Origin of the sequence: Endoryza foliicola (genome assembly GCF_050589245.1) — a bacterium.
In the GTDB taxonomy this organism is placed as follows: domain Bacteria; phylum Bacteroidota; class Bacteroidia; order Chitinophagales; family Chitinophagaceae; genus Endoryza; species Endoryza foliicola.
In genome coordinates this window covers 288,358-403,700 of record NZ_JBOBEW010000001.1, presented here as the reverse complement: position 1 = coordinate 403,700, position 115,343 = coordinate 288,358, and the positions used below count along the sequence as shown (strand labels likewise).

Here is a 115,343-nt window from a genome sequence, read left to right as displayed (position 1 = left end):
AGACGGCGATTTCTTACAAAATGTAAAATCAATGTTGCTTCAGCAGGGTAAAACCGTGTACGATGCAAATGATAAAATGGCGGAGAAGCTGAGTAGAATCATCACCGAAAAAGAAATTGCCAAGCACAGAAGACTACGCAGGCAGATAGCATCGATCAAAGAATTGGTGTTCGATTTAATGGAAGAAGAAGAGGTAGACTGTGGTATGTCTGTTCCCATTCATTCAGAAGTGAAAATGGTGATGGAGCGCAAATTGACTTTACAAGAGAAGAAGGCCGTTGCTGCTATTAAACAACCGGTATCTCAAAAGGAAACCATTGCAGATCCGGAACGCTTCGAAAAAATGTTGAACACTAGTTTTATAGATAAAAAGAAATTATGGCAGCACGTAGAACAAGTGCTGAAACAACAAGAAACGGCCACCTTGAAAGAGATCATTGAAAAACAGGCGTTGGAAAATGGGTTGGCCGAAGTAGTGAGTTATTATAGTTTTTTAAGAGATAAGAAAACAAGGGTTCAAATTATTCCTAACACCACGGAACTAATTCCTATAAACGAGGCACAAACCAAGTTTGTAGAAGTTCCCTATTTGTTATTTAGTAAGTAATGAACATGCAGCAAAAGATATTGCCTTACACTTCGGTGTTTATAAAATTGTTGAAAGGTCCTGTGGATTATACCGAACGGTCTACTTGGGAAAAGCTTCTTCAATACAAATCAGACCTATCGAGCTTTTTACAGCCATTGGGTTTGAAACTGATCTTAAGTGAAGAAGATGGTTATTCGTATGTGCAGCATATTGGAGGAGAGGAAGACGATGCCTCGGTGAGCTGGATCGTGCGTAGGGCGCTTACCTACGAAGAGAGTATTTTATTGGTATTGCTACGCGATATGATGGCGGAGTTTGAGATTAGTGATAGCAGCAGTCAAGAATTGATCAAGAAAAGAAGAGAGATCAAAGAGTATGCGGAATTGTTTTTCAAAGAAAATGCCAGTAGGGTGAAGTTTTTGAAAGACATTGATCGGCTGATCGATAAAGCCGAAGAATATGGATTTCTCGCTTTAGCTGAAAGTAGTGATGTAGCCGATGAGCAGCGCTTTCGAATTAAGAAGATTATCAAGGCGCGAATTGGGAGTGAGGAGTTGGAAGCTTTTATGAACCAATTAAAACAACGCAAGGCTGTAAAATAGTGTTGCAAAACTTATGTTGAGATGCAGTTAAGTGTATTTAGTACCGATAATCAGAAGAGTGGCTTTCGATTGCAATACATGGAAGTGTTCAACTGGGGAACCTTCGATGAAACCATTCATTCGATACACCCCATGGGTGAAACCAGTTTGCTCACCGGAGCCAACGGCAGCGGTAAAACCACTTTCGTGGATGCGCTTCTTACCTTGATTGTGCCGGAGAAGCGCTACCGCTTTTACAATCAGAGTAGCGGTAGTGAAAAGAAAGGTGATCGAACCGAAGAGACCTATGTGTTGGGTGGATATGGGTCAATTAACAGTGAGAGCACGGGTGCTACCAAAACGCTCTATCTGAGAGAGAATAAAGAGGAAGCCTATAGCATCATATTGGCCAATTTCGCCAATGAAGCAGAGCAAACCGTGACGCTTTTCCAAGTGCGTTATTTTTCGAACAATGAATTGAAGAAAGTATTTGGCGTTGCGCACAAAGCACTCAAAATTGAAGACGATTTCAAGCCCTTCGATTTGGGTGGTGCTTGGAAAAAGACGATCGACCAACGTTACAATAAAGGAGCGAGAAAATTTGTAGAATTTTTTGATGCAGCAAGTAAGTATGCGCTTCGATTGGTAGAAGTGTTGGGAATGCAGAGTATTCAGGCATTGCATTTGTTCAACCAAACAGTAGGGATCAAAGTGTTGGGCAACTTGGATGAGTTCATCCGCACACACATGCTGGAACCGCGCAATATGGAAGAGCAGTTTCAGGATTTGAAGAAGCACTTGTCCACTTTGTTAGATGCCCGTAGAAATATTGAAAAATCGGAAGAGCAATTGGCCATGTTGTTGCCGGTGAAGGAACAATACGAGAAGTTTCATGAATCGCAACAAGAATTGGAGCAGCTGACTGAAGTTCGCGAAACGGCACGTGTATGGCATCGGTACAAACAAAGTGAATTGCTGCAAGAGGAGACTGCTCGGTTAACACAAGCAATTCGTGATTTAGAACAAAAGAAAGAAGCCAAAAAGGCAGAGCTTGATAAAGTACAAGAGGACGAACGGAACCTGCTGAACCAGGTTGAGCAGAATAAGGCGGGGCAGAGAATGCAGCAGTTGGAGAAGGAACAGAAAGAATTGGTTGAGAAAAGAGAACAAGCAGCCGCGCAGTTAGCTGAGTTTACTGCTTGGTGTAGAACACTTCATTTAAGCGATGTTCAGCCCGATGACGAGTCAAGTTTCCAACGACTGCGAAAAGAGAATGATAAAGTGTCTCATACGCTTGAGCGTGAACAACGATTGAATGAAGACGACCTGTATGATGCAAAGAGGCTGATGGATCAAAACCTGGCTGAAAAAGCATCTATTGAATCTGAGCTGAATAATCTTTTATCTACCCGAAACAATATACCTTCTTATCTAATTGAAGTTCGTAAGAAGATTTGTGAGGGCTTGGATATTGAAACAAGCGATTTGCCTTTTGCAGGTGAATTGATGCAGGTAAAAGCGAATGAAATTCATTGGCAGCCGGCTATGGAAAAGCTCTTGCGTAACTTTGCGATGCGTCTCTTGGTGCCCGATAAGTTTTATAAGAAAGTAAACAAGTACCTTAATAAAGAGAATATTCGTGCTCGATTGGTTTACGAACATGTAATTGAGAAAGTGGTATTTCAACATCCTGAAAAAGGAACTGTTCATGAAAAACTCGAGTTTCATCCGGATCATAAATTGACGGATTGGTTAGAACAGCAGATCATTCATCAATTCAACTACATGTGTTTGGATGATGAGAAGACTCTAGATCGATTCGAGAAAGCGATTACGTTGCACGGTTTGACTAAGAGTGGTAGACGCCATGAAAAAGATGATCGACCCGACACCAATGATGCGAGCAGGTATGTGATGGGTTGGGATAATGAACGTAAGAAGCAAGCTTTGTTCAAAAAGCGAGATAAACTCTCTGATCAAATTGAACAAACGAAAGAGGTGTTGACGCGCTGTACCAATAAATCGAAGCGACTTCAAGAGCAGTTCTATGCCAATCAGCGGATCAAGGAGTATCCGGGGTTTGATGGAATTGATGTGGGAGGGTTACAGCAAAAGATTCGAAAAATAGAAGATCAAGTAAAGAACCTGACCAAGGAAAGCAAGGCCTTGGCCCAACTGAAGAAAGAGCTTGATCAAAAAGCGACAGCTAAGGAAGAGTTACAAGAGACGATCAATAAAATTGTGGGCGATATTGCGGTAACTGAAAGTCAGTTGGTAGGGTTCAAGGAAAGATTGAAGGGGTTGTCGGCTATTTTGTCAACACTTACTGAGAAGGACAAAGATGCATTATTGGTATTTCAATCAAAATATGCGGCTGATTTTGATAACATCAGTTTAGCAAATTTAGATACGGTGCATGCGAATTTTGATCAACAACAGCAGCAACGATTTGAAAAATTGCGGGTAGTATTAAGTGAATCAGAAAAGACATTGACCAGAGCTTTGTACCGAATCAAAAATCCATCTGCTGAATTAGCGAAGAAGTATCCCGATTGGAACGGCGATGTGGTCAATTTGCCGGAAGAAGTGAAATATGCGAACGAGTACATTGAATGGATGAACAAATTACAAACAGAAAATCTTCCTAAATACAAGCGCGATTTTGAAAACTATATCAATGTAACTATTACGTACAAAATTGGTGGATTGAACGAAGAGTTAGAGAAGTGGGAGCGAGAGATTCACAATAGTATTATTAAGCTGAATCAATCGTTGGCGGGTATTAATTTTAACCGAATGCCGGATACCTATGTTCAACTTAGAAAGCAACCTGTACCCGCAGGCACTGAAATTCGGAAATTCAAAACACAATTGTTAGAGGCGTTGCCGCAAGCAGCGAATTGGCAGCAGAGCAGTTTTGAAGAGAAAGCGCAGCATTTTACAGAGAAAATTCAGCCAGTAATCAATGAACTAGAAGAGAACGAATCGTACAGAAACAAAGTGCTGGATGTAAGAAATTGGTTTGAGTTTTGGGCGGATGAGAAGTATAGAAATACTGACGAATTGAAAAAGACCTACCGCCAAATGGGGCAGTTATCCGGAGGAGAAAAAGCGCAATTGACCTATACTATTTTGTGTAGTGCCATTGCGTACCAGTTCGGAATTACTAAGGAAGGCAAGAATAGTAGAAGCTTACGATTTGTAGCTGTGGATGAAAGTTTCAGTAATCAGGACGAAGAAAAAGCCACTTACTTAATGGAGCTCTGTAAACAGTTGCATCTTCAGTTACTAGTAGTAACACCAAGTGATAAGATCCAGATTGTGCAAGAATTCATTGCGCATGTGCATTTGGTTCAACGCGTAGCGAATAGAAACAGCGTTGTGTACAATATGACTGTTAAGCAACTCAAAGAGAAAATGAGTGAAGTAGAAGAGTTGGTAGGATAATGATGTTCTCGCAAAAAAAGAGACTTCGTTTTGAAGTCTCTTTTTTATATCAGCAAATGCTGATCAAGTCTTTTAGTTCTTCCTCACATACTTCGTCAAAATCACGATCGTAGCATCGTTTACTTTTCCTTCAATTTGCTCGGTATTGTCTGGCACTAGGCGAATTTTACGAACGATGGTTCCTTTGGGCGCCATGAAGTTGGCTCCTTTTACATTTAATACCTGGGTAAGTACCACTGTATCGCCATTTTCCAAAGGAGTACCGTTGGCATCGCGGTGAATTTCTTTTACTTCAAAAGCGGTGAGCGCCCAGTTCACAACGTTTTCAGGCAATTCTACTGAGCTCATAATATCGGAGGCCCATTCCTGATCACGATAGCTGTAAAGGATTCTATACGTAAGCGTTTGAACGCTGGGCTCTGTATTCCAGATACTTCCCGCTAAGCATTGCCAGTGACTCGGATTGCTTTTTGATTCGATTTCCCCTGCACAAGTGGTACAGAGGGCTACTTCGTTTTCAATGGAAGAATTGTCTTTAGGACTCACAACATATTCAATACTAGCAGGTTCTGAGGAACAGAGTTCACAAGTGCCATCACAACGTTGTTTCAATTTTTCTGAAATGGAGCTCATTGTTTTAAGGTTTGGGGCCGCAATTAACTGAAAATAAATGGACCTGCGAAAAGGGATTTCTAAAATAGGCGTTAGGCCATGGGCATTTAGAATTGCGTTTCAATTTGTTCCGTTACTGAGCGGCTTAGAAAACACCTTTCTTGATTCAACTGATAATAAATGTAGAGTGTACATTTATTAGCTTATGAAAAATGACTTTTAGGAATGCAAGACTTGCGTTCCATAAAAATTGACGGCAGTACCACACATTCCGGTTGGGTGTATTGAAGCGGCTTCTCGATTCTTTGAAACAGTAACTCGGCTGCTTTGGTACCGGTATCGTAAGCGGGTTGTGTAATGGTAGAAAGTGGCGGATTGAGAATAGGAGCGGTTTCCAGGGTAGAAAAAGCAATTACTTTCACTTCTTTTGGTATGTTAATCTCCGATTCTTGTGCTACCATATAAGTTTGAATGGCCAATCGCTCTACGGAAGCCACAACGCCATCAGGCCTGTTTTTACTTTCAAAAAGCTCCTGAATTTTCTTCATGCTTTCTTCTTCTGTTCCATCGCAATAGTGAACCAGCTTATTGGGGTCGCTAGCAATTCCCGTTGCCAATACCGCAGCTTTGAAGCCTTCGGCTCTGCGGTGACATATGGGCAGGGCGCTCGACATTGAAAGAAACACCGGATTGGTGCATCCGTCTTCTATCAAATGCATGGCAGTAAAATAACCACAATCGTAGTCGTTTGTAATTACTTTAGAAGCATTGAAGTCCTCCGGTGCTCGGTCGAAAAATACTAAAGGTATGTTTTCATTTACCAGTTTCTGAAGGTGGCTGTGGTCGGTGGTTTCGCTGGAAATAGAGATCAGAACCCCGTCTACACGGCCATTCGAACACTCTTCCAATACCGCTTTCTCAATTGAATATTTCTCGTGCGATAAATAAATGAGTAAATGATAGCCTCTCGCTTCGGCTACTTTTTGAATTCCATTAATGGCCAGTGAAAAATAGTTGTCGGCTACCTCCGGGAGAATAACCGCAATGGTTTTGCTTTTCTTTTTCCGAAGACTGGTGGCGTATGGGTTGGGAGAGTAATTGTGCTTTACCGCAAACTCGCGTACTTTTTTCTTGGTCTCTTCGCTAATTTCATGACTATCACGCAGCGCTTTTGACACCGAGGATGTTGACAAATTCAGCAAGTTCGCGAGTTCTTTTAAGTTGATGCGTTTCATAGCAGCCTCTCCACGGCAAATTTAGCATGTATCGCTACAAATAACGAAATCGATTTCTTAAATTATTAAAATTGATCCTCACAAATCAAGTTCAAAATGTGATAAATTCGAAATTCTGTAGCAGTTGAACGAATCTGGTATGCTTAAAGGCAACCCAAACCGGAAAAATGCTGCTTATAGTGACAACTTAAAAAACTGCTAAACTAGGTTCAAATAAGTGTACACAAGACACTTATGCGTTCTATGCCTAGTAAAATGATCTGAAGCCAACTTAAACCCGATTGCGATGACCATCTCAAAAACTACCGTTCGAATACTTAGTTGCCTGTTCTTAGTTACTCTTTCTTTTTGGAATTCAAGTGCTCAAACTATAATATCAAGTCAAGATAGATCTGTTCAGGTTGATTTAGAAATTAGAGGAGGGCAGCTTTTTTATGAAGTTACAAAGGGAGATCAGGAACTGATTGAGTTTTCCAGATTGGGTATTGTTTTCGAAAACGAAGATTTTGCCGATCAGCTAGCGTCAATCAAATTAGTGTCTACCTCCTCATCTGCCAGAATTGGGAGCTTTAAAACAGGTAAGAAAAAGAATACCAATGTAATTTTCCTGACTTACACCTTCGATATCATAAATAAGAACTCAAAGTCGGTAAGGCTCTTGTTTCATCTTTCCAATGACGGATTGGCTTATCAATATCAACGATCTATAGGAGACGAAGGGCCAATCACCGTTCTGAAAGAATACAGCTCCTTTCAATTCCCCAAGCAATCACTTACTTGGATTCAGCCAATGACAGCCGCTAAATCGGGCTGGGAACAATCCAACCCATCTTATGAAGCTCACTATTTGCAAGGAGTGCCCGTAGGTACTCCCACTCCTATAAAGGCAGATACTAATTTTATTCCTAATGTTGGTTGGGTGTATCCGGCGCTGTTTAAAGTTGGTGAAAACTGGGCTTTAATTACAGAAGCCGCCCTTACAAAAAATTATTGTGGCACTCGATTGGTAAACGACTCCGGTTCTACTAAGTATGCTGTTGAATTTCCGGATAAGAGAGAAGTGTTTACCGGAAAAGGACTGTTGCCTAAACTTCAGGCCGGCGAAAAAACGCCTCTTAGAGTGATGGCTTTTGGATCGTTGAAAACAATTGTTGAATCTACCCTTGGAACAGATCTCTCCCCGTCTGCCGACGCAAATGACTACAGCTTTGTAAAACCCGGAAAAGCTTCCTGGAGTTGGATCAATTCTAAAGACGATAACATTACCTATGAGGAACAGAAGAAATACATCGATTTCGCCGCAGAAATGAATTGGAATTACTGCCTCATCGATGTAAACTGGGATACCAAGATTGGATACAATAGAATTCAAGAATTGGTGAATTATGGAAAGAAAAAGAATGTTGGAATCTTGCTTTGGTACAATTCTGCAGGCAATTGGAATACGGTGGGTTATCATCCAAAAGGGATGCTTTTAAAAAAGGAATCGAGAGAAAAAGAGTTCAGTCGCATTCATGATATGGGAGTAAAAGGAGTTAAGATAGATTTTTTTGGTGGCGATGGTCAATCCATGATTGAATACTACATTGATATTTTAGAATCTGCTGCAAAGTACCAACTGATGGTAAACTTTCATGGCGCTACTTTGCCTAGAGGTTGGGCAGCTACCTACCCTCATCTCGTTACAACTGAGGCTGTGTACGGAATGGAAATGGTCACTTTTAATCAGAGTGATGCGGACTTACAAGCTTCTCACTGTGCTGTGTTGCCCTTTACAAGAAACGTGTTTGATCCCATGGACTTTACGCCCATGAACCTTTATAAGCTTACTCATTCCGGTTCAACCAGAAGAACCACCACTGCCTTCGAGTTGGCGCTTTCGGTGCTTTTTGTTTCAGGTATTCAGCATTATGCAGAAAATAAAGAGGGAATGGATCATATGCCGGCCTTCGTGAAAGAATTCTTGAAGAATTTACCCAACACTTGGAATGACCTGGAGTTTCTTCAAGGCTTTCCCGGAAAAGATGTGGTGATTGCTCGCAATGGCAATAATAAATGGTATATCGCAGGTATCAATGGTGAAAATCATAAGAAGACCTTTGAACTGGATCTTTCTAAATGGAAAAATAAGAAGCTAACGTTGATTTCTGATGACAGCAGGGATTTTCTAAAGAAGGAAAACACAGTGGTGGGTTCAGATAATAAAGTAAGAATTGAAACAGCTGCGAATGGGGGATTTATTATTATAGCAGAATGAGGTTATTAACGGTCATATTTTTTCTAGTTGTTTCGGCCAGCACTACCGCGCAGTTGAAACAAGTTTCCATTGTACAATTTGGAGCCATAGGCGATGGCAAAACTTTGAACACGGCTGGAATTCAAAAAGCCATTGATCAAATTGCCTCTAAAGGAGGCGGAACGGTACAAATACCGAAAGGAGTTTTTGTAACAGGATCAATTTTTCTTCGATCCAATATTATACTTGAGTTACTGCCCGGGTCTGTGTTAATGGGCTCCCCCAATAGATTGGATTATGGCCAAAGTCCTTGTGACGCAATGATCAATGCCATCGAGGTTTCTAATATTGCTATAAAAGGAACCGGCATCATTGATGGAAATGCAAAGCAAGTGCTGCAATCTTTGTTTGATGAATTGAAAAGTGGAAGACTTACAGATAGAGACTGGCCAAAGAAAAGACCTACTGAAAGCAATCGCCCCAAAATCATTCATTTCTTTAAATCAAAAAAGATCAACATTAGTACTGTTTCAATTCAAAATGGCTGTACATGGATACAATCGTATGAAAGATGTGATCAAGTGAACATTAAAGGGATCAAGGTAAACAGCACTTCTTATTGGAACAACGATGGATTGGATATCGTAGATTCGAAAAATGTGTTGATTGAAAATTGTACTATTAATAGTTCGGATGATGCCATTTGTTTGAAATCGGAATCAGCGGAATTGGATAGTGTGGTTAATGTGAAGGTTTTGAATTGTAGTTTGAGAAGCAGTGCCAATGCATTTAAAATTGGGACGGGTTCAAGAGGTGGATTTAAAAACATTTATGTAAAAGGCCTTATTATTTATGATACCTATAGAAGTGCCATTGCATTAGAAGCGGTAGATGGAGCGTTCTTAAAAAACATTACGATTGAGGGTGTTCGCGCCAGAAATACAGGCAATGGGATTTTTGTAAAACTTGGTAAACGTAATAAAGACGAGCGATTCAGCACCGTGCAAGACATTACCATTCGTAATGTATCTGTACAAATTCCTGCAGGAAAGCCGGATAAGGGATATGAGTTAGAAGGTCCTTTGTTGAAGTATCCTCCGGGTATCAAGCCGGGAGATCAACTCAGCATTTCCCCTTGGAATAAAGCTCCCGACGATACGGCCTCCATCGAATATTTGCACCATGTTTTTCCCGCATCTATTTCCAGTTTACCGGAGCATCCTGTTAAAAACATTAAACTCGAGAATATTGAGTTGAGTTATGAAGGAAGAAATGATGCGTCAATTCCTTATTTCCCAATCGACTCTCTGCATCTCATCACCGAAGCTGTTACAGCCTATCCGGAATTCTCCATGTTTGGTGAATTACCGTGTTGGGGATTTTACTTCAGACATGTAGACGGGCTGAGTATCAAAAATCTTCGCTTGTTTCAAAAGAACAAAGAGCCGAGAATAGCCGTGGTGTACGATGACGTGAATTATTTGAACTTCGAAGACATAAATGTGCCGAATACAGAACGCGTGTATCGAAATGTGAAAAGAAAATAAAGAATGAAAAAGCGCTACCATATTTTTCTTTTGTTGCTTTTGCCTGCTGTGGTTGCCGGTCAATCGCCAGTTGACTATGTGCAACCCCTAAGTGGCACTGCTGCTTCTACTACCGTATCTGCATTAAAGCACAGTGATGTTGGATCAGAGCGCAATGCCAATACTATTCCTGTAGTAACCTTGCCCTTTGCAATGACTCAATGGACACCGGAAACAAGACTTACAGAAAACAAATGTGTAGCTCCATACTATTATAAGGATACTGCATTAACCGGATTTAGAGCAAGTCATTGGATCAGTGGTTCCTGTACCCAAGATTATGGTAGCATGACCATTGTTCCCATCTCAGGAACCTTCCATTCTTCCGAAACAGCCATTTCATTTCGTCATGAAAATGAAACAACGACGCCTTATTATTATAGTGTTCGTTTGCCGGAAGCCGGATTCTTAGTAGAGATGACGGCTACTTTGCGCGCAGGCTACATGCGCATTACCATGTTGCGCGATGATAGCTTGCATGTATTGATTCGACCCAACTCTGATCAGAAAGAATCGAAAATATATCTGAACCAAGGCGTAGTAGTTTCAAATCCTGTTCATCGCATCTATCAGGGGTGGGGTCAAAAAGCCGGATTTTCCGGATGGCATTATATTAAGACGAGTACAAAGAACATGCGAACTAGATTGATAGAAGGCAGTGATCAATTGAAGGTAGCTGTTATCAGCGGTGCTTTTAAGAAAGGAGAACAAGTGCTGTTGCAGATCGGCACCTCTTTTAGTTCGGATGAGAATGCGAGGAAGAATTTAGCGACTGAAATTGGAGCAAAATCATTTGAACAAGTACAACAAGACGCGAAAGAGGTTTGGAATACAGCATTGTCTCAATTATCAGTTGAGTCAGAAAGTAGGCAAGAAAAAGCAATCTTTTATACAGCGCTGTATCATGCCATGCAGCATCCGCGCTTGTTTTCGGATGTAAATGGTGTTTATCCCGCTTTCTCTACCGGGATTCAAAAAACCAAACAAGGCACACAGGCCTATTACGATGATTTTTCGATGTGGGATATTTACCGAGCACAGCTGCCTTTGGTTGAAATTTTGAATCCTTCATTGGCGGGGGCTTTCAATGCTTCGTTGGTACTTAAAGGAGAACAAGGTGGATGGCTGCCTATTTTCCCCTGTTGGAACAGTTATACTGCGGCCATGATTGGTGATCATTCAGTGTCGGTTTTGGCATCTGCAATTGCAAAAGGCATAAAAGGATTCGATTATCAAAAAGCATGGTCCTTGATTCGAAAGAATGCATTTGAAACCCCGGGCGATTTTTCAGTGTATAGAAATGGTATGGGAAGAAGAGCAATGACGTCTTATTTAAAATACGGCTATATTCCCATTGAAGACAGTGTGCCCGATGCTTTTCATAAGAAAGAGCAAGTGAGCAGAACCTTGGAATATGCTTATGATGATTATGCAGCATCGGTAGTGGCAGCTACACTTAAAAAGAAGGAAGCAAATACGCTATTGTTTCGATCTAAAAATTATCAGAAGGTATTTGATACTACTGTTGGATTGATGAATGCGCGGTATTCGACCGGTTCCTTTCTTTATCCTTTCCAACCAGATACTCGTACTTCTTACATAACCGAAGGTACTTCCCGTCAATACAGTTTCTATGTTCCACACGATATTCAGGGTTTGCAACAAGTAATGGGTGGTGCTGATGTGTTTGAGAAGAAGTTGGATACGCTTTTTGCAAAGGGTGAATATTGGCACGGAAATGAACCTGGCCACCAAATTCCATTCTTGTATAATTTCACATCTTCCCCATGGAAAACACAAGATTTGATTCGAAAGATCCGATCAGAAGAATATACGGATGGCGCCGGAGGATTGAGCGGTAACGACGATGCCGGTCAAATGAGTGCTTGGTATGTGTTTGCGGCCTTAGGCTTTTATCCGGTGAATCCGGTATCGGGGCATTATCAATTGTGTGTGCCGCAATTTAATAAAGTAGTCATTCGCCTTAAAAATGGAAAGCAGTTTAAGGTATTGGTTGACCAAAATTCAAAGAGCAAGAAATACATAGAATCGGTATTATGGAATGGTGAGGCTTATAATAAGAATTTTATTACCTACACTATGATTCAAAATGGTGGAGAGCTTAGTATTCGCTTGTCGGATACTCCAACTTCATGGGGTTCAAAAAAAGAAAACAGATCTAATTTATAAAGAACATTGTATGAATACCAAGAGAGCTTTAGTAGGGGTCATTATGGTTTTAGCCTTTGTAATGGGGAGTGCCCAAACTGTACGGCAATTTAGAGTAAAAGAGTTTGGTGCAGTAGGCGACGGCAAAACCGATGATGCGAAAGCAATTCAAAAAGCGATTGATGCTTGCAGTAGTTCGGGTGGAGGGAAGTTGATATTTGATGCCGCTACGACTTTTCTATCGGGTCCCATTCAAATTAAGTCAAACGTTGAAATGCATTTGGAGCCAGGATCAGTACTTTTAGCGAATCCGGATGAAAGTATTTACAAGATGAGTGCATTTAGAACCAATCCGGGAGAAGGAACACTTTGGATTTGGGGCGAGCACTTTGAAAATTTTAGTATCAGTGGCACGGGAACCATTGATGGTAATGGCATAAAGTTCATGGGTAAAGAATTGGACGATAGTTATGAGTTAAAGCCCTTCAATGTATTGGATCCAAGACCACATGTGATGACCTTGATTGATGGCAAGAACATCAGAATTCATGATGCACATATTGGAAATTCCGCTTATTGGACCATCCATTTAGTGGGCTGCAATGATGTTGTGATCAGTGGTATTAGTTTGATCAATAGCTTGAAGGTGAGAAACAGCGATGGAATAGATGTTGATCACAGTAAGAACGTGCGCATCAGCGATTGTTATATTGAAAGCGGCGACGATTGTATTTGTTTAAAAAACAGAAGAGAATACGAAGACTATGGTGTTTGTGAAAACATTGTAGTAACCAATTGTACGATGACTTCGAGAAGCTGTGCCATTAAAATTGGATCGGAAAACATGGATACGATTCGTCAGGTGCTTTTTAATAACTGTATCATAAAGAAGAGTAATAGAGGAGTTGGAATTCAGCACAGAGATGAAGGCGTGGTTTCGGATGTGGTTTTCTCAAACATGATCATAGAGGGTCATATGTTTAGTGATGTGTGGTGGGGAAAGGCAGAACCCATTTATATTACCGCGTATAGAAGAGCTAAGATCAACCATAAAGACGCGAATTGGCGTTTTCCAAAAGGCGCCACAGAAGGTAAAGTTGGATATGTAAGAAACATCAGCTTTTCAAACATCAAGTGTTATAGTGAAAATGGAGTGTATGTAAGTGCGGAATCGAAGGACAAGATCGACAATATCAGTTTTGATCAGGTGGATGTGTACATTAATAAAACGACTTCCATAGTTGGTGGGGTTTACGATCGCAGGCCTGCGAATGTAGAAGGTTTTGTAAAAGGAACCACTGCCGGTTTCTATTTTGATACTGCCGGAAGTATTCTAGTTCGCAATTCCTCTGTTGTTTGGGGTCCGAACAAAGCGCCTTATTTTAAAATGGCAATAGAAAAGAAAAATCTTGGAAGTTTGAAGGTTCAGAATTTTATTGGCCTATCTGCTCAATAAGTTTTCTGACATTGGTTATATAAAGAAAGCGCCTCACAGGGCGCTTTCTCTTTTATATCTGTTGTCATATCTTAGTGAATACAGGTACCTGATGCCAAAGAGCTTATTCCTGAGTTTGTGACAAAATACTCAGCGTATCTCAAACGAGTTTCGGTTAAATCGATGTTTTCCCAATTGATAGTTTGAGTTCCGCCAATATTGTAAGCTATGGTCCATGTTAATTTTGATTTTTCTGTATTGGTAAACTGCCAGGTAACAGAACCCGTCAAACTACTACCTAAGGCATACGAACCTGTTCCATCTCTATTGAATTTCATACGGATGGTGCTTGCCTGACCAATGTCAGAAGTGATGTCACGCATGTAGTAGTATTCAATCCCACCTCCCGAAGTGTTTACTTGAAACCACCGAAGTTCCTGTATTTTCCAAGTGGCACTTGTTAAAAGTGTAACGGGATCAGGTACTGTGTCTGTTTTTGGTGTTGTAACCGATGCAGCATTCGATTTCGTACAAGACGAAAAAGATACACTTGCGCCAACTAGAATTATTAATCCTAAGGCCGAGATCGTGGATAAGAGTTTCATATATCGCTGTTTAATTAACTGCGATATACTACCCTTTTGAATAGCCGAAAAGAAGAAATCGGTAACTGTGTAATTTCTTCTGCTAACTGTGCAGTGCTTACTCTGAAACAACTATTTCATCCGCAAAAATCCATGCGCCTGTTCCGGCGGCGTGATGCCAGTAAGGCGGTGTGTTCATGTTTTCACCTGTAACTCGAATGTACCGGGCTTTCATCGGTATTTCGGGAGTATGAAATTGATAGATGTCGTTTACTTTGCTGGTTTTTTGTAATGGAAATGGATTCTCAACGGTGCTTATGGTGGTATAGTTGATCCCATCTTCCGATATCTCAAATTTTACACGCACTGGAAAGAAGACCACATGATTGGTTACTTGCAAAAAGTTTATGCCGATAGAACGAAATTGTTTTGTTTCTTTCAGATCAACGGTTGCTTTCATTTCATTTAAGAACCCTAGCCAGTTTGCAAAGAAGCTCCATCCACCAAAAGCCCCATCTGTAAGGGTTTGAGGGTCTTCTTTCGCGTACTTAACAGGCTTGTTTACCAAACTAACAGCAGCACCTCTTGCTAGGTTCTTTTTGCCCGCGTTGGTCATGAACTGCTGATAAGATTTTAAATAGGTGTCTAATGTTAATCCCATTTCGTTTACAATAGGAATATTACCCTTAAGTGTGGCAGCCTTGAATCGATTGTAAACAGCATTCAAAACTGTGCGATTGTTTAATTCAAAAGGAGCACGATTGGTTCTGAAATATTCCAATGTTGCATAATCTAAACCAATTCGAGCTTTGTTCAATCGCTCCAACAACTGTGGTTGACCTTTTAGGGCTTTTTCCGACTGATCAAATGCCTGTTGATATTGCAATAGTTTTTGCCCTGATAGCCAAGTATCGAAACCTTGAGCCGGATCGCCGTATAAAAACAGAAAGAACTTGGGATACTCTTTAATTGATTTCTCCAAGCCCTTTACATAGGTTAACACAGCAGCTGAACCTTTGCCATAATAGAGCTGGCAAAACTCAGTAATGAGTTTATCGTAAGAGGCATAGGGATCCCAGAGCAAGGCAGACATTAAATAGCAGCGCAGTTCATAAAGCTCACTGGTGTTATGACTATGCTGTTCAAAAATCCAGTTTGCGCCATTTCTTACAAACAATTGAATATTCGGTTGAATGGTTTCAAGGTTAGGAAAAGGAGCTAAAAAGTTCGTGAATTGTGTTGTGTAATCCCAAATTTGAAGGGTTGCTCCCAGTCGGCCCCATTCAATCAAATCTGTTTCAAAATCTTTTGATTTCACAGCAATGGGAGCACTTCTATCACATTCAATGCTACAAAGAGTTACCAACACGTTGTGTTCGGGGCGCAAGGTTTTAGGAGCTTTTCGGGTGTATTGGTAGGCGAGTGTAGAGATGGTTTTTGCCGGGAAATCGCGTGCAATTTTATTTACCAAACGAATCATCGAAGCTGCAGGGGTTCCTTCTTGTTTATCGAAACCGGCACAGCGATCACATTCGCAGTATTGAGTGTTGTCGTCTTGACTTACAGAGATCACCGCTGCGTTGGGGTAGCGATTGAAATAGGCGGCTACAGAGTCTTTGATCATTCTGTAAACCGTATCGTTACTCAAGCAGAGTTGCGTAGGTAATCGTTTGTTTTTTACTAAGGCATAGTATTCCGGATGGGCACTATAGTAGTTTCTTTCGGGTACAAACTTATGAAAGGTATGTACAAATGCTTCCGGTACAAAGCCGGGAAAACCGGAAGTGGTAACACGTCGTTTGGCAGCGAATTCCGGGTTCTCATAGAAAAGTTTGGCGTGAACCGTTCTGGTTTTCACCAAGGGATCAAATGCATAGTCTGTGGCTATCACTAAATCCGTTAGGGTAGGCGTAAAGGTTACTGATGGACTCAAATAGCGGCATCCCAATTTTTCAAAGATTGCAAATACGGCTTCCCAGCATTTGTAAGAGTTGGAGGCTTCAATAATGAAGTTTCCATTCTCAATAGTGCCTGCGTATCCTGATCTGTTTTTGTTGATGCGAAATTCAACAGAACGTCCATCTGTAGCTGCATTGCTCCAAATTGGAATTCTCGCCCCGGTCATTTTATGAACGAGCTGCTGAAAAGAAAGTGCCGATTTGTTTAGGAAACTATCTGCTTCTGAAGGCAAGCTAATATGATAATTGCTTTGTTTGTTTTTGACGAGCGTAATGGGTTGGCTCAAAGCAGCATTCGTAGAAAATAATAAAACGAGGATGCCGAAATAGAATCGCATATAGTAAGCTTTCATGTCTATCTAAATTAAGGAAGAATAGCATTGCTTTAAGCAGGGCTTACTTAATAGTTTTTTTAAAAACTTCGGTTTCTTTCCAATAATCGTAAGATAATAACTGTGTTGATTTAGAGCATAAACGTGTAGTTTAAGCTACAATTCATTCACAAGCGCTCAAGCCCCTCATTTTTAAATACAAAGACTCGGTTGGATACTAGCAGAAATGAAGCTTTTATTTTATATTTGAAACCTAACCTTTCTTTATGGCCAATAAAAAACAGTGGAGGCACTGTGCCTGGTTGCTTTTGATCTTAGTGATGCTGAGTTCCTTTCAATTATTTAAATTGAAAACTCAGGATCCGATTTATTCTTTCCAAGATTTATCCAGAATAGCACTTTCCAAGCAGCGCGATTCCATTAAAAAGAACTGGAATTGTCCGAAGATTTTCGATAAAAAGGAAACTCAAAAAAAATATGAAGAAATGTGGGATTCCCGGAAAGACTTCATTGTTTCTTCAATTAACGATAATGATTATGTTTACGAGAAGGAAGTTTACGACTATATTTCCGGCATTCTCACGGAACTCGTAAAAGCAAATAAGGCTAAAGCAACTCAGCAATTCGATTTGTTGTTAGACAGAAGTAGTGTTGTGAACGCATATGCAATAGGGGGTAATATCATTGCAGTAAATTTGGGGTTAATTGAGTTTGCAGAATCAAAAGAAGAGCTGGCTTTAATTTTGGCACACGAACTTTCTCACAATATACTCGAACACTCGGAAACTGCTTTGAGAGAAAGAGCTGAATTGTTAACTTCTGACGCCTATAAGAACACCTTGAATTCAGTCTTGGATTCTAAATACGAACGCTTAACGCGTCTAAAAAAAATACTAGAGGGGTATACCTTTTCCAGAAGTCGTCACAATCGATACAAAGAATCAGAAGCCGACTCAATGGCTGTTCAGTTGCTTAAAAAGGCTAATATCAGTTTTAATGCACGCTATTTTCTGAAACTAGATAGCTCTGATCTCGAATACCAAACACCTTTGAAACATCCGGTAGGTGATTACTTCAGGTCCTATGGTTTAAAATTTGAAGATTGGTGGACCACCAAAAAAACAAAAGGGTTATCTTCTCGCAACTATAATTTTAAAGATACTACTAAGCTTCAGGATTCTTTGAAAACACACCCTGATTGTATTCAGCGCTATGAGAAAACGAAAGCCTTGTCAAGTGCTACTATGACAGTTACACCTATTCCAAAAACTATCAAAACCAAGGTGAATAAAATGATTCTTTGGAATTTGTTTAACAATCAAAATCTTACTGCTTGTTTATACAGAATAATGTTAGTTAAAGACAATAACAACAGTGATGCTTGGTATGACTTTATGTTTCATAATTCAGTAATTGGATTGTACTATTCCGACAAGAACTTGATGAGATTTAATTCAATTAATGTTGTACAAAAAGAACTGGTATCAAAAAACTATTTCGAATTGCAAACAGCATTAGAACAAATGCCTACAGACGATATTAAATTACTATATGAAGGGCTACAAAAGCTCGATTTTTGGAAGTCTCTCAACAGTGACGAAAAAGGACTAAGAGATTTGTTTAACAGCCTTGCAAATGCGGACTATACAGACAAATCGGTTCGCCCAAAAGCTTCTAAAAATTATGTGCAGCAATATCCCAACAGTATGTATGCCGAGTTTGCTGTTCAATTTTCAAACTAATACTAACAACTTATATGAAATTTAGACTTTTGTTTGCAACACTATTTTGTGCGTTAATGATTCAGAATGCTACGGCACAATCCAAAGTTTTTCGGGAGGTGGCAGGTGAAATTTCCAGTGATTTTGAGCCAATTGTTCAAGACAACTCTTTGATTGGATACTTGATGTTTACCAAGCTGGAAGCCGTTAGCAAAGACTCTTTCAATTACAAGATTTCAATCATGGACGAAAACCTGAATGATATTGGAGTGGTCAATTTCAGGCAATCTCAACTACTATTAAAGAGTGTGACTTTTGAACAAGATGTGATCATGTTGTTGTATCGCAAAGAAGACACGAAAACTAAAACCGAAACGTATGGACGCAGAGGCCAGCAAAGGGATGTAAAGGAAACACAGGATAGTGCGTTTGTTCAGTTCATCAATTTAGAAGGGAAAATTTTAAAGACAGAATCTTCGAAAATTACAGTTAGTAGAAACTGGGTGTACACAAAGTATTCCTCGTATTTAAATATTGAAGCTCCTTATATGCAAATTGCGAATCTTCCTCAAAAGGGGTTTGCCTTTCTGTGTATAGAAAAAGACAAGCAAACCATTGTTGCTTATAACCCTAAAGGGGAAAGAGTTTGGACGAAGGCTCCACCTAAAGGAGCGGATGATTATTATATGATTGCAAATGTTAAAAGTATCTATCTGTTAACATACAAGCAGCCAATGTCAAAAAGAGGGACTAAGGGTACTTATGAGGTTCATAGTATTAATGCGAATGATGGAAAATCATCTGACAATTACGAATTAAAAGATAAAGAGGGAAGCTATTTTAGAGTTCTTGATTTTCAAATTGATAAAGCCACTAATAATCCGGTTTTAAGTGGAATGATTCACGTAGGTTCTGAACGTTTCATGAATGCTAAAAGGGAGTTCAAGAGTTATTACAAAGGGGTGTTCACTGTTAGTTTTAATGGGACTTCAAAAGGCGATACTAAACCGGTGTTTTCCTATTGGAGCAATGGCAGCAATTCAGAAATATCGCAGAAAGGTAAATTGATCAAAGAGAATAAATTCATCTCTATCCAAGAAGCCGTTTCAGACTATGAAGGCAATAAGTACTTTGTAGGGTCATTGGTGAAAAGAAAGGCACGCCCTTTTGCAATTGTAGGTGGTATTTTACTATTACCTGTTCCTCTTGCTGATTTGGCGGTTCCTTTTCTTACGTACACTAAACTGGTTTCAAATGAAGTGACCATTTTAAAGTTAAACTCTAAAGGAGTGTTGCAAAATATTGCGAACATTGACGCCAAGAAAGTTAAATACGATCCATATGAAGCATCTTTAAATGGAGGTGGTAAACGATTGTTTTTTAGTGTATACAATGCTGTATCGAAGTCGAGTTATTTGGTTATTTCGGACGCAGATAATACGTATTTGTATAACTTAAAAGACCAAAAAGTGGCCAAAACGATTCCTAGATCTAATGGTGAATCGGTGGTAACTGTAATACCTGCCAAAGAGGGTTCTATCATGATTTCTGAAATCAATAGAAAAGAAAAATACTCTAAACTCTCCATTGAGCCGGTTCAATAGTAAGCACGATACCTAATTCGGAAGCCCCTGCTAGGCAGGGGCTTTTTCGTTGGTGTTCAGTTGTTTAGCTGTAAAAAAAAAGAGTTTGGGGTAAGAACAAACTTTTCACCTCTTTTCAAGTCAAAGAATTGCACCTAAACCTACTACCATGAATCGTTTGTCGAAATCGGCCAGAATTCTTTTGTTGGCCTCCTGTTTATGGAACCTTGGAGAAGCCCTTTTAGGGCCTATGTTTGCCGTATACACGGAAAAAATTGGGGGCGATCTTCTAGATTTCACCTGGGCGTGGGCCGCTTACTCCATTGTTACCGGTGTTCTTTATATTGTAGTGGGTAAAACTCTTCGAGAATCGCCCTACAAAGCTCAATTTATGATTGGAGGTTATGCGCTAAATGCGCTTCTGACCTTTGCTTATATTTTTGTTCATCATCCCATACAATTGTTATTTGTTCAAATTGGACTAGGTGTTGCGGAAGCCTTTAGCACGCCTACTTGGGATAGCTTGTTCGCAAGTGATATGGACGATACAGAAGATACTTTCTTATGGGGTCTTGCCAATGGGCATACGCATTTAATTGGTGGATTAGGCATTGCCATTGGCGGTATGGTGGCTTACTATTTCAGTTTTAATGCGTTGTTTGTGATAATGGGAGTGATCCAAATTGCTGCAACGATTGTGCAAGCAAGAATTTTGCGTCAAAGAAAGCCTATTGTAGTAATCGGTGATTCGGTGCAACTGAAGGCCGCCTAGTTTATACAAAAATGCGGTTTCCGTAATTATAGTTTTCTCGGAACTCTTTTGGAGTACAATTTTTCTTCTTTTTAAAAATGCGATTGAAGTTAGAGATGTTATTGAAACCGCAGTTATAGGCTATTTCAGCTATTGAATGCGTTGTATCAATGAGTTGCCTACTGGCGTGCCCTAACCTCAGTTCCAATAAAGCATTTATATAAGAATTGCCCGTTCTCTTTCGGTAAAATCTACTGAATGCAACCGGAGTCATGTTTACCAGTGCAGCACATTCTTCCAAACTAATATTGCGAGAAAAGTGTTGATTCATGTGTTCAATAACTCTTTCTATACGCCTACTGTTATAAGAATGCTCCGGACCGCTGTAAGAGTGATTGCTCAGGGTGAGCATGTTTCTAGAAACCGAAAGTTCATGCAGAATGGAAAGTAGTTCCAACACAGAATCGAAGCCTTGCTTTTGGCTCAGTATTTTCAATTTTGGTTTTACTTGCTCAATAGTTTCTTTAGAAAACAAAATGCCTTTTGAAGAAAGCTCGAACATTTTACGAATCAAACTCATTTGATTTCTTCTCAAAAACTTTTCATCAAGTAAATCTTTGTGAAATTGAATGGTAATCTCTCTTATCTCTTCGCTCTTGCATTTATGCGTTTGCCAAACATGGGGCAAATTTGATCCTACTAAAACCAGTTCTAGTTCGTCAATTTCTGCAATGTGATCGCCAATGATCCTTTTAGCACCCTTGGCGTTGTCGATGAAATTTAGCTCCAATTCTTCATGGGAATGAAGCGGAAAGTCAAACTCCTTCTTGGTTCTAGTAAAAATAGTGAAGCAATCGCTGCTGGTTAACGGAGTAATTTCCCGGAGGATGTTTGCTTGCATACTATTGAGAATTGATGATTATGGTACTATATATAGGCTAAAATAATATTATTAGTTAATATAAATCTAAAGAATTTTAAGCTTTATAGTGCCCTGTTAAAAGACCTTTCAAAGATGTTTGCGATATATCAAGTGCTTGAAGTATAAAATAAGGATAAAATAGTATTATAATTCAATTTAGATTCTAAGCTAGTTTTACTTCAAATTATACTTGCTGTATGAAGAAAACGCGAACACTGCTTCGTGCATCCACTTTACTAATTGTGGGTGTACTGCTTTCCCTCTCGCTCTGGGCGCAAACCAAAACCGTATCCGGTGTGGTTTCCGATCAAACAGGAGCTCCCTTGGCAAACGCCAATATCAAAGTAAAAAATGGTAAAACAGGGGTGGTAACCGATAATAACGGGGCCTTTAAAATCAACGTTCCTGCCAATGCCACTACTCTGGTAGTAAGTTATGTTGGTGCTAAACCCAAAGATGTTTCCATTATTGGCTTAACCAATGTACTGGTAACACTCGATGTTGCTGAAACACGCTTGAACGATGTGGTGGTTATTGGTTACGGACAAACGAAGAGAGCAGATGTGAGTTCTGCGATTTCTTCAGTAAAAGGAAAAGACTTGAAGGACCTTCCTGTTGCCGGTATCGACCAAGCCATCCAAGGTAAAGTGGCCGGAGTTACTGTAATCAATAACAGTGGTCAGCCGGGTGGTGGAGTTTCCTTGCGCGTGCGCGGTGTTACTACCATTAACTCTAACGACCCCTTGATTGTGGTAGACGGAGTTATCTTCAACTCTAATACTAAAAGCAGCGCCGGTTATGCCGGGTTGGGTGGTTCCGATGGTCAAACCGGAAACAGCTTTCTTGCTACTTTAAACCCAAATGATATTGAGTCGATCGATATCTTAAAAGATGCTTCTGCCCAAGCGATCTACGGATCACAAGCCGCAAACGGCGTTATCTTGATTACAACAAAAAAGGGTAAATCGGGCGAAGGAAAAGTAAACTATGAAATGTATGTAGGTAATCAACAAGTTCAAAAGAAGTTAGACTTGATGAACCTTCGTGAATTTGCGAAATATCAAAATGAAGTAGCACCCATCATCGGCTTTACTCCGAGCGCTGAATTAGCGGACCCATCTAAGCTAGGTCCGGGTACCGATTGGCAAGATGCGATGTTTCGTACGGGAACAGTTCAGAGTCATCAGTTGAGTTTCTCCGGTGGCAAAGACAAAACGAATTACTATATATCAGCCAATTACTTTACTCAAAAAGGTATTTTGATTGGATCTGATTTCAAACGTTATTCTACTCGTTTCAGTCTCGATCATCAGATCAAGAATTATTTGAAAATTGGAATGAGCTCAAATGCTTCTCGAAGCATTCAGAATGTAACCTTGGCTGATGCTGCAGAGGGTACGATTTGGTGGGGAGCTGTTCAAAGCCCATTGATCCCCGTAAAAAATTTGGATGGATCTTGGGGAGGCGGCGGCCAATCCGTTGGTGGCTTCCAGTATAGTCAAGACAACCCCATTGCGCGTAGTTACTATCGTGGCAACCAAAGTACCAGTACCAACTTTTTCGGTAATATCTATGCAGAAATTGAATTCTTAAAGGGTTTGACTTTGAGAAATGAATTTGCGTATTCAATCAGCAACTACAATAACCTCGCTAGTCAGAAATCGGCAAGCTTCGGAAATACAAGTTTGAGGAGTCAGCTATTTGATTACCGCGGCAATGGGTACTATTATGCTATTCGAAACTTTTTGAACTATTATAAGAATATTGGAAAGCATGCGGTATCAGGTACACTCGGACATGAAGCACAGTACAATTACTGGGAAAGTCTGAATGGCAAAAAAGTAGATCTTCAAAACAATATCCTTGACCTCAATACCGGTAGTAGCGACCGCACCACATGGGAATTAGGTGGAGGTAAAAATGACGGTAGTCTAGAATCCTATTTCGCTCGTGGTACCTATACTTACGATAATAGATATGCGCTAAATGTAAGTGTTCGTAGAGACGGTTCGTCTCGTTTCTTCGGAAAAAATAAATGGGGCAACTTCCCCGGAGCCAGCGTTGCTTGGACAGTAAGCAATGAAAAATTTGCGGAAGCCATGAAGAAATACGTTGGCTTTATGAAAGTTCGTGTTGGTTATGGTGTGGTAGGTAATTCAAACATGCCTAATGGTGCTCCCAATCCGCCGTATACTTCGGTGGTTTCATTCTGGCCCGGCCCAGTTGGTTTCGGTACTTCAAACTACCTCTATGGCGTAGCCAATCCAAACTTAACTTGGGAATCTGTTGAAACAAAAAATGCCGGTATCGACGCAACCTTCTTCAATGGTATTGTTGACCTGAGTTTTGACGTCTACAAGAAAACAACCACACAAATGTTGTTGATTGGTACGGGTCCACGCTTAATTGGAGTAGGTGATCAGTGGGACGACTTAAAAGGTCCGGTTATCAATTCGGGTAGAATGTCTAATACAGGTTTTGATGTTACCATCAATACTAATAACATTAAGAAAAAGAACTTTACTTGGAAAACCAATATTATCTATTCTCAATTCACGAACAAATTGGAAAAAGTAGCCGGTGATTTGGCGGCACTTTACGGCCGTGTTTATTACGACAACTATTTGATCACACGTACCGTTCCCGGTTATGCAGTAGGTTCATTCTTTGGATTGAAGACTGATGGCTTGTTTAGAAGTCAAGCCGACTTGAACAATAGCTTGCCTCAATTCGGTTATCCTGTAGATCAAACGCATACTTGGTTGGGCGATGTTCGCTTCAAGGATGTAGGTGGCCCGAATGGTAAACCCGATGGAGTAATTGATGAAAACGATATCACTTTTATCGGCAGCCCATTACCGAAGTTTACTTATGGCATTACTAACACGTTCCAGTATAAGGAATTTGACTTCTCTTTCTTCTTGCAAGGAAGCTATGGTGCTAAAATTTTCAACTTCCTCCGTTGGCAGTTGGAGAAAATGGACAATCCATTCTACAATCAGTTGAAGTCAGTGTCTGATCGTTATACTGATAACAATACAAAAGGATCATTGCCCCGCTTTACCAATACCAACGTAAACAACGTTTACATGTCTGACAGATATGTTGAAGATGGATCGTATATCCGTATTCAGAACGTATCGTTGGGATATCGTATTCCTGCTAAATATTTGGCAAAAGCAAAAATTAGCAGTGCTCGTGTATACGTAACTGTTCAGAACTTGAAAACATTTACCAAGTACAGTGGATACGATCCTGAAGTGGGTGTGTTCAATAACAACATTCGCTTGATGAACGTAGATGCGGGTCACTATCCTAACCCACGTTCTTTCACCATGGGAATCAATCTAGAATTATAAACTACTAACGATTAAACTGATTAATATGAATTCAATGTTTAAAAGAGCTGCAGCAATCAGTGCAATAACAGTTAGTCTGTTTTCCTGTAGCAAGTCTTTTCTCGATAAGCCTGCTTTAGACAGCACTACGCTCGATAACTATTACAATACAGCCGCAGAAGTTCGTGGCCTAACCAGTACTTTGTATGGACTTCCATGGAGTGGCTATGAAAACCGCGCTATGGATGCTATTGGCGATGTAATGGCCGGAAACGAATATACCGGTGGTGGCGACGATCCCCCCTTCATCAATTTCTCCTTTGCTTCAACCTCAGTAAGAATTGCTGACGCATGGAAAGTGTTTTATAAAATTGGTGGTTGGACCAGCGAATACATGAATGCATTGGAATTGAAAAAAGCAAAAGGTGGTGACGCTAGCTTTTTGGACCCAGCCATTGCAGAATGTCATTTCTTCAAAGGAACTGTGTATTTCTATATTGCTCGCATTTGGGGTGACGCTCCAATTGTAAACAATCCAGGTGGAACCATCTTGTCGGGTAATTTCAATATTCCGCGTTACATCAAAAAAGATGTACTGCAATTTGCTTTGAATGAACTTCGAATGGCGGAAGCCGGATTGCCTGAGTCTGATATTCCTGGTCGCGTTACTAAATATGCCGCAAAGGGGATGATGGCTAAAATTTATTTGTACCGTAAAGACTACGACAGTGCTAAATCAAAAGCATTGGAAGTAATAAACTCGGGTAAATATGATTTGATGACCGACTATGGAGGCATGTTCAACTCAAGTGCAAACAACAACAACAAAGAAGCACTTTTTTCTATCCAACATCAGTTAACGGGAAATCCTTGGGGTTCGGGCAATCAAAAGAATCCGGATCGTGGCCCCGCAAACCTGCAAACAGCAGAAGCTAGCATGTGGGAATTGTATACGCCTTCAAGAGATATGATCGCTGCTTACGAGTCGGGAGATATCAGAAGAAAGGGCTCAATGATGGAACACGGATGGAGCAAGCCTGAATGGAAACCGAAAAATGGTAACGCAGTATACAATGCCTTTATGGCGAATGGTTACAAGTATGACACCCTGCAAGCAGTAGGGGATGGTGGCCAGAAAAATTCTGTTCGAGCCAATATCGCAAAATATGTAGTAGGACCAGGAAGTGCTTATGGCGGCGAAACTGTGCTTGGTATGAATACGGGTATAAACACCATGATGCTTCGCTACGCTGATGTATTGTTGATTTATGCAGAAGCCGTTCTAGGTACCAACGCTTCAACATCAGATGCAGCGGCTTTGTCTGCGTTCAATAAAGTAAGACAAAGAGCAATGTTAGCTCCAAAAACATCCATTACACTTGCTGATATTATGCATGAACGTCGCGTAGAATTTGCTTTTGAAGGAGATTATTGGTTTGATATTCAACGCCAAGGTTTTGCGAAAGCCAAACAAATTATCGAAGCTCAGAACAGAGGAACGGCTGATTTCCCCAACTACGTAACCTTCACTGAGAATTACATGCACTTGCCCATTCCGGCCGGTGAAGTTTTACAGGACCCGGAATTAGCAAAACCTGCTATTCCTTACTATTAATTGATTGCTGTTATCATTGAAAAAAAATAACATGAAAAAAATACTTATAAAGCTCGTACAGCCTCTATTTATTTTATCAGTACTTGCCGCTTTTACCTTCGTTTCGTGTAAAAAAGACGGCGATGGTAGTCCTGATGTAAGTGTTGGTAATATGTCATCAGGAACAATAGACCCAGGTTCTGCTGCCGGAGGTCAGGTGGTGACCCTGAATGGAAAAGGCATCGGACAAATTAGAAGCATTGTGTTTGATAAGAACAATGTGCCGGCTTCGTTCATGCCAACTCTGAATACTGATTCAGCATTGATTTTTAGAGTGCCGGATACTGCTTTTGGCGGACCTCAAAATGTAATCTTCACCAATGCCGCTGGAAAAACCTTAACTGTTCCATTTTCTGTAATTGCCTTACCCAATATCACAACAGCTTTCCCTACAGATTTTCAGTCCAACTCAACAGTTACATTAACCGGTAACAACCTGGACGACGTAACGGCAGTGGTTTTTGATGGTACGAGCACAGCGTGTACCATTGTTTCAAAATCCAGAAAGCAATTGGTATTAAAGATGCCTTTAACCACTCTTTCAAGAGGGAAGTTAAAAGTAACCAACGCATCGGGTGAGCGTGTAACAGATATGGAATTTGTAAATGTAAATGCTGCAAAAACAGTATTTAGCGATCAACTCGACAATGGATTTGAGAACTGGGGCTGGGGAGGAAATTATGCCGCTTCTACTGATGATAAAATTACCGGTACCAGTGCCATGAAAGCAGCGTATGATGCAACAGGTTCTTGGGGCGGTATGCAATTAGGCAATGGTGGTAGTATTGATATTACAGGCTATAAAACATTTTCATTCTGGGCAAAAGGTGCAGATGTTGATAAGAACTTCCAATTCTGGATTAATTGGGGAAATCAAAAAGTAATTACAATTCCTGCTAACAAATGGACCTATTTCAAATTTGATTTGGTTACGAACTATCCTGGTGTTACATCTGTAAACAACGTAACCTTCCAAATTTTTGAGGATGGTAAGACTGTTTACTTTGATAATATCATGTTCGCAAAATAGAAACTGTTTAAAAAGGGCGCTTCACTTCTTGTTGAAGCGACCAAACTTTTGAAACATAAATTATTAACAAGGTTTATCTGCATATCATAAAGTTATTCAGTAAAGCAAGAAGTTCTTTAAGATTTTTGGGTCAATAATGGTTGGTTTGTTTTAAAAAACAAAACAGTGGTCAAACCATAAAGTGCAGGCTGATTCTTCAGCCTGCATCTAGTTTTTTTTGTATCTTGTTGCACTGCTATTACAAACCTTCCAATGAAACTAACTATCTACGATACACTCATAATACTATTCTATTTGATTAGTATGGTGATGTTGGGTTGGTTTCTCCGTAAAAAAGCCCGTCAGAACAAAGAATCGTATCTGATGGGGGGTAAAAAGCTTCCATGGTACATGCTCGGTTTAAGCGATGCGTCTGATATGTTCGATATCAGTGGCACGATGTGGATGGTAGCCCTCTGTTTTGTTTATGGTTTAAAAAGTATCTGGATACCTTGGCTTTGGCCGGTATTCAATCAGGTCTATAATATGATGTACATCGGAAAATGGCTTCGTCGTTCGAATGCCAATACCGGTGCTGCATGGTTAGAAACTCGCTTCGGTTCGGTTGGAAAAGGAGTGCAAGGCTCACATAGTATTATTGTAGCTTTTGCTTTGATCGGCTGTTTGGGTTTTCTAGCTTATGGATTTATAGGACTTGGAAAGTTCATTGAAATATTTGTTCCCTGGGAGTATGTTAAAGGATATGTGCCTTTCGATGTATCGCCTAACTATGTAGCGCATTTCTACGGAATTGTATTTACGCTGTTTGCGATGTTTTATTCCATATTAGGTGGAATGCACAGCATTGTAATTGGTGATGTTATTAAGTATGCTATTATGACCATTGGTTGTATTGCAATTGCCGTGATAGCCATGACGCATTTAAAAGACCAACCACTTCAGGTGCCTTCCGGTTGGAAAGACCCTTTTTTTGGGTGGAATCTGAACTTGAATTGGTCGGGTATTATTGAAGAAGCCAATAAGAAAATTGCAGACGATGGTTTTGATTTGTTTGGGTTGCTTTTTATGATGATGTTGTTTAAAGGAAGCTTTGCTGCCGCGGGTGGCCCTCCACCAACGTACGACATGCAGAAGATTCTCTCCACAAGATCGCCAAAAGAAGCTTCTAAAATGACGGGCTTTGTTTCAATTGTACTGCTGCCTATTCGTTACTTAATGGTAATTGGCTTAACTGTATTGGGATTGTTGTATTACCATTCTTTGAATCTTAGCGACGGTAATGGTCAAGTTGATTTTGAACGAGTACTACCTGCAGCAATTAACAATTTTCTTCCCGCCGGAATTTTAGGTTTGGTGCTCACCGGGCTCTTAGGTGCTTTCATGGGCACTTTTTCCGGTACGTTGAATGCAGCACAGGCCTATATAGTAAATGATATTTATCTCAAGTACTTCGCAAAAAATCCTTCTGATAAGAAAATCATTACTGTTAATTATTTAGTAGGAATCATAGTAGTAGCTCTAGGTATTCTAATAGGACTTTTCGCGAAAGATGTAAACAGTATTATACAATGGATTGTATCCGGTTTGTATGGTGGATACATTGCAGCGAATGTGTTGAAATGGTACTGGTGGCGCTTCAATGCAAACGGATTTTTTATAGGAATGCTAACAGGTACTATTGGAGCGCTTGTGTTTTCTCGTTTTTTCTCCGGTATCGAGTTTCTCTATTATTTTCCTGTACTGTTCCTTATCTCGCTTTTTGCAAGTATTGTTGGAACCTATACAGCGCCTCCAACAGAAGAAGCGGTGCTTCATAAATTTTATACAACCGTAAAGCCATGGGGCTGCTGGAAACCGGTGCTAAAAAAAGTTCAAGACAAAGATCCCCAATTCAAGCCCAATACTAACATGCTACTCGATCTATTCAACGTTGCTTTAGGAATTATTGGGCAACTCTGTATGACCATTCTGCCGATGTATCTGGTATTATCAATGCATCTTCCTCTTTTTATTACGCTTGCCATACTGGTGGTAATCGTTCTGATCCTGAAACGCACCTGGTGGGACAAATTAGAAGATTGATTTTAACGAAAAAGTATTCATGCAACAACAGTTCCAGCAGCGCTGGCAGGTTCTCAAAAGAGACCACGAAGCGTTATTGTGCAAACAAAATAAAAAAGAAGAATCCGGGAACGGAATTTTTCATCGATACATACATCCGGTGCTTACATCGGAGCATACGCCTTTGTTTTGGCGTTACGATTTGAATCAAAATTCAAATCCATTTTTGATTCAACGCTTCGGAATCAACTCAGTACTTAATGCAGGTGCTATTAAATGGAATAACAAGTATATTTTAATGGCCCGTGTTGAAGGAGCTGATAGAAAATCATTTTTTGCAATTGCTGAAAGCGAAAATGGTATTGACGGGTTTCAGTTCTGGGACTACCCCGTTCAAATTCCTTCACTAGAAAGCGAAACAAATATCTACGATATTCGATTGGTTGAGCATGAGGACGGATGGATCTATGGCATCTTTTGTTCAGAATCAAAAGATCCGGATGCGCCCGCCGGTGATCAGTCGGCTGCCATTGCTCAGTGTGGAATTGCAAGAACTAAAGATTTAGTAGAATGGGAACGTCTTCCCAATTTAAAAACAAATTCTCCCCAACAACGAAACGTAGTGCTTCATCCTGAATATGTTGAAGGGAAGTATGCATTTTATACCCGCCCTCAAGATAATTTTATTGAGGCCGGAACCAAAGGTGGCATCGGATTTGGGCTTAGTAATAGCATTGATCCGGCAATTGTATTATCAGAAAAAGTGATTGACCCTAAGCAGTACCATACGGTATCTGAGATGAAAAACGGCTTGGGCCCAGCTCCCATAAAAACCAATAAGGGCTGGCTTCACTTAGCCCATGGAGTTAGAAATACGGCCGCCGGTTTAAGATATGTATTGTACTTGTTTATTACAGATCTTAGAGATCCCTCAAAAGTGATTTACAAACCCGCGGGTTATTTTTTAGCACCTGTTGGAATGGAGCGAATTGGCGACGTAAGTAATGTGGTATTTTCAAATGGTTGGATTGTAGATGAAGATGAAACGGTATTCATTTATTATGCGTCATCTGATACAAGAATTCATGTAGCCACTAGCACAATAGAAAAATTACTGGATTACTGTATGAATACAGAGCCTGATGGATTGAATTCACATGCTTCTGTTCAACGATTGATAAAACTAATTGATCAAAACAAAGCAGCTTTAAAATACAACAGCGAGTTTTCGCTTCTTAAAACGAACTTATGAAAAAAGCAATTTCTGTATTTATGATTGTGACACTTGTCGGATTCTTTTCTTGTAAAAAATCCACAACAGGTGGCGGTGGAGGAGGAGGAACAACTGAAGATACAACCACAGTGCAACCACAAGTAGATCCAGCTACCGCCAATACAATCGGTTTTTTTCTCGACGATTGGCAAGCGAAAAGTTTTACAGCACCCTCAGGTTTTCAACCTAGTTCTGTTCCTGCCGCCGCAGGCGTAACAGTTACCGTTGATAGAAGTGTGGTGATCACTAAAATTCCTCGCTCTTTGGCAAGCGACAATTCGAATTTGTGGATGGGCCAAATTGTAACGGAGTCTAGTTTGATGGATCATATTACAACACTTCATCCTCATATCATTCGTTTTCCGGGGGGTAGTATTAGCGATGTTTTCTTCTGGAATGCGCTGAAAGATCAAAAACCAGCAGACGCCCCCGATCAATTGGTGCAAGACAATGGTACCAGCACAGCCGCAGGTTATTGGTATGGTAAGAATGCAGAAAACTGGACCTTCTCTGTAGAGAACTATTACAATATGCTACAGCAAACCGGAAATGCAGGTATGATTGTAGTAAACTATGGCTATGCTCGTTACGGAACAGGCCCAAACCCTGCGGCGGCGGCAGCTCATCTGGCAGCCGATTGGGTGAGATTTGATAATGGTAGAACCAAGTACTGGGAAATTGGAAATGAAAATTACGGAAACTGGGAAGCCGGTTATCGAATCAATACCGCGAATAATAAGGATGGCCAACCTGAATTCCTGACTGGTCAATTATACGGGCAGCACTTCAAAATTTTTGCTGATTCAATGAGAAAAGCTGCCAATGAAATCGGGAAAACCATTTATTTAGGTGCTGTTACTTCTGAATCGGCACCACAAACTTGGTGGTCCAATACAGCTAAAGGTTGGAACAGTGGTCTTTTTACTGCCGCGGGAAATTCCCCCGATTTTCATATCGTACACAACTACTATACACCCTTTCAAACCAATGCCGATGCTGATGTTATCTTGAATACTCCGATCACTGAAACAGCAACAATGACCGATTATGTGAAGGCTCAGATCACCGGCGCGGGTCTAACACAAAAACCCATTGCTATGACGGAGTGGAATATCACCAGTCAAGGTCAAATGCAACAAGTATCGAATGTAAATGGCTTACATGCAGTAATGGTGATTGGAGAAAGCTTGAAGAATAAATTGGGAATGACCGCTCGTTGGGATATGGCCAACGGCTGGTCTAATGGTAATGATCATGGCTTGTTTAATCAGGGTGATGAACCGGATGGTGTTCCGAAATGGAATCCACGCCCTGCCTATTACCACATGTACTTCTTCAAAAAATACCTCGGCGATCGATTGGTAAGTTCTACTTCAAGCAATGCAAATGTGATAAGCTATGCTTCCTCTTTTACTTCAGGCGAAACAGGTGTGGCCTTGGTAAACAAAGGCTCAACCGCTGCAACCGTTGAAGTGAACATCAAGAACTTTAAGAAAGGAAGCAAATTTTATTTTTATACACTTACAGGAGGTACCGATAATGGCTCTTTCTCAAGAAAGGTATTGGTGAATGGAGCTACTACCACCTATGCTGCTGGTGGCCCGGCAAACTATAAAGATATTTTGCCGTATTCTGCATCTACAAACAGCGGAATTCGATTGAGCATTCCTGCACGCTCTGCCGTATATTTGGTAGTAACCAAGCAATAAAATGAATCGTAATATGAAATAAAGCAAGCATTGTTATTCGCAAATGGCGCTTGCTTTTCTTTTCTAGAAAAAATAAAAGAAGCAAACTGTTGAAGAGCCCTTATTTGCATTTGAATTCATTTGTGAGGTTCGTTTATAAACCGTAAAAGCCATGAACAAATGAAGAATGGATATTGCTTAGGATTCTTTCTGTTGCTCTTTGTTTTCACAAATGCTCAGCTCATTGATCGGGCGGCTACCGATGAAACAGTTGGCTTGTACAACAAGTTGAAGAGTTGGTCAAGCAAAGGTGTGTTGTTCGGTCATCAACATGCACGTGAATACGGACACGGTTGGGAAGATCGGAAGAATACAAGCGATGTTAAGTTGGTAACCGGCTCAAATCCCGCAGTGATTGGTTTCGATTTTATGGTGTTTGATGATAAGGATCCGGATAAAAAAGATCGAGGCATCAAACAAATGCGAAAATTAATGGCCGACACTTATGATAGAGGTGGAGTAGTTACCATTGCGTGGCATGCTGCCAATCCGGTATTGTCCTTGAATGGAACTGATAAAGGAAATGGATTTAATTGGGAAGAAGGGTATTCGAAATTGGCAGTTGCCGAAATACTGCCCGGCGCTCCGTTTAATGTGGTGTTCAAAGCAAAATTGAAGGTGATTGGAGAGTTTGTGAAGTCTGTTAAAGGAAAGGATGGAAAGCCTGTACCCATGATTTTTAGACCCTTTCATGAAATGGATGGCTCTTGGTTTTGGTGGGGGAGAACCCACCGTACTGCTGAAGAGTACAAAGAGCTCTGGAAGTTTACGGTTCAATACCTTAGAGATAGTTTAAATGTGCATCAGTTTATCTATGCCTATTCTCCTGATTGCAGTTTTCAATCGAAACAAGCCTATTTGGAAGATTTTCCCGGAACCGACTTTGTTGATTTGGTAGGTATGGACAACTACAACGATTTGGGCAGATATGGTAAATACGATATTGAAGCTGCCAAGAAGAAGTTGCAGATTTTGGGGGAAGTTGGGAAAGAGTTCAATAAGTTGATTGCACTTACTGAAACCGGGTTAGAATCTATTGTGAAGAACGATTGGTATACCACTGTTTTACTTCCTCTTCTGAAAGACTCAAAATTACCGATCACGTATGTATTGGTATGGAGAAACGATATCTATAGTGCTACACATTTTTATGCGCCCTATCCGGGTCATGCTTCAGTACCCGATTTTATAAAATTCTATAACGATCCTTATACTATATTTGAATCAGACCTAAAACCAGCACAATGAAAAAAGCCTCTCTGATAGCCATAGCGATTTTTGCAAGCTTAGTGTCTTTTACGCAAGTAGTGAAGCAAAGCGGCGCACTCAGTGTAAGTGGAACTCAGTTAGTAGACAAAATGGGAAACCCTCTGCAATTGCGTGGTGTGAGTTTCGGTTGGCATAACCTATGGCCACGTTTTTACAATAAAGGAGCAGTGGATTTTTTGGTAGATAATTGGAAGGCGAATGTGATCAGAGCTTCCATGGGTATTGAATTGAATGAATTGGGTTATTTAAAGAATAAAGATACCTCAGAGAAGTGCATGACGGCTGTAATTGATGCTTGCATTAAGAAGGGTGTATATGTGATCATCGACTGGCACGACCATAATATTCATGAGAAAGAGGCCATTGACTTTTTCGATCGCATTTCTAAGAAGTACGGAGGGTATGATAATATTATCTATGAAATTTTCAACGAACCCGATTATGAAACCTGGCCCGAAGTAAAAGCTTACTCCGAAAAGGTAATAGCGGCCATTCGTAAGAATGACCCTGATAATGTGATTTTGGTTGGTTCTCCACGTTGGGATCAAGATGTGCAACTGCCAGCAGCTGATCCCATCAAAGGATATATCAATTTAATGTATACGATGCATTTTTATTCGGGTACTCATAAAAAGTGGTTGCGCGATCGAACTGACGAAGCCATCAAAGCGGGTTTGCCCATTTTTATTTCTGAATGCGCGGGAATGGAAGCAACAGGGGATGGTCCCATTGATCAAGCCAGTTGGAAAGAGTTTTTAGATTGGATGAATGCAAAGGGTTTAAGCTGGGTATGTTGGAGTTTGAGTGATAAAGTTGAAACCTGCTCAATGCTCGTTCCCGGAGCGAATTCAAACGGTAATTGGAAAGAAGGAGAAATTAAGGAGTGGGGGAAGATGGTGAGAAGCGCAATTCAGAGTAATTGATAATTAAGAATTAATAATTAATAATTGGGGCCCCTCTCCAGAGATGAGTTTTCCGGTTGATATTCGATTAATTTCTTTTGCAGGTTAGCCTTTTTGTAAAAGATAATCGAACATGAGAAATCGATAGTCAATCAACTTAACTGCCGGCTGTTTCATTTTTAATTATTTATCTTTATTTATTGGTTTATTATTACCGCAGCGGCGCAGCGAGCGCAACGTTTTCGCAGCGATTTATTCAAACATAGTATCCAGTTGCAGCACTCTCAAATTGTGAAATACACTACTTCTTTTTGTACACTGTTGCTACCGCTGAGAGAGCATAGGGTATTTACAAAGAATTATATCAGTTCTCCAGCTGTTGAATTTTCACTTTATTTTACAGCTACAGACTGCCCCAATTATTAATTATTAATTTTTAATTAATAATTGATCTCCACCACCTTCTTATTCTTCAACTCTCTCATCTCTTTTGGAACAATTGCAAGTATCTCTTCTTTAAGGGTTCGGATTAACTTGGTTTTGATGTGATCGCGATGGGTGACGAGGCTCACCTCGCGGGCTGGGCTGGGTTCCACCAATCGCTTTACCAGCTTCATTTGTTCTTTGGTGAATTCCATAACGGCGAGTTCGGGAAGAATGGTAATGCCGTCACTTTTATCAACCATGCGTTTCAAGGTTTCAATGTTTCCTGTTTCGTATTTGAAATGAAAATCGCTTGTTTTGCGTAGTTCACAAAGGTTTAGAATTTGCGAGCGAAAGCAGTGACCTTCTTCCAACAACCACAATTGATTGGGATCGATCTCATTTGCCAGCAAGTATTTCTTTTGTGATAGAGCGTTTTTCTTCGACACATAAACAAACAATTCTTCATAGAATAATGGATCTTCTTTGATGGAGTTGTCTTTTAACGGTGTAACCACAATACTACAATCAAGCTTGTTGCTCTTCAAATCGTGAATAACATCTTCGGTGATCGATTCTTTGATGATCAAGTTCAACATCGGGTACTTCTCACGAATTCTTTTGTATAACGGGGGAAGGATATATGGTGCTAGGGTGGGAATGATTCCAATTCTCAATTCCCCCGACAGTATCTGTTTCTGATCGTTTACAATTTGCTGAAGCAGTCCCGCTTCGCGAAGAATAACACGAGCCTGAGCGATGATGGTGGTTCCAACTTCTGTGGGAATTACCGGTTGTTTGGTTCGATCAAAAATTTTTACGCCTAACTCATCCTCTAGTTTCTGGATCTGCATACTGAGGGTGGGTTGTGTAACGAAACTGTTTTCGGCCGCCAGAGCAAAATGGCGGTGGGTATCTAGTGAAACGATGTATTCGAGCTGGGTTAAAGTCATAGATGAATTCTATATTATCATAAAGATAATCAATAAATCTTATCAATAGGCTTCCGTACATTTGAGTATCGATACTTTAATAATCATTAAATCAAGCCTAAAACATTGAAAATTATGGAAAACGGAGCATCTCAAGGGAAGTGTCCTTTTACCGGTGCCAGTGCATCAGACATGCCTAAGTTGGCAGCAGGTGCAGGTACTAGTAACCGCGACTGGTGGCCTAATCAACTTAAGTTGAACATCCTTCGTCAACATTCAAGTTTGTCCAACCCAATGGACCCTGAATTCAACTATGCCGAAGAATTCAAAAAGTTGGATTTAGCTGCGGTGAAGAAAGATATTTACGAGTTAATGACCACATCACAAGATTGGTGGCCGGCAGACTATGGTCATTATGGTCCTATGTTTATTCGGATGGCTTGGCACAGTGCCGGTACCTATCGTATTCACGATGGAAGAGGCGGTGCAGGTGCAGGTACACAGCGCTTCGCTCCTTTGAATAGCTGGCCTGATAATACCAACCTCGATAAAGCACGTTTGTTGTTATGGCCAATCAAAAAGAAATACGGAAAAGCTTTGTCATGGGCGGATTTGATGGTGTTAACAGGTAACTGTGCGCTTGAATCAATGGGATTCAAAACATTTGGTTTCGGTGGCGGACGTGAAGATGTGTGGGAACCACAGGAAGATATTTACTGGGGTTCAGAAACAGAATGGTTGGGCGATAAAAGATATACAGGTGACCGTGACTTAGAGAACCCACTTGGAGCCGTTCAAATGGGTTTGATCTATGTGAATCCGGAAGGACCTAACGGCAATCCTGATCCGATTGCTGCGGCTAGAGATATTCGTGAAACATTCAGAAGAATGGCCATGAACGACGAAGAAACCGTTGCCTTAATTGCAGGTGGACATACGTTTGGTAAAACACACGGAGCTGCTGATCCAAGTAAATATGTTGGTCGCGAACCGGCCGGTGCTTCTATCGAGGAAATGAGTTTAGGTTGGAAGAACAGCTTCGGAACAGGTGCAGGTGGAGATACTATCACTAGTGGACTGGAAGGTGCATGGACCACTACTCCAACAAAATGGAGCAATAACTACTTCGAAAACTTGTTTGGGTTTGAGTGGGAATTAACGAAGAGTCCTGCAGGAGCTCACCAATGGAAGCCAAAGAACGGTGGTGGTGCAGGTACAGTACCTGATGCACACGATCCATCGAAGAAGCACGCTCCGTTCATGCTAACTACTGATTTGGCTTTGCGTTTTGATCCGGCGTATGAAAAAATTTCACGTCGTTTCTACGAGAACCCTGATCAATTCGCAGATGCATTTGCACGCGCTTGGTTCAAATTAACGCACAGAGACATGGGACCGAAATTGCGTTATTTGGGTCCTGAAGTTCCAAGTGAAGAATTGATTTGGCAAGATCCGGTTCCTGCTGCAGACTATTCTTTGGCTGATGCAAAAGATATTGAAGCATTGAAGGCTAATATTTTGGCAAGTGGATTAACGGTGTCTGAATTGGTGTCAGCTGCATGGGCTTCCGCTTCTACATTCCGTGGATCAGACAAGCGCGGTGGTGCTAATGGTGCACGTGTACGTTTGGCTCCTCAAAAATACTGGGCAGTAAACAATCCAACTCAGTTGGATAAAGTATTGGATACGTTAACGCGTATTCAAGATGAGTTCAATACCATCAATGCACCGAAGAAAATTTCAATTGCCGACTTAATTGTATTAGCCGGTTCAGCAGCAGTAGAGAAAGCAGCGAAGGATGCAGGTGTTGCAGTGAGCGTTCCATTTACGCCGGGAAGAACCGATGCAACACAAGAGCAAACAGATGTTGAATCGTTTGCAGTATTGGAGCCTGTAGCAGATGGTTTCCGTAATTATATCAAAGGTCGTTCTCACTCAATGCCTGAAGAGTTGTTGATTGACAAAGCGCAGTTAATGACATTAACAGCACCTGAGATGACTGCTTTGATAGGTGGTATGCGTGTGTTGAATACCAATTTCGATGGTTCACAACACGGGGTGTTTACAAAGACTCCGGGTGTATTAAGCAATGATTATTTTGTGAATTTACTCGACTTTGGAACTACCTGGAAAGCTACTTCCGAATCACAAATGAAGTTCGAAGGTCGCGATCGTAAAACAGGTGAAGTGAAGTGGACAGCTACAAGAGTAGATTTGATTTTTGGTTCTAACTCTGAATTGCGCGCTATTGCTGAAGTATACGGATGTGAAGATGGAAAGCAAAAGTTTGTGAATGACTTTGCTGCAGCGTGGACCAAAGTGATGAATCTAGATCGTTTTGATATCGCTAAATAAGCCTCTGGTTATTAGTATCGTTTACGGGCGGGCCGAGTTTTCGGCTCGCTTCTTTGTGCTAGGATTAGAAGGATTTAGTTGATAGGGAAAGGATTACTTGCTAGGATTAGAAAGATTTAGTTGATAAGTAAAGGATTACCATGGTAGCACTGAAATAAAATCAAGCTAATCATACGAATCCTTTACATCCTAGTTAGCTTATTATTATATACTCTCTTGAACTCAAGACTCTTGGCTCCGAAGTTTATTAATAATCCAAATTCGTTGTTGCCCGATTCAATATAGTTTATCGCTTGGGCGAGATGGTTCGATTCTAGTTGAGGTACCGCTTTAATTTCTAGAGGAATCACCCCCTCTATTAGGAAGTCTACCTTTCTTTTTCCAATACTTCGGCTTTTATAGAACTGGTCAATTTCAGCTTCTCTTTCAAATTTAATATTTCTCAATTCCAACTCAATTGCAAGTGCGCGCTGATAACTGTACTCGGGAAAATATCTTCCAAGCGAGGAATGGACTTCCATACAAGCGCCAATAATATTTCCGGTAAGAGACTCGTTTGTCATTAAAATCAAAATTCTAAAGAAATGAATTCCTAAATTGATTTAGTTATTGATTTTGTTGTAAATGACAAAGAAACTTTGATGTTTGAAAGTGTATTAAGACTTTTTCAATGTACAGTTAGAACAATAAAAAAGTCGAAGTACTTCTTCATCCAGTAGTTGAAAGCTGGCACCTCCTTTATTAGAGCTGTTGAACAATTTACAAAACCGTTCTCGATTCAAACGAATGGCTTCTTTGCACAAGTCCTTGAAAAAGGCTGTTTCATAAGATGAAGGAGTAAAGAAGTCAATATTTATTTTGTAAAAAATTAGATTTTCTGAAGCTCTTTTTTCTCTGATAGCCGGTTCAATGATCTCATTGGCGAAAGAATTGTTTTCATACATCACATAGAATTTCGCTAGTGAGTAAATGTCATTTTCGTTCCATTTATATTTGAGGTAGTAGCTTCTGATTAAGTTAACAATCGAATCTTGTAAATCATATTTTCCATTGATTCTATAAAACCGAGCTAGCAGAATGTTATAATTTATTTTCATTCGCTGCGTAGAGATTTTTTCTTTCTTCATTAAACTAAAACTGTCGAGTGATTTTGCGAGAGTGGCGCTACTGTCATCAAACTCTATCAAATCTTGCACTTTAATGGCCAGGGAATGATAATTGTAGTTTATAATAGTGTCGTTGGGCGACAAGCTGCGTGCTATTTTTAACTCGTTCAATGTTTCTAATTCGCCGGCATATTGCGTTCTTAGTTTCAGGATGGCCTTATCTGATAATAAGGGAGAATAGAACTTAGTTTTAGGAACAGCGATGCTGTCGATCTCGTCAGGATTCAATAAACCATCTTCTATCCGATAGTAGATAGCCTCTAAGCTTGATCTAGCCAGCAACAAGTTGCTGTCAAGTATGGCTTTTCGATAAATTCTAACCAACGAGTCGCTTTGGAGCTTGTCGTATGTTGTTTTGTCTCTCAAGTAGAAGCGAACATCTACTCTTCTGCCATTTTTAAGAATATTCTCTAGGTCTTCCTCTATAGCATAGGCAGCCAGATCATCTTTAACTTCTTTATTTGTTTTGTTAATTAAATCGGTTGCACTTGAAAGATTTAAGGCAGACCGAAATCCATTCCAATCTTCTGCTTCTACTACTGAAGTGTCGGGTAGTCTGGGTAAATACGATTTCAAAAGACTGACAACAGCGTCTTTACGTTGTCTTTGCACGGCTTGGTTGGCCGCTTTTGAGCCGTCGACCGAGCTGTAAGCTTCTATGCTGATGAAGGCAATATTGTCTTTGTTGTCGTTGAGAATTGCAGCAAGTGCAGTTTTATCTTCGTTTTTGATATTGGCTTTTGAAGCGTCAAAATAAAGTGTGTACTTCTTAATAGTGGAATAGGTTTTCTGCGGTCCATCTTCGTTGCTATTACTATCAAAGTCTGTTTTTTTTAGGGTATAGAAACCCATTGGGAGCAAGTCTAGGTTGGATCTTGGGATATCAATAAGATTAGTATAATAGCAAATATTATTACCTTTTAAAAAACACACATTTCCTTCTATTTGATTTTCTCTGATATTTTGAGGAACAGTTCCCATTTCAACAAGCAGTTCCGAAGGCCCTCCTTCGTTTCTTGATAACAATTCGTCTCGACGTAGTACTGAAGAAATGGCGCCTTTCGGTATTTCAGACGGAATGGATGCATCGCAATCAAATTGAGACTTCCGAACGATGTCTATTGCAACGCCATCACTGGCTTCAGAGAAGACCTTTTTAAACCATTCAAGATTGCCGAATGAGAAATAAATTTTATTGTTTTGGATGTGAACTCCAAACAGAACATTTCTTGGCATCTCCCTGAGTTTTCTAGTGAAATCATTGCAAAACCCATCCCCAATTGTATTGCGTAGTTTTGGCGTTTGGCTGATTGCCATGTTCGATAGAAGAAGCAAAAGAATAAGGTAACGCTTTTTCATATTTCTAAGATGCTTTTATGATTTGTTTTCACACTACTTCTTTCTTACGATCTCAGCTCTTGAATCCATCGATGAATTTTTGATCGAAAGAGGGAGTATAAAATACATAGTAGGAAAGGTAGAGCGCTAAGCCAAGCTAAATGGATATAGTGATCATTGAAAGATAGTACAGCCCAAAATACCAATTGAACGATTCCCGTACTAATAGCCCACCAGTATAGGCGATTTCTTCGCTCTTCATTAATTAGGCTTAGAATGAAAAGAATGGTGCATAATAATGAAAGAATGCTCGAAATCAATAGTGGAAACTCGGCGGTATCAAAAATCAATACAGGCAAAAACAATCCCAAAAGTCCGAGCGTGAATATGCCATGACCGGCTCCGATCAGGATGATAAAGGTGCTAAACAAACTAACTCCTACTAGTCTTCTGCTGATTTCCATATCAATTAGTTACCGGGGTTTTCTCCGCCCACTCCAATGATCCGTTCAGTGGTAGATTGTTAAACTCAATATGAATTACCCTTCGGGGCTTTCCCGAATTGTTTTTTGACGATGCATGAAATAGCAAAGGCTTCATCAACATGGCGTCTCCTTTTTTCAAACAACACACTGCGGCTGTATCAAAAGCCGCCTTTAAGCTTTCAGATTTTCTAATTCCTTCCAAGTGACTGCCTTCAATTACTTTTAGTGCTCCATTTCTTTCGTCGGTATCATCTAAATGAATGCGGAGCGTTACTGTGTTCTCCAGAATATGTACTGGTGGTACAACTCCAACTAAGCCTTCTTTGAGGGTCCACATGCCATACCCTTCTGTATCTATTTTTTCGTTCACATGAATTGATATGTCTTGATGAAAAGGCACATACCAGTTCTCTGCTGTGTTCTTATTAAAATACAAGGCTTTTGTAACAAATGCAGGCGTAGAGAAAAACTTCGATACTAATGAAACAATGGAAGGGGTGAGAACTAAACTCTTGAGATTTGGTATTTCTTGGAACAAATTCCGGATTGAGTATTCCTTAGTTTGCTTATTGATAAAATGATCTTCAATTAAAGTACTAATTGAATTCAAATCAATATCTGAGAATAGTTCAGGTAGAAAACAGTATCCCTTTTTATTACACGAGTTAATATATTGTTCAGTGGCTGTCATCAATACTTGATATCAAATAGGTTTAGTACAATTCGAATTAGTTGCTTGATGATATAATATGCAGGAAGTCCAATGATTAGTCCTACTCCTGCACCAATTAAAATAGACTCCATCGTACTACTATGATAAAACCAAGCCAATAGAAAGCCTACGCCACTGCAAATTGAAATAGCAGATGCTAATACTGCCAGTAAGAGTGCGGTATTGAATCCTGATTTCAAAGAGTTTTTATAAAGCCCCACTAGAACGGAAGTTGCAAGTATACCGCTGGTTGTAAGCAATGCAATCACTAGTAGAAAAAACATACCAAAGACAATGGTGGCCAAAAACCCAATTGCCAAACAAAGAAGTATGAATATGAAGAATAATGCCATTACTAACCCATTATTAATTTTATAAATAAGCCTGTTACAAAGGAGCACACTGCTAGTATCATTACTTTGTACCTTGTAATATCAGTTATTTTTAAAAAAATCCAGTTTTTCTTATTCAGCCCAAAAGTAATAGCAGTTACATTTAAACAAAGAACAACTATTACATAGAATAGAGCTGCTGAATTGCCTTGGTATCCATGATTTAAAAAGGGGTTGAGTACCTGAACGCCAAAAATATGAGCTTGACAAAGTATAGCGGCAACGAGTCCAGTGGCTTTGTTAAAGAATAAAAAAACTAGCCATACTAATTGCGAACAATCAATTAGTAGTGCAATGTGATACCAAGAAAAGGTTTTCATGTTTTCTCGATATAACGGGTCAATAAAGAAGGCGTAATAAGATAGAATGATTACAATACCTATTAATGTATAAGCTACTTTGGTTACCGCAAGTGTAGCTGGTGGCTTGAGTGTCTGTCTTGACTCAAATTCGGTTAGAATATCCGTCATTGTGAGATATTAACTCTCAAATATACGGGTTTTCTAGCCTATCTTAGCTAGGTGTGTGATTGCACTAACTGGTGAATTCCAGGTCGCGTTCTTTCAGTTCTTGGAGAATAAATGACTTGCGAGGATATAAGAAAATACTCAACGATAATTGTAAAATAAAAATGATGAGAAATACTTTACTGTAGGTTGCTAAAAATAGAGCCGCAGTCACTAAGAGAGAGAATAAATTCCAAATCGTTCGTTTTTTCGAATAACTAATATAAGCTTCGAACTTCTTGGAGTCGTCTTTGGTTTGAATAATTTTTTCGAGTTCCTTTTTGCTGAATCTTGAATAAAGAAAAGTGGCCGCAAAAAGGATGATGATCATATTGGTATTGTCTAAGAACTGACGTGGCACGTAACCAATCGGATTATTCTTACTATAAAACACATACGCCACCAAGCCGCCGAAAAAAACCGCAGCACCTACATAATAGTAGAAGTATTTCTTTAGCGGTCTTAAATCAAATAGGCGCACATCCAAACCCATACTTGCAAAGTTTGCAACAAAATAGCAAATGAACCTTGTATTTGCAAGCAAGGGACGCCTGCAATGGCTTTTTTAGCTTAGTTTTAATATACTGATGAGTAGTTGTAAATCAAGCAGATAGGTCAAATTTCACTAGTTCCGACTTTACTCCTTTTTCGAAACGTCCCAAGCCCGCTTTGTTAAACAATGAAGCCGGATAGCTGGTAGCCATTCGAAGACTCTCTTCGATGGATATATTCAAGTGTTTGATTCCGTTTTCTACTGATTGTAACATCGTTAATGCTGATCCTGATAAAGTGCCATCGGGTAGGGCATAATGATCACCTTTGAATAAGTGTTTGTAACTGCCTTCCTCGGCATGTGTTACTGCATCGGTAATATAAAACAAGCGATCGCCCATTATCTTTTTAGCAACACGCGCCGCAGCGAAATCAACATGGATTCCATCGCATACTAAGCTGCACTTGACTGTTGGGTGATCGAATAAGGCACCAACTACACCCGGTGCTCTGTGTTGTAAGCCAGACATTGCATTGAACAAATGCGTTCCAACAGGAATTCCATTATTAAATGCTTGTGTTGCTTCTTCATAGCTGGCATTGCTGTGCCCTAGTGAAACCAATACTCCGTTTTTTTGAAGTAATTCAACGATGGTAAAGTCGAAGCATTCAGGCGCCAATGTCATCATTCGAAAAGCCTTACCACCTGCTTCCAATAGCGATAACACTTCTTCAATGGTTGGTTTCTTGATGTATTCCAGAATGTGCGCACCTCTTTTAGCCGGATTTAAGTAAGGACCTTCTAAGTGAAGACCCAATAAGCCTTTTCCGCCTTTCTGCCAATATGCATGTACCGCTTTAAAACCTTCATAAAATATTTTCACATCATTCGTTGCTAATGTAATCAAGAAATGAGTGGCTCCGCCGGCTTTGCAATATTCGTAAGTATGTTCAATGGTTTCAACGGTTGGCTCATCGCTGAACATTTTACCATTGCCGCCATAGATTTGAATGTCAATTAATCCAGGACTAATATATTGTCCATTCAAATCAACAATCGAGTATTCTTCGGGTACTTCATCATCTGAAACAATACCAACAAAAGTTTCATCGTCGGCTATTAATAGTGCTTTGTTGTGATGAAGGGTTAGTCCATCGAAAATAGGTCCGTTTAGATAAGCTGTTGGCATGGCAATCTTTACTTAAAGTAGAATATTAAAATCATCTGCATCTTTCAGAAAGGGAAGTTTTTCTCGAATGCTTGCAAGATGCTCTTTTGTGATGGTTATAGTTTGAACAAATTCTTCTTGAGCTTTTGTATACAATACTTCACCGAGTGGGTCTACCACCATGCTATCGCCACTATGCGCAATGTTGTTTCCGTCTAATCCAACTCGATTTACACCTACCACGTAACATTGATTTTCGATGGCTCTTGCTTGCAGCAGTGTTTTCCAAGCATGGTTTCTACGCTCCGGCCAATTGGCTACATAAATGATTAAGTCGTATTCAGCAGCTTCATCTTCTACTGCTTGTTGACGACTCCATACAGGGAAGCGCAAATCGTAACATACTAAAAGAAGAATTTTCCATCCTTTAACAGAAGCAATGAGGCGTTTATCTCCGCGACTGTAATGTTGGTCTTCATTGGCATATGCAAAAAGATGTCGTTTGTCGTACTGCCCTATTTGTCCATTAGGCAGTACCCAAAGCAAGCGATTGTAATAGTTCCCCTCTTCTTCGATAATGACACTGCCGGTAAGTACAATGCGTTTGCCAGCGGCCATTTTTCTCATCCAGTTAACAGTGGGTCCGTCCATTTTCTCGGCCAGTAGTTTAGGCTTCATGCTAAACCCGGTGGAAAACATCTCCGGGAGTACCACAATTTCAGCCTGTTCTTTTAGTTCAGAAATCAATTGTTCAAAATGAGCAAGATTTGCGTCCTTGTTTTCCCAAACCAAATTGGATTGTAGTAATGTTATTTTGAGAGAAGACATGGTGTGTTTGGTGAGAATGATATGAACAGCAAATTAATCAATAATCAGGGCATTAGAAAAAGAAACTCTGAGAGTAGTGCCTAATACTCTAAAGCCTAAATCCTTAATTCAACTTGTTTCTCTTCGACAATATCAAATTCCTTACAGCATTCACTCTCGGATCACCTGCTTGATGCATTTGAGAGCTATTGAAGGGTACGCTGATATCGGGTACAACACCTTGTCCTAATAATTTTGGATCACTGTCCATTACTAAATGAAATAGCGGAAGTCGAAAATACAGTTTGGAGTTGGGGAGTTTAACATCCGGGATCATCCAAGCGCTGTTTCCATACGCACCACCGCCTGTGGTTTCCCCTATCAATGTAATATTAGATTGGCCTTGAACCTTTCTCGCGAAAATAGTAGTAGCAGAGAAAGAATTTCCTCCAATTAGAATATAAATATTGCCTTTGAAGTGATGTTTTGTTTTAGGATGATAAACATGACGTTCAAAAAATCCGAAATGATATTTTCCGTCTGAAGCTTTGTGTGTGATAAGAAGCAAACCCAAGCGATACCAAAAAAACCTTCTGATATGTTTACTGTATTCACCATTTCTAGCCACAGCATATAAAGTGTCGGCGATTTTGAACGGCTTATCTATTATATACTGAGTAAGCAATGTTGAAAGCCCCGCATCGCCACCTCCATTTGATCGAACGTCAATCACGAGGTCTTGTATGCCTCTTTCATCTAGTACTTTGAATGATTCTTTAAAGAAGGAACGAAGGCTATTGCCTTTTGCAAAACTGTTAATGGTAAGATAACCGGTTTTCAGGCTGGTGTCAATTTGAAGGTTTCTTATTCCGTTTAATGGCGGGAGGTTTCTTTGTCCCGCGCCTGCAGGCGGTCTTCTGTTCTGTGCAACGCCGGTATCCAGTTTCGGATCATACCAAGGAACTTCAACGCGGTGTTCTACTTTGTTTGCGTCCAAATATTGAACCGAGAAGCTTGGTTTCAATCCATATACTTGTTTATATAAGGAGCCGAAGTTCCCTCTAGAGCTCAATTGTTGGTATTTTCCATTTAACGCTGCGCCATCCGTTACCAAATAATGGAAGAATGTATCGATCAATTGCTTCGATGATTTGCCATCAATGGCTGTAATAATGGTTCCTCTTTTGATGTATTTATCTGAACGATGTAGATTGTTCAAAACCACCAAGCTGTCGCCCCATGCTTTAATGCTGAAAGGAAATACAGGTATATTGGCTGTGTCGAGATAATTGCTGTAATTGTTTGAATAACGAATAGCCGTATGGCCACAATGAAGTTTTTCAATTACATAGGTAAGTATCTTTTTGAATTCTACTTCTGTTAACGAATCTTTAAGTTTAGCATGTGCTTCGTTGAAATAGTAATCCATGCTATCTTTTGGAGTAAACCAATAAATGCTGGGATGAAAATTTTCTAAAACACCTCGAAATACTTTGAAATCTTTTTCTAGTTTTTCGGGTGCAATTTTATTGGTGGGGGCATAGGGCAGCATTTTACTGCTGCTGCAAGACTGCAGCAACAATATGCCAATACCTATCCAAAAAGCACGATTCAAGCTCATTAAAAAAGCAGGTTATTTCTTGAAAGCATTCCAGCCTTGTGCAGTGATAGCGTGTTTGTTACCGCCCTTGGTAATAATGTGGGCACCTTCCGATGCTTCTGTCATGTAACCAATAACACTGATCTGCTCATTTAGAACGAGCTTTTCATATTCAGATTGTGGAATGGTGAAAACCAATTCATAATCTTCGCCTCCACTTAATGCGCAGGCTGTGGGGTCTATTTCAAACTTATAGGCAGCGGCTTTAGAAGCTTCTGATACAGGTATTTTTTCTTCGTATAACACGCATCCTAAACCGCTTTTTTCACATATGTGAAGGATCTCAGAACTTAATCCATCGCTCACATCCATCATCGCAGTCGGCTTTATTTCTTTGTCTTCAAAGAAGGCTACGATATCTTTTCTTGCTTCCGGTTTTAGCAGTCTACCAATTACATAACTCTCTCCCTCTAAATCGGGCTGAACCTTAGGGTTTTCCAAATAAATTCTTTTCTCTCTTTCAAGGAAAAGCAATCCAATATAGGCTCCACCGAGATCCCCACTTACACATAGAAGGTCGCCTTTTTTAGCGCCGCTTCGAGTAACATATTGATCGGGGCTCACCTCGCCAATAGCGGTAACAGAAATGATAAACCCTTTTTGCGAAGTACTTGTGTCGCCACCAATTAAATCAACATTGTATTCTTCGCATGCAGCATAAACTCCATCGTAGAATTCGTCAAGGGCTTCAACACTAAATCGATTGCTGATACCAATAGACAAGGTGATTTGAGTAGGGGTGGCGTTCATAGCGTAGATGTCACTTACGTTTACTACCACGCTTTTATATCCTAAGTGTTTGAGTGGGGTATAGGCTAGATCGAAATGCACGCCTTCGATTAAAAGATCGGTTGTGATAACGGTTTGTTTACCATAATGATCAATCACGGCTGCGTCGTCTCCCACTCCTAAAATAGTAGAGGCGTTTTGAATTTCTATGTTTTTAGTAAGATGTTGGATCAATCCAAATTCACCCATGCTGCTGATATCGGTGCGGTTCGACATATCTGTTCGAGGTTTCCGCAAAAATACTGTACTGAGCCGATTTATCGCATTTGAAAGGAGAATATAATCCTAAAGCAATGTAAATATGTTTATGAGCGAGCTAAACCCAATTTACCAAGAAATGATTTTTTTGCTGGCTTTACTTCAATATTTAGCGTGGCAGTAATTCTATTGATTGTATCACTCAACAGCTCAGGAGTAATTTTTGATTTTACAATATAGTCGAAAGCCCCATGTTTTAAGGCGTTTACGGCGATGTCTACTTGCTCTTGTCCGGAGATGAAAACAACGGCAATGTCCTTGTCGAATGCTTTGATGGCTTGTAATACATCCAAACCATTCATTTCATCCATATTGTAATCGAGGAAAATGATGTGTGGGCGTTCTATTAAATGGTCGATGCAATCTTTTCCTCCTGTATAGCAGGAAATGTTCTCGGCACCCAATTTCGTAAGAAATTGTTGGTACAAGTTCAGGCAAAAAATATCATCGTCTACAAGGAACAAACGCAAGTCTTTATTAATCGCCATAAAAGGGTATTAATCAATGTAAAATAAAAGCGGTACCAAGGTTTAACGCCTTTTAGGGTCTTCTATTGCTACACGTTTGCACTTAGGATGCCAAATGTGTTAATATTCAATGTTTTACGTGGCAGACAATTCCAGTTGAAATTCTTGTTGCAGTTCAGCCACTACCAGATACAATTCTTCAATCAAAAATTCCAGGTCTGCCTTGTTTTTTGCATTAATGCTACGTAGTGTGTTTTTGTTCCAGCGGTCTACAATTTTGAACAAACTTTCAATACAAAAGTGATGAATAGAAGAAGTGAGGTAATGAACAATTCTCTTGGCTTCTTCTGAGTCGCCATTAGACAATGCTTTTTTAAGTTGAATAAGCCTTGTGGGTGTTTCTGTACAAAATTCAATTACCAATTTGCGCAATTGTTCTTGATTGAAATCCAGCATCTCAGCGAGTGTTTCCAAATTGTAAAGTGTGCCCTTGAGTGTTGTAGGGTATTCCGCTTCTTTTTCAAGTGGGCCACTCAAGTGAACCAAACAAGCTTCTAACAATTGATCTTTTTTGAAGGGCTTGAATACTACGGCATTGAATCCTGATTTCAGGCAGTTTTCTTTTTCTTCAGTGAGCGCATTGGCAGTGAGCGCAATTACTCTCAACTTGCATCCGAATCGTTCTCTGATCAATTTTACCGCTTCAATTCCACTCATAATAGGCATTTGGATATCAGAGATCACCAAGTCAAAGCTCTTAGTTGTAAGTGCATTGATCAAGTCGAGTCCGTTTTGAACCATTTCTACCTGAGCTCCCGCCTTGCTAAGTATACTTCTGATTACTGTAGCATTGATGTCATTATCTTCCGCTACTATGATCTCTTTACCTTTCAGGGGGTATTCTTCTGTGTAATAGGCTACTTGACTGTGGTCTGTAATTGTTTTTAACAGAGGGAGTTCAACCAATACGCTTGTGCCTGCACCTTTTTTGCTTTTCACAACAATGCTTCCATCCATTAAGGTTACCAGATGCTTGGTGATGCTCATGCCTAAACCAGTACCTCCAAAAGACTTTGACTTTCCGTCTTGCTCTTGTGTGAAAGCATCAAAAATTCGAGGCAAAAAGGTTTCATGAATGCCAATACCTGTGTCAACTACTTCAATTAATACGAGGTCTTTATTCCTTGTTTTTTTCTTACAGAAAGCGTTGATGGAAATACTTCCAATTGTGGTGAATTTTATGGAATTTCCGACTAAGTTGGTGATGATTTGATTGATTCTATGCGCGTCTCCGGTATATACCTCGCTTAGCTTATCGTCAAATTTGAGGTCAATTTTTACGCCATTAACGGCAGCTTTTGGCGACATTAGTTGGCGAACGGCTTCTAGCTCCTCTTTCAAAGAGAAAGGGCTGGTTTCTAGATGAAGTACGCCGTTGTTGATTTTTGAAAAGTCAAGAATATCGGTAATGATGGATTGTAGGGTATCGATCGCTTTATCTATTGCATTCGTATAGGTTATCTGCTCTTCACTCAATGGAGTCCCCTGTAGTAATTGTAGCATGCCATAGATACCACTTAGTGGGGTTCTAATTTCATGACTCATATTGGCGAGGAAAAGTTCCTTGGCTCGAGAGGACTTTTCTGCTTCAAGTTTTGCCTTGGTTAAGTCTTCTTCAAGGTTTTTTTGGCGCGTAATATCCAAGTGAATTCCTATTGATCCGGTTACTTCTCCCTTATCATTGTATAAAGGAGCCCCGCTAATTAACCACCATCTTTTTTCTCCGGAATTTATTTTCACCGGGATCTCGTATACATCCGACACTTTGTTAAGGCGGCTCTCATTTTTTGCTCTCATGAGTTCCTCATAAGCCGAGTCTTCTAAAAAGAGTTGAGTAGGGCTCTTGCCAATTAATTGATCCTCTTCGTACCCGCTGATTTCACAGAAACTTTGATTTACATATTTGATGCGTTCGTCCAAATCAACTTCTACAAGGCCTAAATTGATATTGGAAATAATGCTTCTGTATTTCTCTTCACTTTGGCGGAGCTGCTTTTCATGTTCAATACGGGAGGTAATGTCGGTGTATTTCCAGAGATGCCCCTTATATTGTCTATTAATGAACATAGGAATATAGTTCCTTTCGAAAACACGACCATCCAACAGTTCTAAGGTTTCTCCAATTACTTTTTCTTTTTTGAAAAGAATTTCATCGATTCTAGAAATGAACTGTTCTTGATTTTTGAACAGATGTTTTGATTGCTCGGCACTATTGGTGCAGTCCGTGCCTATTAATTGATCCAGTGCTGCAGGTATATTAAATAAGTCTACGAAAGTTTGATTCACCACTACTATTTTCCGTGATTCATCTTCTAATAATACACCGGTTTGAAGATTGATGATCACTTGCTCAAGGCGCTGAGCAGCTAAGGAAGCGGTGACTTTTTCCTTTTGGAGTGTTTGTAACAATTCAGTCGGATCGCTGAAGTTCTTTTGCGATGCTTTTACGACCTGTGATTTTTCGGTGTTTTGACTGTTTGTACGCAATTTTTGACGATTTGCTGTAATTGGTTTGCTCATAAAATTGATTTGAGTACTATCATCAATCAATATTCGCAGCAGTCGGTATAAAAGGATAATTAAGGGTTAGTGCTTATATTTATTTTTTAGTGTGATAACTAGATCAGGAATAAAAAACAATTTCATTGCTCGCACGTTTGGTAAACTGTATAAATTTGTAATATGTATACTTGTGTTGTAATCGACGATGACCCTATTTCTTCCGGTGTTATCACGCACTACTGTGAAAAGCATCCAGAGCTCACACTTGTACAAGCTTTTGCAGACCCTAAAGAAGCTTTGTCGTTTCTTGCCAAAGAACCGGTGGATATTCTGTTTTTAGATGTTGAAATGCCCGAGATGACAGGGTTCGAACTTCTCGACAAGCTTCAGTATACCCCTTACGTTTTTATGTTTACTTCGAAACCTCAATATGCTCATGAGGCGTACGAGTACAATGTGATCGATTTCTTAAAGAAACCTGTTGTTTATACTCGATTCTGTGAAGCCATTGACAAGCTATCAAGGTACGATGTACAAAGGCCCACGGCGGCGAACAGCGATGAAATCTTCATCAGAGTCGACGGGAATCTCATAAAAGTTTCCTTTGAAGCGATCCTTTTCATTGAGGTGGTGGACGATTATATTAAAGTGATCACCCCCAAGGCTACTTTTCTCGTTCTTTCTACGCTTAAACATATCGAAAACAAACTCAGTAACACGTTTCTTAAAGTTCATCGGTCTTACATCATTAACCTCAAACATATCGATCGTCTTTCCGAGGGTAAGGTTTTCATTGCAGGGAACGCCATTCCTGTAAGCAAGGCGCATCGGTTGGCTCTGATGAGCAGACTTAATATTCTTTAATGTTGATTTCATCCTGTATCGGTGTGGTTTCTTGATCAAATAATGAATGAATCGAGGCTGTTTTAGAACTTATTCAGTCGAATTTTGACCGGAACCAATACAAGCTTGGGTGCAGGATTGAAAGCGCGAGTGATCAGCGAGGATAAGAGTGTAAAGATTTGCTTCATTCGGTACGATTAATTGTTCTTTAAAGGGACGCCTATGAATTGACAGCGTAAAACTATCATCCGCGTTTAGTATTTAAAAGTTGTAATCGGTAAATGAACAAAACCAAGGGGTAAATATCAAAATTGCCCTCTTTTTGGAAACGCTTACTTTCGTTTGCCTTCCATTTTATCCGTATAGTCTACACTTCCCAGTCTGATTCTCAACGGAATACCCGTTTTACGCTCAAATTTGAGCTCCTGTCGACAAAAGAAGGCCAGGTTTTGGGAGTAGAAATTGGGTTTCACAGGGCTTGAAGTTCCGTTTAAGGCTGAAATTTTTATTTTTCGGGGAGAAGCCAAAAGAATAGAGGAAGAAATTTTGTGGCCGCTGAGGGTTTGAACACTGTCGGAATATAGAATGGACAAGGGTTTCACTTGACCAAAACTTTTGGTCGAAAATCCTATCAATAGCACAACAAGAATTTTAAGAAAACGTTGCATGTCCCGTATTTATATAATAATTAGATTTACGGCCTGATTTTTGTGGCAAATGGCGATTTTTTACCGAAATTTGCCACAAGAAACCTCCTAAACCCCTGATACACATGTCCTTAAGCCAAGGCCTACATCAAAAAATGCTTCAAAAGCTGTCACCACAGCAGATTCAGCTCATGAAACTGCTCCAGGTACCTACGGCTATTTTGGAAGAACGGATTAAGGAGGAAATGGAAGAAAACCCCGCTCTTGAACTGGCCGAAGATGCTCACGAAGACGAATATAACAATGATTTGAAAGATGAGTTCGAAAATGCCGACGATGAATTTGATAATGATGGCAGCGAGGACGAATACGAAAACATCGATATTAGTGAATACGTTTCTGAAGGGGATGATGATATTGCCGACTATAAGTTAAGAGATGACAATTACCAAGACTCTGATGAGAATAAAGTAACTCCCCATAAAACAGAAACCAGCTTCCACGAATTGCTTTTAGAGCAGCTGGGTTTGATGACCATGGAGGATCGAGTTCGGAGAATTGCGGAACAAATTGTGGGGAGTATCGACGATGATGGTTATTTGAGAAGAGAGACTTCGGCAATTGTGGATGATTTGGCTTTTCGTCAAAATGTAGATACTTCGGAAGAAGAAGTGGAAAAGATGATTCAAATGATTCAGCAGTTTGACCCTCCCGGTGTGGCTGCTAGAGATTTGCAAGAATGTTTGCTCCTCCAGTTAAAGCGTTTGAAAGTTCAAGGGAAAGAGGTTGATATTGCCATTGAAGCAATTGAACATTACTTCGATGAGTTCACAAAAAAGCACTACGAAAAAATTCAGCGTGGGTTGGGGATTGATGATGAAGGCTTGAAGGCAGTTATCAATCAAATCATTAAACTGAACCCAAAGCCAGGCGGGAATGTTGAATCAAATAGCTCCGGTGAAAGTTATGTAATTCCCGACTTCTTCATATTCAATAATGCCGGAAAACTGGAACTGACGCTGAATTCAAGAAATGCACCTGATTTGCGTATCAGTGAAGGCTACCGCGACATGCTGAAAGAATACGATAGAGGCAGCAAGAAAGACAAGCGTCAGAAAGAAGCTGTTCTGTTTATCAAACAAAAGATTGATGCGGCCAAATGGTTCATTGATGCCATCAAACAGCGCCAACAAACATTAAGTTCTGTAATGGGAACCATTATGGAATACCAGCGTGAATTTTTTATCACCGGCGATGAGACCACGCTTCGCCCCATGATCTTAAAAGATATCGCAGAAAGAACCTACTTAGATATCTCTACCGTTAGCCGTGTTGCGAATTCCAAGTTTGTACAAACGGAATTCGGTACTTACCGTTTGAAGTTTTTCTTTAGCGAAAGCTTGAGTACTGAAAGTGGTGAAGAGGTTTCAACTCGAGAAGTTAAAAAAATTCTCTCCGATTTAATTGAAGCTGAGAGTAAACGCAAGCCTTTAAGCGATGAACGGCTCACTGAATTACTGCAAGAAAAGGGCTACAATATTGCACGTCGCACTGTTGCCAAATACCGCGAGCAATTGAATATTCCGGTAGCGCGGTTGAGAAAGGAGTTGTAATTCATCGATTTGAATTAGCTATCTTTGCGGCATGGAACAAACACTCCCTGTTACATCAGAACAAGAACCCGTTCAACAAGCCACCGGTGTGTTGAAATTCCTGGGACATTTGATCAGTTACGTGTTTCATCCATTGTTCATTCCTACCTTGGTTTCGGCTTATTTGATCTATTTACATCCTTATGCATTTGCCGGAAACTCCTCTCTATTGAAACTGCAACGTTTATTATCGGTGTTTGTGAATACGGCTTTTATTCCCGGATTTGCAGTATTCTTAATGTGGCGTTTGAAGCTCATAGAATCGATCTATTTGCGAACCGTTAAAGAACGCATCATTCCATATGCGGCTGCTATTATCTTTTACTTTTGGGGATGGTATGTGTTGAGTCGCCAGCAAGAAATCCCACCAATGTTTGTTGACTTTCTGCAGGGCAGTTTTTTTGCGGTTTGTGGTGCTTGGATTGTAAACATTAATAGTAAGATCAGTATGCATACCACAGCAATGGGTGGCTTACTCGCTTTCATGATTATATTCTCTTTTACGGATGATAATGCCAGTGGACTTTATCTCGCATTAGCTATACTCATTGCAGGTTTGGTTGGTACTGCTCGCTTTCTAGTTTCAGATCATTCTAAATTAGAGATTGTGCAAGGGTATGTTGTGGGGATTCTAGCGCAGGTAGTAGCGTATTTTTTGAATTAGTACGAGTGGCTTGTTTGGCTCTGTGAAAAGGAAGAGCATCCTGTATCTTTAGATCAAGTTTTGAGTTATGCGCAGCTTCGCTGCTTGGTGTTCGCAAAGGTTAAAGAAGGGGTAAAAGTTACACAAAGAGAGGTTGTAGCAATCTTCCTTTGTTGACCACAGATAGCGCAGATTATTACAGATTGCCACAGATTAGATTTCGCTTTTTAATCAGCCTGACTGCCGGCTGTTTAACTATTAATTATTAATTGTTAATTATTAATTAATCACCGCTGTCGCTTCTATCTCTATCAAATACTCCTTATCAATCAATCCCTTCACTTCAATCATACTGGTACAAGGCTTTATTTCTTTGAAGAATTCGCCGTGAGCACGACCGTATTCTTCCCAGCGGCTGATATCGGTTACAAACATTCGGGTACGAACTACATCTTTTAATTCTGCTCCGGCTCTCTTTAATACCGTTTCTATTTTTTTGATAATGAAGGCTGTTTGTGTATAGGCGTCGTTCACGCCTACGGTGGCACCGGTATCATCCACGGCAACGGTTCCAGTGACTTCAATAAGATTGCCAATTTTAACAGCTCTACTATAGCCTACTATATCTTCCCATTTTGCTCCGCTAGAAAAGTTTTGTCTGGTACTCATTTGTATTCGATATTTTCCGGTTTAATAATTGATTCTCCTTGAATGCGAAGGTAGATTTGTGCAGCTGTAACCACATCCTTTTGGCAGTAGATGGCAATTCTTTCCAAGTTCTTTTCATTCCAATAAACATCACCCACCATGCTTCCATCGATATCATCTTTGGGCGTTGGTATGCCTAAAGTATGTGCCAGAAGATTTAGCGAGGTATAGCTTTTGAAATCTCCGAACTTCCAAAGCTCCATGGTGTCGAGGTGGTTTACTTCCCAAGGTTTTTTCCCTGCTGTATTAAGTATTGATGGAATTGGTACATTGTTGATAATCATACGGCGGCATAGATAAGGGAAGTCGAATTCTTTACCGTTGTGTGCGCACACGTATTTATTCCCGTCGGCGCTCCATTTTCGAAGCATATCAGAGAATTGGTGAAGCAGAAGGGCTTCTTCGTGTCCGAAATAAGATTTCACGGCAATCTTTTTTTCATCGCCATAACCTTGAATAACGCCACAGCTAATGCAAATGATTCGGCCGAATTCGGCATAGATTCCGGCACGGTTGTAAATAGATTGAACGGTTTCTTCTTCTCGGCTTTTCAACAGCGCTTCTGCTTTTTTATTCCAAAGCTCTTTCCATTCCGGGGAGAGCAGTTCATAGTTTGCCTCTTGTGAAACCGTTTCAATATCTAGAAATAGAATGTGATTCATGTGGAGGAGCTTACGAAAGCAATTTACTGAATATTCGAAGCGGGGAAGCCTCTTACATTTATTAGTTTTGTACAAATTATTGATATGGACGTTGAATCACTTCGCGAGTACTGTATTCGAAAGCCCATGGTAGAGGAGAGTTTTCCGTTTGGTGAAGACACTTTGGTGTTTAAAGTAGGGGGCAAAATATTCTTACTCTGTTCGCTTGATTCCAATCCGCTCCAGTTTAATGTAAAATGCGATCCGGAATTGGCCATTGAATTAAGAGAACGGTATTCTTGCGTACAACCGGGCTATCATATGAACAAGAAACATTGGAACACTATTGTAGTAGATCATAGTGTTTCCGACAATGATTTAAGAGAGTGGATTGATCATTCCTATGGCTTGGTTTACAAGCCTAAGAAGCGATAAAATTATTTTTAAACTTTTTTTAAGCTTACACAATAAAATAAATGAACCACTAGGGCTTGCATTAATAATACTTGAATAATATTTTTGATTTGTGCCCGTTTGAATAAGCGGAATCACCTATTGAAAAACCCTAATTTGATCCATGCGCCCTTTAAAATCCGTAGTGGCTATAGGCCTATTGTTGATATTACTGTCTACCCCGGTTCTGCAAGCGGGGATCACCAAAGATGATGTGATCGTTTCAGTGATCGATACTACAGAAGAAATTCCCTCCAATAATACTGATTCAAATGTTGCAAATTCTTTATCAACTAGTTTAGATAAAGAAGCGAAAGATTTGTATGAATCGATGCGCCTGCGTAGATATGGATTAACTCAAAACGCTTTTGTATTTGCCTGGAAAGGATACAAGAAGCTACTCGAAAAGGGTTCTATCTATAAGAAAGGGGTCTTATCTATTGCCGATTTCAGTCAAAGTTCAAGGAGAAAACGTTTGTATGTGTTAGATGTGGAAACCAAAAAGGTTTTAGTGAATACCTATGTGGCACATGGAAGAAACAGCGGAGGCGAATACGCAAAATCATTTTCAAATAAGCCGGAATCTCATAAAAGTAGTTTGGGTTTTTATGTAACACGTAAAACCTACTGGGGAGATCATGGCTTGGCCTTGAATATAGATGGTGTGGAGAGAGGAATCAATGATTTGGCCAATGATAGAAATATTGTAGTTCATGGTTCAGAATATGTTGGAGCTGACTTTTTGCGATGGAATCGCTTTAACGGACGGAGTTATGGCTGTCCTGCGGTACCGGCAAAAGACACGAAGAAGGTGATCAACTCCATCAAGGATGGTTCTTGTTTCTTCATTTACCATCCCTCAAAAAACTATCTGCAAAAGTCTAAAATATTAAACGGCTAGGTTGGACGTATAACTTCAGATGGTTTGAAGGTAGAAAGCTCAATATAGGTTCGTACCCTATGATTGGGCTTTTCTTTTTTGATCAGGATTTACAAGATTTAAGGATTTACGGGATTGATTTTTATTGATGTTATTGATTTAATTCTTTTTGATCAGGATTTACAAGATTTAAGGATTTACAAGATCGATTTCTATTGATAAGCTTGATTTTCTCCTTTTCCTTTTCCCCTCTATTCGAAGTAAGCCGAGAGCATGACACCGTTGCTAACAATGCTTGAATATCATTCGTGCTTCTCAAATTCACAAATCATCAAATTTTCGAATTAGCTACCTCATTTGAATTCGTTGGTATAAATTCTCAGCAATAATAAGAACAGTGCAATTAGAATTGGTCCGAAGATGAGGCCAATGAAGCCGAAAAGGTTGAGACCTATGATTACACCGAATACAGTGATAAGTGGGTGGGTGTCTCCCAATTTTTTTTGCATCCAAAAGCGAAAGATATTGTCGACGGTTCCAACAATACCCAGTCCATAAAATAGTAGGATAATGCCTTTTGTATCATGTCCATTTGCGAAGAACACCAATGACAAAGGAACATAGGCTACTGCTGCGCCTACAATGGGCAACATGGCAGCGATGCAGGTTACCACAAACCAAAACCATGGTTGTTCTACACCTAAAATCAAATAGCCGATGAGTGCAACAACTCCTTGTAGTACGGCAATCAAAGGAATTCCTAAGGCATTGGAGTACACCAATGAGTTCATTTCTCTTCTAAGCAATAGAATGTTTTCATCTTTCAAAGGAACATTGGAATAGAAACTTGCTTCCATCTTGTTACGTTCCGTGAGCATGAAGTATAGGATAAAATACATGATAACGATTGTAGTTGCAGTACTTATAGTAGCTCCAAGTAAATTGGGTAACACGCCTGCAGCCCAAGCTGTTAATTTCTTAATACTGCCATCACTTAAAATTTCGAATTGATAGCGAACCTCGTATTGATGAACATAGGTTTTAATGGAACCAAGAACATCACCGGAATGCTGCACTGCAAATCCAATTTTTGAACCTAACATGTTTACCAATAGGAATATCGGGAAGATGATTACAATGAAAGAAATGATCATTAAAGTGGCCGCAGCTACCCATGGCTTCCACTTCTTTTTAAATTCTAATTTGTGCATCCAACCTCTTAATAACACATATAAAGTGTAGGCACCAAGTAATGCAGGAATGAACTGGCTAAGCTCCAGAAATAACACTGTACCAATAGCTAATATCAGCAATAAAAACAGAATTTGTCGAATGGCATTGTTTGAAATTGGACTCTGCACGTGGATAGATTTTTTGAAAGTTACTACTTAATTGAACATCGGTTATTGGGTAGTTTTCAAAAATTCTTTTTTCAATTCAAAAAAAACACCACCTTTGATTCTCAACGCTACGAATATGATTTTCTAATTAGGGGATAGTTTTACTAATTCCCAACTTGCCGCCATCATCATTATTACTCAACGGATTTCCCGTTGCATTTCTCATTATTTATATTTTTTGTATTTGTATGACGACCGAAAAACAACCAACGTCGATTCGACGCATTATATCTGTTATCAAAGAATCACTGAGTGGTAAGGAGTATGATTATACCACGGGCTCTATAAAAATGGCGATTGTATTACTGGCCATTCCCATGATTCTTGAATTAAGCTTGGAGAGCGTGTTTGCTGTGGTGGATATGTATTTTGTAGGACATCTCCCCAATAGTAAAAACGCTGTTACAACGGTAGGATTGACTGAATCTGTCATTTCTATTGTTTACTCCATTGCGATAGGATTGAGTACAGCTGCTACTGCCATGGTATCAAGAAGAACCGGGGAAAAAGACCCGGAAGCCGCTGCGAAAGCGGGTATCCAATCAATTTGGATTGCCATTTTAACCACAATCTTAGTTAGTATACCGGGGGTAATTTTTGCTTCCGATATTTTACGGTTGATGGGCGCTTCTCCGGAAGTAATTGAGGAAGGTACTCCTTTCACTCGAATTATGATGGGGGGAAGCCTGGTGATTATTTTGATATTTCTGATCAATGGAATTTTTAGAGGCGCCGGTAATGCAGCCATGGCCATGAAAAGTTTATGGATCGCCAGCTTTCTAAATATCATTTTATGTCCCCTGCTTATTTATGGTCCGGGTCCTTTTCCGGAACTTGGCTTAAAAGGGGCTGCCATTGCAACTACTATTGGAAGAGGTGTTGGTGTGTTGTATCAACTTTTTCATTTGTTCAATGGTAAGCATTTCTTGAAGTTTAAGAAAAGCCAGTTAAAGCCCGACGGGGAATTGATGTGGTCGGTGGTAAAGATCGCAAGCCCTGCAACCCTACAGTTTCTTATCAATTCCGGAAGCTGGATTGTGTTGGCTTGGATCGTTTCTACTACCGGAGGCACTGTTGCTTCAGCAGGATATCAAATTGCTATTCGTAATGTGGTGTTCTTTATTTTACCTGCTTGGGGATTGAGCAATGCTGCGGCAACTTTGGTGGGACAAAACTTGGGAGCCAAACAACCGGATCGAGCAGAAAGGAGTGTGCTTTTAACCGCCAAGTACAATGGCATATTCATGGCGGGGGTGATGGCATTATTTGTTTTTGTATCGGGGCCCATCATTCGTTTGTTTACAAATGATCCTGAAGTGATTTCCTATGGAACAGAGGCGTTGCAAATAATTGGCGCCGGTTATGTATTCTATGGAATAGGAATGGTAATGATGCAAGCCTTGAATGGGTCGGGTGATACCAAAACACCTACCTGGATCAGCTTCTTTTGCTTTTGGTTGTTTCAAGTACCGCTTGCATTCTTGTTATCAGAGTTTTTTAAATGGGGCCCACGCGGTACTTTCATTGCAATTCCCGTTGCAGAAATATTGATAGCATTGATTGCTTTCTGGTATTTTAAAAAGGGCAAATGGAAGACTGTACAGGTATAGTTTAATCGGATGCATGTTATACTAAGTGCGGGGTAATTAACTCGCACTTAGTATAACTAATTCTCAAATTTTCTAATTAGAATCTCTATTCCGCCACTACAAAAGCAATTTTCCCATTTCCATTACTAGCTATTCGAGTGATGCTTGTAATAATCTTCGATGGGTCGTCTAATCGAACGGGTTGCCAACTGGAAGGATTACTTCTGTCAAGGATTGCAAAATTGGTTCCATCACTGGAGAGAATGGTTTTGTTGTCGAGCCAACAAATGTCCTCATGACCAACTATACAATTGGCAATTTTTGTAAATGTTTTTGTGATGGGATCGAATTCTTGAATGCGCCAATCGTTCGCATCAACTTTTAATACAAAGCTGAATTTATTGGTTCCCGGAATACGATGTAGTGCGCGACCCGGATTTTCAGCTACAACAGTATTGGTTTTATCAGTTGTGTTGTACAATCGAAGACTGTTGTGGCCTTCGCTTTCTAAAACAAACAATAAAAGTTGTGTAGTACTTACCCATACATGGTATCCTACTTTCAGGTTGTCAATGAGTATGGTTGGGTTTCCACCATTCACAGGATACATGCCCAGGTCTTGCGCACCATTGTCGCGCTGAATGATACACGAGATGTTTTTTCCATCGGGGGTGAGGGTGGGAGAGTATTCGCGTTCAACAGTTTGTGTAATGGCTTTTCGTTCTCCGGTTCTGAAATTGTACATCCAAATGTCTGCACGACCGCTATCGTTAAATGAAGAATAATATATCACTGGTTTTCCCGGTACAAAGAAAGGCTGGTTATCGTATCCTTTGTGGGCAGTAGCATATGAAAGATTGCTGATTAAATAACCGCCATTGTTTTCAATATCTGCTACTACAATCTCTGATCCTGTTTGTGCCTGCAGGCTTTGCGAGAACAATAAAAAAGCTAGTGCAATTCGTTTCATATCTGATTGTTTTTAGATGTATTTCCAAATAGCTGATTTACGCGCACGCTTCCAAGTGTAGAACCACTTGCAAGGATAGTATAGGGCCAATACCACAGATGCCCATATCAGGTAAACCGTTGTCAATGAGAAACCAAAATTGGTGGGTCGAAACAGAAAGGGCGACTGTGGGTCAATTGCTTGTGAAAAGTTATGGCCGGTAGCAAAAAATGCAATTGTTTCTAGTAAATGCACTAGAAAGAAGTGCACTGCAAAATAGAAGAGTGGTGTTCTTCCATAAGTCATAAAGAACTCCGACAACGCATTTTTCGTTTTCTCAGTAAATGATAGTATAATCAATCCAGGCCCCACTGTCATCAAGGTAAACACGAGCGATGGCGGGTATTTCGCCACATTCAAAAATGAAAACAAAGTTCGCATTGATTCGATTTGGTGGGTCCAAGGACGAGGATCTCCATAAATATTGATGAAACGGATTACTACAAATCCTACGACTGCTGTAACACCTAGAGCCAATAAAGATTTTCTTCTTTTTTGTTCATCGAATCCGATTTCATACCATTTACCCAAAGAGTAACCAAGCATCATGATACCTGTCCAAGGCAAAATTGTATATGCAAATAGAACAACTCTAGTTGCAGATATGGGAACGATAGTACCGGATCCGGTTAAGAAGATTTTTAAGAGTGTGTCTCCAATAGACCCTTGTTGAAGTGCTATACCATCGAGTACATTGTGACCGAATACCAAGATCAATCCAAGTATAAAAATGAGTTTATAAGAAGTTTTCATGAGCAAGCCTAATACAATCATGCTCATGCCAATGGCCCAAATTACTTGAAGGAAAATAAAATTGAAAAAGGGATTGAAAGAAAATATTGGGTTCATGATCAATAGCTCAAATGCTACTAAAAACAAACCACGTTTGATGATGAAGTTGCTGTATTCACCTGCGTTTTTTCCTTGACCTGCAACATAGGTAGAAAGACCTGATAAGAATAGAAAAGTGGGTGCGCAAAAATGGGTGATCCAACGAGTGAAGAAGAGTGGGCCATTAGTGGATGCCACATCAAGAGGATCTGCAGTCATGGCAGATTCATGAAAAAAATCGCGAACATGGTCGAGTGCCATGATCACCATAATAATGCCTCGAAGAATGTCGATGGATAAGATTCTAGTTTTGGTAGTCATGTTACTAAAGTTAAGATATACCATCTGATTTTCATCGCGAACATAAAAAGGGCGCAAAGAATAGCGGAAATGCCGCCTTACTTTGCGCCCTCGAAAACTTTGTTGTGGTTATCTTATTCTATTTTCAAAGTAGTTTTTAGTCTTAAATCTTGACTTGAGCTTCCTAAAATGATTCTGTAATCACCTTTTTCGGTAACCCATTTCATCTGTTGATTTAGATAAGCCCATTCTTTCGGACTCAGTTTAAAACTCACATGTTTTGATTCGCCTTTTGCCAAACGAACGCGTTGGAAGCCTTTTAATTCCAATACAGGACGAACTACGGAGGCCAATTCATTATGGATATACAGTTGTACCACTTCATCACCCTCTCTACTTCCAGTATTGGTAATAGTAGCAGTTACATAGCAACTATCGGTTGCTTTGATAGATGGTTTGCTAAGTTTGATATCGGTGTAGGAGAAAGTGGTATAGCTCAAGCCATATCCAAAAGGAAACAGAGGTAATCCGCTTAGGTTGTAATAATTATCGCCCCTACCAGTAGGCGCATGATTGTACACCAAGGGTAATTGTGATTCATGTATGGGAAAGGTAATGGGAAGTTTTCCACCCGGATTGTACTTTCCTAATAGAATATCTGCAATGGCATCGCCGCCCGCTTCACCTGGATACCAACCCATAAGTATGCCTTCAACATCGTCCATCCAATTATTCATGGTGATGGCGCTTCCACCAATCAACACTACAATAACCGGTTTACCTGTAGCAGCAACCGCTTTGATAATAGCTTCTTGATTTCCGGGTAAGGAAAGAAATGCACGATCTTGAAACTCACCTTCATGGATACCTGCTACAACAATTGCTACATCAGAAGAATTCGTGAGCATCACAGCTTCCTTGATTCGTTGATTCAAATTGTCTTTGATGCCGGCATTCCAAATCAATTTAATGGTGGCGTTGGTTCCAATAGTTTCATAGAACTGAATTTTGAGTGCATACTTTCTTCCTTTTTTGAAGGTGTAGTTAATGATATGACTGCGATAAGTACGTTTGTCCCACGCATCAATTACCAATTTGCCGTCTATATACATTCTAAATCCTTCGTTCCCTTCCAATCCAATTCTGTATTCATTTCCGCCGGGTCCTTCTATGAAGCCATTCCATTCTGCAGCATAGAAATCAGGTGTTAAAGATGCATCGGGTGGGAAGAGTGTCCAGTTAAAGTTGATGGTTCCATCAATTCGAGCCGTAGTTGGTTTCCCTGTAATTTGAATGCCGCTGTAGTAGCTCGCGTTTAACCCTTGCTTGCCATCTGCAGTGGTAAGGAATTTTGAAGGAATAACTTCGAAGCTGTCTGTTTTCAGTCCTACTCCGCGAGCATAGAAGAGTTCTTGCGATTTATCGATACCTGCTTTTAGTCCATCGTATATGCTGATGGGGTTAACCCCAGGGCCACTATAACCGCCCAATCGTGCAGCTTTTGCTTCCTCTCCAATTACTACGATTTTTTGAGTATTGTTTGCGATTGGCAGAACGTCTCTTGCATTTTTAAGTAGAACGGTTGATTTGCGTGCCGCTTCACGCGCCAATTCACGAGCTTTGTTCAAGTCGGAAAATGCTGCCGGATCAACCGAAACATACGGATTCTCAAAAAGACCGAGTTGAAATTTGGCCGTTAGCACTCTTCGAACAGCATCGTTGATTCGAGCGGTATCCATGCTGCCATCCAAGAAATGAGGATCAAACAATTCATGGTGTTTGAATTCTGTTTGGAAGATCACGTCTAGTCCGCCTTCTATGGCTTGCTTGCCGCTTTCCGGATAGTCTTTGGCGGTTTTGTGCAATACCAATGCGCCGCCTACGGCGCTTGCGTCTGATATAATGAATCCACCAAAGCCCCATTGTTTTTTTACAATTCTGGTCAGCAGATCATAGTTAGAAGACATGGGTGTACCATTCACCGAGTTGTAAGAAGTCATAACAGAGCGTGTGCCCGCTTCTTCAAACGCTGCTTTAAAAGGTGGCAGGTGAATTTCTTGTAAGAAGCGATCGTTCCAATAAATGGGATAGCTATCGCGACCTCCATCTCCTACATTAGCCAACAGGTGCTTAGGAGTGGTGATAACGCCTCTTGTTTCAAAGCTTTTCATGTAGGCTACGCCCATGCGACTCGTGAGATAAGGATCTTCACCATAAGTTTCTTCAACCCTTCCCCAACGCACATCGCTAGCGATGTTGATTACGGGTGAGAGAATTTGACGAATGCCTCTTTCTTTACTTTGAATGGCAATAGCAGCACCAATAGCACTTACCAGTGCAGTATCGAAGCTAGCGGCCAATCCAATTGACTGAGGGAAAGAAGTAGCACCCTGACGAACCAGGCCGTGTAAGCCTTCGTCAAAAGGAAGAAGAGGAATTCCCAAGCGGGTTTTCTCTACAAAGTATTTTTGCTGTTTGTTGATTTTATTGGCTAGTGCGAGGGCCGTTTCTTTCGTGTTATAGCTAAGAAGCTGGCCACCTGCGTCGCTACCGCCACCTGCGCTTACTTGAAAGCCGAATAGTCCATCTTTGTATTGATCGGGTTTTGTACTGTCAATTTCTCCCGGAATCATAAACAATTGGAAAAATTTCTCTCGGGGAGTCATTCTGCTGAGCAGGTCTTCTACTCTAACGGGAATGGGTAACTTAGGATCCTTGTAAGCAGGTTGCTGTGCACTTGTGCTGTAAACAGCGGCCAGCGAAAGTAAAGAAAAAAAGAGTCTCTTCATGAATGTGTATTCTAGCTATAAAAATACAGCATTGAGGGGGAGAAAGCAGCTAAAAAGAGCATATAAAATATTAAAAGAAGTTTTTATAAAAATTAATTAACGCTTTAAGCTAGTTGGGTACAAGAAAATGAAATAGAAATTAAGACGAGTCATGTTTTAAAAAACGAAGGGCTGCTTTGCAGCCCTTCGTTTATACCGATGTTAAACTATTGAGTACAGAAATTGACTATTCCCAAATGACAGCCCCTTTTTGTTCATACCATTTAGGGTACATGGGAACTTTCAATTTTTCTAATTCATTGCGTTTGATTTTTAAAGTTGGCGTGAGCATGTTGTTTTCAATGCTCCAATCTTCCTTCATGATCACTATTTTCTTCACTTGCTCATGGTGCTCTAGCTCAGGATTCAATTGTTTGAGCGTGCTTTCAAGCGATTGAATGAGCTCTTCTTTAGGAGCCGCTTTCCCGGCAGCTGATAAAACCACCAAAGCAATGGGTTGAGGAATACCCATACCCACTACAGCATTCATTTCAATGAATTCATTTTTTGAAATCTCAAGTTCAATTGGTGCAGGTGAAATGAACTTCCCTTTATCTGTTTTAAATTGATCCTTTAAACGTCCGGTAAGGAATAGGAATCCTTCTTCATCATAATGACCAATATCGCCGGTTTTCAAGTATCCCTCTTCATCAAAAGCAGCAGCTGTAATTTCCGGCTCTTTATAATAACCGCGCATGTTACCTTCACTCTTAACGAGTACTTCACCATCGGGACTAATTTTTGATTCAAGACCGGAAATTTTCTTTCCAACACTTCCGAATTTGTTTACTCCGGGGCGATTAAAATGCGCATATATCGCATCCTCAGTCATTCCGTAGGCTTGGTAGATGGTGATTCCTATTTTTTCGAACCATTTCAACATGTCAACTGAAATGGGTGCAGCCCCGCTAAAAATATGGGTAGCTTTCTTTAGGCCTAAGTTGGTTTTGATCTTGTTTTTTATGATCGAACTAAGGATTGGTATTTTAAGAAACAAGTCCAACTTCTTTTGAGGTAATTTCTTCAAAACGCCTTCTTGAAATTTTGCCCAAATTCTTGGAACTGCAAAGAATAGATCGGGTTGAGTGTCCTTTAAATTTTGAGGGAAGGTTTTTAAGCTTTCCGCGAAATGCAAAGTACCCTGATGGTAGAGCGCGTTGATCTCTAAGCCCAATCGTTCAGCAATATGGCTCATCGGCAAATAGGAGAAGAGATTTGGCGCATAGGGAAGCGAGAACTCTCTGAAAGCCACCGGAAGGGTGATGGCAAAAGAATAGGCTCGGTGCATCACACCTTTAGGTACGCCTGTTGTTCCCGAAGTATAGATGATAGTGAGTAGGTCTTCCGGTTGCCAGTCATAAATGTTTTGAATTGCGGCTTCTGTGTTAGATAGCTGTTCCCAGCTTTCACCCAGCTTTACGCCGTATCTGTTTACGCTGATCACTTTTACGTTTGCTGGAATGCCGGCTTCTTGTGTAGAGAAATCGTCGAGCTTTCCTACAATTACTATTTTGGTTCCACTATGTTTTAGGATGGGTTCAATAGCATGGGCGCTTAAGCTAGGATAAATTGGAACAGACACGGCTCCGGTCATCATAATTGCCAAATCGGACATTACCCAGTGAGCACAGTTTTTTGAAAGAATGGCTACGCGGTCGCCTTGTTCAATTCCCATTTTTTTTAATCCGGCAGCAATCCGTGCAGCTTCGTCACGCGCTTCTTGATAGGTCCATGTTTTCCATATTCCTTTTTCGGGTTGCTTTAAAAAAGGTTTCGTAGGGATGTTCTTAGCATGTTCTAAGAACTGAGCTAATGGTAAAAGCATTCGTTAATTATTTATAGTGAAACTATTTCCTTCTGCGTAAAATGAAACTCGAATATCCTGTGCTGTTAGTCGACCATCTTTTGCCAACTTTATGTTTTTTGGTTTTTCGGCTACAATAACCTGACTTTCCCCAAACACCTTTGCTGTGTTGCCTTTTACCCAAATGGCGGTTGACTCGTCGATGGCAATATACTGCAATTCGGGATGCTCCATCACTACTGTAAACAATCGGTTGAATCGGCTTCTTATTACAAAATGCTGATCAATTACGATTTTTTCCAACAACCCAAGCCCCTCTTTTAGTTCAACATTTTTATTCCAAATATGTTTGATGGGGGTAGCGTTGTCACGATAAGAATCTCCCGTTAGCATGTGCTTGCTCATTACTGAAGCCCCTGCGCTCGTTCCCGCAATAGTAGCACCTTTGTAGTAAGCATTGATTAAAATTTGCTTAAAACTAGTACCCTCGCTGAGCTTCATGATTCTAGCCTGATCGCCTCCACCAAAATAAATGAGCCTCGCGTTTATAAGTTGTTTGATTACAGCTTCATTACGAACGGAAGCGCTATCGATGCATAAGGCTGTTTCACCTGTGAGTTTTTTAAAGGCATCCTGCATCCAAATGCAGGAACTGTCGTAGGTACTTGCCAGAGAAACTACTGCTATTAAATCTCCTTTTTTCCAATTTGCTGCCTTTAATAATTGAGACCGAAGTGTATCATTTATTTCTCCGCCGCCAATAATAAAAAGACTGCCTTTGGGCTGAGGAATAGCGGTTTTTTGGGCCTCACTCGATAGGCACCAAAAGCATATAAAGAGCAAAAAGAATTTTCTTTTCATACAACTAAGAATGGGAGAATCGTCAAATTTAGGGGATAATATGCTAGAGTAGGTATTGACAAAATGGCTGCTTTGAAAGTTTATTTCACGAGCAGTTTATGAAACTTGTCTAATTCAGTTTTATCGGAAGGCGAAAGTGGTTGATTTCTTTCCAACATTTGTTGGAACACCAATACTCTTTTGTGTTGAGGGTAACGATCCAAAATGGCTGTTACTTTATGAATTGAATCTTCATCCGCTGTAAACATTGGCTTGGGTGGCGGGGGAGGAGCTGCTTTTGTTTTAGATGGTTTTTTCAGAATCATGGCTTCCAATGTTGCCAGTTTTCCGGGCGCCAGATCTTTGATCTTCTGCGACTTTTTGAATAAGCCCTCCAACTGTCTTTTGCTCAAACCGCCCCTTTCTTCATATTGAAAGGCAAGGCTGTGCACAAACTCGTTTTTTGGATACGCGAGTTTGGCTGCTTCAAGAATGTCCTTTAAAACATCGACGTCGGGTTTTTTTCGAGTTTGCATGGGATGCAATATTCGAGCTTTTTTCACAGACCCCCTCTTCTTCCTCCTCTTCTTTTTTATCTCTCAAATTTTATCAAATAGTCTGAGATATAACTACTACTATCCTTATGCATGTCTTTAAAGAACAATCGAGCGGTTTGGCCAAGGCGTAAACAGGTGTACTTGTTTTTTACGTCATCGGCGCTAGCAGTTGGTTGAAGAGAAGGATACCAAATAATATGACCCGGAACGTCCAATAAGAGTTTGGGTTTGCTCCATTGCTGAGAATTTTCACCGGCTCCGAGGTCGACATTTTTATTGAATGAAATATAGATTTGACTTCCGGCCCATTTCGGTCCGGTACTGTAGGCCATCAACATAACCCATTGATTTAAGTAAGTATTCCAACTTACAGAGGGCCCCCAGTGAAATCCTGCTTTGGCTCCCGAAGCGGGTCCACCGCCTTCTTCCTTGGTGCGTTGTAAACTTCTTACAGGAACGCCAATGCTATCGTGCGGTGCATCGAAGCTTTGCCCATTCCATCTTTTTGCTTTACCTACGGGATTGTTTAAATCACTCAGTTTTATTCGAGCAATGCTGATGCATTGCCCCGACATTTCCGTATCACCTCTGTATGTTAATGAATCGTATTTTCCCGGATAACCGTATTCGCCATAAAACAGGTACAGGTATTCGCCGCTGGCCACGGCTGAAGGATCTCCAACGCCCCCACCAAAAGTGAGTGAATTGTTGTGAGGTCGAAGAATCATGCGGCTTTGGAGGTCTTCAATAAAAATTCCTTTGTTCTCCCAGCTATGTCCTCCATCGGTACTTTTCATGATTCCTATTCTACAAACGGCAGCGGGAGATTTTACTCCGGTTAGGCCTTCCGGCCATTTTTTATTAATATAACCAATGCCGGTAACACTATCGTAGGGCAATGTTTCCGGATAGTTTTCATTGTGATAAACCGCGAAAAGCGTTTTACCGCTTTTGTCGGCGGGATCTTGGTAAACCGTTTCAAACCATACGGCGCCGTGCAGGCCATCTTTGCCTGGAGGCACATTGGGCGGCATTTTGGGATCAATGAACTCATCGGCTTTGCGAAGAAATACCTCATCTGCATTGCCTCCGTCGGCAAATTCCAATTCGTAAGAGTCGCCCCAAACCGGGTCTTCCCCATATTTTCCCGGAAAAATTCGAAGAGTATCACCAATCCAAGCTTCCGCCATGTTGCAGTCAACAAAAGAATTGAAATAAAAACGTGGGGTGCGCTGGAGTGTGAATTTGGGTTGAGAATCAACCATTTCCTTCGGTTTTTCCTCGCAAGAACCGAAAGCTGCAGACCCAATAACAATGCTTAAAAAGGCCCAATTTATACGCATGGCGAATTATTTACGTTAGTTATTGAAGATACTGATTTTAGTCATGGATTAAACTTGTCGATTGATGTACCTTCCAATCCACCCTAGTCAATCGATTGAAAATCTGTACGTATGAATGAGATAACCCTAGTTCTGGAAGTAAAGTCAATGCTTCGGCGCCAAGGATTCGATGTTTGGATATTTGGTGGTTGGGCAGAAGAGCTGCGTGGTATTAGTAGAATGCGCAACCATGGAGACATTGATTTGTTGATGCGTGACGAAGATTTCAACTTGCTAGACGAATATGTTTCTTCTCATCCCGAATTAGAAACAATTCCTCAGAAAACGTATTCGCATAAACGAGCCTTTTATTATAAAGGTGTTATGATTGAAGTGTTTCTTATTTCTCAAACTCCTCAAGGTTTATTTACCAAGTTTTTTGATCATTTTAAATACTCATGGCCTCAACACACATTTGATGAGTTGTACCTGCATGAGGGAAAAGTTTTGCATGTGGTAAGCACCAGTGCTTTGTTTCAATACCGAAATACCTACGCTTTAGTTAAGAAAGCCAGAAAAAAAACCAAAAGCCTGCTCTTTAAAATTAGAAAAAGGTTGTATAAATATTCTGCTTAATTGTTTTTTGTATCCATCTTTCCATACTTTGAAATCAAGTGAACACGTAGCTTTGCATTTCAATATTATTTCATGCTAATTAAGTTTGCAGAAACACCGGAAGAAATTCATCAAATAGCCGCGCTCAATCAACGGTATCAAAAAGCCGGACTCAGCGCTGATTATATTAAGGAACAAGGATTTGTAAGTTGGTCTTACCCCGCATCACTTCTCGAACAAATGCATGCATTATGCCCTAGCGTAATTGCCGTAAAGGAAGGAAAAGTAGTGGCATATGCCTTGGTTGCGGTACGGGAAGCTGCAAGTTTTCACCAAGAGTTAAAGCTTTTATTGGAAAAAATAGAGCCCCTGGCTCTTAATGGAAAAGCAATTGGAGACCATTCCTTTTATATGATGGGACAATTGTGCGTAGACGAGTCTTGTAGAGGCTTGGCTTTGCCCGATAAAATGTATGCGTTTCATCAAGAGCAGTTGAAAGATCGATATGACTACATGATCACTACTATTTCTCTTCAAAATACGCGCTCCATTCGAGTGCACGAGCGTTCGGGTTTTGAAACCATCCATGAAATTCATGATCATTTTGGGAATTGGGTGGTGGTGGTGAAGGAATTTTAGGAAGGAGGCTGGTTTTGCGGAGCAAATGCATTCGAGTCTATCCCGTGAGGAACGATACGGGACAGGCGATAGACCTTGCGGGAAGGGAGGAAATGCAGAACCACGGGGGCTCAGAGGCACGGGGATTCGCTGCGTTATCGCTGCGATCGCTGCGCCGCTGCGGTAATGAAGCACTCCAAATATTCAGTCTTTTCCCTCTACCGCAAAGAAACAAAGTACGCAACGGTTCGCAACGAAAAACTTAGCGAATTCTCTGTGCTCTTTGCGTTTTCTGCGGTGAATGACCAATTCTTAATTCTAAATTCTTGTATGTTTCTGGCAACAAAACCGCCGATTCGCTCGTATATTTAATACCGAGCATATGAGAAGCGCTGCTTATAAAATACTATTGACTGCCTGTTTGTTCACGGTTGCCTTCACTGCCTGTATGAAAGATTACAGCTATGAATATCGTGAGCCCCTACCTCCCGATATTACTACACCTCCCGGAAATAATGATGCGCCGGCCATTTGTGAGGCTTGCAAGGGAATGGATCAATATCAACAAGATCGGTGGAGTTTCAAAGTGGGAAACGTGGTTTATTGCGGTACTGTTACCAGAGGAGTATTAAACCCGGAAAAAACGGGATTTACCTTTTTTGGTCCCAGCGCTTGTTCAGAAGATACAGGCTTGATACTGACCATTTTTGTTCCTAATAACCCGCTTACCAAAGATCGAGTTGCCTTGCAAACCAGCAGATCTGCATTACAGTATTATAACCGGTTGGGCCCCGCAGACGTGTTCGCTTCCCTAAATAGTTCTAATTTCCAGATCTATATTGAAGAATATCTCTTTGCTACTAAGTACATCATTGGTAGATTCAGCGGTGTAGTGTACGATGCCGCAGGAAATGCGATCACTATCAAAGACGGGAAGTTTCGATTTAACTTCAATTGATTTACGACCCACGAAATAATAGTGTTCAAATGACAATAATACCCCTAGAGTTTAGTTGACGAAAATCAATCAATGTTATTTTGTCTTCCTTTGCTCCAAATTCTTTATCTTCCAAAATCATTTTTTATAAGCATGGCAAATTACCGGAATCAAAGTCGATTCTATGTGGCGGTTGACTGTATAGTTTTTGGATACGACGGAACGGACTTAAAATTGTTATTGATTAAAAGAGGATTGGCCCCCAAAAAAGGGCAATGGAGTTTAATGGGAGGCTTTGTTCAAAACAATGAGAGTGCTGACGATGCTGCACAACGTATTCTTGAAGAACTCACCGGATTGTCTGGTATTTACCTTACCCAGCTTCACAGCTATACCGATCCGGGCCGTGATCCACAAGACCGTACTATTTCAATAGCATATAAATCATTAATTGATATTCAACAATACCAAGCTCCTTTATCACAATCGTACAAAGCGCAATGGTTCAAGTTGAACCAGGTTCCTAAATTAATATTTGATCATGAAGCGATGGTGGAGAAAGCGCGTCAGGAGCTGAAATACGCTGCTGCATTGCATCCCATCCTATTCGAACTATTGCCTGCAAAATTCACCCTGCCTCAATTACACAACTTGTTTGAAAGTGTGTACCAACAAGAATTAGATAAAAGGAATTTCTCTCGAAAATTACTGGCTACTGGCTTGTTGAGTAAACTCGATGAAAAAGATAAGTCTAGTTCTAGAAAAGGAGCCTACTACTATAAAGTGAACAAGAAGCTTTATAAGAAACATTTCTATAAGATATTGAGCTTGCTCCCCAAACTGAATGAAGTGTTGTAACATGTTTCAGTGGGTTTTTAATTGAAGGGTAGCTGAATCAATAATAAGAGACCGTTATAAGATGATCTAATGGATTGGCCTAATTTCTTATTGTTGAGGGTCGATGGCAAGTACATAAAATTCACCGCCACGGAAACCAACCACCTGCTTCGGAATAGCAAATAATTGTCATTTTTACAATTATAAAAAATCCTTATCTTTAGCGACCCGTAATTTTTAAAAGGAAATTCCTATTTCATGACGAATGCTTCGCTGTACGTTTTAGGCGTAGATTATGGTACCGATTCGGTGCGTACCATTCTCGTAGATGCACGATCAGGTGCCGAAAAGGCCGCTGCAGTTTTTTACTATCCACGATGGAAAAAGCAATTGTATTGTAACCCGGCGGAAAATCAATTCAGACAGCATCCTCTAGACTATATTGAAGGGCTGGAAGCAACGATCAAGTCGTGCCTCGAGCAAGTTCCCGATGCGGCCGCCCATGTAAAAGCGATTTCTGTTGATACTACCGGTTCTTCACCGGTAGCAGTTGATAAAACCGGAACACCACTGGCTCTTACCCCCGGTTTTGAAGAGAACCCCAATGCCATGTTTGTTCTTTGGAAAGATCATACTTCTATTAAAGAAGCACAATCTTTAAATGAACATGCAACAAACTATCCCACTAATTATCTTAAATATGTAGGGGGAATTTATTCCAGTGAATGGTTCTGGGCAAAATTGCTGCATATACTTCGTGCAGACGAATCAATTCGATCCAACTTGTTTTCATTTGTAGAGCATTGCGATTGGATACCTTATTTATTAACAGGAGGTACTGATGTAATGCAATTGAAGCGTGGAACTTGTTCGGCCGGGCATAAAGCACTCTGGAGCAAAGAATGGGGAGGATTACCGCCACAGTCTTTCTTTAGCGATTGGGATCCTTTGTTGGATGGCATAACATCGCGTTTATTTACAGACAGCTATACGGCCGATCAATCGGTGGGTACTCTTTCGAAAGAGTGGGCGCAACGTTTTGGGCTACCTGAAACAGTGGTAATTGGCGCAGGCGCATTCGATGCCCATATGGGTGCCGTGGGTGGTCAAATTGAACCCTACCACCTCAGCAAGGTTATGGGAACTTCTACTTGCGACATGTTGGTAGCACCCATTGATGCCATTGGTGATACTTGCGTAAATGGGATTTGTGGGCAGGTGCCCGGCTCCGTTATTCCCGGAATGATGGGATTGGAAGCCGGACAATCTTCATTTGGTGATTCCTATGCGTGGTTCAAAAACTTGTTGAGTTGGAGTATCAAAACTGTTATTCCCAATTCAAGCAAACAGGAGCAGGAAGCGCTTTGGATCGATCAGATCATCCCCTCGCTTACTAAAGAAGCCGAAAAGCTTGATTGGAATGAAAGCAGTCCATTGGCGCTCGATTGGTTCAATGGCAGAAGAACACCAGATACGAATCAAGAAGTTAAAGCTGCCATTTCAGGATTGAATTTAGCAACGGATGCACCCTCTATATTCTATGCAATTGTAGAAGCTACTTGTTTTGGGGCTAAAGCCATTGTTGAGCGTTTCAATAATGAAGGGGTGAAAGTACAAGGACTCATTGGTTTGGGAGGTGTTGCACGTAAGTCACCTTTCATAATGCAAATGATGGCAGATGTCATCAACATGCCAATACGCATTCATCGTTCAGAACAAACTTGTGCACTAGGTGCTGCCATGTTTGCGGCAACCGTTGCAGGTATCTATGATAAAGTAGAATCAGCCATGACTGCTATGGGCCAGGGTTTTGAATTTGAATATTTCCCTGACCCTGCAAAAACAGCATTGTATCAACGGCGCTATCAAAAATATTTGGAGTTAGGGAAGTTTGAAGAGAATAGATGAGAAAGAACAGGAGGAGGAACAGGGGGAAATACAGGAAACGAGGATGAGAGGAGGCGAGGAACGAGGAGAGGTTTAAGAATTGAAGAGCAAGGGTGATAAAAGGGAGGGGGGAAGAAGGAGGTGAGAGATTGAAATACAGAGAAACCGGACGCGCTGCGTAATCGCTGCGAACGCTGCGCCGCCGCGGTGAAAAAAATTCAAACGGGAAATGTGAAAAATGAACAAGGTGACAGAATTGCTGATATTAGGGGTCGCACATCAGTAGCACTCAAGGGATAAATGTAAAACAAGCAAATGAATACATATCAACATATTAAAGAAGAAGCCTACGCGGCAAATATGCAGTTGCCCGATTTGGGTTTGGTGCTGTTTACATTTGGGAATGTAAGCGCAGCAGATAGAAGTGCCGGTGTATTCGCGATCAAACCAAGCGGGGTACCTTACGCTGAGTTAACACCCGATTCAATGGTGATCGTAGATTTTGATGGGAAAACAGTTGAAGGTAAACTTCGCCCTTCTTCCGACACACTTACCCATGCGGTGCTTTACAAACAGTGGGATGGAATTGGAGGGATCGTGCATACGCATTCAACCTATGCAACTTCTTGGGCGCAAGCGCAACGCGATATCCCAATTTTTGGTACGACCCATGCAGACCACAATACCGTTAACATTCCTTGCGCGGCACCAATGGATGATGCTATGATTAAAGGCAACTATGAGTATGAAACCGGATTCCAAATCATTCGTTGTTTTGAAGAGAAAAGATTAGACTATAAAGAAGTGGAAATGGTATTGGTGGGTAACCACGCTCCTTTTACTTGGGCCAAAACTGCTGCAAAAGCGGTTTACAACAGTGCAGTGTTAGAAGAAATAGCGCGCATGGCCTATTTAACAGAACAGATCAATCCACAAGCACCGCTGCTGAAAGACGCTTTAATTAAAAAACATTACGAACGAAAACACGGTCCGGATAGCTATTACGGACAGAATTAAACACAGCATATGAGCTCATTAAAACATTTAGAACTTTGGTTTATTACGGGAAGCCAACATTTGTATGGTCCCGAAACTTTGGCTACCGTTGCCGAACATGCGAAAGAAGTAGCAGGAGCATTGAATACTCATTCCTCTATTCCTGTTTCAGTAATTTGGAAACCAACCGTTACTACACCCGAAGAAGTTACCGCTACACTTGCAGCCGCAAATGCTGAAAAGAAATGTATTGGTGTAATTACTTGGATGCATACTTTTTCTCCTGCAAAAATGTGGATCAATGGATTGAAGAATCTGCAAAAGCCTTTATTGCATTTGCACACACAATACAATCGTGATATTCCTTGGAGTGAAATTGATATGGATTTCATGAACTTGAACCAAAGCGCACACGGTGATCGTGAATTTGGTTTTATCATGAGTCGTTTGCGTTTGAATCGTAAAGTAGTTGTAGGGCATTGGAAAGATGAAACGGTTGTTGCGCAAATTGCGAAATGGTCGCGCGCTGCAGCCGGCTGGGCCGATTGGCAAGGCGCACGTTTTGTTCGTTTTGGCGACAATATGCGCTTTGTAGCGGTTACGGAAGGAGATAAAGTAGAAGCAGAATTGAAATTCGGATACAGTGTGAACACTTATGGTGTGGGTGATTTGGTGAAAGTGGTAGAATCTGTTACCGATGCTGAGATTGATGCGCTGGTAAGCGAGTACGGCGATACTTACAAATTAATGGCATCCCTACAAAAAGGAGGTGCACAACACCAGTCTCTTCGTGATGCTGCTAAAATAGAACTGGGATTGACGCTCTTTTTAGAGAACGGAAACTTCAAGGGCTTTTCGGATACATTTGAAGATTTGCATGGATTGATTCAATTGCCGGGTATTGCCTCGCAGCGTTTAATGGCAAAAGGATATGGGTTCTCAGCAGAAGGAGATTGGAAAACCGGAGCATTGGTAAGAGCGATGAAAGTGATGGCAACCGGTTTGAAAGGGGGAAACAGTTTTATGGAAGACTATACCTATCATTTTGATCCTTCTAATCCACTGGTGCTTGGCGCTCATATGTTGGAAATCTGCGAAAGCATCGCTTCTTCCCAACCATCTTGTGAAATTCATCCACTAGGAATTGGTGGCAAGGCCGATCCCGTGCGTTTGGTGTTTGATGCTGCCGCAGGTGCTGCCTTGAATGCTTCAATAGTAGATATGGGAAATCGCTTCCGTTTATTGGTAAATACGGTAGAAGCTGTGGCGCCTCCTCAACCATTACCGAAGCTTCCAGTAGCACGAGTATTGTGGAAGCCACATCCTAATATGGCCGACGGATGCAAAGCATGGATACTAGCAGGTGGAGCACACCATACTTGCTATTCTCAAAACCTAGATGCCGAAGTTTTAGAGGATTTTGCAGGAATGGCCGGTATTGAATATGTGAAGATTGATGAGAAAACGGATATCTACCAATTCAAGAACGAATTGCGTTGGAACGATAAAGCTTATTAAATTAATAATTAAAGAATTAATAATTAATATGGAATAGGAAAGAGTGCTTCAAATTTCTGTGGCTCTCTATTTTTTAAAGTTAGGAATTGGAAATTCTTTCCTATTTTTCAAGTCAATTGCTGTTATATGAATAATAAACTTGCTACGATCGACTATTTAGTATTTGGCGTCTACTTTCTACTATTAGCCAGCTATGGCTACTATGTTTATTTGAAAAAGAAGAGAGCTGCCGAAGGAGGCGTGAAAGACTTCTTCTTGGCAGAAGGCTCTTTAACCTGGTGGGCCATTGGAGCTTCTTTGATCGCTTCAAATATTTCTGCAGAACAATTTATTGGAATGAGTGGTGATGGTTTCTTTGTTGGTACTGCTATCGCAGCCTACGAATGGATTGCAGCTTTAGCGCTGATCATCATTGCGGTTTGGTTCATGCCAATTTATTTAAAGAATAAGATCTATACGATGCCGCAGTTCCTTAAAACCCGATACAACGAAAGTGTATCGATGGTGATGGGAATTTTCTGGCTCTTCCTTTATGTGTTCGTTAACCTTACTTCCATTCTTTACCTAGGTGCGGTTGCCATTGATGGCTTAATTGAAGGAGATCAGTTGCATCTGATCATGATCATACTCGCAGTAATGGGATTGATTATTACCCTAGGTGGTATGAAAGTGATCGGTTATACCGACGTATTGCAGGTGGCGGTTTTGATTATTGGCGGATTGGCCACTACCTATTTGGCACTTTCAAAAGTGAGTACCACGCTTGGTGGTTCAGGCAGTGCAATAGAAGGATTCCGCTTACTGATCAACGACTCTCCTGATCACTTTAAAATGATCTTAGCGAAGCCTGCTCCCGATGCTCCGCAAGAATACATCAACAAATACTTAATTCTTCCCGGAATTGCGATGTATTTCGCAGGTCAATGGATTGTGAATTTGAACTATTGGGGTTGTAACCAATACATCACACAACGTGCTTTGGGTGCCGATTTGAAGACTGCGAGAAGTGGTATCTTATTCGCTGCTTTCTTGAAATTGATGATGCCTATTATTGTAATGCTTCCCGGTATTGCGGCTTATGTGTTGTATAAGCATAATAACTTGGAAGGATTTAATGGAGTGAAAGATACTGCTTACTCTTCAGTATTAGCATTCTTGCCTGAAGGCTTGAAAGGCTTGTCAATTGCCGCATTAACTGCGGCGATCGTTGCGTCTTTGGCGGGTAAATTGAATTCTATTTCTACCATTTTTACCTTGGATATCTACAAGAAGTATGTGAACAAAGATGCTGATGAGAAGAAACAAGTTTGGGTAGGTCGCATCACAGTATTGGTTGCCATGATAGTATCCATTGTGTTTACTTGGAAAGACCTGTTGGGTATTGGTGGCGAAGGTGGGTTTACCTTCATTCAAAAATACACAGGTTTTGTAAGCCCAGGTGTATTTGCAATGTTCCTGTTGGGCATGTTCTGGAAGCGCACCACCGGTACCGCGGCCATTACAGGTTTGATAGTTGGATTCGTGTCTTCTATCTTCTTCAATAGTTTTGCGGTTGGATTATTGGGAAATGAAACGTTTCTCTACACTGCTTTTCCCAATGGTAAAGGTGGTTATGAAATTCCTTTCTTAATTAATATGGGATGGTCGTTCTTCTTTACTATTGTGATAATGGTTGGTCTGAGTTTAGGAGGTCCGAAGGTTAATGAAAAGGCGTTCCATTTCGAAAAGGGAATGTTCAAGTTGCAACCGATTCACATTGCTATGATCACAGGTATTCTGTTGGTTCTTGCAGCTTTGTATGCTAAGTTTTGGTAGTAGCAGTTTCCTAACCCATGTATAATACAAAAGCGGCCTCCGAGAGGAAGTCGCTTTAATTTTTTTATAGTTAACCGGTTGGGAAGAGATACAGAAACTACTGAGGCAAAGGGGCACGGTGTTGTATAACTTATGAATGAATCTCAATTATTTTGAGACGTAATTCGATTGCGGAGATGAGAATCATTGACATGCTTCATAAGTTATAGTTTGCCTTGTATTCAATTATCACACTAACACATTCACCAATTCACTAATTAACTCACCATTTCTTTTTCTTCTTCCCCAACGTAAAATCTCTTGCCATATTGAATCCAAAGTAGATATCGCCTTTTCCCCATTTACCGGTTGTTTGGCCGATGTATTGTGTTTCCAACATGCTTTGAGAATTACTAAATACCAATTGGAATACGTGTCCGCCGGTCTCAATATCATATCCAAAGGAGAATGAATTGGTTGGGTTGTCGGTTACCAATTGACCACCCGGAAGATAATTGTATTCGATGCTAAGGGCTGTTCTCTTGGTAAGTTTTACCCTGCCACCGGCTGCAATCGCAAACACATTGTTTTTATCGTTCACCGTTGGAACCAAATTGTAGCGTAAAAAGGTAGGTGCTATTTCTAGAGAAAGTGCATTGCTGAATTTTCGTGCAATCAATGCTTGGAAACTGTAAGAAGTTCTAAATGCAGTGGTGAGATAGGGCTTGTCGGTAAATCTCTGCGTATAATGATTGATTGTTCCCAACAAGCTGATGCTCACCGGCATTGATTCGTTCTCTTCGGTTTGACGCGAGAGTTTGTATTTAATAAAGCCGTCAAATGTTTTTAAATAGGAGCTGCGTCCAACACCAATGGCCAATCGATCAGTGAGACCATAGTCGAATGCCAAGCGAAGCGTAGCATTGTCCATTCCGAAAAAATTATAGGCGCCACTGTTTAATTTTCCAAATCGGTGTTGAATCACAAAGCTCAGTGCTCCTTTTGAAACCTGTTCAACGGTTTGTAAGTTTACGATACGTGTTCCTTTAAAGGTACCTACTACCTGCGTTGTTTTTTGTTTGGCGGAATCTCCTAGCACATCCAACAGAGCCGGATCTTGTGCTTTTACAATATTTATAGCGAGCAAGAAAATGATACTTAATGCGAAAGTTTTCATAACAATTTATTTTATAAAGTTGGCATCTATTTGAACTTGAATTTGTACTTCTTTGGCAATTTTATCGCGCACTACCGAAGGAATACTGATTTTGTAATCTTCCGGCTTAACATTGAAAGTGCATTTTCCGATCACTTTATTACCGTTTACTTGAATGGTGGCAGGTGTTTCAATGAGTTGCGACACCCCGTGAATGGTCAACATTCCCTTTACTTTTACATTATAGGTACCGTCTTTTTTCACATCAACATCTCCAATGATACTTCCGTTAAAGTTCGATTTTGGGAACTTATCACTCTCTGCATAGTTCTCATTGAAATGTTGTTGTTGCAAGTCGCGCTCAAAAAGAAATCCCTTCATTAATAAGGAAAAGGCAATTTTCTTTTCATTGAAGTCCATTACAGCATTTACTTGGCTATTGGTAGCTTCAATATTCTCTAGCGGTGTTTTCGAAACAAAATGGATCACACCATTGCGGGTACCGTATACTTGTGCCTGTAGTGAAGTAGCGGCCAACAGAAATGATATCCCGAAAAATAAGTTTTTCAACATAGAATTGATTTAATTCCTAACGAGTAAATATTAATTGTTTTTCGCGCCTTGGTTCACCCAAGCGGCAATGGTGTTTACGTTGCAGTCAGACATTTTGGGTCCGCCAAAAGGCATCAAAATATAACCACTGCTACCTTTTACTACATTAACAAGGTAGTTGTTGTCGACCCAGGTCTTTACATTCGAATATCCTTCCAATAAAATGCCTGCCCCGCTTCCGGTATTTCCCGAGCCATGGCAGCGATAGCAGTTGTTTTGAAGAATGGGTACAATTTGCGTACTAAACGAAACAGCCGTAGTATCGCAAGTTGTAGAAGCCTTTAAAACATCTTCAGAACCTTTGTTACAAGAAAACAACAGTGCCATTCCGGATGCGATGATCATTCCGGTAATAATAATTTTTTTCATTTGTGTGATTTAATACGACTTGACGAGTACAGCATCAACAAGTATCACATCCGATAAAAATCCTGAACAACGGCCTTTGATGAGAATGGAGTCACCTTTCTTTAAAGCCAAGGTTTCGTTATTCGGACGGTACATGTTGCAATTGATACCACCAAGCATTCCTCCGTTTAGAATAATGTTTAACGTGGTGTCTGTTTTGATCAATTCTTGGATGGAGCCGTTAATCTCTAAAATTTTGTCGGTGTACTTTTTGGTGGCCGAGTCTTCCAATGTTTCGAACTCGGAATACAAAGAGGTAGCCTGAATAGAGATATCAGCTTTTGTTCCTACGATACTGGCTCTAGGTTTGAAGTAGAGGTAAAAGCCCCATGCAATGGTGAGCATGAGTATCAGTATCACGGATAGTATTACTTTCTTTCTTGTAAATATCATATCGTACATAGGTGCCGGGATTCTCTATTACTATGTACGTAGTAACTGTTTGAACAGTTTGAAATCCCCGCTGCTTCTGATTTATAAAAAAGCCCCGAAACATTTCGGGGCTCATGTGCTATGTCAGATTACTACAATTAGCGTTGTACCACTTGAGAACGCAAGGTGTTTACCAAAGCTCCTACTGAGTTAATCAGGTTTGCCGGAAGCTTGTTTTGGTTGGCACCTACTACCAAGTCAGCGATGAATTGATCAAATGCTGCATTGTCAGACTTGCCGTTCATTCTTGGGTTCTGGGCCGGATCGTGAGCCGCGACCATGTTCTTACCTCCATACGTGAAGTTTTTTGCTCCGGTTGCCACGCAAAAGAAATCAGTTAATGATTTACTCAATGCAGTTAATCCGGAAGTGTTACCTGCGGTAACTTCAGCCAATAACGGTTGGAAGTAACTGTTCAATTTTGAATCAGCTGCAATCACGAAGATGGTGCTGTCTACTACAGAACGGATGCCCAATCGGCCTTTTTCGATCATAACACCGCTGTTTCTAGGATCTGCCACCATTGTGGTTCCACCCAAAGAGTCGTAAAGCGTTGGCTTCACAGTCATGGTGTTGTCGTTGTTTTTGTCGCAAGAAGTAAAGCTCATGGCAGACACAAATAGTCCCACGGCCATTGCAAGAATGGTTGTCTTTTTCATAATGAATGTTTGTTTACAATTATAAATTTTTAAAGAAGTTCACCACTCTGTACGAAGTGGATGTGGGTGCTACCGGGCAGCCTTTTGCCATTTCTTCTGCAGAAGGCATGAAACGTTCTGCTTGATAAGGAAAAGACTTTTTGAAATTCATAACAATATCGTTCGCGTTTACTCTAGCGGGATAGAAAGAGAAAACAGCAATTTTACTATCAGGATTTACTAACACATGGTCAATACCCTTTTGTTGGTACAGCCAAGTGGTAATTTTTTCCGCATCTTCCTTTTTAATATCATTTTTGATATCGATACGCGCCATGGCCAAAGCGTTCGGATCGAGTGGCTTCGGACGTGTTACCATATATATATGTACAGAGATCACAGTGATGAAAATCCCCAAGCTGATGAGGGAGAACCATCCAATTTTTTTCAATAGCTTTTTGTTCATAAGAGTAAGCAACAATTGGCTTTTGTCAAACAATTGTCAGTTCATGTACGTGAGTTGAGAAGTTCTGGATTTATGCGTTTGTGTTTTTTGTAAATAAACCTGTAAAGAGCTCTCTCTGCTTGTAAAACGGTCGCCTAAAACAGCGAAGAAAGCCTGTTATCTTAGTATATTTGAGGTAATAATAGATTATGAAAAAAATAGGTCTGTTTTTAATGGCTTGCTTGCTTGCATCAGGAGCATCATCCCAAGGTTCTGAGAAAATTATTCCGGCAGTGGTTCATGCTGAAATACTGCATGGGAAAGGAACAGAATGGGGAAAGGAAGTAGAAGCTTGTGTTGACGATGAGTTTTCTAATCAAATCGCATTCATAAAACAATTGTTTCAGCAAGAGCTGAGCATCACCATTAAGGTTACTAATAATAGAAAGGCAACGCTTCGCTTTGAGTACGATAAAAAATTAACCACTCCTGCCGAAAGATATCAGATTGCAATTGGATTCAATCAGGTGGTGGTATCTGCGGCTTCGGTACGGGGAATTGTGAATGGAACAGTGAGCTTGGTACAACTACCAAACGAAAAGGACGGTCGCTACTTTCTTCAACCGGAAAACATCAACGATTATCCAGCCTATTCATATCGAGGACTTCATTTAGATGTGGTGCGTCATATCTTCCCTTTAGAATATATTAAGAAATACATCGATTACATCACTTTTCACAAGCTGAATACTTTTCATTGGCACTTAACCGATGACCAAGGCTGGCGAATGGAAGTATTGAGTTATCCAAAATTAAACAGCATTGGTTCTTGGAGAGATCAAACCTTGATTGGTCACTTTAAAGATACGCCAATTAAGTACGATGGTACCCGATATGGTGGTTTTTACACGCGCGATCAAATTAAGGAAGTGTTGGCATACGCAAAAGAAAGAGGAATTGAAGTGATTCCTGAAATTGATATACCCGGACACAGTCGTGCCACTATTGCTGCTTACCCTGAATTGTCGACCAAGCCCGACACCACTTGGAACGTTGCTCAAACCTGGGGTATGTACAATCGACAAAACAATGTATTGGCTCCCAATGATGCAACCTTTACTTTTTTAAACACCATTTTTAAGGAGTTGATAGAGTTGTTTCCTTCTACCTATATACATATTGGAGGTGACGAGTGCAGCAAGCTTTGGTGGAAGCAAGATCCCAAAACGAAGGAGTTCATGAAGGCCAATGGTATCAAAGACGAAGTGGCGCTGCAAACTTATTTTATTGAGAAAGTGGCCGGTGATGTGAAGGGCATGGGTAGGAAAGTGATTGGCTGGCATGAAATTGCGGAAGGCAAAGTAGATACCACTACGTTGATCATGAACTGGGCCGATGACAAAAAGGCAATTGAAGTGGCGCAGAAAGGATTCAGTGTTATTCAAACACCGGGCAAGCCTTTTTACTTCGATCACTATCAGAGTTTAACGAATAAAGACAGTTTGGCCATCCACGGATTTAATCCGGTTGATTCTGTTTATAATTATTCTTTGGTGCCTGCTTCCATTCGAAAAGCAGGCTTGGCTCACAAGGTAATTGGAGGGCAAGCCAATGTGTGGACGGAGTATATGGGCTATTCCACAAAGGTTGATTACATGATTTTCCCTCGCGTCACTGCACTCGCAGAAAATTTATGGGGTACCAATAAAAACTATGCAGACTTTCAAAGGAGATTGAAAGAATACATGTACAAGAGGTATGAAAGATGGGGGAGTAGTTATTTTCATTAAGCAAGCGATTAATCCGGGCATTCAATTCAACAGTTTAATTTGTAACTTGAAGAAATGTTTGCCGTATGAAAGTCATCTTGTCTTTCTTCATCTTATTGCCAAGTTTTCATTTATTCGCTCAAAATCCCGGGGCAAAAGTATCATTGGGTCCCTATAAGGACGCCACCATCGTTTATAAACCCAACTCTCACAAACCCGGAAATCTATTGATTTCAAGAGCGAACTATTATAACAAACTTTACGGCTTCTGGCTGGGTGAGTGCATTGCCAATTGGACGGGATTGGTAACTGAAATGGATAAAATCGGAAACATCGGTACTATTCAAACAGGACGTTTTTATACTCGCGCAGATTGGGGTAAGAAAGACCAGCCAAATATTTGGAGCAATTTGGATTCTAAACAATTGTCACCCACCATTGATTTTGTATTTGAAAATGCAGATGGCAATTGGGGAGCCGATGACGATACCGATATCGAATACATCTATCAAGAATTGATGTATGGAAATAAAACTACTATGCTTACAGGTAGGCAGATTCGAGATGGATGGCTGAAGCATATTAAACATGAAGAAGAGAATTTTTTATGGGTTTCCAATCAACAAGCTTTTGATTTGATGCTGAAGGGGATGGAACCGCCATTAACAGGAAGACCGGAAAACAATCCCGATTATGAAATGATCGATGCGCAATTGACTACCGAAATCTTCGGATTGTATGCGCCCGCATTTCCTGAAACTGCTGTGAAATTGGCTACGCTTCCCATTCAAACAACGGCTAGTAGCAATGCAGAAATCATTTCTCAGTTCTATGTTCGTATGTATTCTTTGGCTTCGAAAGTAAACAGTTCTCTTCCGATGAAAGAACAGATATTGTGGATGGCGAAAGAGGCAAGAAAGAAAATACCCAATGATACCTATGTTGCAAAGATGTTTGATTTCGTAAAAAGTCAATACGATAAAGGCATTCCTTGGGAACAAACCCGCGATGCAGTATACGATCGTTATCAGGTGCAGGAATTAGACGGGTATCATATCACTTCCATGCAACGCTACTGCAACGGATGTTATGCAGCCGGAATCAATTTCGCTTCGAGCATCATCAGTTTACTTTACGGGGAAGGTGATTTCAAGGAAACGATTAAGTTGGGGTCATTGATGGGTTGGGATTCGGATAATCCTACAGCCACTTGGGGCGGGCTACTTGGTTTCATGATCGGAAAAGATGGTATTGAAAAGGCGTTCGGCAAAACTTTCTCTAATAAATTCAATATTCATCGTACTCGAACCAATTTCCCTAACAATGGCATCGACACCTTTGAATCTATGGCCAAAAAAGGCATTGCTATTGTGGATAGGGTGGTGCAAGAAGAATTGAAAGGAACGATTGATGTTCAGAATGGCTGGTGGTCTATTCCGCCTTCGTTTTAAAAATTTCGAAGTAAACATCGGAGCGGTGTGTGAATCCTAGGCGCTCGTACAAAGCGATAGCGCGATCGTTGTCTTTTCGAACATGCAGAAATGGAAGCTTTCCGTCTGCTTCAATTTGTTTGGCTACATGGTATACCAAGGCCGCACCGTATCCTTTCCCAAGGGCATTCGGATGGGTGCAAACGGCGCTTATTTCGGTGGCATCAGGAAGGGACAATCGCTCACCGCTGATGGCTACTAACTTTCCTTCTTCTCTAATTCCATAATAGCGACCCATTTTGATGGTGTTCTTGTAAAATGGTCCGGGTTTGGTAAGCGAAGTAAGTTCTATCATTTCTTCTACATTGGCATCGCCTAGTTGAATAATAGTTGCATCAATGTTTTTTGGAGCTACCGGCTGGTGACAGATCATTTGAGTAAGGGGCAAGGTTAGCACCGATTCTAAATGAGCAGCCAATACTTCTTCTTTTACTTTCATGATAAAGAAACGTCTGTCTGTGGGCAAGTGCTTTAATCGGTCTTGAGCCATTTCACTCCAATCGTCCATTCCAATAAATGGAGCCACATCGGCATTAAAGTAGGCGATATCAGAATCACCGATATTTAGCGGAGCTTGCTGAGTTTGAAGGGCATGATATACCGCGTTGTCTAAATACATGGGAGTGATTTGGAAGGGGCAAAATTAGTTTATTTATGAGATCTTTAATGGGTTGTATTTTGAACCACAGATTGCCTTTAAATTAAGTTTTAAGTTATTGAGTTTTTAGTTATTAAGTTTTGGGCAGCTTTGCTGCATGGAGCTCACAAAGGATAGAGAAGGGAGAGAAGTTGCACTAAGAGAGGCTGTAGCAAACATCCTTTTTGACTACAGAATAACTTTAGGTCAAGTTTTGGGTTGTTGAGTTTTGAGTAATTAAGTTTTGCGCAGCTTCGCTGCTAGGAGTTCACAAAGGTTAGAGAAGAGATAGAAGTTGCAAAAAGAGAGGTTGCTGCAAACATCCTTTTTGACTAAAGAATAACTTTAGGTCAAGTTTTGGGTTGTTGAGTTTTGAGTTATTGAGTTTTACGCAGCTTCGCTGCTTGGAATTCGCAAAGGTTAGAGAAGAGAGAGAAGTTGCACAAAGAGAGGCTATATCAAACCTCCTTTTTGACCATAGAATACCTTTAGATTGACTTTCTTGTTAAGGTAAAGCGAATTTATAGCGGCTTGATATCTTCTAAACGATGCAAACAAGAAAAGCAAGCCATGGATGCACATTACATACGATAAATAATTCGGCCTTAAACCTAAAGCCCAAAGCCTAATCCCCTAACGCCTAATCCCCTAAAGCCCAACAACAAACTTCCTCCACTACTCAATTCTCCCTACATTTACACAAAAAAGTGAAGAAGCGCGCTAATTATATCAGTTGGGATGAATACTTTATGGGAGTGGCACTATTGTCGGGTCATAGAAGTAAAGACCCTCATACTCAAGTGGGGGCTTGCATTGTAAATGATAAAAACAAAATTGTTGGAGCAGGCTACAATGGGTTGCCTGCCGGCTGCGATGACGATGAATTTCCTTGGAGCAAGGAAGGAGGATTTTTGGAGACGAAGTACGCTTTTGTTTGTCATGCCGAATTGAACGCTATTCTCAACAATATCGGCATGGACCTACATGGCTGTAAAATTTATACGGCTTTGTTTCCTTGCAACGAATGCGCTAAAGCCATTGTTCAATCAGGAATTTCAGAAGTTGTGTATCTTTCAAATAAATACGAACACACCGATAGCGCGAAAGCTTCTAGGAGAATGCTAGAAACAGCCGGAATTAAATGCCGTGAAGTGGAAACCCAAATTGAAACAATTACGTTATCGTATAGAAAAGAGGATGTATAAAAACAATCTAAATAAACAACCATGCGTAAACTAACACTTATTCTTGTTGCTTGCTTTGCAACCCTTGCCTCAACTGCACAATGCGATACTGCTTCCATGATTAAAGAATGGTTGCGCGCTAAAGCTTACACACTTGAATACTTAGAAGCCATGCCGGCTGATAAATACGACTTCAAGCCAACCGCTGAAATGAGATCCTTTGCGCAGCAAATGCTCCACTTTACGGATGCTAATTTCGGATTTGCAGCTGCTATCTCCGGATTGAAAAGCCCTGTTGGTTTTGGAGAAGCAGAGAAAGCAACGGATCAATCAAAAGCCAATGTAGTGAAATTGGTGTCTGATGGATACGATTTTGTAATTGCTGCCATTCGTGCTACCAAACCCGAAGACTTGGCTACGAAAATCAAAATGTTTGGTAGATTCGAAATGTCTAAATGCGAAGCTTTTGCCAAAGCATTCGAACATCAAACACACCATCGCGGTCAAACTACGGTATACATTCGCCTTGCCGGTGCTAAGCCCCCTCAGGAAAAATTATTCTAAGTTTCTATACTTAAGTAGTAAATTTAAAAAGTGAGAAAACCTTGTTCCAAGAACAGTTTTCTCATTTTTTATTAGATCAAACCATTGTTTATGACCCGTTTCATTGCTGTTGTGCTCGCACTCTTCGCGAGTTCTACTGTTTTGTCTCAATCCCTTTCCGTTAAAAGTACCGACAGTCGTTATTTGTTAAAAGTAGAAGTCACACCGGCAGGAATTCTACAGTATTCCCTTTCTTTCTTAGGAAAACAAGTGGTACAGCCCTCAGCATTGGGCTTCGACTTGGAAAAGCCGAAGACGAAGTTGAATAGATTTAAATTGGAGTCAGTAGATTCTTCTTATATCAATCAAAATTGGGCACCGATTTGGGGTGAATATGCCACAATTAAAAATGAGTACAAAGAATTGGTGCTTCACGTAAAGCAAACAACTAATCCTGCAATTCAAGTCGCTGTGCGTTTTCGGTTGTTCAAAGATGGACTTGGTTTTCGATACGAATTCCCATCTCAAACAAACCTTTCTCATTTTGTAGTAAAGGAAGAAAATACGCAAATTGTTGTTGGGAAGAATCATACCGCGTTTTGGATTCCCGGCGATTATGATACCAACGAATACCTTTACAATACTACTAAACTGAGTGAGGTACATGCATTAGCTGCTGCGAAGAAAGAGAAAGATATTGCGGTCACTTCTTTGGTGAGCGATCAAACGGTTCAAACACCATTGTTATTGAAATCGGCTGATGGACTCTATATTAGCATTCACGAGGCAGCGCTTCGAAACTATCCGGCTTGGCTGTTGAATTTGAACAAGGCAAATTTCAGCTTTGAATCAACCTTGGTTCCCGATGCCGTTGGCAACAAAGCTTATTTACAAACGCCTGCAAATACACCCTGGAGAACGATTTTGGTGAGTAACAAAGCAACCGAAATTTTGGCTTCTACTACCATCTTAAACTTAAATGAACCAACGGCATTTGAAAATACTTCCTTTATCAAACCACAGAAATTCGCAGGAATGTGGTGGGAAATGCACGTGGGCAAAGCCAATTGGCCATTAGCAGGGGGTAAGCACGGTGCCAATACCGAAAATGTAAAAAAGTATATTGATTTCGCGGCAGCGCATAAATTAGATGGTGTACTTGTAGAAGGTTGGAATCAAGGTTGGGAAGATTGGTTCGGCAATTGGAAAGAAAACGTATTTGATTTTGTGAGTCCTTATCCGGATTACGATATTCAGTACCTCACTAAGTATGCGCAATCGAAAGGCGTCCGTTTGATCATGCACCATGAAACCTCCGGTGCCGTTACAAATTACGAGCGAAGAATGGATACGGCGTATCGTTTCATGAATTTAAATGGAATCAATACCGTAAAAACAGGTTATGTTGGAAAAATTATTCCCCGCGGAGAACACCACGATGGCCAATGGATGGTGAATCATTATGAGCGCGTTGCAGCTAAGGCTGGTACCTATGGAATTATGGTGGATGCACACGAATCGGTTCATCCAACAGGATTACACCGAACTTTTCCCAACTGGATGGCCAATGAAGCCGCACGAGGTACCGAGTTCAACAATGCTCCAACACTAGGGATTACACCGGAACATACCACCATCATTCCTTTTACCCGTTTAATGGGAGGTCCCATGGACTTTACCCCCGGTATGTTTCACATGAAGTTGAATCAATTTGATCCTTCGAGAAAAACAGTTATTCGAACAACACTTGCGAAACAACTAGCCTTTTATATTACCATCTATAGTCCATTGCAAATGGTATCAGATCTACCGGAGAACTATGAAGGTAAAATGGATGCGTTTCAATTTATTGAAGACGTACCGGTTGATTGGGCAGACACGAAGATATTGGCTGCAGAACCCGGCGATTATTTAGCTATTGCAAGAAAAGATAAGAAATCGGAAGATTGGTACTTAGGTGCCGTAACCGATGAGAACAAACGCGCCTTGGCCCTTTCATTGAATTTCCTTTCCCCCGGAAAGAAATACGAAGCCATTATTTATGCTGATGCCGATAATGCAGATTTTGAAAAGAACCCCGAGGCCTATAAAATTAGCAAGCAAATGGTACAATCTACCGACCAATTGTCCTTTCAATTGGCCAGAAGCGGAGGAGTTGCCGTTCGTTTCCGATTAATGGACTAAGTTTGAGTCTAATTTTAGATTCATGCAAACACCGCAACCGTTTTTGATGTTTTCGGGCGCAAATTATGCGCGTGTGCAGGAGGCTGTCGATCTGTATCTTCAAGCTTTCCCGGAAGCATCGATACAATCAATTTCTTATGATCATACCGCTTCTGAATCGAAGGGAAAGAAAGTAGTAAGTATGGTGGTATTAAAGATCAAAGAATTGGAAATTCGAATGATCGATAGTGCCTACGATCATCAGTTTAACTTCACCCCATCGCAGAGCTTTTTTATCACTTGCGATTCACTTGAGGAATTTGAGCGTTTGCATTACCATTTGTCGGAAGACGGTAAAGAGCTGATGGCACCTGGGTCTTATGGATTCTCTGCACGATTCACTTGGTTCAACGACAAGTTTGGAGTATCGTGGCAAATTAATTTACCTTAAACTAATTCTATATGTCTTTAAAAGACCAATTCTTAATTCGGCCGGATATTCATTTCTTAAACTTTGGATCTTTTGGCGCAGCGCCCAAGCCTGTTTTCGAAGCTTATCAGAAATGGCAATTGCTTTTAGAGCAAGAATCAGTTCAATTCATCGCATTCGATGGTCCGAAATATTTGGCAGAAGCCAGACAGGCTTTGGCAACTTATATCAATTGTGATAACAAAGACAATTTAGTTTTTGTTACCAATCCTTCTTATGCAGTGAACATTGTAGCTCGAGGATTGGATTTGAAAGAAGGAGATGAAATATTGGCCACGGATATTGAATACGGGGCATGTGATAGAACCTGGGATTTTTATTGCACGGAGAAAAAAGCAGTGTATCGCAGACAACATATTACCCTCCCTGTTACTACCAAAGAACAATTTGTAGAAGACTTTTTTAAAGGTTATAACGAGAAAACAAAAGCTGTTTTCATTAGTCATATTACTAGTGCTACTGCACTCATATTGCCAGTGAAAGAGATCTGTGCGAAAGCGAAGGAATTGGGATTGATCACTATTGTAGACGGGGCACACGTGCCGGGGCATATTCCATTTGATCTTTCTACTATCCAAGCTGATTTTTATACAGGCGCCTGTCACAAGTGGATGATGGCTCCCAAAGGATGTTCTTTTTTGTATGCGCATCCATCTGTTCAACATTATTGTGACCCCTTGGTGGTGAGTTGGGGGTATAAGGCAGCGAAGCCCTCCAATTCTCAATTTTTGGACTATCATCAAATGATCGGCACCCGCGATTTTTCTGCCTTCTGTACACTACCAACTTGTGTTGAGTTTATGGCAAAACATAATTGGCCTGAGGTGGCCCGTTATTATAGAAATATGGTAAGAGAACAAGCGCCCCGCTTTTTCGAGCTTTTGAACAGTAAACCCATATCGCCTTTAACAGATCACTGGTTGGGACAGATGATCAGTATTAAGATCAATACCGATCAACCAGAACTGTTACAACGCACGCTGTTTACTGACTATAAAATTGAAGTGCCAATTATGGTTCAGAATGCTGATATCTACTTGCGTTATTCACTGAACGCATTTAACACGATAGAAGATTTAGATGCTTTGTACAATGCTCTTGTCCAGTGTAAAGAGTGCGGATTATTTAAGTCAAACTAATTATTGTGAACATACCACTAAAGACACTTCAAAACGAATGGGTTCGATTAGAGCCACTAGTAGAGTCAGATTTTGAGCGTTTGTATGAAACGGCCTCTGACCCTTTGATTTGGGAGCAGCATCCCAATCCTGATCGATATAAAAGAGAGGTATTTGCTAATTTCTTCAAAGGAGCGATGGAGTCGAAAGGGGCCTTGATTATATTTTCAGAAAAAGATGGTTCCGTTATCGGAAGTTCTCGTTTTTATGATTTCAAGCCCGAAGAGCGAGAGATCAAGATTGGTTATACTTTTTTCAATCGAGCTTCATGGGGTCAACCTTTTAATAAATCAACGAAGGCGCTGATGATTGAATACGCCTTTCAGTTTGTTGAGTCCATCATTTTTCATGTAGGTGAAACCAATTTCAGATCACAAAAGGCAATGGAAAAAATTGGGGGAGTAAAAATTGGAACAGAAGTAGTGGCCTATTATGGAGAACCCGATCGGGTGAATTTCGTGTATCAAATTAAAAAAGCGGAAGCATGAGTGTAACCGATTGGATAGGCGCCGTTGGTGTATTTATCTTGCTTGTTGCCTATGTACTTAATAATTACAACGTGCTGCAGGGGAATGGAGTTTGGTATCCATTGTTGAACACGCTCGGCGCCGGACTTGCCTGTTATGCTTCTATTCGCTTAGTGTATTATCCGTTTATTGTACTTGAAGGAGTGTGGTCGCTGGTTTCCGCGATTGCATTGTTAAAAGCTTTGAGGTTGCGATAGGTTCAAAACTCCAATAACTTCCATTGAACCGCAGTTTTTACGAGCGCGGCAGTATTTTTTGCTTGTAATTTAAGTAGTAAATTTTTTCGGTGCGTGTCTACCGTATTGCTGCTTACAAAAAGACGTTCAGCTATTTCATTGTTTGTAAGCCCCTCTGCAATAAGCACCAATACTTCTTTTTCACGTTTGCTAATAACAGGCATTTTCAAGTCCTCGCTTTTTCTCAATTCCTGCGCCACTTCCAAACTCATATAGGATTTTCCCTTCATAGCCTCATGAATGCCTTGCATGATTTCTTGTTGACTGGCATTTTTGAGTAAATAGCCCGAGGCTCCATACTCCATCATGGCTTGAACATAGCTTGCTTGGTTAAACGTACTTAATGCAAGTATAAAAATAGATGGATAAAGAGATTTTACTTCTTTGCACAAATCGATACCGCTTTTGTCGGGCAAGTTAATGTCCATTAATATTACATCAGGCTTGTGTGTTACTAGAAAAGCCATGCAACTTGCAGCAGATGAGGCATGCCCCATCCATTCAATTTCTTTTTCATTCTCTAACAAAGATCGAATTCCTTCAATCACCATGAAATGGTCGTCTACAATAAAAATCTTAGTCTTCATAATTTTCTATTTCAATGTGAAAGGAACTTCCTTCGTTGGGGGCTGATTTGATGTCAATAGTTCCGTTAAGCAGTTCAATTCTATTGTTTATGTTACTCATACCAATGCCAGAACTGTTGCTTAGTGTAGTTGGATCAAAGCCGATTCCATCGTCTTCAACTGTGATGGACAAACAGTTGCCGGAAAGACTTAGTTGCACCAAGGCCGTTTTCGCTGAAGCATGTTTTAAAATATTGTTGACTAACTCTTGAACTATTCGGTACACATGTACAGAGTTCTTGTTGTTGGGGCTGTTTTCCATACCAAGACTTTGATAAGAAATAGCTATTTTACCCGATTGGTTGAGTTCTTTGCAATAATCGTTCAATGCAGCATTTAAACCGAATTTCAACAAGTTTTCGGGCATCATATTGTGGGCCACTCTCCTCATTTCTTGAATAGAGCTGTTAAGCATGTCGATGCTTCTTTCAAAACGCAGTGCCCACTCTGCGCTCAATACCATGTTTTCTTTCATAGAATTCAATGAATGTTTTATTCCACTAAGCATGCCGCCCAAGCCATCGTGCAAGTCTTTCGCAATTCGTTGCCGTTCTTGGGTTTCGCCTTGCAGCACCGCTTCTGTGGCGTTTAGCTTTTTCTCGTATTCTAATTCCGCAATTTTTTGATCTTTTAATAACTGTTTTTGCCTGAAGTTTTTATAATATAACCCTGCTATTACTACTAAAACAATTAGGATTCCTATTAATGTGTAGTTCCAATTTCGCTTTTGAGATAGCTCAAGTTTTTGGATTTTCTGATTCTTCGTTAGTTGCTCAATCCGTTCCTGTTTTAATTGAAGTTGGTATTTTTTCTCAATGGCCACTGATTGTTTTCTCACTCTCTCATTTGTTACAGTATCTTGAAGTAAGGAGCTCCAATTCTTATAAATGGATGCTTGTTCCAACCGATCTGTAGCCATATAGATATTTGAAAGCAACTCGAGACAATAGGCTTTTTGCATCTTTTGAAGCGTTTCATCGCTCACTTTAATGGCTTCTTGCGCATATATTTCTGCCTTCTTAAAATCCTTTTTATAAAAATAATAGTAGCCCATCCCTCTTAGGCTGTTTACCTCTGAACCTCTATTCTTTAATTCCCTAGACAATGCCAAGGCTCTGGATGCATAAGGCGCTATTTTGTCGTATTTGGTTTGTTTAATAAGAATGTCCATTCTATTGAGATTTACACTCAATTCTAAGTTTCGGAAATTGTATTTCCGAATAATTGGCTCAGCTTCATCTATACATTTCGTGGCTTCTTTATAATTGCCGCTTCGGTCGTAGGCATTTCCTAAATTCAATAGGATGTTAGCGTACTGAAATGGATTGTCTTCTAATACTGCTACTTTTTTTGCTTCAAGGCTCATTTCGATCGCTTTCTCTGTTTGTTGAACGGTTAAATAGAGAATGCTCATGTTGTCTAATACAATTGACTGAACAATAGGGTTGTCCATCTTCTTTAGGTATACGATTGCTTTTTCGAAATACAATAGGGCAGAGTCTGCTTCGTCCATATTTGTGTACGCTGCTGCTAAATTGGAATAGGCTTTTCCTAGTTCTATCTCATTTTTTAAACCCAAACAGATGTCTATGCTTTTCCGATTTAAAAGAACCGCTGAATCGAATTTTCCCTGTGCGTTGAGAACAGCAGTATAATTAGCGATGTATTTATGGATTCCAAATGGGTAATTTAACCGCTCACTGAGAATCCTTGCTTTGTCATAGTATTGCTTGGCTTCTTCTAAATTGGAATATTCAACTTGCTGCCCAATTTTTATAAGAAGAAATACTTTATTAGTGTCTTCTTTAGCGGAAACTAAGACTTTCTTTAAAGAGTCGATATTATCAATTCCCTGAGCTTTTGTAAGGATTGCCGAAAATAACAATATGAAAGTTAGAAATACCCGCATAGATGCAAATACGGTTCTTTCAATGTTATCGAAATCACGTTTTTCCATGATTTTGTTTTGGATAGGTAAATACTTGTATTGCCTTAAATTAAGTATATTTAGTATATTTTAATGAGTTGACTATTGAAAATAAAGTGTCTCAATCATTTCACGACATACTTGTTAATGAGCGATGACGCTATATAAAAGTATACTCTTCTATCCAAGCGACTCCTCCTACCGATATTTTGAGTGGGTCCCACGAGGTCCCAGAGTATCCCGAAGGGATTATCGAAGGACCGATGTGGGGGCCATGAAAAATATCGAATGTTAAATAAAAAAATGCGGGGTCATTCCGAACGACTGAGTTTGCAAAGCAAGCGAAGGAGAGAGGAACCTCGGAATGGGTTTTGCAGAAAGAACCCGATTTCGAAGCATTGACGTTACATGATATTAAGTGCTAGGTTAATGAGTAATTTAGTTATTTAGTTTTTAACTTGCTTCACCATTGACTCATTGCGCTCATGTTCACTCAAGAATGCGCAGAGAACAAATTGAAACCGGTATCTTTTGCAATGCTCAAACTCAAAAGCTAAATAACCAAATCACTCAAAAACTCACCAACGAGTTTAGTGAAAAAAACTGCTTCAAAAGCACCTCTACTATAACAACGCGTTTTGAGGTCCCTCTCTCGCTGCGACTGCTTCGCAGCCTCGCTCGTTCGGGATGACAGGATTTTTTAAAAACAACCCAGATTTCTCTCATCCTTCTTCAGGCCTTTGGCCTTGCGAAGCATGCTCGAAATGGCTTCGGACATCATTTTCGACAGAGATGGACGAATGGAACTTAAAAAATGAAATCACTTTTAATGTATAAGCAGTATACAACAGAGCAAATGTAGGAGAAAGCAATCTTTCTTTTTGATACATCAGTTTTTCTTGATTAGCCAATAGTACAACGCGTTATATTTTAATGTATTAGAGAGCCTTATATTACGCTGATTTGATTCCCTTTAAAAGATTCCCCTTTTTAAGTGAGTGCGGCGGTTTCATATTTATGCATATTTGGGAAAATTTAGTTTATGAAACGTCTTCTATTTTTTAGTGTGGTTCTTACTTTTTGCTCTTGTCAATTTAGCGCAGGAGTGAGTACAGATTTAGCAACGGGGCTCACCATTTCCAATAAAGGTCTCTCTTATTCTGAATCGATCATGGCTTCGGGAGGAAAGAAAATGGAATCCAATAAGTTGAAATTGGGATCCGAGTTTATTGTAGGGGCAACCGGTTGTTCAGGATTTACTTCTAAAGCAGGCCTTGTTTTTCCTGCGTGTAGTATTGTATTAAGAGATGAGAAAGGAACTACTATCCTCAATATTGCGGATGCGTTCGAGGCACTTAAGGATGGGCGTAAACCTAACGAGTCAAGTGAACTTACTGCTACTATAACAACAGGTTCTCCCATGAATGTTGGTATGACTTATGCCTATGAAGTGATTTTTTCAGATCGAATGGATACATCCAAAATCATAACTTGTAAAGGAACAATTGTGATGGAATGAGTCTTGGACTGTTACTGCTTACGCATATTTGATCGGAACTTGCTTTTTGTTCAGTAGCTGGATTAAGTCAACCGCGAAATCTTCCTCAAAGTCATCGGCTGCTATGTCTTTTACAAATTGTTTGTTGTTGAAGAAGGAAATGATCAATTGCGGCTCGCCTAGGCCAATCGTTTTTGGTTTCTTTTCTATCATTAGATCAAGATTTGAGAAGCTGATGGCTATTGTTTTCATACTTCCCAATAGACGGCGATACTCGAGCTGTACTTCATTCTTTGCTAGTTGAACTTTAATGCAAACAATATGCTTATTGAAACAGTAGAGTATTACAAAGCTGGTCAGTAAAATAAACGCAGTAACGTAGAATACTTGCCCGAGTAAATCAAGACTAAACATCTTATTGATGAGTACAAAGAAAAGTACGAGTCCTATTAAATAGAAAAGATAGAGCAAAAAGTCGCTAACAGGCTTTCTGCCGGAACGATAAACAACTTCCATGATGCTTAGAATAAGGTTGAGGCAAAGGTAAGCAAGAAACTAACAATTAGCAATAGTGGAAGAAACAAATTAAAAAATAGCGGGCGCTACTCTTGTTAGCTGTGAATCAATGAGCACTAATTCACAGTAAATCAATTTTATAACAAAGGCATTTTATGGGGAATGTGTTTAATAGTATCAGTTTTTTGTTTTTAGTTTTCGGCGAATAGGTTCATCATATAATTTCAGCGCCGCATAAGCTGCTATAAAGAAAAGGAAGAAGAGACCAATGGCTACCGGCACAATTTCAGCAGGTGTAGGCTTTTTTAATGCGATCCACATCGTGTAGATGTAGATGATAGGATAGTGTATGATGTACACAGGGTAAGATATTCCTCCTCCCAAGTTGCACAATTTTTTTCCCAATTCAGATATGTTTGCTGCTGCGCCTAAAAGGATAATAGCAGGAAAAATCAAAATTATAGCCATCGCTTCAAATCCTCCGTTGACATGCAAGTTTGAAAATCGCGGTGTAAAAAAAACAGCTATGAGCAAGGCTACTGAAGCGAGGCCACTATAGGGGATTGATATTTTCCAATTCGAACGAAATAAGAAAAGCCCTGCAAAAAAGGGGAATAGCATTCTGGTAAGGCCAATCCAAAACGTATCGAAGCCCCAACCAGTGCCTAGATCGCCTCGGTGGATCGCCACAGCTGCCAAAGCTAAGCCGGAAAATACACAGAGAATTGCGAGGGCTTTTTGACTGAACCGTCTAAAGCCAATAGCATATAAGAAATTCGCAATGTATTCTTGGAACAAACTCCAAAGTGGGCCGTCAATTGAATGGGTTTCATTCCAGCCTCTTACATCAGGATGTGGTAAGAGTGTGAACGCAAGTACCATCGTTAAGAGAAGTTTACCCAAACCGAACTTGCTTTCAGCAGGTAGAAAAGGATCAAACCAGTAAGCAACTACACCAATTATCACAGAAAGAATCACCATTGGATGCAATCGGATCATTCGAATTTTGAAGAATTGCCCCATTGTCATTGTAGACCAACGGTCGTCGTACGCATAACCCACCACAAATCCTGAAAGCATAAAAAAGAAGTCTACCGCCAAGTACCCATGATTTTCCGGATGAACCGGTACCGGGAAATAGGCTTCAAAGAGGTGATAAACAACCACTAAGATGGCTGCAACGCCTCTTAGTCCATCTAACAGGGGGAAATGGGCTTTATTACTCATATGGCAACTGATCGGGTTTGGTAGGGAAGATACATAAAAACCATTTTTTATACGAACGGGATCGTGGATTTCTGGTGGTTTTGTTTTTTTTATTGACCTTAGTGGTCTTTAAAACTTAAACAATTGCAATATGAAAAATGCTATTAGTTGGTTTGAAATACCTACTACTGATATCAACAGAGCGCAGCTTTTTTACGAAACCATTTTCCAAATGAAAATGCAGGCAATGGATTTTGGAGAAATGAAAATGCGTATGTTTCCTTTGGAAGACCCCATGACACAGGTTGGAGGTACATTGATTCAAACAGATGGTTTTCATAAGCCTTCTGCTACCGATGGTCCATTGCTGTATTTGAATGGAAATCCCGACTGCTCCATCATATTAGATAGAGTAGAGGCGGCCGGCGGAAAAATAATGATGCCCAAAACAACCATCTCTGAAGAATATGGTGATATGGCTGTTTTTATTGATACCGAAGGCAATAGAATTGCACTCCACAATGTGCCAGCTAAATACTTGAACCTTTAAATAGATCACTATGATAGTTTTATATATTATTTTAGGAATTCTAGCTGCCATCGCTATTGTGGCATTATTTGTGAGCCGTGATATGAAGGCCACCAGAGAAGTAATTATCAATAAACCCTTACCCGAAGTTTTTGATTTTATCAAACAGCTAAAAAATCAAGACCTTTATAGTAAGTGGAATACGATGGATCCCAACATGAAGAAATCGTATAAAGGAGAAGATGGAACCGTAGGGTTTGTGAGTGCGTGGGAAGGAAACAAGCAAGTTGGTCAGGGTGAACAAGAAATACTAGCCATTGTAGAAGGAAAATCGATTGATTCAGAATTGCGATTCATTAAGCCATTTAAAAGTATAGCGAAGGCAAAAATGACCACCGAAGCGATAAGTGATCAGGCTACTAAAGTAAGTTGGGGTTTTGAGGGCAAAATGAATTATCCGATGAATTTCATAAAGCTTTTCATAAAGATAGAAGAAGGTGTAGGGAATGATTTTGCTTTTGGCCTGAGTCGTTTAAAAGACTTGTTAGAAAAATAATACAATCATATACATGCGTAATTTGCTAAAGCTGGAACAAGGCGGATTGATCTTCCTTTTTTCCTATGTTTATTTCACCATGTTTCCGGGCGAGTGGAAGTTTTATCTGGCATTGTTTTTTGTTCCGGATCTTAGCTTTGCCGCATATGCTCTTTCTAAAAAAACAGGAGCCATTGTTTATAATATTCTCCATCACCAAGGCTTTTTGGCTGTGCTTGCCTTCGGAGGTTATTATTATTCCAATGAATGGATATTGAAACTGGCACTTGTGTTCTTATCACACTCTACGTTCGACCGATTTATGGGATATGGTTTGAAGTATTACGATGCTTTTGAACATACTCACTTGGGTTGGATTGGAAAACAAAAAGCGTTAAACGAAGAACCCGCATCATAAAAAAAGCCTCCGTTCATTAAAAATGGCGGAGGCTTTTAAGTTGTAGTGTATACTGCTAAACGAATAGCATAATTAATGTGAGAATGATTCCCGCCAAGGTAAAATACAATCCCTTTTTAAAGATGGCAGTTTTGGGGAGAAACATCCAGAAGGAAGAAACAACAAAAAACAACAAAGCCAATCCAAAGAAAATATTCAAATAGAACAATGGATCTTTCGTGGTTGCTTTGTGAAGTTTTGTAAACTTATTAATGATGAAAGGAAGCTCTTTTACTTTGTAAGAAACTGCTCCGGTCGTTTTGTTATACGTTCCGTCTTTAAAGCTTTGAACTTCTCCTTCGGAAGACGTGAATTTCAGATCGCGCATTTTTATTTCTTTTCCTAAATCTTCAGCGCTTAAATTGGCCGCTACTGTCTTTTCAATCAGTTTCTCCTTCTTAAGAAAATCAGTGGTTCTGAAAATCATTATGATTCCGCTGAACGCATAGATGGCCATAATACCTGCCAAGAAATACCCGAGATATCGATGCCAAACACGCATGTTATGTTGCATTTTACTGCTCATAAAGTAGTAGATATAAAATTTATAGATAATATTTCGTGCAAGATAAGGGAAAACGGAAAACGATGAAACTCGATTGACTAAAAGAGTGCTTCTCTTCACGTCTTTTGCTTAAAAGAAATTAGGTGAGTGAAATAAACTTTCAAACAAAAGAGCATTCAATCTTTTTTCAGTTGACCGATTCTAAGAATAAAACTAGATGGAAATAATTGTAGAAATAACACTTACAGCTTTACCCAACCATTTTATTCAGAAATGCATCCGTTAAAATAAGCACTAGAAAAACCGTAAAATTTGGCTTATGATGCATTCTTCACCCATACACTCAAAGCAAGTTCCGGAGGGCAGCAATGCTGTTTTCTCGATTGTAATTCCAACTTGGAACAACCTCGAATACTTGCAGTTATGTGTTAAAAGCATCCGCAAGAATTCTTCGTTGAAGCATCAGATCATCCTCCATATCAATGAAGGAAAGGATGGTACGCTGCCTTGGGCCATCTCTCAACCTGACATTTCATTTACATACAGTTCTAACAATATTGGTATTTGCTATGCCGTGAATTCTGCCGCAGCTTTGGCAAACACCAATTACATCGTTTTTTTGAACGATGATATGTACCTCTGTCCTGAATGGGATTTGCACCTTGTGCGAGAGATTCAAAAAATTGGTCACGATCATTTCTTCCTTTCAGGAACGGCCATTGAACCCAATTCAAATAACAACTGTTTCATATCAGCGAATTTTGGTAGTACACCAAAAGACTTTGATGAATTCGGGCTACTTTCCAACTACAACAAATTGAAAGGCTCTGATTGGCTAGGGGCCACCTGGCCTCCCAATATTGTTCACCGCAAACTTTGGGAGGCCGTTGGTGGTTACAGTACCGAATTTTCTCCCGGTATGTACTCAGATCCCGATTTTTCTATGAAGTTGTGGCAAGCAGGAGTGCGCTATTTCAAAGGCGTATCCGAGTCGAGGGCCTATCATTTTGGCTCCGTTTCAACCAAAAAAATAAAAAGAAACAAAGGTCATTATCAATTCTTATCTAAATGGGGTATTAGTGCAAGTACCTTTACCAAATACTATCTAAAACGCGGATTGCCCTTCGATGGCCAGTTAGTAGAACCTCGATTGAGTTTATCTGTAAAACTTAAGAACGCTTGGAAGCGATTGGCACTGGTAACCGCTCCTGTTTCCGCTCAGCTATAAGCGTTGACCAAAGTGAATGATATTACCGCTATTGTCGAGAATGCTGAATTGACGCATGCCCCAAGGCTTGTCTTCAAGTGCGCCATTAGGATGAACGCATCCCAATAGTGTGCATTCATCATTCAACCCTTCAATTTTGTTTACTCTAACATAGCAACCGGTATTCTTTGGGATCTCAGGATCATTGCATTGCCACAAATGAATTTCAATTTCATCTCTGCTACACATAATATAGCCATCCCATACAGCATTTACTTCAAATTTTAAATTGGTATAGAAAGCAACTGTTTCTTCTTTGTTTAAGTAGGCAAGAATAGGTACAGCAGCGAGTAAAGACATAATCGTTTATTTTAGTGTTGCTAATTTTTCATTCAAGGCCAAAAATACACCATTGGTCCAACCAAATCCGTCTTGTCCTTCATATTCTCCTCCTCCGGCTTCCAACGAAACATCCACTACATTGTATTTCTCCATCATTTTGCCGGTTCTTGCAAATACTTGTCTATTAATGGCAACCCATCGATTCCCAATTTCTTTTGCAAGTTCGTTATCATTATAATGTAAGGCAGCTAGAAAGCCAACCCATTGCAAAGGTGCCCAACCATTAGGTGCATCCCACTGTTGCCCGCTGTTTCGTGTGGTGGTAAGTAAACCACCGTCTTTGAGCAACTGCTCTTTTGCCGTTTTTAATACGATTCTCGCTCGATCTGCGTCACAAAGTTCAGCAAACAAGGGGAAAAGCATTGCCGCAGAAATGATTTCGGTTGATTTGCCTTCTTTGAAGTTGTAATCTGTATAAGTTTGCAACGATTCATTCCAACAATATTTTTCAATCAACTCTTTTCTTATTTCAGCGGCACCTGCATAAAAGACAGCTTTGTCCAAATCGTCGGTTTGAGCAAAAGCATCGCTTAAAAAATGTTCCAACTGATATAGCAATACGTTCAGGTCAACAGGAATAATATTGGTGGTAGTGATGCTTGAGAAATCATTTCCATTTTCGAACCAGCGCGTTGAGAAGTCCCAACCCGATGCGGCAGCCGCTCGAATATGACGATAGAGTTCCCCTTTGGGTTGATGGCTCGAATTGGCCAGATGCATGTCTTCTTTATATGCTTCAGGTCGGGGTGTAGTGGCACTGTCCCAATACCTATTTAGCTGTTTCGTTGGTTCAATTTCAATTGCTGAACCTTTTTCCATCCAGAACTCGTACTCTTTTTCAAGAACGTTTCGATACTCATTGTAAACGCTTGAACCTTTAATGGACGCTAAGAGTTGAACCATTAAACCAAAGAAAGGAGGCTGACTTCTAGTTAAATAGTAGGAACGATTTCCGTTAGGGATGAATCCATAAGTACTTATAAAATGAGCGAAATTTTTTACCATATCTTCTATCATGCTTACTCTATTCGACACTTTCAAACCCAACATGGTAAAATAGCTATCCCAATAATAGATTTCTCCAAAGCGCCCACCAGGTACTATGTAGGAATTCGGGAGCGCTAAAAGAGTTCCGGTATTTTCAGGGGAAGGGTCTCGGTATAAATTCTTCCACAATCGCTCAATATGTTCTTCTACGGAAGAAGCTTGATCTGATGGTTCAACGGCCCCGGCTTTCTCGGGAAGGGTAAAGTAAGTTGCTACAAATTCAGCGGTATTAAAATTGCTTTGCTTACTCATAGTTGTGAAAGCAACTTGCAATTCTTCAAGTGAAACTTTAGGGATGGAGTCGCAAAATGTTTTACTATCAGGAAAAAGTCCCGACAATTGAATTGTATTGAATAGCTCGTCTAAAGTTGTATGATCTCTCATTTATACAGTCATTTTGTTGCGAATGCTTCTGAATAGGGTTAAGAAAACAATCAATATACCAATTGGAATCAAGGAAAAATAAAAGGCGGTTTGTCCATCAAAGTGATGAAACACGGTTCCCGTAATGATTGATCCGGTAGTGCCACCTAATGCTGAAAACACTACGATCAGACCGCTCATCGGCGCATGTTTTTCCTTTGGTAGTGTAGAGAGAATAACTGAGTTGATAGCCGGATAAATTGGCGCCAACAGAAACCCGATGAAAGGGAACAGATAAGCCACTAACGGCGCATCCGACCAACCGGTCACCGGTTTTCCTTTAGCGGCATTGGCCATTGGCATCGACACAAGTACCAATCCGGCTGCTACTATCAAACACACCACTACTACTAAATACCAGTTTATCTTTTTTAAAACAACGCCAGCTGTAAATCTGCCTAGAGCCGTGCTTGCGGCTAAGATAGTTGCCATTTGAATGCTAAGAGCAGTGGGCAATTGCAATACTTTATTGTTGAATGTTGGCAGCCAACTCATGATACTTTGTTCTATCAAAACATATAAAAATGCATTTACAATAAAAACCAATACTACAGGAAGGCCAATGAGTTTGATCATGTCTACGAAGTCATTGCTCAAACGTCTTTGCTTTGCGCTTGCAATAGCTGATTCATCTATGATAGAGCTCGATAATAAGATCAGGGCGAGTAATGACAATCCTCCGAGTAGGTAGTATACTTTAAACCATTCTGTTGACAAAGGGTTGGTGTCGTCTACAAAGTAAGCGAAAATGAAACCTCCGGTTAATACGCCAATCATAAAGAAGCTTTCGAGATAGTTCATAAAGCTTGAGTGTTCTTTCTCATTGTTCACCAATAAGCCAATAGTGGCAAATACGGTTATTTTTATTAGTGCAAAGCCAACTCCAATGCAAGCAAATAACAATTTCACACTCCAAAATGCGGGAATAGATGGCATCAGCAAGCACATCAATGTAACCATCAACAAAGCAAGCTGCATAGCTCGCTTATATCCAATTCGAACAATAAACGAGGCAATAAGAAAAGAGCTAATGGCGATGCTAAGATCTTTGAATCCTTCGAGTACGCTGGCACCGGTTTCGGAAACGCCAAAGTTTTTTTGCACTTGTAGAATGACCGTTCCTACACTGTTTAGTAAAATGGCGAATATAAAATAGTTGAGAAATAGAGAGATCGTTAGTTTGGCTTGTTTCATATGCAGTTGAGTATTGATTAAAGATAAGAGAAACTAAAAAATTTATAAAGTAAACCGGTGAAATAAAAAAGGCACTTCAAAACTGAAGTGCCTTCCTAAGGTGTATTGCTGTTTTTTAGTTGGATAGGAGGTCAAAGAGTTCTTTGTCCATTTGAGGTTTTACTTCGCATACATTGTTGAAGTGCATGGTGGGTGTGGCTTTTGCATCGTAAGCAGGCCATTTTGGTAGGCCTTTGTGATTAGGATTTCCGGTGCGAGCGAATTGTATCCAAGCATCACTCATTTTTGCCGCCAACGCTTTTGCATCTTTACCACCTCCGGTCATTTCTTCACATCTGTCAATATTGTTGAATACAAAAGGCAATTCCATACAATGGAATGCTTTGAATTTACCGTCCATTACGGGTGATTGCCACGTAAACAAATACATATAAACAGGAGCTGCATTTAAAGTGCTCTTTAAATTGGCTTGTTCTACAGAACCCGGTCGAAACATCGCATCAACATCAATTAAATCGGAAGGTTTGGTGTCGTTGGGATACGCTTTTTTTACTGCTTTGATATAAGCGTCGGCCTTGTCTTTATACCTATTTTTTATGAAGGTGTTGATTTGCTCTTCGGTAGCATTCGACATATTGGTGAACAAGGAGGTCATGAATTCGTTCTTTACAGTTCCGATCAATAAAGGAACATCTTTTGAAAGTTCCATTGCCTCTTTGCTAAAAGGCTGGTAAGGCAGGTCTTCACCGTCGAGGCTTGGAGACCATCCGCCACCTAATCCGGCTGCACCTTTACCGGCTTTGGCCAAGCTATCATTTACAATTTTCCAAGCTTTGTCGCCTGCGGCTACAAGTTTATCATAAGGAACTTTCTGCAAGCTGTCTACTTGTGAAGGTCCAAAATTTAAGAGGCGAAGCACATGAGCTCCCACTTGTTGCGTAACTGCTTTTTCGCGCATGGTGGTTTTAAAAGCACCGCTTTGATTGATCGCTTTGTGGAACAATCCTTTTGCTGATGGCATTGCCATCAACGCATTTACTTTGGCACCACCACCCGATTGTCCGAAGATGGTTACATTGCCTGCATCGCCACCAAAATTGGCAATATTTGCTTTTACCCATTCAAGTGCTGCACGGATATCAATGATGCTGAGGTTTGCTGAATGTTTGAATTTCTCATCGAAGGCAGAAAGATCTAAAAAGCCTAAGATGTTTAAGCGGTGGTTTATAGAAACTACCACAACATCACCTCTTTTGGCCAGTTGTTCTCCATCGTAAGAAGGAAGTTCTTGTGAAGATCCGGCAGTAAATCCACCACCATGGATCCAAAACAAAACAGGACGTTTTTTGCCATCGTTGATCCCGGGCGTCCATACATTAATTCTCAAACAATCTTCACTGGTATAGCCCCAATCGTGGTGAAACAAAAATTCACTTTCATCTTGTACAGAAGTAGTTGGCGTCATCAAAGGAGCAACGGGTCCATAAGTCATTGAACTTCGAACACCGGTCCAAGCTTTTGGCTTTTTAGGCATTTCAAAACGCTTTGCCTCTGCGTAGGGAATGCCTTTGTAAGTGTAAATAGTGTTGTGAATGTATCCACGTACTTTACCCGATTCAGTGGAAGTAACAGCAGTGTTTTCTCCGGTAACCAATTGGCTCTTACTTTGAGTTGCAATTACTAAGAAACCGGCAAGCAAAAAAATTGATTTTTTCATATTGTCTCTTTATTGAGACAATAATACTTAAATTTCAGGAAGAATTGAAAAAATTCTTACTTTCAAATATGGCTAAGTTTGACGGGAAACAAGCACGAACAAATATAGATTTTGATAAAGTGTATCTTCCATCAATTGCAGTAGATACCGTAATTTTTGGTTTTCACGAAGGCAAAATGAAGGTGCTGCTATTGCAGTATTTGAATACACGTGAATTGGCATTACCGGGTGGGTTTATTAAAATAAATGAAGATTTGAATGAAGCTGCTTTCCGAGTTTTGAAAGAACGCACTTCGCTTACTAATATATACCTTGAGCAATTCCACACTTTTGGTGATAGAAGTAGAAACGATGACTCCATGAAACGCATTACCAAAGCAACGGGTATGAAATTGGAAAAAAACCACTTCCTCCTTCGTCGTTTTGTTTCCGTTGGGTATTATGCTTTGGTCGATTATACAAAAGTGACACCGCAAAAAGATGCTCTTTCTGAAAATTGTACGTGGTACGATCTTGATAAGATTCCTCTTTTAATGCAAGACCATCGCTCAATTATCGATAAGGCCCTTTATACACTCCGTAAAGATCTAAATGAGAAACTTGTTGGTTTCAACTTGCTTCCTGAAACCTTCACTATGGCTGAACTTCAATTGTTATACGAAACGATATTGGGGAAGAAGTTTTTACGTACCAGCTTTCAACGAAGCATGTTGCAATTGGGCATCTTAAAAAAAGTGGCCAAGAAAATGACGGGTGGGGCTCATAAGGCTCCTTTTTTGTACCGCCTCAATAAGCGCTAGTCAACTGTGCATATCGTTGAGCTTTTCTAAAAAATGACAGTATTACTCCGGACCCTAGGTTCCCTAACTCATCTTTTGGAGAACCAAGCCTTCACTCTCTGATTTTCAAATTGTTAATAATCAATTGGTTGGGAGTGAGAAAATATTTAATCAAATAATTTAATCAAATGATTAAATTTGTTTTAAACTTGCACCCATGTCAAAGATCACTTCATCGATACAAGAACCTGGAGCTGAGGAGAAAATCAAAGAAGCGGCCAAGAAGGTTTTCCTGGCTAAGGGGTATGCAGCTACTCGTACACGCGATATTGCAGAAGAAGCCGGATTAAATTTGGCCCTTCTCAACTATTATTTTCGAAGTAAGGAGAATCTTTTTCACATTGTTATGATGGAAAAACTTCAGTTATTCTTCAATTCAATGATTGCCGTTTTTAGTAATAAAGAACTGAGCCTCGACGGTAAGATTGACACCTTTGTTGATCGATATATCACCGTATTAGTTCAGTATCCAGACCTGCCTATATTTATCATGAGTGAACTGCATCAACGGCCACAGGAATTTTTAAAAGAAATGAAAGTGCGCGAAGTAATACAACAATCGGGATTGCTTCAACAAATTCAAGAGCGATTGAAGCTGAGTGGTGGAGTGATGTCGACCGTGCATCCCATTCATTTTATCATGAACATCACTTCTTTATGTGTATTCCCATTTATAGCCAAACCAATTTTCCAATCGCTAACCGGCTTGGAAAAGGAAGGGTTTATTGCGCTGATGGAGCAACGTAAAGTGCTCGTACCAATCTGGATAAAGCAAATGCTAGGGGGCTAGCATTTTTTTAAAGAGAATTTAATCAAATGACTAAATTATAACTATATCATGAAGAGCTTTGTACAAGCAACCATCTTTGCCATCGTTGCTATACCATCTCAGGTGCATGCTCAAAAGCAGTCGACACTAAACATCGACTCTTGCTTTTCTTGGGCCAAACAAAATTATCCTTTGATTCGACAAGCGGACTTGATTCAAAAAAGTACAGTATACTCTGTAGAAAATGCATCAAAAGGGTTGTTGCCGCAGATTACAGTTAACGGATCAGCCACCTACCAGTCGGACGTTACTTCGTTTCCGATATCAATCCCAAATGTGAAAGTGCCTACTATTAGTAAAGATCAATACAAGTTGTATGCAGAGCTGAATCAGCCTCTAACCGATGTTTACGCTATTCGTCGGCAAGAAGCACTCGTAAAGGCAAACGCTGCTGTTGAACAACAAAAGCTGGAAACAGAATTGTATAAAATAAAAGAGCGCATCACTCAACTTTATTTTGCAGTGCTGCTGCTCAACGAACAAGAAACACAACAGCAACTCCTCCTAAAGGATATAAAGGCTTCTTTGGAAAAGATGAAAGTAGCAGTATCAAATGGCACTGCATCTCAAATGAATCAGTATTTATTAGAAGCAGAATTTGTAAAAGCTAAACAAAGGCTCACTGAAATTCAATCCGGTAAAAAGGGCTATCTCCAAATGCTTGCTACATTTATTTCAAAAGATCTTGATGAAACCACTCTATTTGAAACGCCTACTCTTCTAGTAGAAAATACCAACAACAACCGACCTGAATTGAAACAATATAGTGCGCAGAAAGCGGCAATAGCCGCATCAGGAAAACTGACCGATACCAAGCTCATACCAAGAGTTTTCTTGTTTGCACAAGGAGGATATGGAAGGCCGGCCTTAAACATGCTGAACAATGAATTCAAATTGTATGGTATCGGCGGAGTTAAGGTTGGTTGGAATTTGTCTGCTTTTTATACTCGAAAAAACGATAAACAACTCATTGAGTTAAGTAAAATGCAAGTAGAAGCACAAGAACAAACTTTTCAGTTGAATACCAATATATCGGTAGCACAGCAAAATACAGAGTACGACAAAATCAATGAACTACTTAAAGACGACGCATCCCTAGTAATCCTTAGATCTCAAGTAAAGCAATCGGCCAATGTTCAATTAGAGGCGGGAACGATCTCTGCATTGGATTTAGTGAATTACATAAATGCGGAGGACCAAGCCAAGCAAGCACTGTTACTTCATAAAATTCAATTGTTACAAGCAGCCTATACAAAACAATTAACCTTAGGAAATTTATAATATCAGTTAATATGAAAGCAATTCAATACATCGCCACTTTAGTACTGTTTTTTGCCTCTTGCAAAGGATCCGACAAAGATTTTGACGCTACCGGAAGTTTTGAGGCAGATGAAACTATTATCTCTTCAGAAGTTACAGGTCAACTAAAAGATTTTGTTATTAAAGAAGGGGAACAATTAAAGGATAATGCCTACATAGGATATATCGATACAGTTCAACTTTTCCTCAAGAAAAAGCAATTGGAAGAGCAGATTAAAGCTGTTGGAAATCGGGTACCGGACGTTTATGCACAAACCAATTATTTTGTAGCTCAAGAATCACTCTATAAAACAAAACTTCATTCATTAAGTCAAGAGTTGGAACGCGCCAAGAAATTGGTGAATGGAGGAGCAGCCGGTAGCAAGCAGATCGATGATATTCAAAATGTCATTGATGAGGTTCAAAAGCAGATGGCCGTTACAGCAGAACAGAAAGCAGCACAAGTTTCTGCGTTAACTACACAGGCAAAGGGCTTGAAAGCAGATCCAATGCCGCTCTTTTATCAGATTCAACAGATCAACGATCAATTATCTAAATCACACCTCAACAGTCCGATGAACGGCACCGTTTTAACGACCTATGTGCGTAAGAATGAGTTATTGACTGCCGGAAAGCCTATTTATAAAATTGCAGATTTAAGTACCATCACACTCCGCGTATACATTACAGAATCGCAACTGGTAAAAGCTAAAATTGGCCAAGCGGTTAGAGTACTCACCGATGATGGCAAAGGTGGTAAAAAGGAAGCCAAGGGTACAATTAGTTGGATAAGTTCTAAAGCGGAATTCACGCCTAAAACCATACAAACTAAAGAAGAGCGTACCAATCTTGTGTATGCTGTGAAAGTGGCTGTTACAAATGATGGCAGCTACAAGATTGGAATGTATGGTGAAATCAAATTCTAGCAAAATGTCATCAATAAGCATTCGCGAGATCAATAAAAGCTATGGCAAAGGAACTATTGCGGCTCTAAAGAACATCAATTTGGATGTAGCCGCCGGGGAATTGTTTGGATTAATTGGTCCGGATGGTGCCGGCAAAACTACTTTGTTCAGAATACTAACAACCCTTTTGTTACCAGATAGCGGTTATGCAACAGTTGGTGGCTACGATGTATTGAAAGATATCAAGCAAATTAGAAGTAGTGTTGGCTATATGCCGGGGAAATTCTCCTTGTATCAAGATCTATCAGTGGAGGAGAACTTGCGTTTTTTTGCAACGGTATTTGGCACAACCATACAAGAGAATTACAACTTGATTAAAGACATATATGTTCAACTGGAACCCTTCAAAAACCGAAGAGCAGGGAAGTTGTCCGGAGGTATGAAACAAAAGCTGGCGCTATGTTGCGCGCTGATTCACAAACCAACGGTGTTGTTTTTAGATGAACCCACAACCGGAGTTGATGCCGTTTCACGAAAAGAATTCTGGGGCATGTTGAAGAATCTAAAAAGAGAAGGCATCACAATTTTTGTTTCTACGCCCTACATGGATGAGGCCAATTTATGCGAACGAATTGCGCTTATACAAGGCGGGAGCATTTTGAGTGTTGATACTCCGGTGAACATTACGAGGTCATACGGTGAAGCCTTGTATGCTGTTCGTTCGGAAAATATGCCTTTGCTTCAAAGTGATTTGAGGACAATGTCTGAAATCAAAACCTGCTATTCTTTTGGTTCTTTTCATCATGTAACCTTACAAGTGAATGGTTCTTCAAAGGTTTTCGAGTTATTAAACTCAACACATCCAAGTTTTGAGTGGAAGGAAATTGAGCCTACCATCGAAGATTGTTTCATAAAACTCATGCAACATGAAAAATGAAGTAGTCATAAAAACAGAGCAACTAACTAAAAGGTTTGGGGATTTTATCGCCACCAACGCAATTAGTTTTGAAGTGTATGCAGGAGAAATATTCGGATTCTTGGGTGCAAACGGTGCAGGAAAAACTACAGCTATGAGGATGCTGTGCGGTTTGTCGGTTCCTAGTTCTGGCGCTGCAACAATCGCCGGTTGCGACGTGTACAAAGAACCAGAGCGCTTGAAAAAGAGCATCGGCTATATGAGTCAAAAATTCTCGCTGTATGAAGACTTAACAGTAAGTGAGAATCTTGAATTTTTTGGCGGCATCTATGGTATGTCGAGAAACCAAATTAAAGCAAAGGCAGATCGGGTATTGAAGCAATTGGGTTTAGATGTAGACAAAGATAAATTAGTGGGGTCTCTACCGCTCGGTTGGAAGCAGAAACTGGCCTTTAGTGTAGCAGTGTTTCACGATCCAAAAATTGTATTTCTCGATGAGCCAACCGGTGGAGTAGATCCCATAACACGACGTCAGTTCTGGGATTTGATTTATGAAGCTGCAGGAAGAGGTATAACAGTTTTCGTTACTACGCATTACATGGATGAGGCTGAATATTGCAACCGGATTTCTATGATGGTAGACGGCGTCATAAAAGCGCTAGATACTCCTGATAACCTAAAAAGGCAATTCAATTCGTCAAGTATGGATGAGGTGTTTTTTGAATTGGCTCGAGGTGCAAAACGTTCAGCCGACTAAACTAATTATATGAAACAATTTTTGTCGTTTGTTCGTAAAGAGTTTTATCATGTGTTCCGTGATCGGAAAACCATGTTATTGCTTTTTGGAATGCCCATTGCTCAAATTCTTTTGTTTGGATTTGCTTTGACTAATGAGATCAAAAACACCAAGATTGTAGTTTGCGATTTTGCACGTGATCCAATGTCACAGCAAGTTATCGCCAAATTGGAAGCCAGTAAAAGTTTTGATGTGGTAAAGCAGTTGATGAGTGCAACTGAAATTGAAGCTGCTTTCAAAGCAGAAAATATTAAACTGGTGATTGTTTTCCCGAATCAACTGTATCAAGAACTGAATCATAATAATAAAGCAGCTATTCAGATAATTGCAGATGGTTCCGATCCGAATACCGCCACAACTGTTACCAATTACGCTACTTCCATCATTCAGTCGTATATGAGAGATAAATTCCCTCAGCCGGATTTGCTTCAAATAAATACTGAAGTTCGAATGATCTACAATCCGGAGCTGAAGGGAACAACGAATTTTGTTCCCGGAGTGATGGCTTTGGTATTGATGCTGATTTCTGTTTTGATGACCTCTGTTTCCATAGTGAAAGAAAAAGAAAGCGGCACTATGGAAGTACTGTTGGTTTCTCCTTTTAGTGCGTTGATGGTAGTGATTTCTAAAGCAGTTCCTTATCTGGTGCTTTCTTTCGTCAATTTGATTGTAATTCTATTATTGAGTGTATTTCTCCTCGATTTACCTATTAATGGCAGTTTGCCATTGATCGTGTTTGAAAGTTTACTCCTTATCATAACAGCCTTGAGTTTAGGATTAATGATCTCCAATATTACCAATTCACAACAGGAGGCAATGATTGTGTCTCTAATGGGAATGCTGCTCCCTGTAATGATATTCACCGGCTTTATGTTTCCAATTGAGAACATGCCCAAACCTTTGCAAGTGATTTCAAACATCGTTCCTTCTAAATGGTATTATACTATTATCAAGGCAGTAATGATTAAGGGAGTCGGTTTTGCAAGTGTATGGAAAGAAACGCTTGTGCTGCTAGGAATGACTCTATTCTTATTAGTAATAAGTATTAAAAAATTCAAAACACGTTTAGGATGAGAACATTGAGTTTTTTATTGCAGAAAGAATTTAGGCAGATACTACGTAATAAGATCATGCTGCGATTGATTATTATTATGCCTATTGTACAATTGATTGTAATGCCGATGGCAGCCAACTATGAAATCAAGAATATCTATTTAAGTATTGTAGACCAAGATCGTTCCGCGATTTCTGCAAATTTGATGAAAACCATTCTTTCATCCGGATACTTCAAATTGAGCACGTATCGTACTACATACGAAGAAGCATATCAAGATCTAGAGGCAGATAAAGCTGATTTGGTTCTGAATATTCCGCCGCAGTTCGAGCGTTCATTGTACCGAGAGAATAAGCAGTCGTTGTTTATAGCAGTAAATGCCATCAATGGTTCAAAAGCTACGGTTGGTGCCAACTATCTAAATAGTATCATTCAAGAATTCAATAAAGAAATTCGGCAAAAGCAATACGATGCGCAACCCATAAAGCCCGTTCAGTTGGAAATCACGAACTCTAACTGGTTCAACCCGCATTTGAATTATAAGCTGTTTATGGTGCCGGGAATATTGGTTGTTTTGGTGACCATGTTAGCCTTGTACATGTGTTCTTTGAACATTGTTCGAGAGAAAGAAATTGGAACTATTGAACAGATCAATGTTACACCCATAACAAAAGTGCATTTTGTGTTAGGTAAGTTAATTCCATTTTGGGTATTAGGGATGTTTGTGTTTTCATTTGGACTATTGGTGGTTTCGAGGGTTGTGTATGGAATTGTTCCGGCTGGGAGTTTTCTTTTGTTGTATGCTTATTTGGCCTTGTTTCTAGTGGCAATGTTGGGTTTGGGGCTATTGATCTCTACTTATGCCGCTACACAGCAACAAGCGATGAGTTTGGCCTTCTTCTTAATGATGATTTTTTTATTGCTAAGTGGTTTGTTTACATCAGTAGAAAGTATGCCCCAATGGGCTCAAATATTTGCCCATTTAAACCCGGTAACTTATTTCATAGAAGTAGTACGAATGGTAATATTGAAAGGAAGCGGCTGGGCCGACGTAAAACTGCATTTGCTAGCAACAGCCGGCTTTGCCGTACTCTTCAATACATGGGCGATTTTAAATTATAAGAAACAGGCGTAAAGGTTGAATGCGACGAAATTGATATAACGCTGCATTTCTCTATGGAGCACTAATAGCAATTGCCGTTCATTGATCTTCTTTAGATCACTACAGGTAGATTACTTATATTAGTAGCTATCAATTTCTACCAACATGAGAAAATACTTGCTCTGCCTTGCCATTCTATGTGTAATTGCTGATTCTTTCGCCCAATCC

General features: G+C 40.3%; 102 protein-coding genes (2 of these 102 only partly in view). 56 read left to right on the top strand and 46 right to left on the bottom strand.

Annotation, left to right across the window (positions count from 1 at the left end; all coding sequences use genetic code 11):
* The 3 genes in view from ACQ2HE_RS01675 to ACQ2HE_RS01665 are tightly spaced (at most 21 nt apart) and all read left to right on the top strand, a layout consistent with a single transcriptional unit that may run on beyond the window.
* A protein-coding gene (locus ACQ2HE_RS01675) for a DUF3375 domain-containing protein (protein WP_430895161.1) crosses the window boundary here: on the top strand, window positions 1–607 show its final stretch. It extends 860 nt beyond the left edge of the window; the window shows 607 of its 1,467 coding nt (coding positions 861–1,467); the start codon falls outside the window, past its left edge; its stop codon occupies window positions 605–607.
* 5 nt (window positions 608–612) lie between these two features.
* The gene (locus ACQ2HE_RS01670; RefSeq protein WP_430895163.1) at window positions 613–1,191 is read left to right on the top strand and encodes a DUF4194 domain-containing protein; all 579 of its coding nucleotides are present in this window, start codon (window positions 613–615) and stop codon (window positions 1,189–1,191) included.
* A gap of 21 nt (window positions 1,192–1,212) precedes the next feature.
* Window positions 1,213–4,617 carry an ATP-binding protein gene (locus ACQ2HE_RS01665; protein WP_430895165.1) on the top strand — a complete coding sequence of 1,135 codons (3,405 nt, stop codon included), beginning with the start codon at window positions 1,213–1,215 and terminating at the stop codon, window positions 4,615–4,617.
* Window positions 4,618–4,689: 72 nt separating this feature from the next.
* Here ACQ2HE_RS01665 and ACQ2HE_RS01660 read toward each other — a convergent pair whose 3' ends face one another.
* Window positions 4,690–5,250: a PhnA domain-containing protein gene (locus ACQ2HE_RS01660; RefSeq protein ID WP_430895167.1), complete on the bottom strand. Its 561-nt coding sequence runs from the start codon at window positions 5,248–5,250 to the stop codon at window positions 4,690–4,692.
* A gap of 182 nt (window positions 5,251–5,432) precedes the next feature.
* The gene (locus ACQ2HE_RS01655; RefSeq protein WP_430895169.1) at window positions 5,433–6,464 is read right to left on the bottom strand and encodes a LacI family DNA-binding transcriptional regulator; all 1,032 of its coding nucleotides are present in this window, start codon (window positions 6,462–6,464) and stop codon (window positions 5,433–5,435) included.
* 286 nt (window positions 6,465–6,750) lie between these two features.
* Here ACQ2HE_RS01655 and ACQ2HE_RS01650 point away from each other — a divergent pair, with 286 nt between their 5' ends.
* From ACQ2HE_RS01650 to ACQ2HE_RS01635, 4 genes are read left to right on the top strand one after another with little or no spacing between them, the layout of a single operon-like run.
* Entirely contained in the window at window positions 6,751–8,721 is a 1,971-nt protein-coding gene (locus ACQ2HE_RS01650; RefSeq protein WP_430895171.1) for a glycoside hydrolase family 97 protein, read from the top strand.
* Window positions 8,718–10,247, top strand: a complete 1,530-nt coding sequence (locus ACQ2HE_RS01645) for a glycoside hydrolase family 28 protein (RefSeq protein WP_430895173.1) — start codon at window positions 8,718–8,720, stop codon at window positions 10,245–10,247. The genes ACQ2HE_RS01650 and ACQ2HE_RS01645 overlap by 4 nt, the downstream gene beginning before the upstream one ends.
* Before the next feature lie 3 nt (window positions 10,248–10,250).
* Window positions 10,251–12,476: a GH92 family glycosyl hydrolase gene (locus ACQ2HE_RS01640; protein WP_430895175.1), complete on the top strand. Its 2,226-nt coding sequence runs from the start codon at window positions 10,251–10,253 to the stop codon at window positions 12,474–12,476.
* A gap of 10 nt (window positions 12,477–12,486) precedes the next feature.
* Window positions 12,487–13,911, top strand: coding sequence for a glycoside hydrolase family 28 protein (locus tag ACQ2HE_RS01635; protein WP_430895177.1), 1,425 nt, complete (start codon window positions 12,487–12,489; stop codon window positions 13,909–13,911).
* Window positions 13,912–13,982: 71 nt separating this feature from the next.
* Here ACQ2HE_RS01635 and ACQ2HE_RS01630 read toward each other — a convergent pair whose 3' ends face one another.
* Both ACQ2HE_RS01630 and ACQ2HE_RS01625 read right to left on the bottom strand, forming a co-directional pair.
* Complete coding sequence (locus ACQ2HE_RS01630; protein ID WP_430895179.1) at window positions 13,983–14,495, bottom strand: hypothetical protein; 513 nt, start codon at window positions 14,493–14,495, stop codon at window positions 13,983–13,985.
* A gap of 97 nt (window positions 14,496–14,592) precedes the next feature.
* Window positions 14,593–16,785 carry a DUF4838 domain-containing protein gene (locus tag ACQ2HE_RS01625; RefSeq protein WP_430895181.1) on the bottom strand — a complete coding sequence of 731 codons (2,193 nt, stop codon included), beginning with the start codon at window positions 16,783–16,785 and terminating at the stop codon, window positions 14,593–14,595.
* A 245-nt stretch (window positions 16,786–17,030) separates the two neighbouring features.
* Here ACQ2HE_RS01625 and ACQ2HE_RS01620 point away from each other — a divergent pair, with 245 nt between their 5' ends.
* The 3 genes from ACQ2HE_RS01620 (at window position 17,031) to ACQ2HE_RS01610 (ending at window position 20,840) form a co-directional block, all read left to right on the top strand.
* Window positions 17,031–18,506 carry a M48 family metalloprotease gene (locus ACQ2HE_RS01620; RefSeq protein ID WP_430895183.1) on the top strand — a complete coding sequence of 492 codons (1,476 nt, stop codon included), beginning with the start codon at window positions 17,031–17,033 and terminating at the stop codon, window positions 18,504–18,506.
* A 14-nt stretch (window positions 18,507–18,520) separates the two neighbouring features.
* Window positions 18,521–20,089 carry a DUF6770 family protein gene (locus tag ACQ2HE_RS01615; RefSeq protein ID WP_430895185.1) on the top strand — a complete coding sequence of 523 codons (1,569 nt, stop codon included), beginning with the start codon at window positions 18,521–18,523 and terminating at the stop codon, window positions 20,087–20,089.
* Between the two features lie 148 nt (window positions 20,090–20,237).
* Window positions 20,238–20,840, top strand: a complete 603-nt coding sequence (locus tag ACQ2HE_RS01610) for an MFS transporter (protein WP_430895187.1) — start codon at window positions 20,238–20,240, stop codon at window positions 20,838–20,840.
* Window position 20,841: 1 nt separating this feature from the next.
* Here the strand turns inward: ACQ2HE_RS01610 and ACQ2HE_RS01605 are convergent, their stop codons facing one another.
* Entirely contained in the window at window positions 20,842–21,720 is an 879-nt protein-coding gene (locus tag ACQ2HE_RS01605; RefSeq protein WP_430895189.1) for a helix-turn-helix domain-containing protein, read from the bottom strand.
* 218 nt (window positions 21,721–21,938) lie between these two features.
* Here ACQ2HE_RS01605 and ACQ2HE_RS01600 point away from each other — a divergent pair, with 218 nt between their 5' ends.
* From ACQ2HE_RS01600 to ACQ2HE_RS01565, 8 genes are all read left to right on the top strand, one after another.
* Window positions 21,939–25,100 (top strand): SusC/RagA family TonB-linked outer membrane protein, encoded by a 3,162-nt coding sequence (locus ACQ2HE_RS01600; RefSeq protein WP_430895191.1) that lies wholly within the window; start codon window positions 21,939–21,941, stop codon window positions 25,098–25,100.
* Window positions 25,101–25,125: 25 nt separating this feature from the next.
* Window positions 25,126–26,694: a RagB/SusD family nutrient uptake outer membrane protein gene (locus ACQ2HE_RS01595; protein ID WP_430895193.1), complete on the top strand. Its 1,569-nt coding sequence runs from the start codon at window positions 25,126–25,128 to the stop codon at window positions 26,692–26,694.
* Between the two features lie 31 nt (window positions 26,695–26,725).
* Window positions 26,726–27,763, top strand: a complete 1,038-nt coding sequence (locus ACQ2HE_RS01590; RefSeq protein WP_430895195.1) for an IPT/TIG domain-containing protein — start codon at window positions 26,726–26,728, stop codon at window positions 27,761–27,763.
* A gap of 252 nt (window positions 27,764–28,015) precedes the next feature.
* Complete coding sequence (locus ACQ2HE_RS01585) at window positions 28,016–29,845, top strand: sodium:solute symporter family protein (RefSeq protein ID WP_430895197.1); 1,830 nt, start codon at window positions 28,016–28,018, stop codon at window positions 29,843–29,845.
* A gap of 19 nt (window positions 29,846–29,864) precedes the next feature.
* Entirely contained in the window at window positions 29,865–31,076 is a 1,212-nt protein-coding gene (locus tag ACQ2HE_RS01580; protein ID WP_430895199.1) for a glycoside hydrolase family 130 protein, read from the top strand.
* The gene (locus ACQ2HE_RS01575) at window positions 31,073–32,806 is read left to right on the top strand and encodes an alpha-L-arabinofuranosidase (protein WP_430895201.1); all 1,734 of its coding nucleotides are present in this window, start codon (window positions 31,073–31,075) and stop codon (window positions 32,804–32,806) included. Before ACQ2HE_RS01580 ends, ACQ2HE_RS01575 begins: the two co-directional genes overlap by 4 nt.
* A gap of 159 nt (window positions 32,807–32,965) precedes the next feature.
* Window positions 32,966–34,093, top strand: a complete 1,128-nt coding sequence (locus ACQ2HE_RS01570; RefSeq protein WP_430895203.1) for a glycoside hydrolase family 26 protein — start codon at window positions 32,966–32,968, stop codon at window positions 34,091–34,093.
* A complete protein-coding gene (locus ACQ2HE_RS01565; RefSeq protein WP_430895206.1) occupies window positions 34,090–35,037 on the top strand; it encodes a glycoside hydrolase family 5 protein in 948 nt (315 codons plus the stop codon). Before ACQ2HE_RS01570 ends, ACQ2HE_RS01565 begins: the two co-directional genes overlap by 4 nt.
* A 419-nt stretch (window positions 35,038–35,456) precedes the next feature.
* Here the strand turns inward: ACQ2HE_RS01565 and ACQ2HE_RS01560 are convergent, their stop codons facing one another.
* Window positions 35,457–36,392 (bottom strand): LysR substrate-binding domain-containing protein, encoded by a 936-nt coding sequence (locus ACQ2HE_RS01560; protein WP_430895208.1) that lies wholly within the window; start codon window positions 36,390–36,392, stop codon window positions 35,457–35,459.
* Window positions 36,393–36,506: 114 nt separating this feature from the next.
* Here ACQ2HE_RS01560 and katG point away from each other — a divergent pair, with 114 nt between their 5' ends.
* The gene (katG, locus tag ACQ2HE_RS01555) at window positions 36,507–38,726 is read left to right on the top strand and encodes a catalase/peroxidase HPI (protein WP_430895210.1); all 2,220 of its coding nucleotides are present in this window, start codon (window positions 36,507–36,509) and stop codon (window positions 38,724–38,726) included.
* Between the two features lie 182 nt (window positions 38,727–38,908).
* Here the strand turns inward: katG and ACQ2HE_RS01550 are convergent, their stop codons facing one another.
* The 13 genes from ACQ2HE_RS01550 to ACQ2HE_RS01490 form a co-directional block, all read right to left on the bottom strand.
* Entirely contained in the window at window positions 38,909–39,289 is a 381-nt protein-coding gene (locus ACQ2HE_RS01550; protein WP_430895212.1) for a GxxExxY protein, read from the bottom strand.
* Window positions 39,290–39,382: 93 nt separating this feature from the next.
* Window positions 39,383–41,128: an OmpA family protein gene (locus ACQ2HE_RS01545; protein ID WP_430895214.1), complete on the bottom strand. Its 1,746-nt coding sequence runs from the start codon at window positions 41,126–41,128 to the stop codon at window positions 39,383–39,385.
* A gap of 167 nt (window positions 41,129–41,295) precedes the next feature.
* The gene (locus ACQ2HE_RS01540; RefSeq protein WP_430895216.1) at window positions 41,296–41,694 is read right to left on the bottom strand and encodes a hypothetical protein; all 399 of its coding nucleotides are present in this window, start codon (window positions 41,692–41,694) and stop codon (window positions 41,296–41,298) included.
* Between the two features lies 1 nt (window position 41,695).
* Window positions 41,696–42,406: a phytanoyl-CoA dioxygenase family protein gene (locus tag ACQ2HE_RS01535; RefSeq protein WP_430895218.1), complete on the bottom strand. Its 711-nt coding sequence runs from the start codon at window positions 42,404–42,406 to the stop codon at window positions 41,696–41,698.
* Window positions 42,406–42,780 carry a hypothetical protein gene (locus ACQ2HE_RS01530; RefSeq protein WP_430895220.1) on the bottom strand — a complete coding sequence of 125 codons (375 nt, stop codon included), beginning with the start codon at window positions 42,778–42,780 and terminating at the stop codon, window positions 42,406–42,408. Before ACQ2HE_RS01530 ends, ACQ2HE_RS01535 begins: the two co-directional genes overlap by 1 nt.
* A gap of 2 nt (window positions 42,781–42,782) precedes the next feature.
* On the bottom strand, window positions 42,783–43,289 hold the full coding sequence (locus tag ACQ2HE_RS01525; RefSeq protein ID WP_430895222.1) for a hypothetical protein: 507 nt from the start codon (window positions 43,287–43,289) through the stop codon (window positions 42,783–42,785).
* 64 nt (window positions 43,290–43,353) lie between these two features.
* Complete coding sequence (locus tag ACQ2HE_RS01520) at window positions 43,354–43,818, bottom strand: hypothetical protein (RefSeq protein WP_430895224.1); 465 nt, start codon at window positions 43,816–43,818, stop codon at window positions 43,354–43,356.
* 109 nt (window positions 43,819–43,927) lie between these two features.
* Window positions 43,928–45,007 (bottom strand): N-acetylglucosamine-6-phosphate deacetylase, encoded by a 1,080-nt coding sequence (gene nagA / locus ACQ2HE_RS01515; protein ID WP_430895226.1) that lies wholly within the window; start codon window positions 45,005–45,007, stop codon window positions 43,928–43,930.
* 12 nt (window positions 45,008–45,019) lie between these two features.
* Window positions 45,020–45,814 (bottom strand): amidohydrolase, encoded by a 795-nt coding sequence (locus ACQ2HE_RS01510; protein ID WP_430895228.1) that lies wholly within the window; start codon window positions 45,812–45,814, stop codon window positions 45,020–45,022.
* Window positions 45,815–45,917: 103 nt separating this feature from the next.
* Window positions 45,918–47,414 carry a S41 family peptidase gene (locus ACQ2HE_RS01505; RefSeq protein ID WP_430895230.1) on the bottom strand — a complete coding sequence of 499 codons (1,497 nt, stop codon included), beginning with the start codon at window positions 47,412–47,414 and terminating at the stop codon, window positions 45,918–45,920.
* Between the two features lie 12 nt (window positions 47,415–47,426).
* A complete protein-coding gene (gene thiL / locus ACQ2HE_RS01500; protein ID WP_430895232.1) occupies window positions 47,427–48,458 on the bottom strand; it encodes a thiamine-phosphate kinase in 1,032 nt (343 codons plus the stop codon).
* A gap of 89 nt (window positions 48,459–48,547) precedes the next feature.
* Complete coding sequence (locus tag ACQ2HE_RS01495; protein WP_430895234.1) at window positions 48,548–48,988, bottom strand: response regulator; 441 nt, start codon at window positions 48,986–48,988, stop codon at window positions 48,548–48,550.
* 114 nt (window positions 48,989–49,102) lie between these two features.
* Window positions 49,103–51,547, bottom strand: coding sequence for a PAS domain S-box protein (locus ACQ2HE_RS01490; protein ID WP_430895236.1), 2,445 nt, complete (start codon window positions 51,545–51,547; stop codon window positions 49,103–49,105).
* A gap of 162 nt (window positions 51,548–51,709) precedes the next feature.
* On the opposite strand from ACQ2HE_RS01490, the gene ACQ2HE_RS01485 reads away from it, so the two are divergent.
* The gene (locus ACQ2HE_RS01485; protein WP_430895237.1) at window positions 51,710–52,393 is read left to right on the top strand and encodes a LytR/AlgR family response regulator transcription factor; all 684 of its coding nucleotides are present in this window, start codon (window positions 51,710–51,712) and stop codon (window positions 52,391–52,393) included.
* 311 nt (window positions 52,394–52,704) lie between these two features.
* Here ACQ2HE_RS01485 and ACQ2HE_RS01480 read toward each other — a convergent pair whose 3' ends face one another.
* Window positions 52,705–53,040, bottom strand: coding sequence for a hypothetical protein (locus ACQ2HE_RS01480; RefSeq protein ID WP_430895238.1), 336 nt, complete (start codon window positions 53,038–53,040; stop codon window positions 52,705–52,707).
* A gap of 104 nt (window positions 53,041–53,144) precedes the next feature.
* Here ACQ2HE_RS01480 and rpoN point away from each other — a divergent pair, with 104 nt between their 5' ends.
* A complete protein-coding gene (gene rpoN, locus ACQ2HE_RS01475; protein WP_472846341.1) occupies window positions 53,145–54,632 on the top strand; it encodes an RNA polymerase factor sigma-54 in 1,488 nt (495 codons plus the stop codon).
* Between the two features lie 31 nt (window positions 54,633–54,663).
* Window positions 54,664–55,335 carry a hypothetical protein gene (locus ACQ2HE_RS01470; RefSeq protein ID WP_430895241.1) on the top strand — a complete coding sequence of 224 codons (672 nt, stop codon included), beginning with the start codon at window positions 54,664–54,666 and terminating at the stop codon, window positions 55,333–55,335.
* A 258-nt stretch (window positions 55,336–55,593) separates the two neighbouring features.
* Here ACQ2HE_RS01470 and ACQ2HE_RS01465 read toward each other — a convergent pair whose 3' ends face one another.
* Together ACQ2HE_RS01465 and ACQ2HE_RS01460 are read right to left on the bottom strand one after the other, a co-directional pair.
* Window positions 55,594–55,983 carry a RidA family protein gene (locus ACQ2HE_RS01465; RefSeq protein ID WP_430895243.1) on the bottom strand — a complete coding sequence of 130 codons (390 nt, stop codon included), beginning with the start codon at window positions 55,981–55,983 and terminating at the stop codon, window positions 55,594–55,596.
* Window positions 55,980–56,684, bottom strand: coding sequence for a 3'-5' exonuclease (locus tag ACQ2HE_RS01460; protein ID WP_430895245.1), 705 nt, complete (start codon window positions 56,682–56,684; stop codon window positions 55,980–55,982). Before ACQ2HE_RS01460 ends, ACQ2HE_RS01465 begins: the two co-directional genes overlap by 4 nt.
* Window positions 56,685–56,768: 84 nt before the next feature.
* Here ACQ2HE_RS01460 and ACQ2HE_RS01455 point away from each other — a divergent pair, with 84 nt between their 5' ends.
* Complete coding sequence (locus tag ACQ2HE_RS01455; protein ID WP_430895247.1) at window positions 56,769–57,098, top strand: MmcQ/YjbR family DNA-binding protein; 330 nt, start codon at window positions 56,769–56,771, stop codon at window positions 57,096–57,098.
* Between the two features lie 142 nt (window positions 57,099–57,240).
* A complete protein-coding gene (locus ACQ2HE_RS01450; RefSeq protein WP_430895249.1) occupies window positions 57,241–58,017 on the top strand; it encodes a murein L,D-transpeptidase catalytic domain family protein in 777 nt (258 codons plus the stop codon).
* 332 nt (window positions 58,018–58,349) lie between these two features.
* On the opposite strand, the gene ACQ2HE_RS01445 is transcribed toward ACQ2HE_RS01450, so the two are convergent.
* Complete coding sequence (locus ACQ2HE_RS01445) at window positions 58,350–59,357, bottom strand: AI-2E family transporter (RefSeq protein WP_430895251.1); 1,008 nt, start codon at window positions 59,355–59,357, stop codon at window positions 58,350–58,352.
* 227 nt (window positions 59,358–59,584) lie between these two features.
* On the opposite strand from ACQ2HE_RS01445, the gene ACQ2HE_RS01440 reads away from it, so the two are divergent.
* The gene (locus ACQ2HE_RS01440) at window positions 59,585–61,006 is read left to right on the top strand and encodes an MATE family efflux transporter (RefSeq protein WP_430895253.1); all 1,422 of its coding nucleotides are present in this window, start codon (window positions 59,585–59,587) and stop codon (window positions 61,004–61,006) included.
* A gap of 85 nt (window positions 61,007–61,091) precedes the next feature.
* Here the strand turns inward: ACQ2HE_RS01440 and ACQ2HE_RS01435 are convergent, their stop codons facing one another.
* The 7 genes from ACQ2HE_RS01435 to ACQ2HE_RS01405 all read right to left on the bottom strand — a co-directional run bounded on the left by ACQ2HE_RS01435 (window position 61,092) and on the right by ACQ2HE_RS01405 (window position 70,497).
* Window positions 61,092–61,955 (bottom strand): TolB family protein, encoded by an 864-nt coding sequence (locus ACQ2HE_RS01435; RefSeq protein ID WP_430895255.1) that lies wholly within the window; start codon window positions 61,953–61,955, stop codon window positions 61,092–61,094.
* A gap of 12 nt (window positions 61,956–61,967) precedes the next feature.
* Complete coding sequence (locus ACQ2HE_RS01430) at window positions 61,968–63,146, bottom strand: acetyltransferase domain-containing protein (RefSeq protein WP_430895257.1); 1,179 nt, start codon at window positions 63,144–63,146, stop codon at window positions 61,968–61,970.
* Between the two features lie 113 nt (window positions 63,147–63,259).
* Entirely contained in the window at window positions 63,260–65,914 is a 2,655-nt protein-coding gene (locus ACQ2HE_RS01425) for a glycoside hydrolase family 3 C-terminal domain-containing protein (RefSeq protein ID WP_430895259.1), read from the bottom strand.
* Window positions 65,915–66,140: 226 nt separating this feature from the next.
* Window positions 66,141–67,778 (bottom strand): AMP-binding protein, encoded by a 1,638-nt coding sequence (locus tag ACQ2HE_RS01420; RefSeq protein WP_430895261.1) that lies wholly within the window; start codon window positions 67,776–67,778, stop codon window positions 66,141–66,143.
* Between the two features lie 3 nt (window positions 67,779–67,781).
* On the bottom strand, window positions 67,782–68,618 hold the full coding sequence (locus tag ACQ2HE_RS01415) for a cyanophycinase (protein ID WP_430895263.1): 837 nt from the start codon (window positions 68,616–68,618) through the stop codon (window positions 67,782–67,784).
* Between the two features lie 80 nt (window positions 68,619–68,698).
* On the bottom strand, window positions 68,699–69,133 hold the full coding sequence (locus ACQ2HE_RS01410) for a hypothetical protein (protein WP_430895265.1): 435 nt from the start codon (window positions 69,131–69,133) through the stop codon (window positions 68,699–68,701).
* A 56-nt stretch (window positions 69,134–69,189) separates the two neighbouring features.
* Complete coding sequence (locus ACQ2HE_RS01405; RefSeq protein ID WP_430895266.1) at window positions 69,190–70,497, bottom strand: hypothetical protein; 1,308 nt, start codon at window positions 70,495–70,497, stop codon at window positions 69,190–69,192.
* 111 nt (window positions 70,498–70,608) lie between these two features.
* Between ACQ2HE_RS01405 and ACQ2HE_RS01400 the strand changes: the two genes are divergently transcribed.
* The 8 genes from ACQ2HE_RS01400 (at window position 70,609) to ACQ2HE_RS01365 (ending at window position 79,699) form a co-directional block, all read left to right on the top strand.
* Window positions 70,609–71,112: a nucleotidyltransferase domain-containing protein gene (locus ACQ2HE_RS01400; protein WP_430895268.1), complete on the top strand. Its 504-nt coding sequence runs from the start codon at window positions 70,609–70,611 to the stop codon at window positions 71,110–71,112.
* 72 nt (window positions 71,113–71,184) lie between these two features.
* Window positions 71,185–71,730, top strand: a complete 546-nt coding sequence (locus ACQ2HE_RS01395; protein ID WP_430895270.1) for a GNAT family N-acetyltransferase — start codon at window positions 71,185–71,187, stop codon at window positions 71,728–71,730.
* Between the two features lie 361 nt (window positions 71,731–72,091).
* Window positions 72,092–72,667 (top strand): hypothetical protein, encoded by a 576-nt coding sequence (locus ACQ2HE_RS01390; RefSeq protein WP_430895272.1) that lies wholly within the window; start codon window positions 72,092–72,094, stop codon window positions 72,665–72,667.
* Window positions 72,668–72,799: 132 nt separating this feature from the next.
* Entirely contained in the window at window positions 72,800–73,504 is a 705-nt protein-coding gene (locus ACQ2HE_RS01385; RefSeq protein ID WP_430895274.1) for an NUDIX hydrolase, read from the top strand.
* Window positions 73,505–73,741: 237 nt separating this feature from the next.
* Complete coding sequence (locus tag ACQ2HE_RS01380) at window positions 73,742–75,391, top strand: ribulokinase (protein ID WP_430895276.1); 1,650 nt, start codon at window positions 73,742–73,744, stop codon at window positions 75,389–75,391.
* Window positions 75,392–75,685: 294 nt separating this feature from the next.
* Window positions 75,686–76,387 (top strand): L-ribulose-5-phosphate 4-epimerase, encoded by a 702-nt coding sequence (locus ACQ2HE_RS01375; protein WP_430895278.1) that lies wholly within the window; start codon window positions 75,686–75,688, stop codon window positions 76,385–76,387.
* 9 nt (window positions 76,388–76,396) lie between these two features.
* A complete protein-coding gene (gene araA / locus ACQ2HE_RS01370) occupies window positions 76,397–77,884 on the top strand; it encodes an L-arabinose isomerase (protein WP_430895280.1) in 1,488 nt (495 codons plus the stop codon).
* Window positions 77,885–78,010: 126 nt separating this feature from the next.
* Window positions 78,011–79,699 (top strand): sodium:solute symporter family transporter, encoded by a 1,689-nt coding sequence (locus ACQ2HE_RS01365; protein ID WP_430895282.1) that lies wholly within the window; start codon window positions 78,011–78,013, stop codon window positions 79,697–79,699.
* A 262-nt stretch (window positions 79,700–79,961) separates the two neighbouring features.
* Here ACQ2HE_RS01365 and ACQ2HE_RS01360 read toward each other — a convergent pair whose 3' ends face one another.
* From ACQ2HE_RS01360 to ACQ2HE_RS01335, 6 genes are all read right to left on the bottom strand, one after another.
* Entirely contained in the window at window positions 79,962–80,855 is an 894-nt protein-coding gene (locus ACQ2HE_RS01360; RefSeq protein WP_430895284.1) for a DUF5777 family beta-barrel protein, read from the bottom strand.
* 6 nt (window positions 80,856–80,861) lie between these two features.
* Window positions 80,862–81,407 (bottom strand): YceI family protein, encoded by a 546-nt coding sequence (locus ACQ2HE_RS01355; protein ID WP_430895286.1) that lies wholly within the window; start codon window positions 81,405–81,407, stop codon window positions 80,862–80,864.
* A 30-nt stretch (window positions 81,408–81,437) separates the two neighbouring features.
* Window positions 81,438–81,815, bottom strand: coding sequence for a c-type cytochrome (locus ACQ2HE_RS01350; protein ID WP_430895288.1), 378 nt, complete (start codon window positions 81,813–81,815; stop codon window positions 81,438–81,440).
* 9 nt (window positions 81,816–81,824) lie between these two features.
* A complete protein-coding gene (locus ACQ2HE_RS01345) occupies window positions 81,825–82,256 on the bottom strand; it encodes an OB-fold protein (RefSeq protein ID WP_430895290.1) in 432 nt (143 codons plus the stop codon).
* A gap of 128 nt (window positions 82,257–82,384) precedes the next feature.
* A complete protein-coding gene (locus ACQ2HE_RS01340; RefSeq protein WP_430895292.1) occupies window positions 82,385–82,945 on the bottom strand; it encodes a globin family protein in 561 nt (186 codons plus the stop codon).
* Between the two features lie 19 nt (window positions 82,946–82,964).
* Window positions 82,965–83,390 (bottom strand): hypothetical protein, encoded by a 426-nt coding sequence (locus ACQ2HE_RS01335; RefSeq protein WP_430895294.1) that lies wholly within the window; start codon window positions 83,388–83,390, stop codon window positions 82,965–82,967.
* A 188-nt stretch (window positions 83,391–83,578) separates the two neighbouring features.
* On the opposite strand from ACQ2HE_RS01335, the gene ACQ2HE_RS01330 reads away from it, so the two are divergent.
* A complete protein-coding gene (locus ACQ2HE_RS01330; RefSeq protein ID WP_430895296.1) occupies window positions 83,579–85,159 on the top strand; it encodes a beta-N-acetylhexosaminidase in 1,581 nt (526 codons plus the stop codon).
* A 65-nt stretch (window positions 85,160–85,224) separates the two neighbouring features.
* Window positions 85,225–86,589: an ADP-ribosylglycohydrolase family protein gene (locus tag ACQ2HE_RS01325; protein WP_430895298.1), complete on the top strand. Its 1,365-nt coding sequence runs from the start codon at window positions 85,225–85,227 to the stop codon at window positions 86,587–86,589.
* On the opposite strand, the gene ACQ2HE_RS01320 is transcribed toward ACQ2HE_RS01325, so the two are convergent.
* On the bottom strand, window positions 86,570–87,247 hold the full coding sequence (locus tag ACQ2HE_RS01320; protein ID WP_430895299.1) for a GNAT family N-acetyltransferase: 678 nt from the start codon (window positions 87,245–87,247) through the stop codon (window positions 86,570–86,572). The genes ACQ2HE_RS01325 and ACQ2HE_RS01320 overlap by 20 nt on opposite strands.
* A 725-nt stretch (window positions 87,248–87,972) precedes the next feature.
* Here ACQ2HE_RS01320 and ACQ2HE_RS01315 point away from each other — a divergent pair.
* The 7 genes from ACQ2HE_RS01315 (at window position 87,973) to ACQ2HE_RS01285 (ending at window position 93,547) form a co-directional block, all read left to right on the top strand.
* Window positions 87,973–88,470, top strand: a complete 498-nt coding sequence (locus ACQ2HE_RS01315; protein ID WP_430895301.1) for a deoxycytidylate deaminase — start codon at window positions 87,973–87,975, stop codon at window positions 88,468–88,470.
* 21 nt (window positions 88,471–88,491) lie between these two features.
* Complete coding sequence (locus tag ACQ2HE_RS01310; RefSeq protein ID WP_430895303.1) at window positions 88,492–89,013, top strand: DinB family protein; 522 nt, start codon at window positions 88,492–88,494, stop codon at window positions 89,011–89,013.
* Window positions 89,014–89,103: 90 nt separating this feature from the next.
* Entirely contained in the window at window positions 89,104–91,176 is a 2,073-nt protein-coding gene (locus ACQ2HE_RS01305) for a glycoside hydrolase family 97 protein (RefSeq protein WP_430895305.1), read from the top strand.
* Between the two features lie 22 nt (window positions 91,177–91,198).
* On the top strand, window positions 91,199–91,606 hold the full coding sequence (locus ACQ2HE_RS01300; RefSeq protein WP_430895307.1) for a VOC family protein: 408 nt from the start codon (window positions 91,199–91,201) through the stop codon (window positions 91,604–91,606).
* A gap of 11 nt (window positions 91,607–91,617) precedes the next feature.
* Window positions 91,618–92,784 carry an aminotransferase class V-fold PLP-dependent enzyme gene (locus ACQ2HE_RS01295; protein ID WP_430895309.1) on the top strand — a complete coding sequence of 389 codons (1,167 nt, stop codon included), beginning with the start codon at window positions 91,618–91,620 and terminating at the stop codon, window positions 92,782–92,784.
* 5 nt (window positions 92,785–92,789) lie between these two features.
* A complete protein-coding gene (locus ACQ2HE_RS01290) occupies window positions 92,790–93,311 on the top strand; it encodes a GNAT family N-acetyltransferase (protein WP_430895311.1) in 522 nt (173 codons plus the stop codon).
* Window positions 93,308–93,547, top strand: coding sequence for a CBU_0592 family membrane protein (locus ACQ2HE_RS01285; RefSeq protein WP_430895313.1), 240 nt, complete (start codon window positions 93,308–93,310; stop codon window positions 93,545–93,547). The genes ACQ2HE_RS01290 and ACQ2HE_RS01285 overlap by 4 nt, the downstream gene beginning before the upstream one ends.
* Before the next feature lie 2 nt (window positions 93,548–93,549).
* Here the strand turns inward: ACQ2HE_RS01285 and ACQ2HE_RS01280 are convergent, their stop codons facing one another.
* A complete protein-coding gene (locus ACQ2HE_RS01280; protein WP_430895315.1) occupies window positions 93,550–94,173 on the bottom strand; it encodes a response regulator in 624 nt (207 codons plus the stop codon).
* Window positions 94,163–96,169, bottom strand: coding sequence for an ATP-binding protein (locus ACQ2HE_RS01275; protein ID WP_430895317.1), 2,007 nt, complete (start codon window positions 96,167–96,169; stop codon window positions 94,163–94,165). Before ACQ2HE_RS01275 ends, ACQ2HE_RS01280 begins: the two co-directional genes overlap by 11 nt.
* Before the next feature lie 1,012 nt (window positions 96,170–97,181).
* Here ACQ2HE_RS01275 and ACQ2HE_RS01270 point away from each other — a divergent pair.
* Window positions 97,182–97,658: a hypothetical protein gene (locus ACQ2HE_RS01270; protein ID WP_430895319.1), complete on the top strand. Its 477-nt coding sequence runs from the start codon at window positions 97,182–97,184 to the stop codon at window positions 97,656–97,658.
* 18 nt (window positions 97,659–97,676) lie between these two features.
* On the opposite strand, the gene ACQ2HE_RS01265 is transcribed toward ACQ2HE_RS01270, so the two are convergent.
* Together ACQ2HE_RS01265 and ACQ2HE_RS01260 are read right to left on the bottom strand one after the other, a co-directional pair.
* Window positions 97,677–98,153 carry a hypothetical protein gene (locus ACQ2HE_RS01265; RefSeq protein ID WP_430895321.1) on the bottom strand — a complete coding sequence of 159 codons (477 nt, stop codon included), beginning with the start codon at window positions 98,151–98,153 and terminating at the stop codon, window positions 97,677–97,679.
* Window positions 98,154–98,330: 177 nt separating this feature from the next.
* On the bottom strand, window positions 98,331–99,380 hold the full coding sequence (locus ACQ2HE_RS01260; RefSeq protein ID WP_430895323.1) for an acyltransferase family protein: 1,050 nt from the start codon (window positions 99,378–99,380) through the stop codon (window positions 98,331–98,333).
* A 130-nt stretch (window positions 99,381–99,510) separates the two neighbouring features.
* Here ACQ2HE_RS01260 and ACQ2HE_RS01255 point away from each other — a divergent pair, with 130 nt between their 5' ends.
* From ACQ2HE_RS01255 to ACQ2HE_RS01245, 3 genes are read left to right on the top strand one after another with little or no spacing between them, the layout of a single operon-like run.
* The gene (locus ACQ2HE_RS01255; RefSeq protein ID WP_430895325.1) at window positions 99,511–99,909 is read left to right on the top strand and encodes a VOC family protein; all 399 of its coding nucleotides are present in this window, start codon (window positions 99,511–99,513) and stop codon (window positions 99,907–99,909) included.
* Between the two features lie 10 nt (window positions 99,910–99,919).
* Complete coding sequence (locus ACQ2HE_RS01250; protein ID WP_430895327.1) at window positions 99,920–100,444, top strand: SRPBCC family protein; 525 nt, start codon at window positions 99,920–99,922, stop codon at window positions 100,442–100,444.
* Window positions 100,445–100,457: 13 nt separating this feature from the next.
* The gene (locus ACQ2HE_RS01245) at window positions 100,458–100,841 is read left to right on the top strand and encodes a DUF4260 domain-containing protein (protein ID WP_430895329.1); all 384 of its coding nucleotides are present in this window, start codon (window positions 100,458–100,460) and stop codon (window positions 100,839–100,841) included.
* A 55-nt stretch (window positions 100,842–100,896) separates the two neighbouring features.
* Here ACQ2HE_RS01245 and ACQ2HE_RS01240 read toward each other — a convergent pair whose 3' ends face one another.
* Window positions 100,897–101,406, bottom strand: coding sequence for a hypothetical protein (locus tag ACQ2HE_RS01240; RefSeq protein ID WP_430895331.1), 510 nt, complete (start codon window positions 101,404–101,406; stop codon window positions 100,897–100,899).
* A 298-nt stretch (window positions 101,407–101,704) separates the two neighbouring features.
* Between ACQ2HE_RS01240 and ACQ2HE_RS01235 the strand changes: the two genes are divergently transcribed.
* Window positions 101,705–102,613, top strand: a complete 909-nt coding sequence (locus ACQ2HE_RS01235; RefSeq protein ID WP_430895333.1) for a glycosyltransferase family 2 protein — start codon at window positions 101,705–101,707, stop codon at window positions 102,611–102,613.
* Here the strand turns inward: ACQ2HE_RS01235 and ACQ2HE_RS01230 are convergent.
* From ACQ2HE_RS01230 to ACQ2HE_RS01215, 4 genes are all read right to left on the bottom strand, one after another.
* Entirely contained in the window at window positions 102,608–102,952 is a 345-nt protein-coding gene (locus ACQ2HE_RS01230) for a bleomycin resistance protein (protein WP_430895335.1), read from the bottom strand. The two genes, ACQ2HE_RS01235 and ACQ2HE_RS01230, sit on opposite strands and share 6 nt — an antisense overlap.
* 6 nt (window positions 102,953–102,958) lie before the next feature.
* The gene (locus tag ACQ2HE_RS01225; protein ID WP_430895337.1) at window positions 102,959–104,425 is read right to left on the bottom strand and encodes a trehalase family glycosidase; all 1,467 of its coding nucleotides are present in this window, start codon (window positions 104,423–104,425) and stop codon (window positions 102,959–102,961) included.
* Entirely contained in the window at window positions 104,426–105,658 is a 1,233-nt protein-coding gene (locus tag ACQ2HE_RS01220) for an MFS transporter (protein WP_430895339.1), read from the bottom strand.
* Between the two features lie 115 nt (window positions 105,659–105,773).
* Entirely contained in the window at window positions 105,774–107,375 is a 1,602-nt protein-coding gene (locus tag ACQ2HE_RS01215; RefSeq protein WP_430895341.1) for a carboxylesterase/lipase family protein, read from the bottom strand.
* Window positions 107,376–107,443: 68 nt separating this feature from the next.
* On the opposite strand from ACQ2HE_RS01215, the gene ACQ2HE_RS01210 reads away from it, so the two are divergent.
* From ACQ2HE_RS01210 to ACQ2HE_RS01170, 9 genes are all read left to right on the top strand, one after another.
* Window positions 107,444–108,175: an NUDIX hydrolase gene (locus tag ACQ2HE_RS01210; RefSeq protein WP_430895343.1), complete on the top strand. Its 732-nt coding sequence runs from the start codon at window positions 107,444–107,446 to the stop codon at window positions 108,173–108,175.
* Window positions 108,176–108,371: 196 nt separating this feature from the next.
* Window positions 108,372–109,004: a TetR/AcrR family transcriptional regulator gene (locus tag ACQ2HE_RS01205; RefSeq protein WP_430895345.1), complete on the top strand. Its 633-nt coding sequence runs from the start codon at window positions 108,372–108,374 to the stop codon at window positions 109,002–109,004.
* Window positions 109,005–109,052: 48 nt separating this feature from the next.
* Entirely contained in the window at window positions 109,053–110,324 is a 1,272-nt protein-coding gene (locus tag ACQ2HE_RS01200) for a TolC family protein (protein ID WP_430895347.1), read from the top strand.
* Window positions 110,325–110,335: 11 nt separating this feature from the next.
* Window positions 110,336–111,268 carry an HlyD family secretion protein gene (locus ACQ2HE_RS01195; protein ID WP_430895349.1) on the top strand — a complete coding sequence of 311 codons (933 nt, stop codon included), beginning with the start codon at window positions 110,336–110,338 and terminating at the stop codon, window positions 111,266–111,268.
* A 4-nt stretch (window positions 111,269–111,272) separates the two neighbouring features.
* The gene (locus ACQ2HE_RS01190) at window positions 111,273–112,184 is read left to right on the top strand and encodes an ABC transporter ATP-binding protein (protein WP_430895351.1); all 912 of its coding nucleotides are present in this window, start codon (window positions 111,273–111,275) and stop codon (window positions 112,182–112,184) included.
* Complete coding sequence (locus ACQ2HE_RS01185) at window positions 112,174–112,920, top strand: ABC transporter ATP-binding protein (RefSeq protein WP_430895353.1); 747 nt, start codon at window positions 112,174–112,176, stop codon at window positions 112,918–112,920. Before ACQ2HE_RS01190 ends, ACQ2HE_RS01185 begins: the two co-directional genes overlap by 11 nt.
* A 9-nt stretch (window positions 112,921–112,929) precedes the next feature.
* Window positions 112,930–114,033, top strand: coding sequence for an ABC transporter permease (locus tag ACQ2HE_RS01180; RefSeq protein WP_430895355.1), 1,104 nt, complete (start codon window positions 112,930–112,932; stop codon window positions 114,031–114,033).
* The gene (locus ACQ2HE_RS01175; protein ID WP_430895357.1) at window positions 114,030–115,148 is read left to right on the top strand and encodes an ABC transporter permease; all 1,119 of its coding nucleotides are present in this window, start codon (window positions 114,030–114,032) and stop codon (window positions 115,146–115,148) included. The genes ACQ2HE_RS01180 and ACQ2HE_RS01175 overlap by 4 nt, the downstream gene beginning before the upstream one ends.
* Window positions 115,149–115,280: 132 nt before the next feature.
* On the top strand, window positions 115,281–115,343 hold the 5' end (the start) of the coding sequence (locus tag ACQ2HE_RS01170; RefSeq protein WP_430895359.1) for a glutaminase family protein. It continues 2,415 nt past the right edge of the window; the window shows 63 of its 2,478 coding nt (coding positions 1–63); its start codon is at window positions 115,281–115,283; its stop codon lies beyond the right edge, outside the window.

Coding starts and splice junctions, on each gene's coding strand:
- ACQ2HE_RS01435 (WP_430895255.1), bottom strand. CDS start 61,955: ATGAAACGAATTGCACTAGCTTTTTTATTGTTCTCGCAAAGCCTGCAG.
- ACQ2HE_RS01185 (WP_430895353.1), top strand. CDS start 112,174: ATGAAAAATGAAGTAGTCATAAAAACAGAGCAACTAACTAAAAGGTTT.
- ACQ2HE_RS01495 (WP_430895234.1), bottom strand. CDS start 48,988: ATGGCGATTAATAAAGACTTGCGTTTGTTCCTTGTAGACGATGATATT.
- ACQ2HE_RS01425 (WP_430895259.1), bottom strand. CDS start 65,914: ATGAAGAGACTCTTTTTTTCTTTACTTTCGCTGGCCGCTGTTTACAGC.
- ACQ2HE_RS01280 (WP_430895315.1), bottom strand. CDS start 94,173: ATGAAGACTAAGATTTTTATTGTAGACGACCATTTCATGGTGATTGAA.
- katG (WP_430895210.1), top strand. CDS start 36,507: ATGGAAAACGGAGCATCTCAAGGGAAGTGTCCTTTTACCGGTGCCAGT.
- ACQ2HE_RS01195 (WP_430895349.1), top strand. CDS start 110,336: ATGAAAGCAATTCAATACATCGCCACTTTAGTACTGTTTTTTGCCTCT.
- ACQ2HE_RS01225 (WP_430895337.1), bottom strand. CDS start 104,425: ATGAGAGATCATACAACTTTAGACGAGCTATTCAATACAATTCAATTG.
- ACQ2HE_RS01395 (WP_430895270.1), top strand. CDS start 71,185: ATGCTAATTAAGTTTGCAGAAACACCGGAAGAAATTCATCAAATAGCC.
- ACQ2HE_RS01455 (WP_430895247.1), top strand. CDS start 56,769: ATGGACGTTGAATCACTTCGCGAGTACTGTATTCGAAAGCCCATGGTA.
- ACQ2HE_RS01620 (WP_430895183.1), top strand. CDS start 17,031: ATGGCCAATAAAAAACAGTGGAGGCACTGTGCCTGGTTGCTTTTGATC.
- ACQ2HE_RS01580 (WP_430895199.1), top strand. CDS start 29,865: ATGCAACAACAGTTCCAGCAGCGCTGGCAGGTTCTCAAAAGAGACCAC.
- ACQ2HE_RS01490 (WP_430895236.1), bottom strand. CDS start 51,547: ATGAGCAAACCAATTACAGCAAATCGTCAAAAATTGCGTACAAACAGT.
- ACQ2HE_RS01655 (WP_430895169.1), bottom strand. CDS start 6,464: ATGAAACGCATCAACTTAAAAGAACTCGCGAACTTGCTGAATTTGTCA.
- ACQ2HE_RS01255 (WP_430895325.1), top strand. CDS start 99,511: ATGAAAAATGCTATTAGTTGGTTTGAAATACCTACTACTGATATCAAC.
- ACQ2HE_RS01590 (WP_430895195.1), top strand. CDS start 26,726: ATGAAAAAAATACTTATAAAGCTCGTACAGCCTCTATTTATTTTATCA.
- araA (WP_430895280.1), top strand. CDS start 76,397: ATGAGCTCATTAAAACATTTAGAACTTTGGTTTATTACGGGAAGCCAA.
- ACQ2HE_RS01535 (WP_430895218.1), bottom strand. CDS start 42,406: ATGACAGCCACTGAACAATATATTAACTCGTGTAATAAAAAGGGATAC.
- ACQ2HE_RS01660 (WP_430895167.1), bottom strand. CDS start 5,250: ATGAGCTCCATTTCAGAAAAATTGAAACAACGTTGTGATGGCACTTGT.
- ACQ2HE_RS01285 (WP_430895313.1), top strand. CDS start 93,308: ATGAGTGTAACCGATTGGATAGGCGCCGTTGGTGTATTTATCTTGCTT.
- ACQ2HE_RS01510 (WP_430895228.1), bottom strand. CDS start 45,814: ATGTCTTCTCTCAAAATAACATTACTACAATCCAATTTGGTTTGGGAA.
- ACQ2HE_RS01530 (WP_430895220.1), bottom strand. CDS start 42,780: ATGGCATTATTCTTCATATTCATACTTCTTTGTTTGGCAATTGGGTTT.
- ACQ2HE_RS01560 (WP_430895208.1), bottom strand. CDS start 36,392: ATGACTTTAACCCAGCTCGAATACATCGTTTCACTAGATACCCACCGC.
- ACQ2HE_RS01440 (WP_430895253.1), top strand. CDS start 59,585: ATGACGACCGAAAAACAACCAACGTCGATTCGACGCATTATATCTGTT.
- ACQ2HE_RS01385 (WP_430895274.1), top strand. CDS start 72,800: ATGGCAAATTACCGGAATCAAAGTCGATTCTATGTGGCGGTTGACTGT.
- ACQ2HE_RS01230 (WP_430895335.1), bottom strand. CDS start 102,952: ATGTCTTTACTCGCTGCTGTACCTATTCTTGCCTACTTAAACAAAGAA.
- ACQ2HE_RS01600 (WP_430895191.1), top strand. CDS start 21,939: ATGAAGAAAACGCGAACACTGCTTCGTGCATCCACTTTACTAATTGTG.
- ACQ2HE_RS01355 (WP_430895286.1), bottom strand. CDS start 81,407: ATGTTGAAAAACTTATTTTTCGGGATATCATTTCTGTTGGCCGCTACT.
- ACQ2HE_RS01310 (WP_430895303.1), top strand. CDS start 88,492: ATGCGTAAACTAACACTTATTCTTGTTGCTTGCTTTGCAACCCTTGCC.
- ACQ2HE_RS01245 (WP_430895329.1), top strand. CDS start 100,458: ATGCGTAATTTGCTAAAGCTGGAACAAGGCGGATTGATCTTCCTTTTT.
- ACQ2HE_RS01450 (WP_430895249.1), top strand. CDS start 57,241: ATGCGCCCTTTAAAATCCGTAGTGGCTATAGGCCTATTGTTGATATTA.
- ACQ2HE_RS01320 (WP_430895299.1), bottom strand. CDS start 87,247: ATGTATTTAGACAACGCGGTATATCATGCCCTTCAAACTCAGCAAGCT.
- ACQ2HE_RS01635 (WP_430895177.1), top strand. CDS start 12,487: ATGAATACCAAGAGAGCTTTAGTAGGGGTCATTATGGTTTTAGCCTTT.
- ACQ2HE_RS01525 (WP_430895222.1), bottom strand. CDS start 43,289: ATGACGGATATTCTAACCGAATTTGAGTCAAGACAGACACTCAAGCCA.
- ACQ2HE_RS01415 (WP_430895263.1), bottom strand. CDS start 68,618: ATGAAAAGAAAATTCTTTTTGCTCTTTATATGCTTTTGGTGCCTATCG.
- ACQ2HE_RS01405 (WP_430895266.1), bottom strand. CDS start 70,497: ATGCGTATAAATTGGGCCTTTTTAAGCATTGTTATTGGGTCTGCAGCT.
- ACQ2HE_RS01275 (WP_430895317.1), bottom strand. CDS start 96,169: ATGGAAAAACGTGATTTCGATAACATTGAAAGAACCGTATTTGCATCT.
- ACQ2HE_RS01350 (WP_430895288.1), bottom strand. CDS start 81,815: ATGAAAAAAATTATTATTACCGGAATGATCATCGCATCCGGAATGGCA.
- ACQ2HE_RS01625 (WP_430895181.1), bottom strand. CDS start 16,785: ATGAAAGCTTACTATATGCGATTCTATTTCGGCATCCTCGTTTTATTA.
- ACQ2HE_RS01360 (WP_430895284.1), bottom strand. CDS start 80,855: ATGAAAACTTTCGCATTAAGTATCATTTTCTTGCTCGCTATAAATATT.
- ACQ2HE_RS01400 (WP_430895268.1), top strand. CDS start 70,609: ATGAATGAGATAACCCTAGTTCTGGAAGTAAAGTCAATGCTTCGGCGC.
- rpoN (WP_472846341.1), top strand. CDS start 53,145: ATGTCCTTAAGCCAAGGCCTACATCAAAAAATGCTTCAAAAGCTGTCA.
- ACQ2HE_RS01180 (WP_430895355.1), top strand. CDS start 112,930: ATGAAACAATTTTTGTCGTTTGTTCGTAAAGAGTTTTATCATGTGTTC.
- ACQ2HE_RS01220 (WP_430895339.1), bottom strand. CDS start 105,658: ATGAAACAAGCCAAACTAACGATCTCTCTATTTCTCAACTATTTTATA.
- ACQ2HE_RS01340 (WP_430895292.1), bottom strand. CDS start 82,945: ATGAAAAAGACAACCATTCTTGCAATGGCCGTGGGACTATTTGTGTCT.
- nagA (WP_430895226.1), bottom strand. CDS start 45,007: ATGCCAACAGCTTATCTAAACGGACCTATTTTCGATGGACTAACCCTT.
- ACQ2HE_RS01520 (WP_430895224.1), bottom strand. CDS start 43,818: ATGGGTTTGGATGTGCGCCTATTTGATTTAAGACCGCTAAAGAAATAC.
- ACQ2HE_RS01390 (WP_430895272.1), top strand. CDS start 72,092: ATGAGAAGCGCTGCTTATAAAATACTATTGACTGCCTGTTTGTTCACG.
- ACQ2HE_RS01335 (WP_430895294.1), bottom strand. CDS start 83,390: ATGAACAAAAAGCTATTGAAAAAAATTGGATGGTTCTCCCTCATCAGC.
- ACQ2HE_RS01585 (WP_430895197.1), top strand. CDS start 28,016: ATGAAACTAACTATCTACGATACACTCATAATACTATTCTATTTGATT.
- ACQ2HE_RS01540 (WP_430895216.1), bottom strand. CDS start 41,694: ATGGAAATCAGCAGAAGACTAGTAGGAGTTAGTTTGTTTAGCACCTTT.
- ACQ2HE_RS01615 (WP_430895185.1), top strand. CDS start 18,521: ATGAAATTTAGACTTTTGTTTGCAACACTATTTTGTGCGTTAATGATT.
- ACQ2HE_RS01575 (WP_430895201.1), top strand. CDS start 31,073: ATGAAAAAAGCAATTTCTGTATTTATGATTGTGACACTTGTCGGATTC.
- ACQ2HE_RS01215 (WP_430895341.1), bottom strand. CDS start 107,375: ATGAAAAAATCAATTTTTTTGCTTGCCGGTTTCTTAGTAATTGCAACT.
- ACQ2HE_RS01200 (WP_430895347.1), top strand. CDS start 109,053: ATGAAGAGCTTTGTACAAGCAACCATCTTTGCCATCGTTGCTATACCA.
- ACQ2HE_RS01545 (WP_430895214.1), bottom strand. CDS start 41,128: ATGCCAAGAAATGTTCTGTTTGGAGTTCACATCCAAAACAATAAAATT.
- ACQ2HE_RS01410 (WP_430895265.1), bottom strand. CDS start 69,133: ATGCAAACTCGAAAAAAACCCGACGTCGATGTTTTAAAGGACATTCTT.
- ACQ2HE_RS01570 (WP_430895203.1), top strand. CDS start 32,966: ATGAAGAATGGATATTGCTTAGGATTCTTTCTGTTGCTCTTTGTTTTC.
- ACQ2HE_RS01190 (WP_430895351.1), top strand. CDS start 111,273: ATGTCATCAATAAGCATTCGCGAGATCAATAAAAGCTATGGCAAAGGA.
- ACQ2HE_RS01325 (WP_430895298.1), top strand. CDS start 85,225: ATGAAAGTCATCTTGTCTTTCTTCATCTTATTGCCAAGTTTTCATTTA.
- ACQ2HE_RS01250 (WP_430895327.1), top strand. CDS start 99,920: ATGATAGTTTTATATATTATTTTAGGAATTCTAGCTGCCATCGCTATT.
- thiL (WP_430895232.1), bottom strand. CDS start 48,458: ATGTCGAACCGCACCGATATCAGCAGCATGGGTGAATTTGGATTGATC.
- ACQ2HE_RS01670 (WP_430895163.1), top strand. CDS start 613: ATGCAGCAAAAGATATTGCCTTACACTTCGGTGTTTATAAAATTGTTG.
- ACQ2HE_RS01430 (WP_430895257.1), bottom strand. CDS start 63,146: ATGACTACCAAAACTAGAATCTTATCCATCGACATTCTTCGAGGCATT.
- ACQ2HE_RS01565 (WP_430895206.1), top strand. CDS start 34,090: ATGAAAAAAGCCTCTCTGATAGCCATAGCGATTTTTGCAAGCTTAGTG.
- ACQ2HE_RS01305 (WP_430895305.1), top strand. CDS start 89,104: ATGACCCGTTTCATTGCTGTTGTGCTCGCACTCTTCGCGAGTTCTACT.
- ACQ2HE_RS01485 (WP_430895237.1), top strand. CDS start 51,710: ATGTATACTTGTGTTGTAATCGACGATGACCCTATTTCTTCCGGTGTT.
- ACQ2HE_RS01605 (WP_430895189.1), bottom strand. CDS start 21,720: ATGCAAGCAAACATCCTCCGGGAAATTACTCCGTTAACCAGCAGCGAT.
- ACQ2HE_RS01380 (WP_430895276.1), top strand. CDS start 73,742: ATGACGAATGCTTCGCTGTACGTTTTAGGCGTAGATTATGGTACCGAT.
- ACQ2HE_RS01205 (WP_430895345.1), top strand. CDS start 108,372: ATGTCAAAGATCACTTCATCGATACAAGAACCTGGAGCTGAGGAGAAA.
- ACQ2HE_RS01365 (WP_430895282.1), top strand. CDS start 78,011: ATGAATAATAAACTTGCTACGATCGACTATTTAGTATTTGGCGTCTAC.
- ACQ2HE_RS01610 (WP_430895187.1), top strand. CDS start 20,238: ATGAATCGTTTGTCGAAATCGGCCAGAATTCTTTTGTTGGCCTCCTGT.
- ACQ2HE_RS01240 (WP_430895331.1), bottom strand. CDS start 101,406: ATGAGCAGTAAAATGCAACATAACATGCGTGTTTGGCATCGATATCTC.
- ACQ2HE_RS01480 (WP_430895238.1), bottom strand. CDS start 53,040: ATGCAACGTTTTCTTAAAATTCTTGTTGTGCTATTGATAGGATTTTCG.
- ACQ2HE_RS01330 (WP_430895296.1), top strand. CDS start 83,579: ATGAAAAAAATAGGTCTGTTTTTAATGGCTTGCTTGCTTGCATCAGGA.
- ACQ2HE_RS01595 (WP_430895193.1), top strand. CDS start 25,126: ATGAATTCAATGTTTAAAAGAGCTGCAGCAATCAGTGCAATAACAGTT.
- ACQ2HE_RS01665 (WP_430895165.1), top strand. CDS start 1,213: ATGCAGTTAAGTGTATTTAGTACCGATAATCAGAAGAGTGGCTTTCGA.
- ACQ2HE_RS01420 (WP_430895261.1), bottom strand. CDS start 67,778: ATGCTTTTACCATTAGCTCAGTTCTTAGAACATGCTAAGAACATCCCT.
- ACQ2HE_RS01265 (WP_430895321.1), bottom strand. CDS start 98,153: ATGGAAGTTGTTTATCGTTCCGGCAGAAAGCCTGTTAGCGACTTTTTG.
- ACQ2HE_RS01505 (WP_430895230.1), bottom strand. CDS start 47,414: ATGAGCTTGAATCGTGCTTTTTGGATAGGTATTGGCATATTGTTGCTG.
- ACQ2HE_RS01375 (WP_430895278.1), top strand. CDS start 75,686: ATGAATACATATCAACATATTAAAGAAGAAGCCTACGCGGCAAATATG.
- ACQ2HE_RS01345 (WP_430895290.1), bottom strand. CDS start 82,256: ATGTACGATATGATATTTACAAGAAAGAAAGTAATACTATCCGTGATA.
- ACQ2HE_RS01210 (WP_430895343.1), top strand. CDS start 107,444: ATGGCTAAGTTTGACGGGAAACAAGCACGAACAAATATAGATTTTGAT.
- ACQ2HE_RS01645 (WP_430895173.1), top strand. CDS start 8,718: ATGAGGTTATTAACGGTCATATTTTTTCTAGTTGTTTCGGCCAGCACT.
- ACQ2HE_RS01235 (WP_430895333.1), top strand. CDS start 101,705: ATGATGCATTCTTCACCCATACACTCAAAGCAAGTTCCGGAGGGCAGC.
- ACQ2HE_RS01640 (WP_430895175.1), top strand. CDS start 10,251: ATGAAAAAGCGCTACCATATTTTTCTTTTGTTGCTTTTGCCTGCTGTG.
- ACQ2HE_RS01650 (WP_430895171.1), top strand. CDS start 6,751: ATGACCATCTCAAAAACTACCGTTCGAATACTTAGTTGCCTGTTCTTA.
- ACQ2HE_RS01300 (WP_430895307.1), top strand. CDS start 91,199: ATGCAAACACCGCAACCGTTTTTGATGTTTTCGGGCGCAAATTATGCG.
- ACQ2HE_RS01270 (WP_430895319.1), top strand. CDS start 97,182: ATGAAACGTCTTCTATTTTTTAGTGTGGTTCTTACTTTTTGCTCTTGT.
- ACQ2HE_RS01295 (WP_430895309.1), top strand. CDS start 91,618: ATGTCTTTAAAAGACCAATTCTTAATTCGGCCGGATATTCATTTCTTA.
- ACQ2HE_RS01460 (WP_430895245.1), bottom strand. CDS start 56,684: ATGAATCACATTCTATTTCTAGATATTGAAACGGTTTCACAAGAGGCA.
- ACQ2HE_RS01260 (WP_430895323.1), bottom strand. CDS start 99,380: ATGAGTAATAAAGCCCATTTCCCCCTGTTAGATGGACTAAGAGGCGTT.
- ACQ2HE_RS01630 (WP_430895179.1), bottom strand. CDS start 14,495: ATGAAACTCTTATCCACGATCTCGGCCTTAGGATTAATAATTCTAGTT.
- ACQ2HE_RS01465 (WP_430895243.1), bottom strand. CDS start 55,983: ATGAGTACCAGACAAAACTTTTCTAGCGGAGCAAAATGGGAAGATATA.
- ACQ2HE_RS01550 (WP_430895212.1), bottom strand. CDS start 39,289: ATGACAAACGAGTCTCTTACCGGAAATATTATTGGCGCTTGTATGGAA.
- ACQ2HE_RS01470 (WP_430895241.1), top strand. CDS start 54,664: ATGGAACAAACACTCCCTGTTACATCAGAACAAGAACCCGTTCAACAA.
- ACQ2HE_RS01175 (WP_430895357.1), top strand. CDS start 114,030: ATGAGAACATTGAGTTTTTTATTGCAGAAAGAATTTAGGCAGATACTA.